Annotated in this window: 114 protein-coding genes and 3 pseudogenes (1 of these 117 running past the window's edge); 18 read left to right on the top strand and 99 right to left on the bottom strand. The window is 30.0% G+C overall.

The genetic code is table 11. The features are described 5' to 3' along the window. Together L8U04_RS01380 and kcuS are read left to right on the top strand one after the other, a co-directional pair. Window positions 1–550, top strand: the final stretch of a protein-coding gene (locus L8U04_RS01380; protein WP_263670098.1) for a carbon starvation CstA family protein. Its footprint begins 1,556 nt before the window's first position; only the last 550 of its 2,106 coding nucleotides appear in the window; its start codon lies beyond the left edge, outside the window; it ends in the stop codon at window positions 548–550. After that, window positions 547–738 carry a KCU-star family selenoprotein gene (gene kcuS, locus L8U04_RS01375; protein ID WP_133319555.1) on the top strand — a complete coding sequence of 64 codons (192 nt, stop codon included), beginning with the start codon at window positions 547–549 and terminating at the stop codon, window positions 736–738. Before L8U04_RS01380 ends, kcuS begins: the two co-directional genes overlap by 4 nt. A 60-nt stretch (window positions 739–798) precedes the next feature. On the opposite strand, the gene serC is transcribed toward kcuS, so the two are convergent. The 30 genes from serC to L8U04_RS01225 all read right to left on the bottom strand — a co-directional run bounded on the left by serC (window position 799) and on the right by L8U04_RS01225 (window position 33,091). Continuing rightward, entirely contained in the window at window positions 799–1,875 is a 1,077-nt protein-coding gene (gene serC / locus L8U04_RS01370) for a phosphoserine transaminase (protein WP_263709239.1), read from the bottom strand. 12 nt (window positions 1,876–1,887) lie between these two features. Further along, window positions 1,888–3,051, bottom strand: a complete 1,164-nt coding sequence (gene xseA, locus L8U04_RS01365; RefSeq protein WP_263709238.1) for an exodeoxyribonuclease VII large subunit — start codon at window positions 3,049–3,051, stop codon at window positions 1,888–1,890. Then, window positions 3,048–3,749: a bifunctional demethylmenaquinone methyltransferase/2-methoxy-6-polyprenyl-1,4-benzoquinol methylase UbiE gene (ubiE, locus tag L8U04_RS01360; protein WP_133319552.1), complete on the bottom strand. Its 702-nt coding sequence runs from the start codon at window positions 3,747–3,749 to the stop codon at window positions 3,048–3,050. Before ubiE ends, xseA begins: the two co-directional genes overlap by 4 nt. 7 nt (window positions 3,750–3,756) lie before the next feature. After that, window positions 3,757–4,941: a hypothetical protein gene (locus L8U04_RS01355; protein ID WP_263709237.1), complete on the bottom strand. Its 1,185-nt coding sequence runs from the start codon at window positions 4,939–4,941 to the stop codon at window positions 3,757–3,759. A 1-nt stretch (window position 4,942) separates the two neighbouring features. Next, a complete protein-coding gene (gene perR, locus L8U04_RS01350; RefSeq protein ID WP_133319550.1) occupies window positions 4,943–5,356 on the bottom strand; it encodes a peroxide-responsive transcriptional repressor PerR in 414 nt (137 codons plus the stop codon). 81 nt (window positions 5,357–5,437) lie between these two features. Next, window positions 5,438–7,267: a 1-deoxy-D-xylulose-5-phosphate synthase gene (gene dxs, locus L8U04_RS01345; protein ID WP_263709236.1), complete on the bottom strand. Its 1,830-nt coding sequence runs from the start codon at window positions 7,265–7,267 to the stop codon at window positions 5,438–5,440. Continuing rightward, window positions 7,264–8,076 (bottom strand): flagellar assembly protein FliH, encoded by an 813-nt coding sequence (gene fliH / locus L8U04_RS01340; RefSeq protein ID WP_263709235.1) that lies wholly within the window; start codon window positions 8,074–8,076, stop codon window positions 7,264–7,266. Before fliH ends, dxs begins: the two co-directional genes overlap by 4 nt. A 4-nt stretch (window positions 8,077–8,080) precedes the next feature. Next, window positions 8,081–9,109, bottom strand: a complete 1,029-nt coding sequence (gene fliG / locus L8U04_RS01335; RefSeq protein ID WP_039619192.1) for a flagellar motor switch protein FliG — start codon at window positions 9,107–9,109, stop codon at window positions 8,081–8,083. After that, window positions 9,109–10,794 (bottom strand): flagellar basal-body MS-ring/collar protein FliF, encoded by a 1,686-nt coding sequence (gene fliF / locus L8U04_RS01330; RefSeq protein ID WP_263709234.1) that lies wholly within the window; start codon window positions 10,792–10,794, stop codon window positions 9,109–9,111. Before fliF ends, fliG begins: the two co-directional genes overlap by 1 nt. Before the next feature lie 14 nt (window positions 10,795–10,808). Continuing rightward, window positions 10,809–11,900, bottom strand: a complete 1,092-nt coding sequence (hisC, locus tag L8U04_RS01325) for a histidinol-phosphate transaminase (protein WP_263709233.1) — start codon at window positions 11,898–11,900, stop codon at window positions 10,809–10,811. Next, complete coding sequence (pheA, locus tag L8U04_RS01320; RefSeq protein WP_263659771.1) at window positions 11,890–12,963, bottom strand: prephenate dehydratase; 1,074 nt, start codon at window positions 12,961–12,963, stop codon at window positions 11,890–11,892. Before pheA ends, hisC begins: the two co-directional genes overlap by 11 nt. Then, window positions 12,960–13,721, bottom strand: coding sequence for an HAD-IIA family hydrolase (locus L8U04_RS01315; RefSeq protein ID WP_263672652.1), 762 nt, complete (start codon window positions 13,719–13,721; stop codon window positions 12,960–12,962). The genes pheA and L8U04_RS01315 overlap by 4 nt, the downstream gene beginning before the upstream one ends. Window position 13,722: 1 nt before the next feature. Next, entirely contained in the window at window positions 13,723–14,928 is a 1,206-nt protein-coding gene (gene lysA, locus L8U04_RS01310) for a diaminopimelate decarboxylase (protein WP_263661481.1), read from the bottom strand. A 17-nt stretch (window positions 14,929–14,945) separates the two neighbouring features. After that, the gene (locus L8U04_RS01305; protein WP_263664587.1) at window positions 14,946–16,007 is read right to left on the bottom strand and encodes an LptF/LptG family permease; all 1,062 of its coding nucleotides are present in this window, start codon (window positions 16,005–16,007) and stop codon (window positions 14,946–14,948) included. Between the two features lie 3 nt (window positions 16,008–16,010). Beyond that, window positions 16,011–16,550 (bottom strand): aminoacyl-tRNA hydrolase, encoded by a 540-nt coding sequence (pth, locus tag L8U04_RS01300; RefSeq protein ID WP_263664586.1) that lies wholly within the window; start codon window positions 16,548–16,550, stop codon window positions 16,011–16,013. 1 nt (window position 16,551) lies between these two features. Further along, complete coding sequence (locus L8U04_RS01295) at window positions 16,552–17,088, bottom strand: 50S ribosomal protein L25/general stress protein Ctc (protein WP_133319540.1); 537 nt, start codon at window positions 17,086–17,088, stop codon at window positions 16,552–16,554. Window positions 17,089–17,134: 46 nt separating this feature from the next. Continuing rightward, a complete protein-coding gene (locus tag L8U04_RS01290; protein WP_263664585.1) occupies window positions 17,135–18,106 on the bottom strand; it encodes a transaldolase in 972 nt (323 codons plus the stop codon). Next, window positions 18,103–18,729, bottom strand: a complete 627-nt coding sequence (gene serB, locus L8U04_RS01285) for a phosphoserine phosphatase SerB (RefSeq protein WP_133319538.1) — start codon at window positions 18,727–18,729, stop codon at window positions 18,103–18,105. The genes L8U04_RS01290 and serB overlap by 4 nt, the downstream gene beginning before the upstream one ends. Further along, window positions 18,729–19,247, bottom strand: a complete 519-nt coding sequence (locus tag L8U04_RS01280) for a chemotaxis protein CheW (RefSeq protein ID WP_133319537.1) — start codon at window positions 19,245–19,247, stop codon at window positions 18,729–18,731. Before L8U04_RS01280 ends, serB begins: the two co-directional genes overlap by 1 nt. 4 nt (window positions 19,248–19,251) lie before the next feature. Next, entirely contained in the window at window positions 19,252–21,558 is a 2,307-nt protein-coding gene (locus L8U04_RS01275) for a chemotaxis protein CheW (RefSeq protein ID WP_220566582.1), read from the bottom strand. A 2-nt stretch (window positions 21,559–21,560) separates the two neighbouring features. Next, window positions 21,561–22,514, bottom strand: a complete 954-nt coding sequence (locus L8U04_RS01270) for a chemotaxis protein (protein WP_133319535.1) — start codon at window positions 22,512–22,514, stop codon at window positions 21,561–21,563. Then, window positions 22,514–23,242: a UDP-2,3-diacylglucosamine diphosphatase gene (locus L8U04_RS01265; protein ID WP_220566581.1), complete on the bottom strand. Its 729-nt coding sequence runs from the start codon at window positions 23,240–23,242 to the stop codon at window positions 22,514–22,516. Before L8U04_RS01265 ends, L8U04_RS01270 begins: the two co-directional genes overlap by 1 nt. Before the next feature lie 3 nt (window positions 23,243–23,245). Then, entirely contained in the window at window positions 23,246–23,731 is a 486-nt protein-coding gene (greA, locus tag L8U04_RS01260; protein ID WP_039619215.1) for a transcription elongation factor GreA, read from the bottom strand. Window positions 23,732–23,740: 9 nt separating this feature from the next. Further along, window positions 23,741–24,838, bottom strand: coding sequence for a lipid-A-disaccharide synthase (lpxB, locus tag L8U04_RS01255; RefSeq protein WP_263709230.1), 1,098 nt, complete (start codon window positions 24,836–24,838; stop codon window positions 23,741–23,743). Window positions 24,839–24,987: 149 nt separating this feature from the next. Then, window positions 24,988–26,142 (bottom strand): serine/threonine-protein kinase, encoded by a 1,155-nt coding sequence (locus L8U04_RS01250; protein ID WP_263709229.1) that lies wholly within the window; start codon window positions 26,140–26,142, stop codon window positions 24,988–24,990. 1 nt (window position 26,143) lies between these two features. Next, a complete protein-coding gene (locus L8U04_RS01245; protein ID WP_263709228.1) occupies window positions 26,144–27,982 on the bottom strand; it encodes a site-specific DNA-methyltransferase in 1,839 nt (612 codons plus the stop codon). Continuing rightward, window positions 27,969–30,818, bottom strand: coding sequence for a DEAD/DEAH box helicase family protein (locus L8U04_RS01240; RefSeq protein WP_220566576.1), 2,850 nt, complete (start codon window positions 30,816–30,818; stop codon window positions 27,969–27,971). The genes L8U04_RS01245 and L8U04_RS01240 overlap by 14 nt, the downstream gene beginning before the upstream one ends. 78 nt (window positions 30,819–30,896) lie before the next feature. Next, the gene (locus L8U04_RS01235) at window positions 30,897–31,469 is read right to left on the bottom strand and encodes a cytolethal distending toxin subunit A (protein WP_133319530.1); all 573 of its coding nucleotides are present in this window, start codon (window positions 31,467–31,469) and stop codon (window positions 30,897–30,899) included. A gap of 9 nt (window positions 31,470–31,478) precedes the next feature. Next, complete coding sequence (locus tag L8U04_RS01230) at window positions 31,479–32,282, bottom strand: cytolethal distending toxin subunit B family protein (RefSeq protein ID WP_133319572.1); 804 nt, start codon at window positions 32,280–32,282, stop codon at window positions 31,479–31,481. 2 nt (window positions 32,283–32,284) lie between these two features. Continuing rightward, complete coding sequence (locus tag L8U04_RS01225) at window positions 32,285–33,091, bottom strand: cytolethal distending toxin subunit A/C (RefSeq protein ID WP_133319529.1); 807 nt, start codon at window positions 33,089–33,091, stop codon at window positions 32,285–32,287. Between the two features lie 156 nt (window positions 33,092–33,247). Here L8U04_RS01225 and pepT point away from each other — a divergent pair, with 156 nt between their 5' ends. After that, window positions 33,248–34,474, top strand: coding sequence for a peptidase T (gene pepT, locus L8U04_RS01220; protein WP_263709227.1), 1,227 nt, complete (start codon window positions 33,248–33,250; stop codon window positions 34,472–34,474). Window positions 34,475–34,498: 24 nt separating this feature from the next. Here the strand turns inward: pepT and dcuC are convergent. After that, window positions 34,499–35,791: pseudogene (gene dcuC / locus L8U04_RS01215) on the bottom strand (C4-dicarboxylate transporter DcuC). 9 nt (window positions 35,792–35,800) lie between these two features. Then, on the bottom strand, window positions 35,801–36,505 hold the full coding sequence (gene pepE / locus L8U04_RS01210; RefSeq protein WP_263659505.1) for a dipeptidase PepE: 705 nt from the start codon (window positions 36,503–36,505) through the stop codon (window positions 35,801–35,803). Window positions 36,506–36,624: 119 nt separating this feature from the next. Between pepE and surE the strand changes: the two genes are divergently transcribed. From surE to L8U04_RS01185, 5 genes and pseudogenes are all read left to right on the top strand, one after another. After that, complete coding sequence (gene surE, locus L8U04_RS01205) at window positions 36,625–37,398, top strand: 5'/3'-nucleotidase SurE (protein WP_263709226.1); 774 nt, start codon at window positions 36,625–36,627, stop codon at window positions 37,396–37,398. Continuing rightward, window positions 37,391–38,044 (top strand): ThiF family adenylyltransferase, encoded by a 654-nt coding sequence (locus L8U04_RS01200; RefSeq protein WP_263709225.1) that lies wholly within the window; start codon window positions 37,391–37,393, stop codon window positions 38,042–38,044. The genes surE and L8U04_RS01200 overlap by 8 nt, the downstream gene beginning before the upstream one ends. Next, window positions 38,028–38,483, top strand: a complete 456-nt coding sequence (locus L8U04_RS01195; RefSeq protein WP_263709224.1) for a GNAT family N-acetyltransferase — start codon at window positions 38,028–38,030, stop codon at window positions 38,481–38,483. The genes L8U04_RS01200 and L8U04_RS01195 overlap by 17 nt, the downstream gene beginning before the upstream one ends. Further along, window positions 38,473–38,780: pseudogene (locus L8U04_RS01190) on the top strand (hypothetical protein); the annotation flags it as partial. The gene L8U04_RS01195 and the pseudogene L8U04_RS01190, both read left to right, overlap by 11 nt. Window positions 38,781–38,786: 6 nt before the next feature. Beyond that, entirely contained in the window at window positions 38,787–39,614 is an 828-nt protein-coding gene (locus L8U04_RS01185; protein ID WP_263709247.1) for a CPBP family intramembrane glutamic endopeptidase, read from the top strand. A 3-nt stretch (window positions 39,615–39,617) separates the two neighbouring features. On the opposite strand, the gene bioC is transcribed toward L8U04_RS01185, so the two are convergent. The 3 genes from bioC to L8U04_RS01170 are packed head-to-tail and all read right to left on the bottom strand — an operon-like array spanning window position 39,618 to window position 42,048. After that, window positions 39,618–40,316: a malonyl-ACP O-methyltransferase BioC gene (gene bioC / locus L8U04_RS01180; protein ID WP_263709223.1), complete on the bottom strand. Its 699-nt coding sequence runs from the start codon at window positions 40,314–40,316 to the stop codon at window positions 39,618–39,620. After that, on the bottom strand, window positions 40,301–40,927 hold the full coding sequence (locus tag L8U04_RS01175; protein ID WP_263709222.1) for a pimeloyl-ACP methyl esterase BioG family protein: 627 nt from the start codon (window positions 40,925–40,927) through the stop codon (window positions 40,301–40,303). Before L8U04_RS01175 ends, bioC begins: the two co-directional genes overlap by 16 nt. Further along, complete coding sequence (locus tag L8U04_RS01170) at window positions 40,924–42,048, bottom strand: aminotransferase class I/II-fold pyridoxal phosphate-dependent enzyme (RefSeq protein ID WP_263709221.1); 1,125 nt, start codon at window positions 42,046–42,048, stop codon at window positions 40,924–40,926. Before L8U04_RS01170 ends, L8U04_RS01175 begins: the two co-directional genes overlap by 4 nt. A 130-nt stretch (window positions 42,049–42,178) precedes the next feature. Between L8U04_RS01170 and L8U04_RS01165 the strand changes: the two genes are divergently transcribed. Further along, complete coding sequence (locus L8U04_RS01165; RefSeq protein ID WP_263709220.1) at window positions 42,179–43,447, top strand: adenosylmethionine--8-amino-7-oxononanoate transaminase; 1,269 nt, start codon at window positions 42,179–42,181, stop codon at window positions 43,445–43,447. On the opposite strand, the gene bioD is transcribed toward L8U04_RS01165, so the two are convergent. The 5 genes and pseudogenes from bioD to L8U04_RS08330 all read right to left on the bottom strand — a co-directional run. Then, window positions 43,421–43,993, bottom strand: a complete 573-nt coding sequence (gene bioD, locus L8U04_RS01160; protein WP_263709219.1) for a dethiobiotin synthase — start codon at window positions 43,991–43,993, stop codon at window positions 43,421–43,423. The two genes, L8U04_RS01165 and bioD, sit on opposite strands and share 27 nt — an antisense overlap. 7 nt (window positions 43,994–44,000) lie before the next feature. Beyond that, the gene (locus L8U04_RS01155) at window positions 44,001–44,315 is read right to left on the bottom strand and encodes a DMT family transporter (protein ID WP_087699706.1); all 315 of its coding nucleotides are present in this window, start codon (window positions 44,313–44,315) and stop codon (window positions 44,001–44,003) included. After that, window positions 44,315–44,662, bottom strand: coding sequence for a DMT family transporter (locus L8U04_RS01150; RefSeq protein ID WP_263709218.1), 348 nt, complete (start codon window positions 44,660–44,662; stop codon window positions 44,315–44,317). The genes L8U04_RS01155 and L8U04_RS01150 overlap by 1 nt, the downstream gene beginning before the upstream one ends. Window positions 44,663–44,724: 62 nt before the next feature. Next, complete coding sequence (locus L8U04_RS08335) at window positions 44,725–45,249, bottom strand: methyl-accepting chemotaxis protein (protein ID WP_375154850.1); 525 nt, start codon at window positions 45,247–45,249, stop codon at window positions 44,725–44,727. 690 nt (window positions 45,250–45,939) lie between these two features. Continuing rightward, window positions 45,940–46,443 (bottom strand): annotated as a pseudogene (locus L8U04_RS08330) (cache domain-containing protein); the annotation flags it as partial. Window positions 46,444–46,905: 462 nt separating this feature from the next. On the opposite strand from L8U04_RS08330, the gene L8U04_RS01135 reads away from it, so the two are divergent. After that, a complete protein-coding gene (locus L8U04_RS01135) occupies window positions 46,906–47,940 on the top strand; it encodes an isoaspartyl peptidase/L-asparaginase family protein (RefSeq protein WP_263661971.1) in 1,035 nt (344 codons plus the stop codon). Here L8U04_RS01135 and L8U04_RS01130 read toward each other — a convergent pair. The 11 genes from L8U04_RS01130 to L8U04_RS01080 all read right to left on the bottom strand — a co-directional run bounded on the left by L8U04_RS01130 (window position 47,937) and on the right by L8U04_RS01080 (window position 58,804). Beyond that, window positions 47,937–48,359 carry a Sua5 YciO YrdC YwlC family protein gene (locus tag L8U04_RS01130; protein WP_133319514.1) on the bottom strand — a complete coding sequence of 141 codons (423 nt, stop codon included), beginning with the start codon at window positions 48,357–48,359 and terminating at the stop codon, window positions 47,937–47,939. The two genes, L8U04_RS01135 and L8U04_RS01130, sit on opposite strands and share 4 nt — an antisense overlap. Continuing rightward, window positions 48,356–51,619, bottom strand: coding sequence for a carbamoyl-phosphate synthase large subunit (gene carB / locus L8U04_RS01125; protein ID WP_263709217.1), 3,264 nt, complete (start codon window positions 51,617–51,619; stop codon window positions 48,356–48,358). The genes L8U04_RS01130 and carB overlap by 4 nt, the downstream gene beginning before the upstream one ends. Window positions 51,620–51,716: 97 nt before the next feature. Next, entirely contained in the window at window positions 51,717–52,688 is a 972-nt protein-coding gene (locus L8U04_RS01120; RefSeq protein WP_263660462.1) for a catalase, read from the bottom strand. Window positions 52,689–52,777: 89 nt separating this feature from the next. Next, entirely contained in the window at window positions 52,778–53,521 is a 744-nt protein-coding gene (gene mreC, locus L8U04_RS01115; protein ID WP_133319511.1) for a rod shape-determining protein MreC, read from the bottom strand. Then, window positions 53,511–54,548, bottom strand: a complete 1,038-nt coding sequence (locus L8U04_RS01110) for a rod shape-determining protein (RefSeq protein ID WP_012662095.1) — start codon at window positions 54,546–54,548, stop codon at window positions 53,511–53,513. Before L8U04_RS01110 ends, mreC begins: the two co-directional genes overlap by 11 nt. Window positions 54,549–54,550: 2 nt before the next feature. Further along, window positions 54,551–55,780 carry an ATP-dependent Clp protease ATP-binding subunit ClpX gene (gene clpX, locus L8U04_RS01105; protein WP_263659518.1) on the bottom strand — a complete coding sequence of 410 codons (1,230 nt, stop codon included), beginning with the start codon at window positions 55,778–55,780 and terminating at the stop codon, window positions 54,551–54,553. Continuing rightward, entirely contained in the window at window positions 55,773–56,564 is a 792-nt protein-coding gene (gene lpxA / locus L8U04_RS01100; protein ID WP_263709246.1) for an acyl-ACP--UDP-N-acetylglucosamine O-acyltransferase, read from the bottom strand. Before lpxA ends, clpX begins: the two co-directional genes overlap by 8 nt. Next, window positions 56,564–57,004: a 3-hydroxyacyl-ACP dehydratase FabZ gene (fabZ, locus tag L8U04_RS01095; RefSeq protein WP_039619275.1), complete on the bottom strand. Its 441-nt coding sequence runs from the start codon at window positions 57,002–57,004 to the stop codon at window positions 56,564–56,566. The genes lpxA and fabZ overlap by 1 nt, the downstream gene beginning before the upstream one ends. Window positions 57,005–57,072: 68 nt before the next feature. Further along, window positions 57,073–58,146 (bottom strand): epoxyqueuosine reductase QueH, encoded by a 1,074-nt coding sequence (locus tag L8U04_RS01090; protein WP_263709216.1) that lies wholly within the window; start codon window positions 58,144–58,146, stop codon window positions 57,073–57,075. Continuing rightward, window positions 58,140–58,601, bottom strand: a complete 462-nt coding sequence (bcp, locus tag L8U04_RS01085; RefSeq protein ID WP_263659520.1) for a thioredoxin-dependent thiol peroxidase — start codon at window positions 58,599–58,601, stop codon at window positions 58,140–58,142. The genes L8U04_RS01090 and bcp overlap by 7 nt, the downstream gene beginning before the upstream one ends. Beyond that, complete coding sequence (locus L8U04_RS01080; RefSeq protein WP_133319508.1) at window positions 58,598–58,804, bottom strand: tautomerase family protein; 207 nt, start codon at window positions 58,802–58,804, stop codon at window positions 58,598–58,600. The genes bcp and L8U04_RS01080 overlap by 4 nt, the downstream gene beginning before the upstream one ends. Window positions 58,805–58,904: 100 nt before the next feature. Between L8U04_RS01080 and ilvE the strand changes: the two genes are divergently transcribed. Genes ilvE through L8U04_RS01060 form a run of 4 tightly spaced genes read left to right on the top strand, consistent with a single transcriptional unit; the run spans window position 58,905 to window position 61,986 of the window. Beyond that, complete coding sequence (ilvE, locus tag L8U04_RS01075; protein ID WP_133319507.1) at window positions 58,905–59,819, top strand: branched-chain-amino-acid transaminase; 915 nt, start codon at window positions 58,905–58,907, stop codon at window positions 59,817–59,819. Between the two features lie 12 nt (window positions 59,820–59,831). Next, window positions 59,832–60,902 (top strand): prohibitin family protein, encoded by a 1,071-nt coding sequence (locus tag L8U04_RS01070; RefSeq protein ID WP_263709215.1) that lies wholly within the window; start codon window positions 59,832–59,834, stop codon window positions 60,900–60,902. 17 nt (window positions 60,903–60,919) lie between these two features. After that, window positions 60,920–61,456 (top strand): DUF2393 family protein, encoded by a 537-nt coding sequence (locus L8U04_RS01065; protein ID WP_133319505.1) that lies wholly within the window; start codon window positions 60,920–60,922, stop codon window positions 61,454–61,456. Beyond that, window positions 61,456–61,986, top strand: a complete 531-nt coding sequence (locus L8U04_RS01060) for a DUF2393 family protein (protein ID WP_220566554.1) — start codon at window positions 61,456–61,458, stop codon at window positions 61,984–61,986. Before L8U04_RS01065 ends, L8U04_RS01060 begins: the two co-directional genes overlap by 1 nt. Window positions 61,987–61,989: 3 nt before the next feature. Here L8U04_RS01060 and purF read toward each other — a convergent pair whose 3' ends face one another. Next, complete coding sequence (purF, locus tag L8U04_RS01055) at window positions 61,990–63,330, bottom strand: amidophosphoribosyltransferase (RefSeq protein ID WP_220566553.1); 1,341 nt, start codon at window positions 63,328–63,330, stop codon at window positions 61,990–61,992. Next, on the bottom strand, window positions 63,331–64,059 hold the full coding sequence (gene dapB / locus L8U04_RS01050; RefSeq protein WP_263661500.1) for a 4-hydroxy-tetrahydrodipicolinate reductase: 729 nt from the start codon (window positions 64,057–64,059) through the stop codon (window positions 63,331–63,333). 135 nt (window positions 64,060–64,194) lie between these two features. On the opposite strand from dapB, the gene L8U04_RS01045 reads away from it, so the two are divergent. Beyond that, a complete protein-coding gene (locus L8U04_RS01045) occupies window positions 64,195–65,976 on the top strand; it encodes a PhoX family protein (protein WP_263709214.1) in 1,782 nt (593 codons plus the stop codon). 19 nt (window positions 65,977–65,995) lie between these two features. Here L8U04_RS01045 and trxB read toward each other — a convergent pair whose 3' ends face one another. The 19 genes from trxB to mqnP all read right to left on the bottom strand — a co-directional run bounded on the left by trxB (window position 65,996) and on the right by mqnP (window position 79,149). Further along, entirely contained in the window at window positions 65,996–66,934 is a 939-nt protein-coding gene (gene trxB / locus L8U04_RS01040; RefSeq protein WP_258107683.1) for a thioredoxin-disulfide reductase, read from the bottom strand. Window positions 66,935–67,051: 117 nt separating this feature from the next. After that, window positions 67,052–67,366: a thioredoxin gene (gene trxA / locus L8U04_RS01035; RefSeq protein WP_039619298.1), complete on the bottom strand. Its 315-nt coding sequence runs from the start codon at window positions 67,364–67,366 to the stop codon at window positions 67,052–67,054. A 50-nt stretch (window positions 67,367–67,416) separates the two neighbouring features. Then, window positions 67,417–67,755: a YraN family protein gene (locus L8U04_RS01030; RefSeq protein ID WP_133319499.1), complete on the bottom strand. Its 339-nt coding sequence runs from the start codon at window positions 67,753–67,755 to the stop codon at window positions 67,417–67,419. Beyond that, window positions 67,755–69,008 (bottom strand): homoserine dehydrogenase, encoded by a 1,254-nt coding sequence (locus L8U04_RS01025; RefSeq protein WP_133319498.1) that lies wholly within the window; start codon window positions 69,006–69,008, stop codon window positions 67,755–67,757. The genes L8U04_RS01030 and L8U04_RS01025 overlap by 1 nt, the downstream gene beginning before the upstream one ends. A gap of 1 nt (window position 69,009) precedes the next feature. After that, window positions 69,010–70,212 (bottom strand): LL-diaminopimelate aminotransferase, encoded by a 1,203-nt coding sequence (locus L8U04_RS01020; protein WP_220566550.1) that lies wholly within the window; start codon window positions 70,210–70,212, stop codon window positions 69,010–69,012. A 12-nt stretch (window positions 70,213–70,224) separates the two neighbouring features. Beyond that, window positions 70,225–71,031, bottom strand: coding sequence for a hypothetical protein (locus tag L8U04_RS01015; protein ID WP_263659525.1), 807 nt, complete (start codon window positions 71,029–71,031; stop codon window positions 70,225–70,227). Beyond that, window positions 71,025–71,897, bottom strand: a complete 873-nt coding sequence (locus tag L8U04_RS01010; protein ID WP_133319495.1) for a hypothetical protein — start codon at window positions 71,895–71,897, stop codon at window positions 71,025–71,027. Before L8U04_RS01010 ends, L8U04_RS01015 begins: the two co-directional genes overlap by 7 nt. Then, window positions 71,890–72,570 carry a 23S rRNA (guanosine(2251)-2'-O)-methyltransferase RlmB gene (gene rlmB, locus L8U04_RS01005; RefSeq protein ID WP_263709213.1) on the bottom strand — a complete coding sequence of 227 codons (681 nt, stop codon included), beginning with the start codon at window positions 72,568–72,570 and terminating at the stop codon, window positions 71,890–71,892. Before rlmB ends, L8U04_RS01010 begins: the two co-directional genes overlap by 8 nt. Window positions 72,571–72,589: 19 nt before the next feature. Continuing rightward, entirely contained in the window at window positions 72,590–73,408 is an 819-nt protein-coding gene (gene rsmI / locus L8U04_RS01000; RefSeq protein WP_263709212.1) for a 16S rRNA (cytidine(1402)-2'-O)-methyltransferase, read from the bottom strand. Beyond that, the gene (gene rpmE / locus L8U04_RS00995) at window positions 73,408–73,608 is read right to left on the bottom strand and encodes a 50S ribosomal protein L31 (RefSeq protein ID WP_039664588.1); all 201 of its coding nucleotides are present in this window, start codon (window positions 73,606–73,608) and stop codon (window positions 73,408–73,410) included. The genes rsmI and rpmE overlap by 1 nt, the downstream gene beginning before the upstream one ends. A gap of 77 nt (window positions 73,609–73,685) precedes the next feature. Next, a complete protein-coding gene (locus tag L8U04_RS00990) occupies window positions 73,686–74,348 on the bottom strand; it encodes a 16S rRNA (uracil(1498)-N(3))-methyltransferase (protein ID WP_263709211.1) in 663 nt (220 codons plus the stop codon). Next, on the bottom strand, window positions 74,348–74,758 hold the full coding sequence (locus L8U04_RS00985) for a hypothetical protein (RefSeq protein ID WP_220566545.1): 411 nt from the start codon (window positions 74,756–74,758) through the stop codon (window positions 74,348–74,350). Before L8U04_RS00985 ends, L8U04_RS00990 begins: the two co-directional genes overlap by 1 nt. Continuing rightward, window positions 74,758–74,958, bottom strand: coding sequence for a cytochrome C (locus L8U04_RS00980; RefSeq protein WP_133319490.1), 201 nt, complete (start codon window positions 74,956–74,958; stop codon window positions 74,758–74,760). The genes L8U04_RS00985 and L8U04_RS00980 overlap by 1 nt, the downstream gene beginning before the upstream one ends. Then, on the bottom strand, window positions 74,958–75,542 hold the full coding sequence (locus L8U04_RS00975) for a 6-pyruvoyl trahydropterin synthase family protein (protein WP_263709210.1): 585 nt from the start codon (window positions 75,540–75,542) through the stop codon (window positions 74,958–74,960). Before L8U04_RS00975 ends, L8U04_RS00980 begins: the two co-directional genes overlap by 1 nt. After that, window positions 75,539–76,288 carry a 7-carboxy-7-deazaguanine synthase QueE gene (locus L8U04_RS00970; RefSeq protein ID WP_263665503.1) on the bottom strand — a complete coding sequence of 250 codons (750 nt, stop codon included), beginning with the start codon at window positions 76,286–76,288 and terminating at the stop codon, window positions 75,539–75,541. Before L8U04_RS00970 ends, L8U04_RS00975 begins: the two co-directional genes overlap by 4 nt. Next, window positions 76,288–77,256: a GTP 3',8-cyclase MoaA gene (moaA, locus tag L8U04_RS00965; protein WP_263661507.1), complete on the bottom strand. Its 969-nt coding sequence runs from the start codon at window positions 77,254–77,256 to the stop codon at window positions 76,288–76,290. The genes L8U04_RS00970 and moaA overlap by 1 nt, the downstream gene beginning before the upstream one ends. A gap of 9 nt (window positions 77,257–77,265) precedes the next feature. Then, window positions 77,266–77,787, bottom strand: coding sequence for a DUF6115 domain-containing protein (locus tag L8U04_RS00960; RefSeq protein WP_133319486.1), 522 nt, complete (start codon window positions 77,785–77,787; stop codon window positions 77,266–77,268). Further along, window positions 77,780–78,277 carry a hypothetical protein gene (locus L8U04_RS00955; protein WP_263659526.1) on the bottom strand — a complete coding sequence of 166 codons (498 nt, stop codon included), beginning with the start codon at window positions 78,275–78,277 and terminating at the stop codon, window positions 77,780–77,782. Before L8U04_RS00955 ends, L8U04_RS00960 begins: the two co-directional genes overlap by 8 nt. Beyond that, window positions 78,274–79,149, bottom strand: a complete 876-nt coding sequence (gene mqnP / locus L8U04_RS00950) for a menaquinone biosynthesis prenyltransferase MqnP (RefSeq protein WP_263660452.1) — start codon at window positions 79,147–79,149, stop codon at window positions 78,274–78,276. The genes L8U04_RS00955 and mqnP overlap by 4 nt, the downstream gene beginning before the upstream one ends. A 69-nt stretch (window positions 79,150–79,218) precedes the next feature. Here mqnP and miaA point away from each other — a divergent pair, with 69 nt between their 5' ends. After that, window positions 79,219–80,094 carry a tRNA (adenosine(37)-N6)-dimethylallyltransferase MiaA gene (miaA, locus tag L8U04_RS00945; protein ID WP_263709208.1) on the top strand — a complete coding sequence of 292 codons (876 nt, stop codon included), beginning with the start codon at window positions 79,219–79,221 and terminating at the stop codon, window positions 80,092–80,094. Here miaA and L8U04_RS00940 read toward each other — a convergent pair. From L8U04_RS00940 to L8U04_RS00810, 27 genes are all read right to left on the bottom strand, one after another. Beyond that, on the bottom strand, window positions 80,085–82,448 hold the full coding sequence (locus tag L8U04_RS00940; RefSeq protein WP_263662757.1) for a tetratricopeptide repeat protein: 2,364 nt from the start codon (window positions 82,446–82,448) through the stop codon (window positions 80,085–80,087). The genes miaA and L8U04_RS00940 overlap by 10 nt on opposite strands. A gap of 24 nt (window positions 82,449–82,472) precedes the next feature. Continuing rightward, entirely contained in the window at window positions 82,473–83,870 is a 1,398-nt protein-coding gene (locus L8U04_RS00935) for an NADH-quinone oxidoreductase subunit N (protein WP_263662756.1), read from the bottom strand. Further along, window positions 83,870–85,342, bottom strand: a complete 1,473-nt coding sequence (locus tag L8U04_RS00930; protein ID WP_220566536.1) for a complex I subunit 4 family protein — start codon at window positions 85,340–85,342, stop codon at window positions 83,870–83,872. Before L8U04_RS00930 ends, L8U04_RS00935 begins: the two co-directional genes overlap by 1 nt. A gap of 1 nt (window position 85,343) precedes the next feature. Continuing rightward, window positions 85,344–87,146, bottom strand: a complete 1,803-nt coding sequence (gene nuoL, locus L8U04_RS00925; RefSeq protein WP_263662754.1) for an NADH-quinone oxidoreductase subunit L — start codon at window positions 87,144–87,146, stop codon at window positions 85,344–85,346. After that, window positions 87,134–87,445: an NADH-quinone oxidoreductase subunit NuoK gene (gene nuoK / locus L8U04_RS00920; protein ID WP_087699810.1), complete on the bottom strand. Its 312-nt coding sequence runs from the start codon at window positions 87,443–87,445 to the stop codon at window positions 87,134–87,136. The genes nuoL and nuoK overlap by 13 nt, the downstream gene beginning before the upstream one ends. Then, window positions 87,445–87,951: an NADH-quinone oxidoreductase subunit J gene (locus tag L8U04_RS00915; RefSeq protein ID WP_263662753.1), complete on the bottom strand. Its 507-nt coding sequence runs from the start codon at window positions 87,949–87,951 to the stop codon at window positions 87,445–87,447. The genes nuoK and L8U04_RS00915 overlap by 1 nt, the downstream gene beginning before the upstream one ends. Then, window positions 87,944–88,576 carry an NADH-quinone oxidoreductase subunit NuoI gene (gene nuoI / locus L8U04_RS00910; RefSeq protein WP_133319477.1) on the bottom strand — a complete coding sequence of 211 codons (633 nt, stop codon included), beginning with the start codon at window positions 88,574–88,576 and terminating at the stop codon, window positions 87,944–87,946. Before nuoI ends, L8U04_RS00915 begins: the two co-directional genes overlap by 8 nt. Window positions 88,577–88,585: 9 nt before the next feature. Further along, on the bottom strand, window positions 88,586–89,584 hold the full coding sequence (nuoH, locus tag L8U04_RS00905; protein ID WP_133319476.1) for an NADH-quinone oxidoreductase subunit NuoH: 999 nt from the start codon (window positions 89,582–89,584) through the stop codon (window positions 88,586–88,588). Continuing rightward, window positions 89,581–92,034, bottom strand: a complete 2,454-nt coding sequence (locus L8U04_RS00900; protein WP_263709207.1) for an NADH-quinone oxidoreductase subunit G — start codon at window positions 92,032–92,034, stop codon at window positions 89,581–89,583. The genes nuoH and L8U04_RS00900 overlap by 4 nt, the downstream gene beginning before the upstream one ends. Further along, window positions 92,031–92,747, bottom strand: coding sequence for a hypothetical protein (locus L8U04_RS00895; protein WP_263672683.1), 717 nt, complete (start codon window positions 92,745–92,747; stop codon window positions 92,031–92,033). The genes L8U04_RS00900 and L8U04_RS00895 overlap by 4 nt, the downstream gene beginning before the upstream one ends. Beyond that, complete coding sequence (locus L8U04_RS00890) at window positions 92,744–92,971, bottom strand: NADH-ubiquinone oxidoreductase subunit E family protein (RefSeq protein ID WP_039642382.1); 228 nt, start codon at window positions 92,969–92,971, stop codon at window positions 92,744–92,746. The genes L8U04_RS00895 and L8U04_RS00890 overlap by 4 nt, the downstream gene beginning before the upstream one ends. Beyond that, on the bottom strand, window positions 92,968–94,194 hold the full coding sequence (gene nuoD, locus L8U04_RS00885) for an NADH dehydrogenase (quinone) subunit D (protein WP_263672684.1): 1,227 nt from the start codon (window positions 94,192–94,194) through the stop codon (window positions 92,968–92,970). The genes L8U04_RS00890 and nuoD overlap by 4 nt, the downstream gene beginning before the upstream one ends. 1 nt (window position 94,195) lies before the next feature. Next, window positions 94,196–94,987: an NADH-quinone oxidoreductase subunit C gene (locus L8U04_RS00880; RefSeq protein ID WP_263672685.1), complete on the bottom strand. Its 792-nt coding sequence runs from the start codon at window positions 94,985–94,987 to the stop codon at window positions 94,196–94,198. Then, entirely contained in the window at window positions 94,987–95,484 is a 498-nt protein-coding gene (locus L8U04_RS00875; RefSeq protein WP_039619352.1) for a NuoB/complex I 20 kDa subunit family protein, read from the bottom strand. The genes L8U04_RS00880 and L8U04_RS00875 overlap by 1 nt, the downstream gene beginning before the upstream one ends. After that, window positions 95,463–95,882: an NAD(P)H-quinone oxidoreductase subunit 3 gene (locus tag L8U04_RS00870; protein WP_220566531.1), complete on the bottom strand. Its 420-nt coding sequence runs from the start codon at window positions 95,880–95,882 to the stop codon at window positions 95,463–95,465. Before L8U04_RS00870 ends, L8U04_RS00875 begins: the two co-directional genes overlap by 22 nt. A 118-nt stretch (window positions 95,883–96,000) precedes the next feature. Next, the gene (locus L8U04_RS00865; protein WP_263665518.1) at window positions 96,001–96,669 is read right to left on the bottom strand and encodes an ATP-binding cassette domain-containing protein; all 669 of its coding nucleotides are present in this window, start codon (window positions 96,667–96,669) and stop codon (window positions 96,001–96,003) included. Further along, on the bottom strand, window positions 96,653–97,426 hold the full coding sequence (locus tag L8U04_RS00860; protein WP_133319468.1) for an ATP-binding cassette domain-containing protein: 774 nt from the start codon (window positions 97,424–97,426) through the stop codon (window positions 96,653–96,655). The genes L8U04_RS00865 and L8U04_RS00860 overlap by 17 nt, the downstream gene beginning before the upstream one ends. Continuing rightward, window positions 97,423–98,199, bottom strand: coding sequence for an ABC transporter permease (locus L8U04_RS00855; RefSeq protein WP_263709206.1), 777 nt, complete (start codon window positions 98,197–98,199; stop codon window positions 97,423–97,425). Before L8U04_RS00855 ends, L8U04_RS00860 begins: the two co-directional genes overlap by 4 nt. Then, window positions 98,192–99,130 (bottom strand): ABC transporter permease, encoded by a 939-nt coding sequence (locus L8U04_RS00850; RefSeq protein ID WP_318529403.1) that lies wholly within the window; start codon window positions 99,128–99,130, stop codon window positions 98,192–98,194. Before L8U04_RS00850 ends, L8U04_RS00855 begins: the two co-directional genes overlap by 8 nt. An 11-nt stretch (window positions 99,131–99,141) precedes the next feature. Further along, window positions 99,142–100,677, bottom strand: coding sequence for an ABC transporter substrate-binding protein (locus L8U04_RS00845; RefSeq protein WP_263709205.1), 1,536 nt, complete (start codon window positions 100,675–100,677; stop codon window positions 99,142–99,144). Window positions 100,678–100,720: 43 nt separating this feature from the next. Then, the gene (locus L8U04_RS00840) at window positions 100,721–102,664 is read right to left on the bottom strand and encodes a BCCT family transporter (RefSeq protein ID WP_263671198.1); all 1,944 of its coding nucleotides are present in this window, start codon (window positions 102,662–102,664) and stop codon (window positions 100,721–100,723) included. A 198-nt stretch (window positions 102,665–102,862) separates the two neighbouring features. Next, window positions 102,863–103,513 (bottom strand): LutC/YkgG family protein, encoded by a 651-nt coding sequence (locus tag L8U04_RS00835; protein ID WP_263661522.1) that lies wholly within the window; start codon window positions 103,511–103,513, stop codon window positions 102,863–102,865. Next, window positions 103,506–104,921, bottom strand: coding sequence for a LutB/LldF family L-lactate oxidation iron-sulfur protein (locus tag L8U04_RS00830; protein WP_263669176.1), 1,416 nt, complete (start codon window positions 104,919–104,921; stop codon window positions 103,506–103,508). The genes L8U04_RS00835 and L8U04_RS00830 overlap by 8 nt, the downstream gene beginning before the upstream one ends. After that, window positions 104,918–105,658, bottom strand: a complete 741-nt coding sequence (locus L8U04_RS00825; RefSeq protein WP_115614003.1) for a (Fe-S)-binding protein — start codon at window positions 105,656–105,658, stop codon at window positions 104,918–104,920. The genes L8U04_RS00830 and L8U04_RS00825 overlap by 4 nt, the downstream gene beginning before the upstream one ends. 6 nt (window positions 105,659–105,664) lie before the next feature. After that, entirely contained in the window at window positions 105,665–107,320 is a 1,656-nt protein-coding gene (locus tag L8U04_RS00820) for an L-lactate permease (protein ID WP_412175286.1), read from the bottom strand. 276 nt (window positions 107,321–107,596) lie between these two features. Further along, window positions 107,597–109,591 carry a pentapeptide repeat-containing protein gene (locus tag L8U04_RS00815; protein WP_263709203.1) on the bottom strand — a complete coding sequence of 665 codons (1,995 nt, stop codon included), beginning with the start codon at window positions 109,589–109,591 and terminating at the stop codon, window positions 107,597–107,599. Then, window positions 109,588–113,343, bottom strand: a complete 3,756-nt coding sequence (locus tag L8U04_RS00810; RefSeq protein WP_263709202.1) for an Eco57I restriction-modification methylase domain-containing protein — start codon at window positions 113,341–113,343, stop codon at window positions 109,588–109,590. The genes L8U04_RS00815 and L8U04_RS00810 overlap by 4 nt, the downstream gene beginning before the upstream one ends. 212 nt (window positions 113,344–113,555) lie before the next feature. Here L8U04_RS00810 and L8U04_RS00805 point away from each other — a divergent pair, with 212 nt between their 5' ends. Continuing rightward, window positions 113,556–114,134 (top strand): cytochrome C, encoded by a 579-nt coding sequence (locus tag L8U04_RS00805; protein ID WP_263681110.1) that lies wholly within the window; start codon window positions 113,556–113,558, stop codon window positions 114,132–114,134. 1 nt (window position 114,135) lies between these two features. Then, window positions 114,136–115,343 (top strand): molybdopterin-dependent oxidoreductase (locus L8U04_RS00800; RefSeq protein ID WP_263709201.1); only part of this gene is annotated, 1,208 nt, incomplete at its 3' end.

Genomic DNA, 115,343 nt, shown 5'->3' with positions numbered 1-115,343 from the left:
AAGTGTTGGTGGATGGGGGTATTTTCTCTATCAAGGAGCGATAGATCCAAAAGGCGGAATTTACTCATTATGGCCACTTTTTGGAGTGAGTAATCAAATGCTTGCTGGTATGGCATTGCTTTTAGCAAGTGCGATTTTATTTAAAATGGGGAAGGCAAGATATACTTGGATTACTCTCATACCTGCTTGTTTTGTTTTAATCGCAACACTTTATGGAGGTATTCAAAAAATTCTTCCTTACAAAGAAGGAGATCCAATCCATAATGCTATAAGTCATGTTGCTGCTGTACAAATAAATACGCAAAAAATACAAGAATTTAATTTAAAACTTTCTCAAACACAAGATGAAGCAATAATCGAGCAAATCAAAAAAGATATAAAATTAGCATCTCAAGCTAAAAATTCCAATTTAATAAATGCAATTTTATGTGTGTTTTTCATGATTACCACTTTGCTTGTTATACTTTCTTGTTTTGGAATTTTTATCAAAAAATTAAACATTCCTTTAAAAGAAAGCCCTTATATAGCATTAAAAAAGGAAAAAACATGATAAAAAAACTTAAATTATGGTATGAAAAATCCGAAAGGTTTTTTCATCCCTTAGTTGGAGTTGCAAGCTATGATAAATATCTTGAACATATGAGAGAAAAACATCCTAAAGCACCTTGTAAAAGTAGAAAAGAATTTTTTAAAGATTTTCTTGAAAAAAAATACAATAGTGGCTTAGGAAAATGCTGATAAATATTAAAGAGTAAAGTTTTTACTATACAAATGATTTTTGGTGAAAATCACCAAAAATCAAGCATGTTTTTTTGCAAAAGCTTTCATAAATTCACTTAACTTTTGAACCTTTTCAATGCTGATAGAATTATAAATACTAGCACGAATTCCACCTAAAATTTTATGTCCTTTAAGACCTATCATACCATTTTCTTCAGCTTCTTTTACGAAAACTGGCTCTAAGTTTTTATCATAAGCTATATTAAAACTAACATTCATTAATGATCTATCCTCTTTTTTGGCATGACCTTTATAAAAACCATTACTCTCATCAATCACATCGTATAAAATTTTGGCTTTTTGTATATTTTGCTCATTGATTTTGTCTAATCCACCTTGATTTAAAAGCCATTTCATTTCAAGATTAAACATATATATAGCAAAGGTTGCTGGAGTATTAAATAAAGAATTATTTTCAGCATAAACGCTATATTTTAACATACTAGGTATATTTTTGTTTTTGCTACGCTCTATCATATCTTTACGCACAAAAGCACAAGCAAGCCCTGAAATTCCTGCATTTTTTTGCACCCCACCAAAAAGCATAGCAATATTAGAAAAATCTATCTTTTTAGAGAAAAAATCACTAGAAGCATCAATTATCAAAGGACTTTTAGTCTTTGGATAGCTTTTATATTGGGTTCCATAAATAGTATTATTAGAGCATATGTAAGCATAATCTGCATTATCGCTAAATTCAAATTGTGGGATATGATCAAACTCACTTTCTTGAGTGCTTGCTACTATTTTTGTATTTACTCCTAAAATTTCAGCTTCTTTAATAGCCTTTTTAGTCCAAACTCCCGTATTAGCAAATTCACAAACTCCACCCATATATAAATTCATAGGTATCATAGCAAATTGCAAACTAGCCCCACCTTGCATTAAAAGCACTTCATAATCATCATTTACACCATAAAGCTCTTTTGCCATTTTGATAGCTTCAAAATGCACTTCTTCAAAAACCTTTCCACGATGAGAAACTTCCATAATAGAAAAGCCTTTACCATGATAATCAAACAAATGTTCCCTAGCTTCTTTTAAAACCTCATCAGGCAGGTTTGAAGGACCTGCACTAAAATTCATCACTCTCATTTTATCTCCTTTTTATAGTATTTGAGCTTCTTTACTCTCATTTATTGAGCAAAGCTTTATAATATCTCCTTTTTTTAGCTTTTCAAGAGAGATATTTTTGCCATCTTTTTGTAAATTTATCAAATTTTTACTTTTATCAAAGAAATTTTTATGCTGAGTTAAAAGTTCCTCAAAATTATCAAGCTTATTTTCATAATTTAATAATTTTAAATTTAAAACACTCTTTAGTTGGCTTTGTAAAAAATCAAGCTTTTGTTTTCTAAGAAAAAAAGCATTTTCTAAAGACTTAGCTTTGGCTAAATTTTGCAAGTGATCGATTTTGTTTTGATAAAACTTAAGATGATTTAACATTTGGTTTTTAAAACACATAGCAAGCTCATCAAGTCCTTGTTCTAAGCTTAGTTTATTTGGAAAAATCATATCAATAGCTGCACTTGGAGTTGGTGCTCTTAAATCTGCTACAAAATCACTAATAACATAATCAATCTCATGTCCAATAGCAGAAACAATAGGCGTTTTTAAAGAAAAAATACATCTTGCAAGTTCTTCATCGTTAAAACAAAACAAATCTTCTCTGCTTCCACCACCTCTTGCCAAAATAATCGCATCTAAATTATACTCATTGGCTTTTTTTAAAGCATGTATTAAAGAATTTGGGGCACTTTGTCCTTGGGTAAGGGCATTAAAAATAGTTATTTTGCAAAGATTGTATTCTTTTTGTGAAATTAGCTTTAACATATCTTGCAAAGCAGCTGAAGTAAAAGAAGTAACTATGCCTATTTTTTTAGGAAATTTAATAATGCTTTTTTTAACATTTGTATCAAACAAACCTTCTTTTTCAAGCTTTTCTTTTAGAGCTAAAAATTTAGCTTCTAAATCTCCAAGACTTGTTTTTTGCATACTTTTGGTGATAAATTGATACCTGCCACTTGCTTCATATAAACTTACATAACCTCTAAGTTCAAGCATATCGCCAACTTTAGGTTTAGCTTGGACAAACTGATTAAAACCTTTAAACATCACACAAGCTATACTTGATTTTTCATCTTTTAAGTCAAAATACCAATGTCCTGAACTATGAATGGTAATTTTAGAAATTTCTCCACTAAGCTCTATATCATCAAGATGAAATTCTAATAAACTTTTAGCTTTTAAATTAAGTTCTGAAACTTTCATTTTTTTCTTGCAATAAACATAGAACAAACACCAAAACTAAAGCTTTTATACTCTAGCATTTCAAAATACTCACTCAATTCTTTAATAAATTCTTCTTTGCTTAAAAAATCTTCTATCGAATTTGGTAAATACTCATAAGCACTATAATTTTTACTGATAAATCCACCCACTTTTGGTAAAATATTTTTTAAGTAAAAATCTCTACAAGCAGCTATAAAACCACCCTGCTCTCTTTTAGTAAATTCAAGCACAAGTAAAATCCCATCCTTTTTTAACACTCTTGCAAATTCTTTTATAGCTTCTTTCCTATCTACCACATTGCGTATGCCATAACTTATACTTATGATATTTGCACTTTCACTTTCAAGTGGAAGTTCTTGTGCTTTTGCTTGCACAAAAGTCGCATCAGGAATTTTTTTCTTAGCCACTTCAAGCATGCCCGCACTTGGATCAACCCCTTTTATACTAATGATATTTTTATTTGTCCTTAAGGCTTGATTTTGCCATTCTATAATCATATCGCCTGTACCACAAGCCACATCGATAATATCAAGTTCATTGTTAGAAAATTTAAAAACATCTAAACAAGCTTTTTTTCTCCAACTCACATCACTTCCAAAACTTAAAATTCTATTAGCCTTATCATAAGTTGGTGCTATATCATCAAACATTTTGACTATTTTTTCTTGTTTTTGCATGTTTTTCCTAACTATATATTTTTAATTTTTTAATGCTTTTTTCAATTTGTTTTATTGTATTTTCATCATATGAAATTTGTTCTAAATAATTATGTTCAAAATAATTTTTTAGTTTTTCAATACTTTTTTCTTCAAACATAGTTACAAAATAGCATAATAAAAATTTTATTCTTTCTAATTCTTCTTCATGATTTGTTTGAGATTTTACAATTTTTTTCTTTAAAAAAACTAATTCTTTTCTTAGTTTAAAAGCCACTAAAGACTTTAAAATTTGATTTTTCTCTCCTTGATAAAAACTACAATCATTCTTTAAAATAAAATCCATATCAAGAAAAATATCATTGATTTTTTCATCACTTAAAATAAAAATATATTTTTCTAATTCAAATTTACAAATTTTATCATTACAAATTTGTTTTTCCAAATTCAAAATATAATCTTGAAGTTTATTTTGAATACTCTTTTCAAAAAGAGTGCTAAAAAGCTCAAAGAAAATGCATATTTGCCTAAGACTTACAAAAAATTGCTCAAAACTTTCAAAATTTAATTTTTGTAAAAAATTCAATCTGTCATTTTTTAATCTTTTTAAAAGTACAAAAAGTAAGATTTTACCCGCTTCAAAACTTTGAATTTGATTTGGAAAATGTAAGCTAATATCTTCTTGCTTATCTAAAATTTTAATACATCTAGCACTATCAAAAATTTTAGAAAAATCTCCATATAATGCTAAATTTTTACTATAAAAATTTTCATTATCTGTGATTTCTTTATAGCTTTTAAAAAAGTGAGGCAAATTAAATTGCTTTGCCTTTTCAAAAGTAGGAAAAACAACTTTCAAAATGACCAAATCTTGCAGATTATTTTTAAACTTATAAAGTAAAAATCGAGCACTATTAATCTCAAAACTAATTCTAGTTTTCTTAATAACACTTCCTATAAGTTTTTTACTTTGCTGTTTAAATTCTTTTTTAGAAAGTTTATGATTTTTTTTATCTAAAATATCATGCAGTTTATAAAGTGAAAATCGATAATAATTTTTATTAAATTTTTTATATTTAACATCACAAAAAGGACTTATACGCGTAAAGAAAACGCGTATTTTATCCTTAGAATATATAATTTTTTCTTCTTTTAAAATTTTTATAAAGTCATCATTTTTGAGTAAAAAGCGTCTTTGGACTTCACAAACCATTTTATTTTTTACAAGCTTTACAACCATTCACATAAGCAAATACGCCAAGATAATCAATGATATTGCCAATTTTTTTCTCAAGATCTTCTTGGTATTTATTTATCCCACTATCTTCATAACATACATCTTCTATATGATTGCATTTGCTACAAATTACATGTATATGAGGATATTCATAAATATCATAACAAGTTTTTTGATTTGGAGTGTTGATTTCTACAACCAAACCTTGTTCTTTTAAAGTATTTAAATTTTTATACACTGTAGCTAAAGAGATAGAAGGATATTCTTCCTTAATGCTTTCGTATAAAGATTCTATATTAGGATGTTCATGGCGTTTTAAAATTTTTAAAATACAAAGTCTTTGAGGAGTAGCTTTTAAATCACAATTTTTAAGCAATTGAATAAGTTCCATTATTAATTCTCCGATATTTTTTATATAGTATAACGCTTTTTTTATAAAAAAATGATTATATTAAAGGATATTTTTTATCTTTTAATAAATTTTAATATTTTTACACAAAGATTCAACATCAATTTCTAGAAATTTTTCTACTTCATTTGTTTTACCATGAGTTATAAATTGATCTTCAAATTCAAAACTTACTAGTTTTATATGATAAAGATTTTCTTTTTGCAAGAAAGTTGCAATCAAACTTCCCACTCCACCTATCTTAGCACTATCTGAAAAAACAAACCAAGTTTTTGTATCTTTTGCCAATTCTTTTAAAAGCTCTTCATCTAAAGGTTTTGCAAAAATCAAATCTATTAAGCTTGCATAATCTAAACCAAGTTTATCTAAAGCTAGTTTTGCCTTAGCCACACCCTGACCAAAACCTAAAAATACTTTATCGCTTTGCACTTTAGATAAAATTTGAGCTTTTGCAAGTTTTATCTCACATGGATTAAAATTTTCATCTAATAAAAAATTACCTCTAGGATAACGAAAAGCAAAAACACCTTGATGAAAATAAGCATACTCCATAATTTTTTCCATCATAGCCTCATCTCTTGGAGCCGCTAAAGTAATATTTGGTATAACACTTAAAAAACTAACATCAAAAGCACCTTGATGAGTTTCCCCATCTTCTCCTACTATGCCAGCTCTATCCATAGCAATAACTACATTTAAATTCATAATAGCACAATCATGGATAACTTGATCATAAGCTCTTTGCATGAAAGTGCTATAAATTGCTATAAAAGGCTTAAAACCTTCTTTAGCCATAGCTGCCATAGAAGTAACTGCATGTTGTTCTGCAATTGCTACATCCCAAAAACGCTCAGGATATTTTTCCATTAGCTTATCTATTCCAGTTCCACTTGGCATAGCAGCAGTTACACCTACTATATTTTCATATTTTTGAGCTAAATTTAAAAGTGTATTTGAAAAAATTTCTGTCGCACTTTTTTTGTTCATATTAGCCTTTAAACTCTCTCCGCTACTTCTATCAAAAGCACCTACTCCATGCCATTTAGCATTTTTACCTTCAGCTAATGCATAACCTTTGCCTTTGATAGTTTGCGCATGCACTACACAAGGTTTATTCATAGCTTTAGCTTGATTTAGCGCATTTATAACTTCATTTAAATTATGTCCATCAATAGGCCCTATATATTCAAGTCCTAATTCTTCAAATAAGAGTCCAGGTGTAATAAGTCTTAAACCCTCTTCAAAACGCTTTGCCATATAAGATGCGCCTTGAGGAAAATACTCTAAAAGATTTTCTATGCGTTTTTTAAACTTTTGATAAAACTGCGTTGCCATTGCTTGAGAAAGGTATTTTGAAATAGCTCCAATTGGCCTTGAAATACTCATTTCATTATCATTTAAAATAATCACACAAGGATATTCTCTATCACCAAGCTCGTTTAAAGCTTCATAAGCCATACCTGCACTTAACGCTCCATCGCCTATTAATACAACAGGTAAGCGATCTTCTTTTTTTAATCTTATAGCCTTACAAGCTCCAACTGCTAAAGATATAGAAGTGCTTGAATGTCCTGCTACAAAATAATCCCCCTCATCAGGCTTTGTATATCCACTCAAGCCATTAAATTGTCTTAAAGTATGAAAATTATCTATCTTACCACTTAAAAGCTTATGTGGATAAGATTGGTGTGAAACATCAAAAATAAAAGGATCTTTTTGCACATCAAAAACATAATGCATTCCTATACTAAGCTCAACTACACCTAAATTTGAGCTTAAATGTCCACCATTTTTACTCACTGTATCTATGATAACTTCACGCAAATTACTAGCTAAATTTTCCAGTTCTTTAATTTGCATATTTTTAATATTTAAGTTATTTAAATCTATCATTCATTAACCATGTTTTTGATTTTTTGCAAACGATTGTTAAGGTTTGACTCTATATTACCCGCATCACTTAATATTAAAATACTTCCCTTATTAATCGCATCATCAAGACTAAATTTAATATTGCTTTGTTCTTGCAAGTGTGTTTTTACATATTCAAAATCATCAGGACTTAACTTTAATTCTATCTTAGTAGCATTTTTAAGTTCACTCATAAGTTCTTTTGCTAAATTTAATGCTATAAGTGATGAATTTTCTTCGAGCTCTTTTGCAATCACTTCTTTTGCAATAATTACAGCTGTATCGGCTAATTCTTTTTCATTTTTAGATAAAAACTCATTTAAATTTTGCACTGTATTTTCAAGCTTTTCTACGCTTTTTAAGTATTTTTCCTTCAAGGCTTCTAATTCGCTTTCAAAATTCTTTTGTGCTTGTTCATAACCTTCTTTAGTAAATTTTTCCTTTGCATGTTCTAATTCTGTATTTAAACGATTGTTAAATTCAGCCTCTTGGCTTTCTATCTGCATTTGCAACTTAATGATATTTCCTGACATTTCATCAGTTTTTTTAAGTAAATCTTCTACAAAATCAGGTTGAATTTGTGGTTGTGGGGTTTGTGGAGTAGCTTCTATTGTTTGATTTTCTACTGCTTGTTGTGTGTTTTGGACAGGAGAGACTTGATTTATAGTTTGAATTTCTTCTTGTTTTTGTTCTTCACTAGAGGGCATTTCACTCATAACTTTAAAATGATAACCCTCAACTACATGAGCAGAAATATTTTCAGGTGAAATTACATTGGTTAATTTTGCCATAATCTTACTCTATCATCTCATCAGCCTCACCCACTTGGATAAGACCTTGTTCTGCAAGTTTTTGCACCACTTCTACAACTTTTCTTTGTGCTTCTTCTACATCTTTAACACGCACAGCACCCAAAAAGCCCATTTCTTCTACAAAAGCTTCAGCAGCGCGCGTAGACATATTGGACATAAATTTTTGTTTTAAATCCTCGCTTGCGCCCTTTAAACCTATCATCAAATCACGCTTGTCAGCAGCTTTTAAAACTTCTCTAATCGCATTAGTACTAAGTTGAGAAATATCATCAAAGGTAAACATTAAATCTTTAATGGTTGTAGCAAGTTTTTCATCACTTTGCTCAATATAAGAAAGTGTTGTTTTAGAGGCTTTTTGACCCAAGCGATTAAGCACTTCAGCAACTGCTCTTGGACCACCCACTTCAACTTTATAAGAAGTAAGACTTTCAAGCTTACTTTCAAGCACAGCAGATACTCTTTTGATAATTGAAGGAGATATATCTCCAAGGTTTGCCATTCTTATTACAACTTCAGCTCTTAATTCATCGCTAAAATATTCCAAAGTTTCAGCAGCTTGAGTAGTATCCATATGAGCTAAAATCAAAGCTATAGTTTGCGGGTGTTCTTTAATGATAAAGTCTGCAAGTTGTTGTGGTTTAATTTGTGAAAGATAAGCAAAATTTTGATTATTTTCCATACTTTTGGTAAGTTTTTCCAAAATTTTATTGGCAATTTCAGGACCAAAAGTTCTAAATAAAATTTCTTTTGCATATTCCAAACCACCACTTTTTAAGTATTGATTTGATTGCAGTAAAGTATAAAATTCCTCAAGCACTGCAGTAGCAACTGGCTTATCAACATTTTTTGCTAAAGCAATATAGCGAGAAATTTCAGTGATGACATTAATATCCATATGAGAAAATAAAACTGTCGTTACATCTTCTCCAAGTTGGATTAAAAATATGGCGACCTTTTCTGGCATAGAAAGGTCATCATAGACCATTTTTTGTTCTTCGCTAAGCTTTATCATTAGATATCCTTCTCACCAAATTCGGCTTCATTTTCAACAAGTTTTTGCAACAATAATGCCACCTCTTCGCCTTTTTCATTAGCTACTGCTCTTAATTTTTCAAGTAAAACATCATATTGTAATGCATCCTCATCAAAACTATCTCCAAAACCAAGTTGTTCTTCAACTTTTCTACGAGCAGCATTGAATTTTTCAATAGCATCTTCAGCCTCATCAATAATCTGCCCATCCTTACCTTCCATCTCTTCTTCAAGTCTAATATCTGCAAGCATTTTTTGAGAAAATGGCACAATAACTTTTTTGTAAAAGATAAAAAGCAAAATCGCGGCAAATACATACTTAACAGGTGGAATAAAAGGCTCGACAAATCTTGAATAAAAAGTTTGAACCTTATTTTCAACTTTAGCTGTTCTATGAAATTCCAAATTATTTACTTCAACCGCATCACCTCTAGCAAGATTAAATCCTATGGCACCTTTAGTAAGATTTTCAATCGCTTTAATTTCTTTATCACTCAAAGGAATATATTCATTAGTAATATTTCCCTGATCATCAGTAATTACTTTATACTTTCCATCTACCACAACGGCTGCAGAAATTCTTTTAATGGTTGCAAATTGCTTAGTGGTGTTGGTAATTTTTTTAGAAATTTCATTATTAGTTGTAGTTTGATTTTTAGTATAAACCTCGCGCGCACCTTTATCATCCAAACCTTCCACAGGACCGATGTTTGAAACAGCACCTGGTACACCTTGAATTTCTTTATCTTTATAGCCTTCTCTATGCTCTTCCAAGGTTTGCTCACTACGCACAACGGTATTTGGATCATATACTTCACTTTGTGATTCTTCTTTAGAAAAATCATAATCAATACTAACCTTTGCTACTACCCTATCATAGCCACCTGCAAATGGAGCAATAGAAGCAACAATTTTTTGCTCTAATTCATATTCTTGATCTCTTTTATATTTAATTTGAGCAGCAATTAAATCACTTTCAAAAGCACCCTCATCATCTAAAGGAATACCTTTTTGATCCATGATTTTTACATTTTCTGGAGTAAGTTTTGTTACTGAAGAAGCGATTAGGTTTTTAATCCCCATAATTTGCTTTTTATTAAGCTTTAAACCTTCTTTTATAGTCAAAGCTACTGAAGCAGTTGGTGGAACTTGTTGTTGGGTAAAAAGTGTATCTTTAGCAAAAGCAATATGAACCGTAGCACTATGAATAGGCTCTAAACTTTCAATCGTTCTAGCAAGCTCACCTTCTAATGCTCTTTGGTATTTTACCTTTTGCTCAGCTTCTGTGGCTCCAAATTCTTGTTTATCAAAAAGCTCAAAGCCTACTTTATTATCTTTTGGCAATAATCCTGCAGAAGCAATAGCTAAACGCTGTTTATATACTTGTTCATTAGGAACTAAAATCGTTCCTTCATTACGCAAAATATAAGGAACTCCACTTTTTTCAAGTTGAGTTACTATCATCGCCGAATCACTAGTATTAGCATTTTCAAATAATACTGAATATCCAGCTTCGCTAGCTACTGTAGAGCCACTTCTAAAAAGGGTTAAAAATACTAAAAATCCAACTACAACAACAATAGAAGTAGCAATAATAATACGCTGTCTTAAACTTAAATTTTGATAAAGCTGACCTACTTGGTGCAGTATAGTTTTATAATCCATTTATTTCCTACAAACTAAAAATTTTTAGAAAACTCTTCAAAAAACCTTGAATTTTCATACTCTGTACCTATACTTATACGCACAGCATTTAAACTATAACTTTGTAAATTTCTTATTATTATACCGTTTTTAAGCAGTTTTTCAGATAAATCTGTGCTATTTTTTTCATCAAAAAAATAGGTAATAAAATTTGTATAGCTTGGAATGTATCGAATTTTATAATTTTTAGCAAAATCTTCATAAAGTTTCATTTGTGAAAAATTATTTTCTAAGGTTTTTTGCACAAACTCATCATCATCTAATGCAGCAACAGCAGCTTTTAAACTCAAATTAGTCACATTAAAAGGCGCTCGTAATTTATAAAATGCATTGATAATTTCCTTGCAAGCTATACCATAACCCACTCTCATGCCACCCAAACCATAAAGCTTAGAAAAGGTTCCTAGATATACTGCATTTTGAAATTTATGGATTAATTCTTTAGGATTAATATGTTTTTTACTATCTTTAAATGAAGCAAATTCATTATAAGCTCCATCAATGGCTACCAAACAATCCTCATCGATTTTCTCTAAAAATTCAAAAACCTCACTTGCGTCTAAACACTCACCCAAAGGATTATTTGGCAAGCATAAAAAGATTACTTTAATTTCATTTTTATGCTTTTGATATAACTCATATAACTCATTTAAATCATGGGTTAAACTTGGAGTTTTATAAATCTTAACTCCTAGTTGTTTTGCATAAATTTCATACATAGCAAAACTAACCCCACATTGCAAATAAGCCTTAGAATGATCAAGTTTTGCATGTACTATATATTCTATGATTTGATCACTCCCACTACCTATGATGAGATTTTCTTTTAAAATATCATATTTTTGTGCTAGAGCTTGTTTTAATTCACTCATAGTATCATCAGGATATAAATGAGCTAAATGTGCATTATTTATGATGGCTTCTTTAGCTTTTTTGCTTGTGCCATAAGGATTTTCATTACTTGCTAGTTTAATAACTTCTTTTAAACCATATTCTTTAGCAACTAAATCCATATCCTTGCCACTTTCATAAGTTTTAATAGCCTCTAAAAAAGGATTAAATTTCATTGCTTTCTCCTGATAAATATGATCCAAGCCATTTTATATGCTCAGCTTTTTTTAATACTCTTTGGACATTTTCATCATCAATATGTCCTTCAAAATCTATATAAAAACTATGCACAAATTCTCTTGTTTTTATAGGGCGTGATTCAAGTTTTGTTAAATTTATCCCCTCTTTTTTAAACTCATACAACAAATCGCTAAGCCCACCTGGTTTGTGTGCAGCAAGTGCTAAGATAGAAGTTTTACAATGAGGCATTTGAGGTATTTTTATATCACTTAAAATCAAAAACCTGGTACGATTTGCCAAATTATCCTCAATCGTTTCAAATAATATAGGTACATTATAAAGTTTTGCTGCAATTTTAGAGCAAATCGCAGCTGAAGTAACATCTTGCGAAGCTAAGTAAGCCGCATGAGCTGTAGATTTGCTTGCTACAAATTCTACTTCACTTAAATCATGACTTTCTAAAAAATTTCTACATTGATTATAGCCTTGTGGATGAGAATATATGCGTTTAATATCTTTTAAATTTTCACTCATACTTACAAAAGAATGATGAATGTCCATATAAATTTCAGCAAAAATCTTTACATCTTCATATTTTCCAAGACAATCAAGCGTCACACCCACTGCACCTGCTGTATTATTTTCTATAGGTACTACTCCATATTTTGCTTCTTTGTGAGCTAATTCTTTAAAAACATCTTCTATATTTGCAAGTGGAGTATAACGACTCATAGCACCAAAACGCGTTCTTGCTACTTGATGCGTATAACTTCCTTCAGGCCCTAAATAAGCTATGCTTTGAGGCATTTCTAAATTTCTTGATACAGCAAAAATTTCTTGGTAAATTGCTTCGATTGCATTTTGATCTAATAAACCATGATTATAATTTTTAAGTCTATTTATAATAGCTCTTTCACGCTCAGGTCTATAAATACTCCCACCTAAATTTTGTTTAATAACTCCTATATCTTTAACATGAAGCATTCTTTCATTAAGCAAAGCCAAAATTTTATCATCGATAGTATCGATTTTATTGCGTAATTTTTCTATATCTTTCATTTAAACCTCGATATGTAGTAATCCTTAATACTATCATATACAAAATTAAGTTTAGTTGTATCAAGACCTTGAGTGTTAGAAATTTTACCACTTAAAACTAAGCCTGTTTGCATACCAAGCTCATAAGCACCAAGCAAATCGCCTTTAAAATCATCACTAATAATCAAAGTCTTTTTAAAACTCACATTACAATCTTGCTGTTTTAATAAATTTAAAGCACTTTTATAAAAAGCCTTGCTAGGTTTTCCTATCACTTTATAATCAAACTCGCATGCATTTTTAAGCATAGACATGATACTTCCAACACCTGGATAAAGCCTTGAGTTTTTCTTATAAATACTACCCTCATGCATTGCTATAGTTTGCACGCCATCTTTAATATACTCTATCATATTAGCAAAATCTTGAAATTTAAAATCATCATAACTTGCTAGCAAAAATGCTTTTGGATTTTTATAATCAAGCTCATAACCTAACTCTTGAAGTGAATCTAAAAATTCTTTTGCCCCAAAAGCTGCTATTTTACAAGGTTTTAAATAATCTTTTAAAACACAAAAAGGATCAATATAAACCTTTTCATTAATTTCAAAACCCAAATTTTGCAAATAATTTAAAAAATCTAATCTTTTGGTATTATTAGTAATAATCACATAAGGAATTTTTTCTTTATTTAAAGATTTAATGAGTTCTAAAGCACCATTTATAGGACTTTTATCATGATCTGAAATCAAAGTTCCTTGCACATCTAAAAACAACATTTTAATCCTTTAAAAAATCAAGCTCTAAAGCAATTTGATCCTCATAACTTTCTCTTTTTCTAATCATTCTTACCTTGCCATTTTCACAAGCTAGCTCACATACTCTATTGCGAGTATTGTAATTACTACTCATGCTAAAACCATATGCACCTGCACTTTTAACTATGATCAAATCTCCTGCTTTTGTTTTAGCTAGTTTTCTATCTTTAGCTAAAAAATCTCCACTCTCACAAACCCCACCAACAATATCACAAAGGCTTTCTTCTTTATTTTCACTCAAAAGCTTGATTTCATGATAAGCACTATATAAACTTGGACGCAATAAATCATTCATCGCCCCATCAATAATCACAAAACGCTTTTTATCATTAAATTTTTCATATAAAACTTTAGTAACAAACTCGCCTGCATTTGCTACCAAAAACCTGCCAGGTTCCATACCTATACACACATCAAGACCTTGCAAACTTGCTAAAATTCCTTGAGCATAATCATATAAATTTGGCTCTTGTTCATCTTTATAACAAACCCCTAAACCCCCGCCTATATCAAAGAATTTAATATTAATTTTCAAAGCTAAAAGTTCTTTTACTAATTTTGCAACAATCGCTGAGGCCTCATGGATACTACTTATATCAAGAATTTGTGAACCTATGTGAAAATGCACTCCAACTGGCTCTAAAAATTGTGAGTTTTTAGCATAAAGATACATTTTTTTAGCACTTTCTATATCTACACCAAATTTATTTTCATGCAAACCTGTAGAAATATAAGGATGTGTTTTAGCATCTACATTTGGATTTACCCTTATGCTTATACGAGCTATCTTTTGACTTTCTTTAGCAATTTGCTCCAAAAGAAGCATTTCTTCATAACTTTCTAAATTTACATAAAGTATGTTTTGCTCTAAAGCATATTTTAATTCATCAGTACTTTTACCTACCCCGCTAAAAATAATTTTATAATTTTTAGCCCCTGCTTTTAAAGCTCTATAAATCTCACCCGCACTAACACAATCAAACCCACTATCTAAAGAAGCTAAAAGCTTTAAAACACTTAAATTAGAATTTGCTTTGACTGCATAAAAAATTTGTGATTTTCTTGCCTTAAAAGCATCTTTTAACATTGTAAAACGCTCTTTAATTTTATCAAAATCATAAATATAAAATGGTGTGTTGTATTCTTTTGCTAGTTTTAAATAATCCATAAAAACCTCACTTGTAGTTATTTGTGTTTAAAATAATAAAAACTTCCTATACTTATTAAAATAAATACTGGTAGCATTATACCAAGCTCTGGAAGTAAAATTTCATTTTCACTCAGTCTTGTTAATAAAAACAACAAACCCCAAACTAAAAGTATGCACACAAAAAACACAAAAGCTAAAAGTGCGAGATTAAAAAATCTTGCTGTTAAAGGAAAATAATAATACACAATAAGCATTAAAAATGGCGCAAAAAATGGTGTAAGAACTAAAGAATATAAACTTGTTCTAAGTGTATTAGTAGAAATATTTTGTTTTGCAAAAATTGCCATACTTTCTAGCGCGTCTAAAATAGAATAAGAAGGATTGCTCTCTACTAAAGAAATTCTTTCTAAGATTTTTGGAGAAAAGTCTTCTAAGCCTTTGATATTTTTAAATTCTTCTACGCTTAAACCCTCTTTTGAAACAATCAAATTTTGTGGTACATTAGTAGCTTTAGCGTCATTTAAGTTCCAAGAATCTCCATCAAATTTAGCAGTTTTTGCATGGATTGTGCTTTGAATATCTAAATTTTTTACACCAAAGATTTTTACATTATATAAGGTTTGAGAACTTGTTTTTTGTATATAAATAAATTTATCATTATATTTAATCAAAACTTCCCCACCCTCTCTATCTACAACGCCACGCTTGAGAATATTACTTTTATATTCATCTGCATAGGCAAAGGCACTAAAATTAAGTCCTACATAAACACAACAAAAAAACATAGCCCATAAAAAAGGATAAAAAATCACTTGATTTTTACTTAAACCCAAAGCATATAAGCTAACAAATTCATTTGAGCGTATCATATTAAAAATACATAAAACCAAAGCAAGGACTATAGCTAAAGGTAGTATATAAGAAGCTGCTGAACATGTTAAGAAAAATATATACAAAAGCTCTAAATTTGCACTTTTTGGCAGTCTATTGAAATTGAGTAAAAAATCAATCGCTACGAAGAAAAAAGTCAAAGAAAAAAATAAAATAAAAAATGATTTTAAATACAAAGATGAAATATAGCGAAAAAATATACTCATCGTTTAACTTTTTAAAGAATATTTTGAAGCGATTTTTTCTATATCAGAATTTAAAAGCTCAAGTAAGGCTTTTTTGCTATGTTCTAAAACCTTAGTTAAGCTTTTTTGTTCTTCTTGTTTAAATTTTCCCAAAACATGAGAAATTACATCTTGTCCTTTTCCTACTCCTATGCGTACCCTCTCATAAGCATTGCCACAAAGATTATCTATACTTTTAAGCCCATTATGTCCACCGCTTGATCCACCCATTTTAAATTTCAATGCACCCAAATTTAAATCTATATCATCATGGATTACAATGATTCTATCACATTTATAATATTCACTAACAGCTTTTACACTTTCTCCTGATAAATTCATATAAGTGGAAGGTTTTAAAAAAAAAGTAGAAGAGCCTTTAAAAAGCTCTCCTTTAAATTTGGCATTTGAAAGCTTTGTTGTTTGCAAATCTTTCAAAATTAAGTCAATTAGCATAAACCCTACATTGTGACGGGTTTGGGCGTATTGTTCTCCTATATTACCAAGTCCTACGACTAAGGTCATTTTATCTTGCTTTTTCTACGCCAACTACAGCTACTCTATCAGCATCAACCATAGTTACACCCTCGGGCACAACTACATCGCGGATTAAAAGTGCATCACCAACATCAAGTTTAGTTACATCTAATTCAAAATAATTTGGTAAGTTTTCAGCTGCACATTTTACTTTCAATCTTCTTTTTGATTGGATTAAAACACCTTTATTTTTAAGACCCATAGCTGTTCCTACAATCTTTACAGGAACCATATATTTAGAAATAACACCTTTTTGTGCTACTTTTAAATCTACGTGTTTTAATTCTGCAGTTACAGGATCTTTTTGATAATCAACTACCACAACATTTAATACTTTATCTGCTACTTTTACATCAAAAGCTAAAGTAGTTTTTTTGCGTACTTCTTTAATAAATTCATTTACTTTAAAAGCAGCATTGATGTTTTCTAATCCTTTTCCGTAGATGTTTGCGATTAGATAACCATCTCTTTTTAAAGCTTTAGCAGCTTTTCTACCGATACTCTCTCTAACGATACCTTCTAACATCTGTTTCCTTTCTAAAAAAATAAACGCTAATTATAGCCAAATAAGTTTATAAAGATTTTAAAATATCTTCATAAGCTATGCAAAATTGCTCCAAACCATCATCAAGCAAATCTTTACAAGCTTTACTTAAAGCATCTTTTGAAATATTTGCATTTAATTTTTTCTCTATACATTCATCTTTCAAAGGCTCTTTAAATATAATTTGCTTACCTTTAAAAGCCTTAATAGCATCTAGTGGTGCAGTATTAATAGCTTTATCATAGAGTAATTCTTTAATATAATAATCTTTTTCTAAATCATCACCCTTAACACCTGTACTTGCAAATAAAGCTCTAATATTTGTTTCATTTTGTTTAATGATATAATTATAAGCCTTTGTTGCAGTAAGAATTCCTATATAATTTTTATCTAAAACTTGATTATTTAATAATCTATCAAAACGGCTTACAAAAATACTAATAACTGCTCGAGGCTCTTTTTTAGCTGTGGTATTATTTTTTCTAAATTCTTTTAAACCTAAATTTAAAGCTTCAAAGCATTTTTTAGTTTGCTCAAAATCAAAAATCAAAGTAGCGTTAACATTAATACCATTTTTCATTAATTCTTGCATTACTTCATAAGAAGCTTCTGTAGCAGGAATTTTCATCATCACATTTTCTTTTGCAATTTGCATGTATAATCTTTTTGCTTCGGCCAAAGATAGGCCAGTATTATCTTTTAATCTTGGATCAATTTCAATACTAATAAAACCATCATTATTTTCATAATAATTAATAGCTAATTTATCCGCAGCCTTAGCTATATCTTCTATCGCAAGATACTCATATAAAGCTTTTTTATCTTTAAGATTTGATTTTTTGATTTTTTCTTTATAAATAGCTGAGTTTAAAATCGCATTTTTAAAAATAGCAGGATTTGAGGTAGCACCATTGATTGTTTTTGAGTAAATTAAATCTAAAAATTCATGATCTAAAAATTCATTTTCTATAAAATCACACCATAGTGAAAATTTTTTCATTGTATTACCTTTATTATTTCTTTTAAATCTTTCTTATCTATACAAATATCTGCATGAGATTTTAAAATTTCTTTGGCACAAAAAGCTATTTTTAATCCACATTCTTTAAACATAGAAATATCATTAGCTCCATCGCCTACACACATAATTTCTTCTGTTTTTAAATTTAAAAATTTCTTAAGTCTTTGTAGTATAATACCTTTTGAGTTATTAAACATAATTTCTCCGCCAACTTTTCCTGTTAAAAAACCATTTTTACTATGTAAAAAGTTAGCAAAACCAAAATCAAAATGAAGTTTATTTTGTATTAAATCAATTCCTTCATGAAATCCACCACTAAAAACGATTATTTTTATATTCTTACTTTTTAAATATTCACATAATTCTTTAGCGCCATTCATCAAAGGTAAATTTTCACAGCATTTCTTTACCTGCTCTATAGGCATACCTTCAAGCAAAGCTACTCTAGCACTTAAGCTTTCAAAAAAATCAAGCTCACCATTCATTGCTTTGTTGGTGATTGCTTTTACAGCATCACCAACATTATATTCTTGCGCTAAAATATCGATAGTTTCCCCATCCATTAGCGTAGAATCAAAGTCAAAGGCACAAAGCTTTATCATTAAAACTCACGCTTTAATAAAGCTTCAGCTTTCAATATAGTCAAGATATTTTCTTCTCTTTTGCCTATACCAAAAATCATACCTTTTTCTTTTAGTAAAGTTTCAGGTGGTGGATCAATCCTACTTCTGTGAATTTTAATAGCTTCTGTTAATCTATCTATCACAAAACCTGCATTACCTGCAGGAGTTTGATTGCCATTTGCTATACCTTTTAAAACAATATATCTTGTTTGAGGAGTCATTTTAGAACTACCTTGATTAAATCTTTTAGCAAGATCAATCAAAGGCATAACATTACCCCTCATATTAAATACACCTAAAACATAATCAGGTACACTTGGAACCCTAGTATATTCTATAGGTTTAATAATTTCTTGGATATTAAGAATTGGAATAGCGTATTCCTCATCTCCTACCACGAAACCAACAAGCTGAATAATATCCTCTTCTTTATCTACATCAGGTTCTGCAATTTGCGCTTGTTGTTTTTGCAAAACCTGGTTTAATTTATCATTCATCTTCTTATCCTAGTTTTAAATTTTTTCTAACTACATTTTCTAAGTACTCTGGAGAGTAAGGCTTAGTAATATACTCAGTCATTCCTACTTCCACACCTCTTAAGCGGTCTGATTTACTAGTTCTTGAAGTTACTGCAACAAGTGGGAGGTTTTTATATTTAGAATATTTTCTAATTTCACCTGCTAAGGTATAACCATCCATTCTTGGCATTTCAATATCAATCAACACAGCATCAATATCATGCTCGCCTGATTTAATTGTATTTAATGCTTCAACACCATTAGTTGCTTCTATAATACTTACACCTAGTGGCTCTAATGATTTTTGCATGATATTTCTATCCATTTTAGAATCATCCACTATAAGCACTGTATAATCACTTGGTTTTTCTTTAGTTGTTTTTTTAGATTGCGATTCAATTTGTGCTTTAATATCAACTTTAATTTCTTTAGCTATATCCATCATAGCAGCAACATCAATAATCAAAGTTACTCTACCATCACCACGGATAGTTGCTCCTGCTATACCTTGGATATTTTGCAAATACTCACCCATAGACTTGATAACAATTTCTTCTTGACCTACTAAAGTATCTACTATAATACCAAGCTTACTTTCTGCCACACCTATAACAACTACATAAGTTTGATCAGTATTTTCAAGCACTTGTTTTACGCCAAATACATCTGAAAGTCTTACTAAAGATAAAACCTCATCTCTTAAGCGAAGTACATTTTTACCTTCAATGGTATAAATATCATCAATTGGCACTCTAACTGTTTCAAGAACACTTGCAAGTGGAATAGCATAAAATTCTTCTTGAGTTCCCACAAGTAAAGATTGAATAATCGCCAAAGTAAGTGGAATTTTAAGCTTCATCACAGTGCCTTTTCCAAGCTCACTATCGATTTCAATCACACCATTTAATTTTTCAATATTAGTTTTAACAACATCCATTCCAACACCACGCCCTGAAACATTGGTGATTTTTGCAGCGGTTGAAAAACCTGGTTTGAAAATCAATGCAAATGCTTCTTTATCACTCATTTGATCAGCTTCACGCTCTGTGATTAAGTTTTTCTCTATTGCTTTTGATTTTAACACATCAGCATCTAAACCTTTACCATCATCGGCAATTTCAACAACGATATGATTTCCTTCGTTATATGCTTTAAGATTAACCGTTCCTTTTTCTGGTTTACCATTAGCTATACGCGTTGCTGGATCTTCTATACCATGATCACAAGAATTTCTAATCATATGCATAATAGGATCGCCAATTTCTTCTACAATAGACTTATCAAGTTCAGTTTCTTCCCCTGAAATTTCAAGCTCCATTTGTTTACCAAGTTCACGGCCTAAATCACGCACAACTCTTGGGAATTTATTAAATACTTTCGCAATAGGTTGCATTCTTGTTTTCATAACCGCAAGTTGAATATCTGTAGTGACAATACTAAGTTGAGAAACAACTTGATTTAATTCTTCTAAGAATTTTTCTCCATCATATCTTTCTTCAACATCATCATAAATTTTTAACAAGCGGTTTTTACCTAATACAAGCTCGCCAATTAAGTTCATTAAATGATCAAGTCTTTTAACTTCAACCCTAATTGTTTGATCCATATTTGCACCGCTGCTTCCACCACCTGCTGCAGGGACCTTTTTCTCAGCTGCTGCATTTTGTGCCTGTGGAGCTGGCTTACTTGGGGTTGGAGTTGATTCTTGAGTTTTTTTCTTTTCAGCGCGTCTTGCTTGATCTTCAGCTTTTCTTACTTTTAAAAGTCTTTCAATTTCAGCTTCAACTTCATCATCACTAAGTTTATTTACATCAACTTCAGGTTCTTCAGCTTTTGGCTCTTCTTTAACTTCTTCTTTTGGCTCTTCAGCCTTAGCCGGAGTAATTGATTCTAAACTTTCTCCTTCTGAAATTGCGGTTAATCTTGCACAAATTGGAGCTATATCAAGTCCGATTGCTGTATCATTTCCATTATCTCTAATAGAATTTAATAAAGTCTTCATCATATCAATAGATTCTAAAACTACATCCATTACTTCAGGAGTAATTTTAAGCTCATTATGTCTTGCTTTATTTAAAACATCTTCCATATGATGAGTAAGTTTTGTTAAAACATCAAAATTTAAAAAGCTTGATGATCCTTTAACAGTATGCGCAACGCGGAAAATTCTATTTAATAATTCTAAATCTTCAGGATTTGCTTCTAATTCAACCAAATCATGATCAATTTGCTCGACTAATTCAAAGGCTTCAACTAAAAAATCCTCAAGTATTTCTTGAATATCTTCCATTTTTACTCCTCACCTTTTTCATGTTTTGCTATGATACGAGAAATTTCAGCAAAGAAATCACTTGCATTAAATTTAACTAAATACCCATCTCCACCTGCTTCTTTAACACCTTTATCACTCATAAATTCATTTGATAAAGAAGAGTTAAATACGATAGGAATATTTTTAAATCTCTCATCATCTCTAACTTTTGCTGCAAAATGGAATCCATCCATTTGTGGCATTTCAACATCACTTACAATAATTTTTAAATGTTTATTTAAATCACTGCCATAAGTACTATAAAGCTCTTCTAGTTTATGTAAACCTTCAACACCATCTTTAGCTTCAATTACTTTAAGACCAATTTTATTTAGTAAATCTTTAACAAGTTTTCTTGCAGTTGAACTATCATCAAGTGCTAAAGCCATACCTTCGATTTTTTGAATTTTATCATCGTCAATATCAGTTTGCGGGGTATAAATTCCAAGTTCTTGCACTATACTTTCTAAATCTAGGATAAGTAAAACCTCATCTCCTTCGATCTTAGTTACACCAGTAATTTTACCTTTATCTAAACTACCCGCACTTGTTGCAAAAGTAGCTGGTTCAATATTTTTCCAATTAATTCTACGAATTCTTTTCGCCTCATGGACAATAAAACCGATTAAAACATTACTAAATTCAGTAATGATAACTCTAGGTTTTATATTTGTCATTTCTGGTTCTTGAATTTGCATCCATTTTGCTAGGTTGATTACAGGAATCACCACGCCACGAAGATCAAAAATACCTTCTACATATTCAGGTACTCCTGGAATTTCAGTCAAAAAAGGAATTTTAATGATTTCTCTAACCTTAGAAACATTTACACCATAAATTCCCTCATAGACTTTATCGTGGCCTTGCTTAAAGATGCGAAAATCAACAAGTTCCATTTCATTTGAACCTGTTTTAACGACATTCTCATCAAACATTATGCCTCCTTAAGTTCTATTTTGTGAAATCTGATTTCTGGCTCATATTTTACTATAAAAAAACTTTCCTTGTATGCAAAAGTAGCTAAATTTAGATATTTTATATCTTCATTTTTTAAAAATACATCTTGATGATAATGACCTTCTATTACAAAGCCTATATTATAGTGCTTTAAACGCTCTTTTACTAAAGCAGAAAAATGGGGAATTTTTCTAATAAGTTGTTTTTTGTTTTGATTTTTTAGAATTTTTTGAGTAATTCTTTCTTTACTAATAACATTTAAAAAATTTAAAAAAAGTAGCAAATAATGATTTCTCAAACTCTTTAAGCAAAACTGCAAAAAAGGTTTTAAAAAAATATCCCCATGGGCTAATTTTACTAAGGTTTTATCTTGAAATTCGCAAAGCAAGGGTTGTTGTTTTATACTAAAAACTTTCACTTTTTTAAAAAATTTAGCTAAATTAAAATCATGATTGCCTTCTAAATAAATGATTTCAATTTCATACGCAAGTTCTTCAAGTAAGTCTATATAAGCTTTTGCAAAATCATGCGTGGCCTTTACTTCATAAATTAAAAGATCAAATATATCACCCATTAAAAAAAGCTGTGGAGTTTGAATTTTTTTATTTTTTAAGGCTTGCAAAAACTCCCAAAAACCACGCCTATTTTTATTTTCATGCGCATCGGCAATAAAAATAGCATTTTCTTTTATAATTATTTTTTGCAAAAATTAAAATTCCAAAGCTTTGTATTCTATAGAAATGATTTCAAATTCACTCTCGCCTTTTGGCAAACGCACTTTAAAATCATCCCCTTCTTTTTTACCAAGCATTGCTTTAGCAATAGGTGAACTAATGGAAATATAGCCTTTTTCTAAATTTCCTTCATTTACCCCTACCAAAGTATAAGTGCTTTGTTTTTCACTTTCTAAATCCTCTACAACAACAGTTGAGCCAAATTTCACACTATCATGCTCATAAGAAGATGGATCGATGATTTGTGCTCTTGAGATCAAATCTCCAAGTTCAGCAATCTTTCCTTCTATAAAAGCTTGTTTTTCTCTAGCTGCGTGATATTCTGCATTTTCTTTTAAATCTCCATGGCTTCTTGCTATGTCTATTTCTTCTACTACTTTTGGGCGTTCAACTTTTTTTAAATGCTCTAATTCTTTTTCTAATTTCTCATAGCCGTATTTACTCATAGGTTCTTTTTGCATGATTTATCCTTATTTGATTTCATAAAGTATTTTAGCCAAATTTTTTGCACTTGCAAATTGCAAATATTCTTTTAAAAAATCTACTTTATCAAAAAATGCCTTATAATCGTATTTAAGATAAGCTTGATATAAATTTTCCACATTCACTTGCTCTTGTAAAAATTCAGGATTAAGCTCGCTTTTTCCTGCAAAATCTAAAAAGATATTTGCAAGGCCTATATGTTTGAGTTTTACAAAACATCTTGCGATAAATACATCAATAGCTTTAGCTTTATAAGCAAGCACAAAAGGCGTGCCGACCAAAGCTGCTTCAAGTGTAGCTGTGCCACTACAAATAAAAGCAAAATCAGCATTTTTTAGCACCTTTGGGGTGTTAGTTTGAATTTCAAAATTACTCATTTCTCCGTAAATTTCTAATCTTTTTAAATTAAACTCGGGTACGCAAAGGATTTTTTTACCTTTAAATTTAGTGCTTAACTCTCTAAAAATAGGCATCAAACGCTTTATTTCACTTTTTCTTGAGCCCGGTAAGAAAGCGATTACTTTTTCATCATCTTTTTTTGAAAATATAGAATTTATATCTTCTTTATTTTTAAATTCTTTTATCTCATCTAAAAGCGGATGTCCCACATAAGTGCTTTTACTAAAAAACTCACTATCAAAAGGTAAAATAGAAGCTAACGCATCAAAATGACTTTCTATGATAGGAATGCGTCCTTTTTTCCATGCCCAAACTTGAGGTAAAATATAATAAATTCTTTTTACTTTGGAATTTGCTTTTTTTAAAGCCTTTGCAAAAGGTAAGTTAAAGGCAGGAGAATCTATACATAAAATCGCATCAATTTTTTGAGCAAAACTTAAACTCACTAGCTCTTTTATGGCTCTTTTAGCTTTTAAAATGAGCGGCAAAACCTCTATAAAACCCATAGCACTAAACTCATGTGAGCTATAAAGTGGCTTGGAATTTAGACTAAATTCTTCACATAAATTCTCATCATAAATTCCCACTAAATCAAATTCTTTATATTCATTTTTATAAGCTTTTAAAACTTCTTTTAAATGTAAATTTGCTGATGGCTCTAAGGCACAAACTAAAAAGGTTTTCATTTTTTACTCTTTCTTACATCTTAAGGAAATATCATAACCGATTTTTTAATTCTCTAATAGTTTTATTTTAGTTTCACATTGTCTTAATTTCATTATTTGATAAGTTTATAAAATTTGATTACAATTTTATACCTGCTTAGTTTATATAATTAAAAAGGCAAGACAAAATCATCGTCTTTTGATGTAAAAGGAATTTGAGATATTTTCTCTTCAAGATTATCTAAAACAAGTTTTTGCATTTTGCCATTTAATGCTTTAAACCACTTATAAAATTTGTCCAATTCCTCGCACTTAATACAACTAGGATTTTGCTGTGTATAAAAATTATTTTTAATGATTATGTTTATAAGTTTAGAATTATTTTCAATATACTCATTAAAAGAATTTCTTTGAATAACCTTATCAATTTCTCCTAGAATTCCATTTATATCAGTATTTAATACAGGCTCTCCTATAAAAGAATCAACATAGCCAATAATATAATTTGAAAAAATATTATAAATCGCTTTATCTTCTTGGCTAATTTTTAAATTAACAAAATTTTCTTTGTTTAACTCTCTCTTTATGTCTGCAAAACTTTGATAACGAATTTTTTTTTCTTTTTTTATCATTTTATTTAAAATATCAAAATATTTAAAATTATGTTTATTTTCTGCCAAGTTATTGATAAGCCTATAAACCAAATCGCCCAAATAATAAATATCAGTTTGAATCGTATATTCCTTTTGAAAATACTCTTCTGGTAAAGTATCAACATCGTTTCTATTTATAATTGAATTTAAAGTATCCTCGTTTTTTTCTACATCAAAAATCTTCCCCAAGCCAAAATCAATAACTTTAACCACTCCATCATCGCCTATAAGAATATTTTTTTCTCTTATATCCCTATGTATAATGCCTTTTTCTTCTATATAAGCAAAGACTTCAATTAGTTGCATAAAAATAGAATTTAAATTTTCCAAGTTATTTTCATCATCAAAATACTCTTTGATATTTTTCCCTTGTATATACTCCATAATAATATAAGCCGTATGAGTATTTTCATAAGGATAATAATTAAAAATTCTGACTATATTTTTATGATTTAACTTATATAAAATCTTTATCTCATCTAAAAAATTTTTATAAAATCTCTTCTTATCATTTTCATCTAACATATCATCTGGATCATATTTTTTTACAACAAAAAGCTCATCGATAAAAACATCTCTAATCAATAAAACCTTACCAAACGAACCCTCGCCCAAAAAAATGATTTTTTCATAATCTTTTTGTTTGATAAATTTAATAATTTCTTGTTCCATATCAATACACCACTTTCAAGCGTTCTTTTAAAAAGCTTTCTAAATTTAAATAAATTTCTAAATCTATACCTCCAAAGCCATTAATATATACATTTTCATTTTGAGTATTTTTCAAAAAATTTAAAACTTCATCATCAAAATTTATCACATAAAAACTTTGTTCGCATTGATAAATTTTATCTTTTAAAATCATTTTTAGATCATTATCTAAGGTTTTACAATCTTGCAAAGTCAAATTTAACGCCTTTTCATACGGACTTAATTTTGCATGATTTATCAAATTTAAACTATCATTACCATCGCATACAAGCTCTGGTTTTTCCACCATAGAAAACACTTTAAATCCTAAGTCTAAATTTTTATCTGCATTTTCTTTTGCTATTTTTTCGCCTGCTCTTTTAACTCTTTCTATGGTTATATCGCTAATGACTGGGTTTTGACTACTTAGTTCGTTTTTACAAAAATCATAAGCAACTTTGCTTTTTTTCTCATCTATCTTTTCATCAAGTTGGACTAGGATAAATTTACGATTTCCATTATCTTGTGCATTTAGTTCCATAACTGCTTGTGCTGTTGTGCCACTTCCTGCAAAAAAGTCTAGAATAATATCATCTTTTTTTGCATTTGCAAAAAATATTTCTTTGATTAATTTAGTTGGTTTTGGATTTTCAAAAATCAATTTTCCATTAAATATATTTTCTATTTCTTCATTTCCATCTGAAGTCCAATATCCACTAAATATAGAATACATTTTAGATAAATTATCATCTTGATAAGAACAAATAAGATGAAAATTTGTATCTTTATATTGTTGTAGAAAATATTCACCACTATCAATTTTTGACTTTATATCATTATATTTTTTTTCACTAATCATTTTTTCTTTTAAAAAAATATCCAATTCTTCAAACATTAAATTTCTATGATCTATGACTTTTTTCTTATATTTTTTTAAAATTTCAACAATTCTCGGATGTCCATTATATTTACCATGAACTTTTCTTATTAAATCGTTATTAATATCTGCTTTTTCCTTATATTTAAAAAGTCCATTTAAATTTATTTTATCTTTTGTGTATATAAGTATATACTCATGTCCTTCATAAAAATATTTTGCTTGCCCTCCACCTGACTTTTTTTGCCAAATAAAACAAGAAACAAAATTCTCTTCTCCAAAAATCTCATCACAAAGTATTTTTAAATTTGCTTGTTCATTATCATCTATACTTATAAATATCACTCCATCTTCACGAAGTAAATCTCTAGCAAGTTTAAGTCGTGGAAGCATAAAGGAAAGCCATCCACTATGAGTTTTGCTTGATTTTATACTATTAAAAAACCTTAAAGTTTCACTTTCTATCTCAACTCCATTTTCATCGATTTCTAAAAGTCCTGTTTGTTTTAAAAGTTCTTTATAGTCTTTTCTAAAATCATCATTATAGATAAAATCATCATTTTTTGTATTGTAAGGTGGGTCTATATAAATCATTTTGATTTTTTCATAATAACTTTGCTTTAAAAGCTTTAAAGCATCAAGATTATCCCCTTTTATGATGATATTTTTGGTATTTTCAAAATTTAAACTCTGTTCTTTTTCAAATTTTAATTCATTGGTATTTTGAGTATTACATAAAGCATTTGCTAAAGCTTTACCAGCAAAAGTTAGCTCATAACCTTGGACTTTAGTATTTAAACCTAAAAGTTGCATAATTGCATTTAAATTTGGCACATTATCACTTATGGTTTGCGGGTAATTATGTTTTAAATGCTCTAAAAAATCATTTTTATTTTCTTTTGTATTGATTAAATTTTCTTTTTTTATATTATTAATATCTACCATTTAAAACTTCCTTTATACACTCTATGAATTTTTGTTTATTTAATCTTGTATTAAAAACAATATCTATATTTTCATTTTTTAAACTATCATTTAGATTTTTAAAAAATACTTTTGCATAGTCTATCTTTTTCTTTTCATTTGATGAAATATCATTTTCATCATCATAACCTTTACTTTCACATATAAAAAATATTTTTTTACCTTTATCATCTTCTAAAAAATAAGCAAAATCAGGTTCATAATTTTTATATGGAGTTGGAATGCTTAATTTTGGTAATTTCGCAAAAACTTTTATGGTTTTTTTTCTTATATTTTCGTTATTTTCTTTGATAATTTGTTTTTCTATATCAGAGTCATAAACCACACTTTCGTAAAGATAGTTTTTAGCTGGTTTTTCATCATCTATGTAGCGTCCTAATTTTTGCATATCTATATTGTCTATAATTTTGCCGTTTTCTACTAAATTCTCATAAGAATTTGAAAAAATATTTAAAGAAAATTCATAACTTAGACATTGCAATAAACTATGATGAAGATTATTTTTAATTATGTTTTTTAAACTATCAAAAGCTTTTTTAGGGGAATTTTCAAATTGAGTTTTATTTAATTTTTCATAAATCTTTAGCAAAAATTGCAAAGGAAATTTTTCGTTTTTACAAAAATTTAAAAATAAATTATGAATATCTTTATACAAACTAGCTTTATAATCAATCTCTTTTAAAATATCAATTTCTTGTGTGATTATGGTATTTTCTTGTGCGTTAAAAACTTTCTTTTCATAATACAAAATTTCTTTTTCTATTTTTAAAGCGTTAAATTCTTTTGCTATTGTTTCTATAAGTTCATTTTCTTTTATATTTTTATAAACTATATTTGCTTTTTTATTTATAATATCCCAAAGCTCTTTAAAATCTTTAGCTAGATTTGAATTTATTTTTATTTTTTTATTTTCTTTGTTTGCATTTATGATTTGCTTGTATTTATTTTGGGAGTTTTCATTAAGAATTTTTAATAAAACTTCAAATTTATCACCTAGAAGTTCTTTAATCTCATCATTATCTTTTATGTTTTCATATATAGGAGATATTATTTCATAATTACTTTGTTCTTCATTGTAAGTGATTAATTTTAATTTTTTTAAAATATAGACCAAATCATTAGCTAAATCTATATTCAAAAGATTTTCTAAAAAACTTTTTTCTAATATTTTATTATCAAAAGCAAAACTAGAATTTGTAATTTCCTTTTGCAAATTTTCTATATAGTTAAATTCTCTTGCACTAACTAAAATATCAAGATAATTAATATCATAAAATTTGCTATCATTAAAATCTAAATAACTATGGGTAATTCTTTTGCCTTTATCATTTACACAAAGTCTAAGTCCACGACCAACTTGTTGGTGTATGCTAATTTGCGAAGAAGAATTTGAAAGTTTGGTAAGGGTAAAAATATTTGGATTATCCCAGCCTTCTTGCAAAGCCCAAACACTAAAAATAAAACGCAAAGAAGTGTCAAATGAAAGTAATTTTTCTTTATCTTCTAAAATAAGTTTAACCCCGTAAGCTTCTTTTTCATCAGCACTCCCTTTATCGCCACTAAAATAACCTTGATGGACTTTTAAATTTCCATCTTCATCAAAATCTTTTTCCAAATATTCTCTATAAGATTTGTCTATTTTAGTTTCAAGTATTTGTTTTCTTTTTTCTTTATAAAGCTCTTCAAATTTATTTTTTATAAAAGGATTATCGCCTCTAAAATCTAAAATATTTGGTATAAAAAATAAGCTTAATGCTTTAATATTTTGTTTAAATAATTTTTCTTCTTTTTCAAAGTGTAAATTAATAGCATTTTGCAAAAGCCCTGTGATTTCTTCTTCACTTAAAACATAACTTTCTTTTTTTTCTATGATAATATCATTATCAAAATACGCTTTATTTTCTTTTACACTTTTTAAAATAGCATTATTTAAAATTTGACAGCTATCGCCTTTTTTGATTTTTATTTCTTGTTCTATGCCATTTGAAAAATAAGTAAAAGTAACTAAATCTCTTTTATATTCTTTTAAAAAAATATTTTTATTTTGAGTTCCTAAAGAACTTACTCTAACTTGCTTTACAAGATATTCTTTAAATGCCGATATAGAATCAAGACAATATACTAAATTGCTAAGCTCATAATCTTTTTCTTTTGGAAAAGTAGCTCCAAAACGAAAATAAATAGAATTTAATCTAGAAAAATACTCATTAAAGGCTTTACCTTTAAGCAAATGTGGTTCATCTATAATACTAATAGGCTTTAGATCTATGATATTTTCAAAAATACTTTTTGAATTAAATAAATTTTCATTGTTTTTGTTTAATATATTATCTTTTTTATCTATAGCACTATTTGTTAAAATCAACACTGAAAGCTCATCTTGATTTTTTATATAATGACTGATGATAGAATTTTGGCTTTTTGCATCTGTATAAAAATAAGCTTTTATGTGTTTTTTATACTGCACATAAAAATATTCTCTAGTAAGATCTATGTTTTGCTTTACGCTTTCTAAAATTGCTTTTCTTGGAACAAAAATAATGAATTTATTTTGTTTGTAAATTTTGTTAAGCTCAAAAATCAAATTTAGATAAGTAAAGGTTTTTCCTGTACCTGTTTCCATTAAAACATCTAAATTTAACTTATCGGTGATATTTTGTACCGGCAAGATTGTGGTTTTATAAAATTCTTGCAAACATTCTTTTAAATTATCTTGTTTTTTAAAATCAAAATCTTTTAAAAGCTCTATGATGTTGTTTATGCACTTTTCTTGATATTCTTGTTTTTCAAAAATCATTTTTTTCCCTAACAAAAACTAAAAAGACATTCTAACAAATTTTAACTTAGAGTTTAAACCCGCAAAAGCGGGTTAAATTTAATAAATCGGAGTTGCTTCAACAATAGCAGGAGCAAAGAAAAATAACTCTTTTAACTCTATCGGCACAGAAGGATTTACAGTGCAATCATCTAAGCCAAAACGATTTTCTATAGGTACGCGCGCTTCATAAAAGGTACTCATGCATTTTACCCCGCCATGAGTTAAAGATCTAATTTGTACAGCTGAACTTGTAGTAGGCATGATAGAAAAAACCGTTTGCATTTGCCCATCTTGTAAATCTTGCTTGCAAGATTTCACTCCAAAAGATTTTTCACTTAAGACAGCTAAACACACATCAGCACCTCTAGGGTTTATAAACTGCACATAGCCAAAAGGGCGTTGCACGGCATATCTATCTTTTTGTTTTAACGCATCGCTAAGAATTATCTCTTTTAAAAACCAATTTTGCTCTTCTAGTTTTTCAGAGCTATATCTAAAAGGACTAAGTGAAATTCCTGTTTCTAAAGATCTTATCGCGAACATAGGTGTAAAATCTTCTAAATCATCAAATAAAACTTCAGCTTTTAAAAAACTTAAAATAAAGCAAAATAAAATACAAATTTTTCTCATCATCTTCTCCTAAGGTCTTCTAAAATTTACAGGAAAATGATCCGAAGCTAAAAAAGTCCTAAGTCCTGCTACAGCTAAGATTGCAAGAATTCTAGGCGGACTATATAAAGATGTAGTGCTTGAATTTCCCGTAATCGCATAATCAATTGTATTGCCACCTGTTTGTGTAAAAGAAGGAGGTGCGACTATATTAATGCGAGATCTTAAATCCGGATCAATTAAATTTACAATAGTCCCAGGAGGTCTGTTGAAATCCCCTAAAATCATCCAATTAACCTGTGGCATATTCCTAAAGTGCATATCCACAGCACTTATAATAGCCCCTGCATCATTACCACCTCTTGATAAAGCGTGTATGCTAAAAAACGCATCATTTCCTATACGAATTCCTATAATAGGCCTTGAAGCAACGGTTGGAGGCGGTAAAACTATCACCTCATCAGCTCGCGTTCTACTCACAATAGCCATATTTACGCGATTTGCCCCAACATCAACTCTTGAGTAGTATATATAAACTGAATTTGGACGACTTGATGAGCCCAAATTCCACTCATACTCATGAATAGGAATGCCAACTCCCACGGGTTGAACTTGTCTTGGCGTCATTATAGCAGTGCTTGGTAAAACTCCTGCTTCTTGAACAGCCAAAATATCCATAGGATTAGCACCGGTTACAAGCTGTCTTATACTAATATTCCACTTACTTTCAGTAGAAGCTGATGCACCTTGTAAATTCCAAGTACCACTATTATAATTTTCCAAAGCAGCAAATAATAAATTAAAACTAAAAATCAAAAATACTATCTTTTTCATCATCACTCTCCCGTATAAGCATAAGGCGATCTTGTTTGAAAAGCAGGCGCACTAATGCTCCATTGTCTATCTAAATTTTTTTCTTTTGATTTCAAACAAGGTGTCAAATAAATACTATAATAGTCAAAATAAAATTCCTCCATTACATTTCCAACTGTCGTTTGTATACATTGTTGTGTTGCAAAATTTTGAATTTGATAAGCACCATTGCTCATAGGATATAATCTCCAAAATTGTGCAAAATTTGTCTGATCGCAAGGATAATGTACTATACCATTACCATAAGCATTTAAGCAAGTTAAAGTTTTTGCATTTTTAATCATCACAGTATTATTTGGAAATTCAATGAGTTGCCACACTCTTGCATCACCAAAAGATTTACTATCAAATAAATTATACCCCCATATCCAATTGCCTGGATTTAAAGCCCAAACCGTTAATGCAGCTCCATTTGGGTTCATAATAGTTACAAAATCGCTTACAAATCCTATATTTTCATACAAAGCATTTGAAGTAAATCCATTGCTTGATGTAAGCCTTGGTAATGGTCCTTTTACAGCATTATCTCCTTTAAAAGTATTGACTTTCATAAGAGGTGGCTCAAGCGGTATAGCTGGGATTTTCTTACCTTCCACTAAAGTTGGTGTTTTTTGTTTAGCCGGTGGAGTTGGATTTTTACCTATTTTCAAAGGATCTCCATCGCTAAATTCTCCAAAAGAACGCCCTAAAGGATTGATTTCTTTAGAAGAACATCCAACAAAAAAAGTTATAAATACGCTCAATATCATCATAAATCTAAGTTTTTGCATATTCTCTCCTTAAAAAATATAAATTTAAATATATTATCATAATTTTAAATAAATTTTGATAGAAAATATCATTTAATAAAATCTTCTTAGATTAATCAAATATTTTAAAAATGAATTGTTATAATTTTATTAATTTTAATCTAAAAAGGAAAAATTATGGATATTGTACAAAGATTTATAAATTACACTAAGATTAATACCACTACAAGTAGAGAAAATGGCACCAAAGGCATTATGCCATCAAGTCCTAATCAAATGGAGCTTGCAAAATTACTTGAAAAAGAATTACAAGAACTAGGTTTAAAAGACATCAAAAGAAGAGAAAACACCATCACCACAGCTCTTTTACCAGCAAACACTCCAAATGCTCCTAAAATAGCCTTTTTTGCGCATTTAGATACAAGTATGGAACAAACTAATGACACCAAAGCACAAATCACTAAGTATCAAGGTGGAGATATATGCTTAAATAAAAACTTAGATCTTTATTTGAAAGAAAGTGAATTTAAAGAGCTTAAAAACTACATAGGAGATGATATTATCCACACTGATGGCACAAGCTTGCTTGGAGCTGATGATAAAGCAGCCATTGCAGCTATTATGGATATGCTTGAATTTTTTGTTAAAAATCCTGATATTAAGCATGGTGATATTTATGCTTGCTTTTTACCTGATGAAGAACAAGGTTTAAGAGGGGCAAAAGCTTTTGATATAAAAGAAATTAATGCTGACTTTGGATATTGTTTAGATTGTTGTGAGATAGGAGAGTTTATTTATGAAAATTGGAATGCAGGAGATTGTGAAGTAGAATTTATAGGAAAATCTGCTCATCCTATGAGTGCTAAAGGAAAATTAGTTAATTCTTTACTTTTAGCACATAAATTTATCTCTATGCTTCCAAATGGCGAAGCACCTGAATACACAGAAAATAAAGAAGGATATTTTTGGGTTAAAGAACTCAAGGGAAATAGCGCTAAAACTATTTTAAAAATAGATATTAGAGAATTTGATGATGAAAAATACAAACAAAGAATGCAATTTTTACAAGATTTAAACGATAGTTTTAAAAAGCTATATGGAGAAGAAAGAATTAACATTAAGCTTAACGATCGTTATAAAAATGTCTTTAATAGTCTAAAAACAACCAAATCTTTGCCTATTAAACTTGCTTTACAAGCTTATGAAAATTTAAATATCAAAACTAAAATCATTCCTATGCGTGGAGGATACGATGGAGCGGTGCTTTCAGAAAAAGGCCTACCTTGTCCAAATATCTTTACTGGAGCACATAATTTTCACTCTATTTATGAGTATTTGCCTGTTAAATCTTTAAAAGCAGCGAGCAAAGTTATACAAGAAATCATCATCCTAGCCGCAAAATAAATTTAAGCCTTTTAAGGCTTAAAATTATAATAACACAAAAGCAATTACAACCACCGAAACAACACAACCTAAAGCAGTTCTTTTAACAATTTCTAAAGGACTAACCCCAGCTATAGCTGAAACGATAATGCAAGCTCCTAAAATAGGCGAAAGGTATCTTCCAAGCACTGCTGACATTGCCACTGCAGTACCAAGTTTAACTTGATCAAAACCAAGATCTTGAGCATGAATAGTTACAGCCTTGTTAAATGCCATAGCAGCAGCATCACCGCTACCTGTAATCATAGCCATTAAAAATGGTATAAAAGTTCCACCAAAACGCACATAATGCTGTTCATTTTTAAGCCATTCTATGATAATATCAATTACACCGCATGCTTTTAAACCCGCAACAAAAACACTAGCAGCTATGATAATCCCTATAATCTCTGCATAAGATTTTCCCATACCATTGAAAAACTCTTTAAAAATATTATCAGGCTTACTCATAGTTACTACCAAAGCTATAATCGCCCCTAAAAGCATGGCTTCAGCAACTCCAACTTGTTTTGTCCATGTTAAAAACTCATAATCATTTAAAGGACTTGCGCCTATGATTAGTACAATCAAAGGCACTAAAGGCATAAGCGCATAAAATACATTTACTTTTTCAATATTATCTTCAGTCTTGTTTTGATTAGCCACTTCAAAAACTTGCCCTTTTTGATAATCTTTAAAAATCACTGCCATAATCATCAAAGAAATCATCACTATCACTCCTGCTGTTAATGCATTTGGAGTTTGAGTTAAAACAATTTCTTGTATATTTTTCCCTGAAATTTCAGAAATCAAAGCCGTATGAGAAACACCTGGACTTAAAATTCCTCCTATAGTTCCACAAAGCACTGTTGCTGCTGCCATGGCAGGTTTTATACCCGAAGCCATTAAAAGTGGTATTAAAGTCGCACCAACTGCAGCTGAACATCCTGCCGCTGAAGGTATAGCTATAGCGATAAAAAAAGTCACCATAAAAGCAAGTGGGATTAAGAAAAATCCTACATTTTTCAAAGGTGTTGTAAGTATTTTAACCAAATGTTTATCACATTTAGTCACTTTCATCACAAAAGCAAAGCCCATACTCGCACAAATTGCCTTAATCAAAGCAGGTTACACCATAGCATGTGTAAAAGCACTCAAAGCTTCAATGGGCTTAAGTGAAATCAAACATAAAATAAAACCAACACTAATTAAAGCTGTTTTTGTTTCTACTTTTTTAATAAGCAAATAAACCACAGCCACAATACCAAAAATCGCAGCTAAAAGATAAAAAGTTTGCATTTTTCTCCTTTAGATTTTAGTTATTTGATTGACTTTTAAATATTCTACATTAAAAGGATGACTTAGCTTTAACACATCATGATAACCTATGATTTTTAAGCTATCATCTTGCACTTTTAATGCAGAACCCTCCGGTATAGCATAAACAATGTCTTTTGGATTAGTTAACAAAAACTCTTCCAAACGCTCTTCTCTACTTTCTCCGTTGTGTCCAGGAATTTTCCCGCCAATAAAATGTGGGTTGATTTGACAAGGAAAAACCCCTAAACTATCAAAACTTTTTGGCATAACAATAGGCATATCATTAGTTGTTTTTATGCTAAGGCCTGCTATGTTTGAGCCTGCACTCCAACCTATATAACAAGCCCCTTTTTCAATACACTCTTTTAACACTTCAAGCAAATCGTTTTCATATAATTTATGCAAAAGCATAAAACTATTGCCACCACCTACTAAAAAAACCCTTGCATTTAAAATCGCTTCTTTTAAATTTTCAAAATGGTGTAAAGATTTGATATTATCTTTTTTCAAGCCTTCTTTTACCCTAGCTTCATAAGCATCATAAGTCCTTCTAACACCCGCATAAGGTATAAAAAGAATTTCTTCATCTTTCATGGAATTTTCTTTTAAAAAATCATCTATAAATTCTCTAGTATGACTTAAATAAGCACTATCTTTATAGCCAGAAGCACTAAAAAGTAAAAGTTTTGACATCATTCTTTCCTTTAAAAAATTAATCAAAACTATAATTTTAATATTTAAAAAATGAAAAAACAATTTAGTAATAAAAAAATATTGTATTACTTGTGTTAGAATTTAAAAAAGGAAAAAACATGAAAGAAATTTTAATAACAAACGATGATGGCTATGAAAGTGAGGGTTTAAAAAAGCTTATAAAAATGCTAAGAAAGCATTTTAAAGCTAAAATTACCATAGTAGCTCCTGCTAGTGAAAAATCAGCATGCTCACACTCCATAACGCTAACTAAGCCTTTAAGATTTCATAAGGTTGGTAAAAGATTTTACAAGCTTGATGATGGCACGCCTGCAGATTGTATTTATCTAGCTTTACATGCTTTATATAAAAAGCGTTTGCCTGATCTTGTCATAAGTGGAATTAACAAAGGTGCTAATGTAGGCGAGGATATAACCTACTCAGGAACTTGCGCAGGTGCTATGGAGGCTGTGCTTCATGGAATTCCCGCCATTGCTTTATCGCAATTTTACAAAGATAATCAAAAAGAGCTTGATTATAAACTTGCTTTAAAACTTACTAAAAAAATAGTCAAAAATATCTTTGAAAAGGGCTTTCCTTTAGATAAAAAAGAATTTTTGAATATCAACTTTCCTTCTAGCAAAACAGCCTTTCAAGGCTTAAAAATTTGCAAAGCAGGTAAAAGAATTTATAGTTATGAAGCACACTCAAATACAAATCCAAGAGGTGTAGAATACTACTGGCTAGCTGCTGCTAATCTTGATCATGAAAATGAAAAAGACTCAGACATAGCACTTTTAAAACAAGGCTATGCCACAATAACCCCTATAATGCTTGATCTAACAGCTTATAAACAAATGAAAAATCTCAAAAAATGGATGAAAAATGGATAGATACACGCGTATAAAATGGCTTGTTAATGAAGAAAATTTTATTAAATTTCAAAATACTAAAGTTTTAGTTTGCGGACTTGGTGGAGTTGGTGGAATTTGTGTTGATGCACTTTTTAGAAGCGGCTTTAACAATCTAACATTAATCGATGCGGATAAATTTGAAACTACTAATCAAAACCGCCAACTTCATAGTGAAAATATAGGCGAGGAAAAAGCTAAGGTTTTTGAACGCATTTACAATGCCAAAGGTATAGTTAGTAAAATCGACGATGAGTTTTTGAAAAGTTTTAATTTGAGTGAATTTGATCTTATCATCGATGCGATTGATGATATACCTGCTAAGGTTGCTTTGGCTAATTTACTTGATTTGAAAAAGCAAATTTTTATCTCATCAACCGGTGGAGCTAGAAAGCTTGATCCAACGCGTATTAAAACGACAAGCATATTTAAAACACATGGCGATGCCCTAGCTAAAAAATTCCGTTATGAGCTTAGAAAATCAGGCTTTAAAGGGGATTTTGATGTGGTATTTTCAGATGAAGAAGCTCATTGTAAAGATCTTGGCTCATTTATGGGTGTAACAGCTTCTTTTGGACTTGCTCTAGCTTCTTTGGCTTTAAGGAAAGTGCTTGATAAGAAAGCTTGATATAAAAGACTTAACTCCTTGTATCAAGCTTTTTAAGCAAAGCGTATCCACTCTTTGTAAAAACGATTATACAAAAGAACAAATTCGTGCTTGGATTAATATAAACCAAAAAGCTTGGGAAGAAAAATTCCAAAATCAACTAGGTTTTATTTATGAAGAAAAAGGCCAAATTGTATCTTTTATAAGTATAAATTCAGAAGAAAAAACACTCGATCTTTGCTTTACTCATGCAAACTATGCTCATCAAGGTTATGGTAAAGCTTTATTAGAATTTGCTCTTAAAAACTACCCTTATAGTGAAATTTATACTTTTGCTAGTCTTAGCGCTAAAAATTTCTTTTTAAAAGCAGGATTTAAAATTATCAAAGAAAATATTGCTATAAGAGATCAACAAGAATTAAAAAATTTTTTCATGAAAAAGAAAATAAAACAATTTTAAAAAAGCAAACAAAATGCATTTTATCTGCTTCTACTTTAAAATTTTCAATGTCTTAATTACACTCAATAAAGGTATTATAAAAGATAATAATAAATTTTTCACTACAAAGGTAAAAATTATAAATATCATCAAGCTAAGTGAAAACACAAACTGGAATTTAAAACAATATAGACAAATTGTAAGTTTTATAAAAAGTAACAAAATTTACGCTTTTGTCTTAAATATATAAATGTAAATGATTTAAAAAAGCTTTACCTAAGAGAAGAAGTAGTAAAACTATATCTAGATCAATTATAAACAAGGATTTTATATGTTAGCTTTAAGCACTCATTTTTTTTGGCTACTTCTTTGATATTGCTTTCATTTGATAAAGTCAAAATTTCGTATATTTTTTTACTCTTTTCAGTCTTGTTGGGATATGTATTTAAAATTATAGATATAACTTTTATAGTGATTAATGTATTAGTTTTTATAACGGCTATATTGTATCAGTATAAAAAAATTTTCATATTAGAAATAGCTTTATTTATCTATGCTTTAGCTTTATTTCTTCATTTTATCCCTGGTGTAAATAACATCAAAGTTTTAGATCAAGTTTATGCAAGCACAAATAGCGCACCTTTTAATCTTTACTTTAGTATTGACAAACCACTAGGGGTTTTTATACTTTTTATACTTTTTCCTATTTTATTTAAAAACACAAACTACACCAAAGCTTCAGCGATAAAATGGAGCTTATTGCTTTTATCTCCTATTCTTTTGCTGTGCGTGCCTTGGTATTTGGGTGTTATCAAACTAGAAATAAGCATACCATCATGGATTTTATATTTTTTATTTTCAAATCTTTTGTTAGTTGCTTTAGTAGAAGAAGCTTTTTTTAGAGGTTATCTCCAACAAAGACTTACACAATTTATTCACCCCAATCTTGCTTTATTAATCGCAAGCATAGCTTTTGGATTAGTGCATTATAAAAGCGGTGTTTTGATGATTGTATTTGCTAGTGTTGCAGGTGTGATTTATGGCTTAGCTTATAAATACTCAAAAAGCTTATGGATGAGCGTATTGTTTCACTATGGATTAAATTTAATCCATTTGATATTTTTTACCTATCCATTTTACTTAAAACATTAGCGATTATAGTTTTCTAACTAGAAAAAATAAAGGATGATAAGTCAAGGTATTTTGAAATTCTTTTTCATAGTTTTTTAAAAATGCCTTGCTTATAAAAAATTTATCACTCAAAGCATTTACTCCGCTTAATTTCAAATGCCTAAAAAGCTCCAAAGTATCATCAAATTTTAACTCTTTTAACTCTTCTTTTGCTTTTATGATCTTAAAATTTTTAGAAAGTTTTTGCCTAATTTGCTCTAAAGTTAAATATTCAAGTGATAAATTAGTGCTTTGTTTTATTTGAGTGAAATTTTTTTCTCCAAAAGTAGAAAAAAGCAAAATACCATTTTTATTTAGCATGCTTGCAAGATTTTCTAAAAGCTCATCTATCTTTAGCCACTGCATGCAAGCATTTGAAGCTATAAGATCAAATTTTTTCGTATAAAAATGATGATTTTTAAGTTCATTCATATCAAAAACACCAAATTCATCAAACTTACAAGTATTTTCAAAAGGATAAATATCATTTAAAAAATAATGCTTAAATTTAATACACTCTTGCAAAGCCTTACTAAAAACCCCTACTCCACAGCCAAACTCAAATACCGCTTTAAAATCGCTCAAATCATTCTCACTAAGCATTTTACAAAGCTCTTTAACCATGTCTTTTTGCACTGGTGTATTTGCGCTATAAGTATCTTTTGCTCTTATGAAAGTTTGCAAAGCTCTTCCCAAGTGTGGTATTTAAAAAATGCAAAATGTGGCTCATCGATAAACATTGCCTTTTCTTTGAAAAAATTTAAAACATGCTTTGGTGGAAAGATTTTATCATCTTTGCTAATTATCGCTTTATCCCAAGTGAAATTTTCATTTAAATCCTTAGTGCAAAACTCATATAAGCTTAAAAGTTCTGCTTTTAAATACTCGTTTTTTTCAAAGTAAAATTCATCACTTAAACTCATTCTTTTTTCAAGCAAATTTGCTTTAAAATCCTCTAAAGCAAATCTTTTTATCGTAAGTTTAAAAATGGCTTTTTTAATCCCAAATTCATCATTTATAGGTAAATTTGTGCCATTTATGGCTATTTTTTTATAAAAATTTATATCTTTTAAAATTTTACTCGCCACGCAAACCCCCATAGAAAAGCCAACAAGAGTGATTTTTTCAAATTTATTAAAATCAATTTCCCAATCAAAACTCGTATAATCATACACCATTAAAACATTTACATCACTTTTTAAATGCGTAAAATGGCTAAAATGCGAGCAAAACCCTGAAAAAAATAAAATCAACTCAGATGAATTTGCATTTTCATGTAAAAAATGAGTTTTCAAAGTACCTCCAAAACCTTTTCTAAGTCTTTTTTCACTAGCCCAGCATGCAAAGAAAAGCGAATTCTAGCTGTATTTTTAGCTACGGTTGGCTCTTTAATAGCAGGTGCGAAAATACCATTTTCTAAAAGCTTTTGTGAAATTTCACTAGCTAATGCATTTTGCCCTAAAATAAAAGATATCACATAAGCCTCACCTAAAACTACACCTTTACTTGCTAAAGCATTTTTAAACCAAGTACTTAACTCTAAAAGCTCTTTTCTTTGAGCATTAAATTCATGCAAATGCTTAAAAACATGCAAAGTCCAAGCTACATTGATAGGCGCAATAGCAGTTGAGTATATAAAAGCTCTTGCTTTATTGATAAAAAAATCTTTTTCATTACTTATCATGCAAGCTCCCATGGAAGCTATGGCCTTACCAAAGGTAAAAACTAAAAAATCCACTTCCTTTTCTAAGCCCAAAAATTTCACATAACCCAAACCATCATCTCCAAAACAACCTATGCTATGAGCTTCGTCAATATAAATTTTGATATTTTTAAACTCTTTTTTTAAATTTATGAATTCTTTTATAGGCGCAAAATCTCCATCCATACTAAATAGCGCTTCACTTATGATGATAATATTTTCAAATTCTTTATAATGTTTTTGCACTAAACTTTGCAAATGCTTTATATCATTATGCTTAAATCTTATAAATTTAGCCCCACCAAGCCTTAAACCATCGATGATACTTGCATGCACTTGTTTATCTGCTAAAAACAAAGTATTTTTAATGCTTGCTAAAGCTTGCAAACAGCTAACATTTAAGGCATAGCCGTTGTTAAAATGCAAGATTTTTCTGCCTAGCTTAGCTTCTAAAAAGCTTTCAAATTCATCAAAAATCGCATAATTTCCACTCAAGCTTCTTGAGCTTGAACTAGAAAATTCAAATTCTTTTAAATGTGTTAAAAAATCTTGCTTCAATGCTTTTTCATTGCTTAAATTTAAATAATCATTGCTTGCTAAATTCAGCAATTTTTGCTCATTATAAATAACATATTTTCCCTCATGTTTTAATGAGCGTAGAATTCTAAAATTATCTTGTTGTTTTAACTCATCTAAAATTTGTGCAATTTGCATACTCAACCTATTGTTATACTATTTAAATATTTAATTATACAAAAAATGTTAAAAGAAGTGATTGTTATTTTTAAGATAGCACATAAGCTTAATTGTAGTATCATTAGTAATAAAAATCAAAGAAGTAAAAATGAATTTAAAAGAACTAGACTTAAAACACATTTGGCACCCTTGCACGCAAATGAGCGATCATGAGTTTTTACCTTTAATACCTATAAAAAAGGTCAAGGGAGTGTATTTGTATGATTTTGATGAAAAATCCTACATAGACTGCATTAGCTCTTGGTGGGTAAATATCTTTGGCCATTGTAATGAATATATCAATGAAAAAATCAAAGATCAACTTCAAAATTTAGAGCATGTTATACTTGCTGGTTTTTCACATGAGCCTATCATAAAGCTTTCACAAAGACTTTGCAAGCTTTTACCTTTTGATAAATGCTTTTTTGCAGACAATGGTAGTTCAGCCATAGAAGTGGCTTTAAAAATGAGCTTTCAATACCACTTAAACAATGGCTCTAAAAAGGATAAATTCTTATCGCTTAGCAATTCTTACCATGGAGAAACCTTAGGTGCATTAAGCGTTGGCGATGTAGCACTTTATAAAAAAACCTATGAGCCTTTACTTTTAAAAAGTATCACAACGCCTGTGCCAACAAGCAAGGATTATACAAAAGAACTTGAAATTTTAGAAAGCATTTTAAAAAATCATCATCATGAAATTTGTGCTTTTATACTTGAGCCTTTACTTCAATGTGCGGGCAATATGCATATGTATGAGCTTGGGTATTTAGATGAGGCGGTTAAACTTGCTAAAGATTATGGCGTGCAAGTGATATTTGATGAGATAGCCACAGGTTTTGGACGCACAGGGGAAATGTTTGCGCTTGATTATTGCTCACAAAGTATTGATTATATATGTCTTTCTAAAGCTATCACGGGTGGGTATTTACCACTTTCAGTGGTGCTTACTAAAGATGAAATTTATGAGAAATTTTATGATAGTTATGAGAGCCAAAAGGCCTTTTTACACTCTCACTCCTACACAGGTAATGCCCTAGCTTGTGCAGCGGCTAATGCGACTTTGGATATTTTTGAAAAAGAAAATATCATCACAAAAAATAAAATCAAAAGTGCTTTTATAAAAACTCAATGGGAGAGTTTAAAAGAATTTGACTTTTTAGGAAATTTTAGAAATTTAGGCATGGTAAGTGCATTTGATATACAAAAAAGCAAATATCAAAGAGCAGGACTTGAAGTCTTTCAAAGAGCCTTAGAAAAAGGCTTGCTTTTAAGACCACTTGGAAATACAATTTATTTCATGCCACCATATGTTATAAATGAAGATGAAATTGCTTATATAGTGCAGTCTTTAAGAGAGATTTTCAAGGATTTTTGAAAGTTTTTCACACACTTTATCATCAAATTCTATGATAGGAATTTTAGCATAATTGCTTATAAAATCCTTGCTAAAAGTATCTTGAGTTTTTAAGATTAAAGCAAGGATTTTAATATCTCTTTGTTTTAGTGCTTCTATGCTTAAAAGTGTGTGATTGATACTTCCTAGATAGTCTTTTGCGACTAAAATCGTAGGGTGCTTAAACGCACTCATATAATCAATCATTGTTTTTTCATCATCAAGGGGCGAAAAAAGCCCACCAGCTAGTTCGATAATGAGTTTTTCACTTTGTGGAATTTGTATATCAAAAGCTTTATAATTTAAATTCTCTAAAATCCTACCTTTGTGCGGTGAAGCAGGGGTTTGTAAAAACACACCTTCTTTGAAAATCTTAGTTTTTGGGCTAAACTCAGCTACTACCTCACTATCTTTTGGCGTGCCTGCTTGGATAAGCTTAAAATAATCAAAACCCAATTCTTTACAAATTCTAGCACTTAGATAAGTTTTGCCAACATCTGTGTCTATACCGCTAATGTATATTTTCATTTTAAACCTATGAAAGTATTTTTAAACCCACGGTGCAAGCAATGATAAGAGCAATCAAAAAAAGCTTTAAAAAGCTTTTGCTTTCTTTATAAAACAGCACCCCTATGATAACCCCGCCTGCAGTTCCAGCTCCTGTCCATATAGAATAAGCCACACTCATAGCAATACTTTGCATGCTAAGGCTTAAAAATCCAAATGAAAAAGCAAAACACACTATCAAAGCTAAAAGATAAAGCTTATTTTTAGTGCTTACAAGTTGTTTCATAATAATCACGCCAAAAATTTCAAAAGCAGTCGCCAAAAACAAAAAGAACCATTCCATTACTTAGCTTCCTTGCTAAGGATTTTAAGGCCTATGATACTTAAAAGCAAAATGGCTATTAAAGTAAGCTTGGTAATAGAACTTGGCTCATTGAAAATAAACATCTCATTAAGCACCACTCCAACCGTGCCAATACCTACAAAAACACTATAAGCAATACTTACTTCAAGTCTTTCACAAGCTTTTAAAAAACATGTAAAAGATATACAAACTCCAATGGCTGTTAAAGCATAATGCCAAATTTCAGTAGAGTATTTTAAACCACTTACCCAAAAACACTCAACCAAACCACCTAAAATTACCATAAACCAACCAAAATTAGAGCTTATTTTTGTTCTTTCAATCATAATCTACCTTTTTTAAAAGTGCAAATTATAACCAAAATTACAAAATAATAAGCTCCTTGGTATTAAATTTTCTTACTTTCTACCTCTTTTAATATATCTTGAGAAATATCCCCTACTTCTTTAGTAGTTTCATTAGTAAAATTAGCTATTTTTACATTTTCTTTTGTGACATCTTCTAGTTGAATTATCGCATCATTGATTTGTGAAATACTTTGAGTTTGTTCATGCATTGATATAGAAACATCATTAACACTTTGAACTAAAATATTTACATTAGCTTCTATCTCACCTAAACTTCTTTCTGTCTTTTCAGCCAAATGACGCACCTCATCAGCAACCACAGCAAAACCTCTGCCATGTTCGCCCGCACGAGCAGCTTCTATGGCAGCATTTAATGCTAATAAATTTGTTTGTTCTGCTATATCCTTGATCACATTTACTACTTCTTTAATATTTTCAGCTTGAGAAACAACCTCTGTAGTTTTACCTCCAACATTTTGCATAGAAATGTTTATTTGCTCTACTGCTTTTATGGATTTTTCCAAAGAATTTGATTGAGAATAAGTTCCATCAACAAGTTTTTGCATAAATTCTTCTAGTTTTTCACATTGTATAGTTAGTTTATGTGCAAATTTAGAAGAAGAAATCAACATCTTTTTGATTTCTGAACCTAAAACATTTGTTGTTATTTCTACACTTCCTTTTGCATTTTCAACTTGTGTTGAAAAATCTAAAGCCTTATAACTTTCAAGCACTCTATCAAGCTCGTTGATGTTTGATCCTATTTTCTCTTCTAAAATATCAAGTAATTCATTTAATACATTTTTTAACTCTATTAGTTGAGGATTTATAGGATCATTATCAATTCTAACAGATAAATCTCCAAGCTCTATCTCTTTCAACTTTTGAACACTTTCAAACACAGCCTTCTTATCTTGCTTTAAATTCTTTTGGATATTTTTTATACCATTATTGATTTCTTTACCAATAATAGCAAATTCATCATTTCCTTTGATATTTAAATCTATATCTTTCATATCGCCTTTGTAGTTTAAACTTTCAAAAAAATCTTCTAAAGCTTCTTTAATAAATATAATTTTCTTAAGAAAATGCTCTATCATACCACCCAAAATAACGATAATAACAAGGACAAAAATCACACCAAATATAACTTGGGTAATTAAAAGTCCGTTTAAAACCTCATCATAATCACTCAAAGCATTAGAAGAACACAAAGTTAAAGAATTTTCTCCCATAATACACACAGCTAAGCGTTCTTGACCTTTAAGTTTATACAAAATCAAATCAGTAGTTTCATTTGGAGTTACACTTGCAACATTAACAAAATTTTTTAACACTTCTTTAACTTCATTGTCTTCATAAAAATCTATATTAGCAGAAGAATGAGCTATCATTTCCTTTCTTTCATTGATTAAAAACACATTATTACTTGCAGTAGTTTTTAATCTTCCAAAAGCATTGCGTATATCATCTAGAAAAAACTCACCTGCTAAAACTCCATAAAATTTCCCATCAATAACAATCGGAATTGACACTGACAAAGCTATTTTTTTAGTTACGACATCTAAAAAAGGTTCTGAAATGCTTACCTTATTTTTATTTTTTGCATTTTGATACCACACGCGTTCTCTAGCATCAAAACCATCTTTTTCTTGATTTAAAATAAAATGTTTTCCTTTAGAATTAATATCTACATCAATTAAGCTACCATCTTTTTCATACCCAACATAAATAGCATTAAAAGAATAAAAACCAAACATCTTTTCTAAAAAAGAACCAATATATTCCTCACTTACATTTTTATGTTCAATAATATTTGCAGCGATTTTTTTAATATTCTCTATCTTAGTATTGAAGTATAAATCTGAAAAATTTTTTCCATTTTTAACACTTTCTTGCTTTCCACTTACAATACTTTGAAGAATATCCGTTTTAGACGAATAATAATTTAGTCCAACAAAAATACCAAATCCAACAACCAAAATCAAAGCTGTGAAAAATGATATTTTCTTAGCTACAATAGTTTTAAACATTAAAATACCTCCTAATTTTGCAATAAATATAAAAACATTTTAATTAATTTCTAAAAAATTTTTCAAAAATAACACCTATAAAAATAAAAAGTAGAATTTTTGTCCTAAAAATACTCATTTATTAATTAAATTTTAGTTATATTTAATTTTTATTAAATATAATAAATAATTTTAAAAAAGGAGTAAATAATGAAATTTTTAACCTGTAGTAAAAGAATTTTATTGACATTAACTAGTTTAATATTTTTACTAAGCAATAATGTCTTTGCAAAAAATTTTGAACCTATCATCGTTATACATGGTGGAACAAGTGGCTTAGGACTTACCAAAGAAGAATTTGCCAAAAGAGAAAAGGTAATGAAAGAATCTTTAAAAGCAGGTCAAAGCATACTTGAAAAAGGAGGAAGCTCGGTTGATGCAGTTATAGCCGCTATTAAAGTAATGGAAGATAGTCCTGAATTTAATGCTGGGAAAGGTGCTGTTTTTACCTCTGATGGATTTAATGAGCTTGATGCATCTATAATGGATGGAAAAAATTTAAAAGCAGGCGCAGTTGCTATGGCTAGGACGATTAAAAACCCTATAGAAGCAGCAAGACTTGTTATGGAAAAAACACCCCATACTTTAATAGCGGGCGAGGGTGCTGATAAATTAGCCAAAAAACATGGCTTAGAAATAGTAGGACAAAAATACTTCTTTACAGAGCACAGATACAAACAACTTCAAGAAGCTAAAAAAAGCAAGGAAGTTTTATTAGATAGTGATAAGGCAAAAGCTCATCTTGGTGTAAGCACCGAGCCATATTTAGGCACAGTAGGTGCAATAGCTTTAGATAAAAACGGCAACCTAGCAGCAGGTACAAGCACAGGTGGCACTACAAATAAAATGACAGGACGCATTGGGGATTCTCCTATCATAGGAGCAGGAAATTATGCAAATAATGACTCAGTAGCAATTTCTTGCACAGGAACAGGTGATATTTACATAAGAGTAGCTGCAGCTCATGAAGTTGCGTCTTTGTATAAATACAAAAAACTTTCAGTGCAAAAAGCAGCCCAAGAAACCATCAAACAAGTTGCAAAACTTGGTGGTACAGGCGGAATTATTTCAATAGATAAAAATGGAAAAGTTGGTTATGCTTGGACTAAAGATAAACTTGGAATGTATCATGGACAAGCAAAAATCGGCGAAGAGCCAAAAGTATTTTGGCCGCTTGGAAATTAACGCAGTTTAACTTTTTTAATGCCTCGAAGTTTAAAAATCTTTGAGGCTCCACTTTCAAAAAACTTTTCATCTACTATTTTATCTGCATTTTGCATAGCCCAATTTAGATCAAATTTTTTTCCATGAATGTTTGCAGAAGTAGAATAAAGCCAATCAAACTTTTTTAAAAATTCCTCATGAGTGCAATCTTTCACAACGCGTATTGCTTTAGAATTAGGATATAAAAAAGTAGTTTTTTTGGATTTTCTAATAGTATTTTTAAAATAATTTGGCACTCTTGTAAGTTTTTTAAGCTCACTAAATTTAGCCGTAGTAATTAAACAATCTTGCTTTAAGGGCCTTTTTTTTAAAGTATTAAGGGCTTTTAAGTCCTTACTTAAAAACCCTGCTGTTGTATCAGTTTGAGCAAGATAAATCATGTTTTTAAGTATTCTTGTAAGCTCTTTACTTCAAGACATGATTTATTTTGTATAGCTTTGATAGCTTTAATCCCCGCATAAGCTGCTCTTAGATTTGTAAAATATGGGATTTTAAAGCGTAAAATATTTGCTCTAATTTTTTTAGTGTCGCCTTTAAAACTATGCTCATCGCTAGTATTTATAGCAAGTTGAATTTGAGAATTTTTTAATTTATCCTCTACATTCGGGCGTCCTTCAGAAATTTTATGCACAAACTCACACTCCAAGCCCGCTTCTTGTAAAACTTTATAAGTTCCACTCGTAGCAATGATTTTAAATCCTAGCTTAATATACTCATTAGCTAAATCTACTGCATATTTTTTATCTTGCTCTCTTAGTGATAAAAACACATTACCACTTTCTGGTAAGAAATTTGAAGAAGCAAGTTGGCTTTTTGCATAAGAGTTATCAAAATCTTTACTTACTCCCATAACTTCACCGGTTGAGCGCATTTCAGGTCCAAGCTCAAGATCGCTTCCGCTAAGTTTAGCAAAAGGAAATACCACTGATTTTACACTAATATGTTTTGGCTTTTTAGCTCTTAAAATTCCGTTTTTTTCCTCTACCACTTTAAAGGTGTCATAAAATTTCAAGCTTTCTCTTAAATTTCCTTGCCACATCACGCGTGTTGCAACCTTAGCTAAAGGAATTCCTGTGGCTTTGCTCACAAAAGGCACGGTTCTACTAGCTCTTGGGTTTACTTCTATCATATAAAGTTTATTATCATAAATAGCAAATTGTATATTTAAAAGCCCTACTACACCTAAATTTAAAGCAATATTTTTTGTTTTGTGCTCAATCATTTCAAGCATAGCTTCATCAATATTTACAGCAGGTAAAGAGCAAGCACTATCACCTGAGTGAATTCCTGCTTCTTCAATATGCTCCATAATACCTGCTACATAAACTTCTTTTCCATCACTTATCGCATCTACATCAAGCTCAGTTGCATTATCTAAAAATTGATCGATTAATACCGGAGATTTATCACTCACATCTACTGCTTCTTGCATATAAAGTCTAAGCTCACTCTCATCATGCACTACACGCATTGCACGACCACCCAAAACATAACTTGGTCTAACAAGCACAGGATAACCTATCTCATTTGCTTTTATAATCGCTTCTTCTACACTTATGGCTGTACCATTTTTAGGTTGATTTATACCTAGATCTTCAATAAATTTAGCAAATTTCTTTCTATCTTCAGCTAAATCTATTACCCTTGCACTTGTTCCTATAATCTTTGCTCCAAAAGCACTAAGGCGTTTTGCAAATTTAAGCGGAGTTTGACCACCAAAATGCACTATCACTCCATCGGGTCTTTCTCTATCAATAACCGCTCTTAAATGCTCAAAATCAATTGGCTCAAAATACAAAATATCGCTTGTATCATAATCTGTTGAAACCGTTTCTGGGTTACAATTATACATTATAGTTTTTACACCCATATCTTTTAGAGCAAAAGAAGCATGCACGCAAGCATAATCAAACTCAATGCCTTGTCCTATGCGGTTTGGTCCACCACCTATAATCATCACTTTTTTATCTTTTTTATCTTTACTTTCTTTTACTTGCGTAGCTTCATTTGTATTAATACTTGAGTATAAATACGGGGTCAGTGCTTCAAATTCTCCTGCACAAGTATCTACTTCACTATATTGAGCGATGATTTTGTGTTTAATTCTTGCATAATAAATATCATTTTGGCTTAACTCAAGATTATCTTTTTGATTAATTAAGCTAGCAATTTTTTTATCTGAAAAACCTAAGGTTTTAGCTTTTCTTAATAGTTGCTTATTACTTAAAATATCCATATCTATTTGATTTTCAAATTCCACTATTTCTTTGATTTGGTTTAAAAACCAAGGATCTATTTTGCAAAGCTCAAAAAGCTCTTGTGTGCTAAAACCTTCTCTAAAAGCTTGTGCTATATAAAGCAAGCGTTTTTCATTAGCTTGGCGGATTTTTGCTAAAAGCTCATTTTTATCACATTCTATAGTATCAAACCCACTTAAATTTCTCTCAAGTGAGCAAAGTGCTTTTTGAATGCTTTCTTTAAAAGTTCTCCCTATAGCCATAACCTCACCCACGCTTTTCATAGCAGTGCCAAGCTCTGTGCTTGCATTTGGGAATTTTTCAAAAGTAAAACGAGGAATTTTAGTTACGATATAATCAATTACCGGTTCAAATGAAGCAGGAGTTCCTGTGATATCATTTTTAATCTCATCTAAACTAAATCCAACTGCTAAAAGTGTAGCTACCTTAGCTATAGGATAGCCCGTAGCTTTACTAGCTAGGGCTGAAGATCTTGAAACCCTAGGGTTCATTTCAATAACTATCATTCTACCATTAGTTGGATTGATAGCAAATTGCACATTTGATCCACCTGTATCTACTCCAATTTCTCTTAAAATAGCAAAAGAAGCATTACGCATCGCTTGGTATTCTTTATCAGTCAAAGTTAAAGCAGGAGCTATAGTAATAGAATCGCCTGTATGAACTCCCATAGGATCGACATTTTCAATAGAGCAAACGATAATACAATTGTCATTTTTATCTCTAATGACCTCCATTTCATATTCTTTCCAACCAAGTAAGCTTTCTTCGATTAAAATTTCATGGATAGGGCTTAGCGCTAAAGCAGTATTTGCAAGTTCTGCAAACTCATCCATATTATACACCACGCCACTTCCTGCACCACCTAAGGTAAAAGAAGCTCTAATCATCAAAGGAAAACCAATCTCATCAACAGCTTTTAAAGCTTCTTCATAATTATACGCATACATAGATTTTGGTAAATCCATGCCAATTTTTTTCATGCATTCTTTAAAAACTTGTCTGTCTTCGCCTTTTTTAATCGCTTCAGGATTTGCACCTAAAAATTTTACATCTGCAAGCTCGCCACTTTCATAAACTTCCATAGCAACATTCAAAGCAACTTGGCCACCCATAGTGGGTAAAATCGCATCGATTTTTTCTTTTTTGATAATACTTAGAATACTTTCTTTGGTAATTGGTTCTATATAAGTTGCATCAGCAAATTCAGGATCTGTCATAATCGTAGCCGGATTAGAATTGATCAAAACTACTCTATAACCTAGCTCTTTTAAAGTTTTTGCCGCTTGAGTTCCTGAGTAATCAAACTCACAAGCTTGACCTATAATGATAGGCCCGCTGCCTATTAATAATATATTTTTTATATCTGTTCTTTTTGGCATGTATTTTCCTAAGCTGAATTTTTAGCCAAATTATAACAAATATAAGTTTTTTAGAAGTTGAATTTAACAAAGAATTTAGCTCTTAAAGAGCTAAATTTTATTGACGCTTACCAAAAGTTATAGCATAAGCTTCATTTCTTACATCAAATAAAGGATCTTGTGGTGGATTAACCCCTTGAGGTACATCCGAAGGAAAATATACATCAAAATTACAATCTTCATCGCTCAAGGCATTAACCTTAAAAGTCCCAACTAGACTTTCTTTGTGCTTACCACTCCATAAAGCCGTTGTTTCATTGGTAATATCATTTTTATTTGCATATACTAAATACATTTTATACTCAACCGGCTTATTAGCTTTTACACGATTTTGGAAATCTTCTTTTAAAAAATCACTACTCGCACTTTTCATTTGTGCTTCATTTAAATATGCCACACCTTCACTTGGAACTAATTTCCATCTTGCTGGTAAATAGTTTTCTCCGTTTGCTTGTTTAAAATAAAAAGTATGAATACTAAAAAATGGAGTATTTGCTACACTTTTACTAATGCCAATTTTATCAGTATATGCAGCAAAATTTCTATAAGAATCAACCTCTTGCATCATCTTGCTTATTTTTTCTTGATCGACTTTACCATTTACAGGAAGTCTCATTTCAAAAAACTGACCGAATTCTTTAGGATTTTTTGCGAAATTTATTTCTGTATTTAGCATAACCATAGTCCAAGAAGCAGAATCTTTAGGATCAGTAATTCTAATAGCCATACCTCTTGTTTTGCTTTTATCATCTTTAAAAGCTCCACCCAAAGAATATCTTACTTGGATTGGCAAACTTTTTTGTGTTAACAAAGGCACATCAACTTCTTTATTAATAGACAAAGCTGGCTCAAAAGTTCCCATAGCACAAAAGCCTTTTGCATGATTAACTTTTGCTTTTGGATTTTTAGGATCAGCATTAAGTTGATAAAAAATATCTGCTATTTTTTGTGCATCATATTCCACTTCATTTGCATAAATAGCACCACTTAAACAGCAAAAAGCTAAACAACTACTGATATATTTTTTCATTTAATCTCCTAAATTTTTAAAATTCGGAGATAATTCTAATATTTAATAGTAAATAATAATTTATATCAACTAAAATAAATAACTTTTTATTAAAAATTTTCTACCATATAAAAATAACTTGGTACTTTCATTTTTACATAAGGTTTAACATATGCATTTTGATAGGCGCCTTCTTCTTCTATTTTAAAAATTTCGCCTACTGGAATTCCTGAAAAGAAAATCTCATCTAAGCCACTTGTATAAACCTTATCGCCCATTTTAAGTTCAAGCCATTTAGGAATATATTTAACTAAAACATAATCATTTCTACCATGAGCTATACCTGGTGCTTGTTCCTTACCTATATATACGGAAAAAATACACTCTTCATCACCTTGTAAAAGTCCCAAAGCTCTACCATTTTTTTCTATAACTATGCCTGCTGTATAGCCATTATAAATTAAGCCTTTAATTTTTCCTTTATAATCCACATCAAGCCAAACCTTATGATAATCGCTAATTTGAGCATAAGAAGTTGCCTTAACTAAACTAACATTAGGATAATAAAAACTTGAATTTTTATCACTTAAAATATTGTTTAATTCATTGGCAAAGTTTTTCATATAGATATTGTTTTTTTCAAGTTCAGCATTTCTTTCTCTTAATTTTTTAATTTCTTGAGCTTGATTAAAATGCTCATTAAATTTATCTTTTAAAAGATTAATGCTTTGAGAAAACTGATTAACAATAGCAATATTTAAATCTAAAACATTTCGTTTTATTATATCTCCATAATAAAACGAAACAAACACTAAAAAAGATAAAATTAAAACACTAAGAATTTTACTCTTCATTCGTTAGTTGGTGCAATAAAGAAATTTCTTCCAAAGCTTTACCTGTGCCTTTTGCCACTGCTAAAAGTGGCTCATCAGCTACATATACTGGAAGTTTTACAATTTCAGATAAATATTTATCAAGACCACGTATTAAAGCTCCGCCTCCTGTTAAAACAACACCATTTTCAACAATATCAGCTGCAAGATCAGGCGGCATCATTTCAAGAACGATTTTTAATGCATCAGCAATTTCTTTTAAATGCTCACGCATAGCCTCTCTTACATCTTCACTTGTTAACTCTATTCTATTTAACAATCCTGTTACTTGATCGCGTCCTTTAACTACCATAGAAAGCTCTTTTGGAAGCTGAACTGCTGAGCCTATTGCGATTTTGATTTCCTCGCCCGTTCTTTCACCTATGACAAGATTGTATTTTTCTTTTACATAATTTACTATACTAGTATCAAGCTTATCACCAGCTGTTCGGATAGATTTTGAAATCACAAGACCACCCAAAGAAGTAACACCAATTTCAGTAGTACCACCGCCAATATCTACCACCAAGCTCCCTTGAGGCTCTCTAATTGGTAAATTTGCACCAATAGCTGCTGCCATAGGTTCTTCTATCAAAAATACTTCTCTAGCACCCGCACTTAACGCACTTTCTCTAACTGCCTTTCTTTCAACTTGAGTTAAACCATAAGGAACTGAAATGATAATTCTAGGTCTTAAAAAAGATTTTCTTCTATGAGTTTTTTCTATAAAATAACGGATCATTTTTTCAGTCATATCAAAATCAGCAATCACACCATCTTTCATAGGACGGATTGCTTCGATATTACCTGGGGTTTTTCCTACCATTTCCTTAGCTTCTTTTCCAACAGCTAAAATTTTAACCCTACCATATCTTTCACGCTCTACCGCAACAACCGAAGGTTCATCAATCACTATACCTTTATCTTTTACCAAAACTAAAGTATTTGCAGTACCTAAGTCAATCCCCATATCACTTGAAAAAAATCCAATTATTTGATCTAAAATCATTCTCAGCCTTTAACTTTTTTATTTTTTATAAATAAAGGTTTTGTACCTTCTTTGATCACTTCTTTAGTAATTACTATGCTATATCCATTATACTCTGGCAAATCAAACATCAAATCTACCATCATTTCTTCAATAATACTTCTTAAACCTCTAGCGCCTGTTTTACGCTCTAGCGAAAGCTTAGCAATCTCTCTTAGTGCTTCATCTTCAAATTTTAATTCCACATTGTCAATAGCAAAAAGTTTTTGATATTGCTTAATAATGGCATTTTTTGGCTCAGTTAAAATACGCACCATGCTTTCCTCATCAAGCTCTTCTAAAGAAGCAAGCACATGCAATCTTCCTATAAGTTCAGGAATAAGCCCAAAATGCACCAAATCATCAGGCTCTAGTCTTTGAAGTAAAGCTTCTTTTTCATCTTTTTTATCATCAGTAAAAAAGCCCATGACATTATCGCCTAATTTTCTTTTAATAATATCACTAATACCATCAAAAGCCCCACCACACACAAATAAAATATTAGTTGTATCTATTTGTATAAAATCTTGATTTGGGTGTTTTCTACCGCCTTTTGGTGGGATATTTACCAAAGATCCTTCAATAATTTTGAGTAAGGCTTGTTGCACGCCCTCACCACTTACATCTCTTGTAATAGAGCGATTTTCGCCCATTCTTGCGATTTTGTCTATCTCATCGATAAATATAATCCCTTTTTGTGCTCTTTGCACATCTCCATCAGCAGCTTGTAAAAGACGAGTAAGGATATTTTCAACATCTTCTCCCACATAACCCGCTTCAGTTAAAGAAGTCGCATCACAAATTGCGATAGGAACATCTAAAAATCTAGCTAAAGTCTGTGCTAGTAAAGTTTTTCCACTTCCCGTTGGGCCTACTAATAAAATATTTGATTTTGCTAATTCTGTATCATCATCTTCTAAGTCAGATCTAAAAAGCCTTTTGTAGTGATTATACACCCCTACACTAAAGATTTTTTTAGCTCTATCTTGCCCGATAACATATTTATCTAAATATGCTTTTAATTCCTTAGGAGTAATATCTTTAAAATTTTCTTTATCAACTTCTTTATTTTTTAATTCTTTTTCCTCTCCAAAGAAAATATTGCAAGCACTTTCGGCACAATACTCACATATAAAGGCATTATTATAATCATTTACTAAAATTCTTCTTTCACTTGTTTCTATTTCATTGCAAAAACTACATCTTTTAACCATGACTTTTTTCCTTATATATAGGAATTCCTCTTTTTGTTTCTAAAATAAAATTACACATTTTTTTCACATTTTCACTAGAAGTATTTTCTAGCAAACTTAAAGCATTATCTTTTAAACTTCCTTGTCTGAATAAAAATTTAAAAGCCTTGCTTAAAATATCCACTTCTTCTTTATCAAAGCGTCTTCTAATGCCTACTAAATTTAAACTTCTAATGCTTGCTCGATTTCCTTCAGCTAAGCAAAATGGCACCACATCTTGAGAAAGCGCACTAGCGCCTGCTATCATACACCCCTCACCTACCTTAACAAACTGATGTATTGGAGTAAGTCCACCTACCACAGTATAATCTCCAAGTTCCACATGACCTGCTAAGGTAGCATTATTTGCTAAAATAATATTATCTCCAAGCAAACAATCATGTGCAATATGAGAATAAGCCATTATAAAAGCATTATCGCCTATTCTTGTAAAACCATCACCCTTAGCTGTACCTGAATTTATAGTAACAAATTCTCTAATAACTGCATTTTTTCCTATAATAACACCTGAATTTATCTCATCTTTATAAGATATATCTTGTGGAATATCTCCAACTATGGCATAAGAAAAAACTTTAGAATTTTCACCTATGCTTACATTAGGTAAAATTCTTGCACCTTGTTTGATGATAGTATTTGCACCTATATTGGCATTTTTTCCAACATAGGCATAGGCCTCTACTACAACACCATCTGCTATAATAGCTCCATCTTCTATAACAGCACTTGGATGAATTTTGCTCATCATTTATCTACTATCATAGCTTTAAGTTCAGCTTCTGCAACCAATTGTCCATCAACAAAAGCTTTTCCTTGAAAAATCCACATATTTCCACGATTTTTTACCACACTCATCTCATAATCAAGCCTATCACCTGGACGCACTGGATTTCTAAATTTAGCATTATCAATACCTGTAAAATATACTACTTTAGTGCTTGGATCTACCTTATCATCCATGCTTTCAAATGCTAAAACCCCTCCAGTTTGTGCCATACCTTCTAAAATTAACACACCCGGGTAAATTGGATGATCTGGAAAATGCCCCATAAAAACATGGTCGCTTATACTAATATTTTTATAACCTCTAACAACTTCTTTATTTTTTAATTCTACGATTTTATCTACAAGTAAAAATGGATACCTATGTGGTAAAATTTTTTGAATTTGCATTACATCTATCATAAATTTAGCCTTAAAATATATTCAAAATTCAGATTTTACAAAAAAAATATTAACAAACTAGTTAAGTTTTATAACTTCACAATCTTTTCTTTACTATCAAAATAAATTTCACTTTTTGCTATAAATTCATAAGCGCCTTTTGTGATATTTTCAACAATAATCACCGGCGAAAGATCATAAGCACCAAAATGCTTTTGCCTTATTTTGATTTCTTGCTCTATTTTTAAAGGATTTTGTAAAAAATCTTCAAAATTTTTAAATCGCATTTTGCACAAACTATTTAAATAATCAAAACTCCATAAATTAATCTCATCCTTTACGCTTTTATAGCACTTTAAATCCTCTTCTAAAATACTAAATTTAGTGTAAGAATTTTTAAAATGAGAATAAAATAAAACATGAGTTTTTATGGCTTTTTTGTTTTCTTTTATCAAAGCTCTTAGTAAGCGATAATTTAAAAATTTCTCTCTTTGAATTTCAAATTTAACACCCTTTTTTTCTAAATTTTTTACTTGATTGTAAAATTTTATCTTTTCTTCTATGCTTGAAGGTAATATTTGTTTGTTTATAGGACTCATAAGCTCATCTATAAAAGCTTTTTGGCCTTTTTGTTTAGAAAGTGCATAAATACACCCACAATAATTTTGATGATAAAGCATATCTTGCTTAGCTAAGGCAAATTGTCTTTGCGTGCCTCCATTTTTTCTAAAATCAGGTGCCAAAAACTCTATACCAAATTTATCGCATTCTTTTTGTAAAGCTAATTTTAGCTGCTCTAAGTCTTTTTTAGGGGATGTTAAAAGGGTTGTTGTGAGTTTTTTTTCACCAATTTTTTGAGCAAATTCAACACTTTTATGCATTCTAAAATCAAAACAAATTTGACATCTTGCGCCTTTTTCAGGCTCGTCTTCATAACCCTTTACACTCTCAAGCCATTTTTCATACTCATATTCACCTTTATAAAGTTTAATGCCTAATTTATCACAACTACGCTTAACATCTAAAAATCTAAGTTCATGCTCACTATATGGATGAATATTTGGATCATAAAAAAAACCTATAATTTTCTCATCAGGATAAGTTTTGCTTAATTCTTGTATAAAATAATGACTATCCACACTACAGCAAATATGCACTAGCATAATTCTTTTAACACCTTAAAAGCATGATCTTTAGCTTTTACATTTTTATAAATTTTTGAGATTTTTCCATTTTCATCAATCACAAAAGTAGATCTTATAAGCCCCTCATACTCTTTACCATAATTTTTCTTTAAACCCCAAGCACCATAAAGTTTGCAAATTTCTTTTTCACTATCGCTTAATAAAGTGTGTTTTAAATCATATTTTTTTATGAAATTTTCATGCGATTTAACACTATCTGGACTAATACCTATAATCACAGCATTTTGCTCTAAAAAATCCTCATAACTTTGACTAAATTCACAAGCTTGTGTGGTACAACCTGGGGTGTTATCTTTTGGATAAAAATACAAAATAATTTTTTTACCCAAGAAATCACTTAAAGAAATTTTAACTCCATCTTGATTTAAAAGTTCAAACACAGGAGCTTTATCACCAATTTGCAATTCTTTCATTTTTTATCTTTCAATCTTAATTTTTCTACACTTTCACCACCAAAAGCAATATTATATGGCTCAATATCTTCCAACATGATCACTATATTTTGCTTTGGCTTGTTGTATTTTGTATGTAAAAGTTCTGTAATATCTGCTATTAACTCTTCTTTTTGTGTTTTGCTAAATTCTGGTTTAGCTAATTTGATATTTATAATTGGCATGATTTTTCCTTGTTTCAAATATAATAATTTTACTATATTCTAGTAATTATTAGTATATTTTTGATAAAATTAGTTTTATTTTCAACAAAAAGGCTTAGTTATGATTAGGGCAAAAAAAATTTGGATGGATGGAAAAATCATTGATTTTGATGATGCAAAAATTCATGTTTTAACACATTCATTACATTATGCAAATGCAGTTTTTGAAGGAACAAGAGCTTATAAAACACAAAATGGTTTAGCAATTTTTAGATTAAAAGAACACACCAAAAGACTTTTAGAGTCTGCAAAAATTACTTTAATTAATTCTCCTTTTTCTCAAGAAGAACTTGAAAATGCACAAGTTGAACTTTTAAGAGCAAATGATTTTCAAAATAACACCTATTTGCGACCATTAATCTTTTTAGGTGATGGTACTATGGGAGTTTATCATGCTAAAGCTCCTGTTAGGGTAGCTATTGCTGCTTGGGAATGGGGTGCTTATTTAGGTGAAGAAGGCTTAGAAAAAGGTATTAAGGTTAAAATTTCTTCTTTTGCTAGAAATAGTGTAAAATCTAGCTTAGGTAAAGCAAAAGCAAGTGCAAATTATTTAAATTCTCAAATGGCTAAATATGAAGCTATAGAAGCAGGATATGAGGAAGCCTTAATGCTCGATGAAGAAGGTTTTGTAGCAGAAGGAACAGGTGAGTGTTTTTTTATGATTAAAGATAATAAGCTAATCACACCACCAAATGATTTTTCATTAAAAAGTATCACTCAAGATACTGTTTTAAAAATTGCACATGATTTGGGCATAAGTGTAGTGCGTCAAAGAATTTCAAGAGATGAAGTTTATGTAGCTGATGAAGCATTTTTCACAGGAACTGCAGCAGAAATAACTCCGATAAATAATATTGATGCAAGAATTATAGGAGATGGAAAAAGAGGTGAGCTAACGACAAAGCTTCAAAATGCGTATTTTGATATAGTTTATGGACGCAATGAAAAATACGCTTCTATGCTAACTTATATTTAACAAAGGAACTAAATGCCAGCTGATTTGAATGATTATTTTAATAAAAAAAACAATCAAAACAACAATAAGCAAAATTTAAACTTCAAAACACCAGAATTTAATTTCAAAGGTTTTGGGAAATTTTCCCCATTAATTTATAGTGCAATTGCGATTATTTTAGTTTTTGCACTTTTTAAACCTTTTGCAATAGTAAATTCAGGGGAAATGGGGATCAAATCCACTACAGGTAAATACAGCCCTACCCCACTTGAACCAGGACTTCATTTTTTTATGCCTATACTGCAAAAAATCACTATCGTAGATACTAGAGTAAGACAAATCAACTATGCTTCAATCGAAGGAATAAATGAAAATTTACAAATAGGATCAGGCGTTGTTAATAAAAATAGTATTTCAGTGCTTGATTCAAGAGGCTTGCCTGTATCTATTGATGTAACCGTTCAATACAGATTAAATCCTTTACAAGTTCCTCAAACTATCGCAACATGGGGGCTTAATTGGGAAAATAAAATCATAGATCCAGTAGTAAGAGATGTTGTAAGAAATGTTGTAGGTCAATACACTGCAGAAGAGCTTCCAACAAATCGTAATACTATAGCGGTGCAAATTGATCAGGGCATTAGAAAAACTATTGAAAGCCAACCAAATGAGCCAGCAGAGCTTCAAGCAGTTCAGCTTAGAGAAATTATCTTACCTATAAAAGTAAAAGAACAAATCGAAAGAGTACAAATTGCTAAACAAGAAGCTGAAAGAACTAAATATGAAGTTGAAAGAGCTAACCAAGAAGCACTTAAAAAAGCGGCTTTAGCTGAAGGGGAGGCAAATGCAACTATTATTAGTGCTAAAGGTAGAGCAAGTGCCGTAAAAATTGAAGCTGATGCACAAGCATATTCAAATAGAGAAATAGCAAAAAGTTTAAATAATCCTTTACTTGATTTAAAACAAATTGAAACCCAAAAGCAATTTAATGAAGCACTTAAAGTCAATAAAGATGCTAAAATTTTCTTAACACCAGGCGGAGCTGTGCCAAATATTTGGGTTGATAGTAAAGATAATAAAAGAACAAGTTCAATAGCAAATTAAAAAATAAAGAAGTGATAATGAATGTTCAACATATCCGAGAGCAAATGATCTTTTATACAGCTCATTTGCACTTGATCGATTTTTTGTTAATGGCTTTAGTTGTATTCTTTTTCATTATCACTTTATTTATTGCTTTGATTGTTAGAAACAAACCTACTTTTGCTTTTATTATAATTTTTTTAGGAATTTTATGTTCACTTAGTATTGCGTATTTGGGATATTTTTTAATTGATACTAAAGTTAGATCCAGAATAGCTAGCTTAGATAATGCTCAATTTTTTGTATATGATAATTCTTTAAGTGTTGATTATAGCTTGACAAATACTTCTAAAAAAAGTTTTAAATTTTGCAAAATAAAAGTAGAAGTATTTAGAAAAAGCGATGAAAATAATACTTTTAAAAATTTAATACATTTATTAAAACCATTAAGAAGTAAATCTACCACTATCGAAAAAACAATAAGTCCCAACCAAACTATTAATCTAAAAACCAAATTTTCCGATTTTAATGAAGGTCAAGATTTTGATATTAAAATTAATTCAAAGTGTTTTTAATGGGATATTTTACTTTTTTTCATATTCTTATCATTTTTATTATGCTAGCTTCAACTTTCCTTACTTGGATTTTATTCTATTTAAAAATACAAAACAAAAAATATATGATAATTTTTTGCATAATAAGTTTTATATTAGCCTCAATCTTAACTATTTCTTTATTATTAACTATAGATCAATACACAAAAAAAGCTAGTTTGAGTAATTTTTCAACCTACAGACGCTTAGCTACAGAAAGTATTATTATAAAAGGTAGAGTAACCAACGATACTAATTTTAAAATTTCAGAATGCTTTTTAGAACTTAGAATTATTGATAATAATAAAAAGCATGAAATCAGTGGAGAAATTTTTAATCAACAAAATTTTGATAGTATAAAAAAAGCAAATCAACAACAAAGAGATGTTTCGTATAATATTAACATTGCAAATCAATTATCAGGTCATACCTACAAAGACTTTTCTTTTGAAGTAGGATTGCCACCTCATTTTCAAAGTTATAAAATTTTTAAACAATTAAAATGCAGATAAGGATTATTTAATAAAATAATCCCCATCAAAACTAATCAAAGAATATTTTCTTTCATTGCCTATGCTTGAAACTAGCTCATTAATATCTAAAAAAGTCAAACTATCTGCACCTGTATATTCTCTAACCTCTTCAATACTCTTATTAGCTGAAATTAACTCTTCAAAAGTTGGAGTGTCTATACCATAAATATCAGGAAATTTGATTTCTGGACAAGCTATAGCCAAATGAATTTTTCTAGCACCTGCTTGTCTTAAAAGTGTGATGATTTTTTTAGAAGTTGTTCCTCTTACTACACTATCATCAATCACCACTATATCTTTACCTTCTAAAACTTTCTTCATAGGATTTAATTTCAGTTTTACTTTTAAATTTCTCATTTCTTGAGTTGGCTCTATGAAAGTTCTTCCAACATAGTGATTTCTAACTATGGCCATTTCAAGTGGAATTTTTAAATATTGTGCAAAACCTATAGCAGCACTTACTCCACTATCAGGAACAGGCACTACAAAATCTACTTTTTCTTTAAATTTTTTAGCCAAGGCTTCACCCATTTTTTTACGCACTTCATATACACTTTTACCTTCTATAATACTATCAGGTCTAGCAAAATAAATATATTCAAATGCACAAATTCTTGGATCTGTTTTATCAAAAACTTGAATGCTTTCAAACTCATCACTACCTTGAGTAAAAACTAGCATTTCACCGGGCTTTATATCGCGGATAAATTCAGCTTCTATCAAATCAAAAGCACAAGTTTCACTCGCTACAATATATCCACCATCTTTTAATTTTCCCAAAGATAAAGGTCTAACCCCATAAGGATCTCTTACCACAAAAAGTTGATTTTTACTGGCCAACATAAAGCAATATGCACCCTTACTTTGCATTAGACTTTCTATAAACCTATCTTTTAAAGTTTCTTTTTTGCTTTTTGCTATTAAATGTACAACATTTTCTGTGTCCATATTAGAATGAAAAATAGCCCCATTGTCAATTAACTCTTTTCTAACTTCTTCTTTATTAATCAAATTTCCATTATGCACTAAAGAAATATCACCCAAAGAACAAGTAGCTGCAACAGGCTGTGCATCATGCAAAGAAGAATTTCCGGCGGTAGAATAACGATTATGCCCTATAGCTATACTACCTTTTAAATCTGCTAAAATTTGAGTATTAAAAATTTGTCCTACTTCACCTTTAGCTTTATGAGTTTTGATATTTAAACCATCACTTACACTAATTCCACTTGCTTCTTGGCCACGATGTTGCATAGCAAATAAAGCATAATAAGCCACCGTGCTTGCATTTTTTGAATTAATTACTCCAACTACCGCACACATTTAAATTCCTAAACAATCGTCTATATCATATAAGCCATTTTCTTGAGAAACTAGCCATTTAGCACATCTAATAGCCCCCATAGCAAAAGTAGCTCTTGAAGTAGCACTATGATTTAATTCTATAAATTCACCATCATTATAAAATCCAACTCTATGAGAACCCACTATATCACCACCTCTTAAGCTCATCACTGCGATTTCATCTTTACTTCTTTGACCAATAATCCCATCTCTACCACTTACTCTAACCTTTTCCAAATCTAAATTCCTAGCCTTAGCGACATTTTGTGCTAAAGTCATAGCTGTACCACTTGGAGCGTCTTTTTTCTTATTATGGTGCATTTCAAGTATTTCTATATCAAAATCCCTTAAAGCTTCACTTGCTAAACATGAAAGTTTTTTTAAAATAGCTACACCCAAAGACATATTGGTAGCATAAAGAATTGGCATAGTAATGCTTGCACTTTGCATTAACTCATTTTGCTTAGCATCTAATCCTGTAGTACCTATCACTAAAGGTTTAGGATTGCTTCTTGCGTATAACAACAAATCCTCACAACCTTTCGGGGAAGAAAAATCAATTATTACATCGCATTTGTTAAAAAATTCTTCATAGCTTGATCCTTGATAAAAAAATGCACTTGCTTTAACATCTTTTTGATCTTGTAAACAATTTTCAATTTGTTTACCCATGCGACCATTGCTCCCATGAATTCCTATACATATCATAAATTTATCCTTTATATTTGCAGTGAGAAATTGTATCACTAAGTTAATTAATACAATATTACATACCATGAGCAAAAGTTTCCAAAAAGTTTCCAAAAAACTTTAAATTTATAACACATTTTTGAAAGGAGTTTTATGAAAAGAAGAACATTTTTGAAAGGTTCAGCTTTGGGTTCTATGGTAGCATTTTTTGCTAGCTCAAATTTAAATGCGAGTTTATTAAAAGATAAAGATTTGCTAAATTTTAAAGAAATACCTGCTAGCACAGAAGATAAAGTTATCGTACCAGATGGCTACAAAGCAGATATTTTAATCTCATGGGGCGATCCTCTTTTTAGCAAAGCATCTATTTATGATGAAGAAAAAAATATCGATAAAAAAGCTGTGGAAAATGCTAAATTAACTTTTGGGGACAATAACGATGGTATGAGTTTTTTTCCTCTTTCAAAAGATAGGGCTATACTAGCTATTAATAATGAATATATAAATCCTGAAATTATGTTTAAACATCAAGGTAAAAATCTTAGCTTAGAAGATATTTTATATGAACAAGCAAATTTAGGAGTGAGCATTTTTGAAATAAAAAAAGAAAAAGATCAATGGTCTGTGGTGCTTGATTCTAAATACAACCGCAGAATCGATGCAAATACAAAAATGAGCATTAGTGGTCCAGCAAAACAACAAGTACTTCAAAATGAAAATTTTATATATGGAACTTTAAATAATTGTGCCAATGGAAAAACACCTTGGGGGACTTATCTTACTTGCGAAGAAAATATAAATGATTTTTTTGGAAGTTTAGATGAAAAAATTAAATTTTCAAAAGAGCAACTTAGATTTGGATTTAAAGCTCAAAGTCAATATGGGTGGGAAAAATTTGATGAAAGATTTGATTTAAGTAAAAATCCAAACGAGGCAAATAAATTTGGATGGGTTGTGGAAATTGATCCATTTGATCCAAACAGCATACCTATAAAAAGAACAGCTCTTGGAAGATTTAAACACGAAAATGCAGAATTAATTGTAGAAGATGATGGAACCGTTGTAATTTATATGGGAGATGATGAAGCCAATGAATTTATTTATAAATTTATAAGCAAACATAAATATAAAAAAGGTCTAGATACTAGCAAAATTTTAGATGAAGGAACCTTATATGTAGCACAATTTAATGGAAAAATAGGAGATTTTAGAGGGAGTGGAAAATGGATTGAGTTAGAATATGGTAAAAATAACCTTAATAAAGAAAATGGTTTTAACTCTCAAGCAGATGTGTTAATCAATGCTAGAATTGCTGGAACTATTGTAAATGCAACTCCTATGGATAGATGTGAATGGATAGCAAGCCATAAAGAAAGTGGCTCAAAAGAAGTATTTGCTACCTTAACAAACAATAAAAAAAATAATAACCCAAATCCAGCAAACCCAAGAACAAAAAATATTTACGGACAAATAATTAAATGGGAGCATAAAAATTCTCATAAAGATGATGAATTTACTTGGGAAATTTTTGCACTTGCAGGAAACCCTGATAATCAAACAAGTTTAAATAAAGGCTCAAACAACATTACAAGTAATAATAAATTTAATTCCCCCGATGGATTAAGTTTTGATAGAGATGGTCGCCTTTGGATACAAACTGATGGAAACTATTCTAATCAAGAAGAATTTGAAGGCATGGGAAATAATTGTATGTTAGCAGCTAATCCAAAAACAGGGGAAATAAAAAGATTTTTAACAGGACCAATAGCTTGCGAAATAACAGGAATTGCTTTTAGTCAAGATTATAAAACTATGTTTGTTGGAATTCAACATCCAGGAGAGAAATTAAAAGGCAGTCAATTTCCTTATGGCAAAACACCAAGATCAAGTATAATAGCAATAAGTAAAATTGATGGCGGAGTTATTGGAAGTTAATCAATTTACACTAGAAATTCTAGTGTAAATTTTCAATATAAGCTAAAGCGCTAAGCGCTGCAACCGCTCCATCGCCTGCTGCACATATTACTTGTTTTGGAGCATCTTTTCTTAAATCACCTGCTGCAAATAACCCTGCTATGTTAGTTTGCATTTTAAGATCAACACTAACTTGACCACCTTCTTCCATAGCACATAAAAATTCACCATTATCTTGTTTTAAAATTTCATTTCTTACATTTAATCCAACAAAGGTAAATATTCCAGGCACATCAAGCTCTCTTTTAGAACCATCATTAAATGCTATTTTAATTTTATTAACACCCATATTATCACCGCAAACCTCATCAACAACCGCATTTGTGATTAATTCTATTTTGTCATTATTTTTTACTTTTTCAACTGTTGAAGGTGCTGCTCTAAACTCATCTCTTCTGTGGATTAAATACACTTTTGAACAAATATTAGCTAGATACAAAGCTTCTTCTAAAGCAGTATCTCCCCCACCTAAAACAGCCACTTCTTTATTTTTATAAAAAAAGCCATCGCAAGTCGCACAAGTACTCACACCTTTACCAAAAAATTCATCCTCGCCTTTAAAACCAGCACGACGCGGAGTAGAGCCTGTGCAAACAATAACTGCTTTTGCTTGTTCGTTTTTACCGCCTTCCAATTTTATATTAAAACTTCCATCAGAATTTTTACTAATTTGCTCAACACCTACCATCTCATGTTTTAAACCAAAACGCATACATTGTTCATTCCAAGGAGCCATAAAAGAAATTCCATCTAAAACTTGAGCAACTCCAGGATAATTTTCTATCTCTGAACTCGAAGTAATCTGCCCACCAGGCATACCTTTTTCAAACATTACAACATTTTTTAATCCACCTCTTGTAGCATATAAACCTGCGCTCAAACCTGCAGGTCCACCACCTATAATAGCTAAATCTAACATGGTATTTTCCTTATAGTTTTATTTATAAGTATTATACAAATTTTTCTTTAATTATAAATAATAAAAATTATTAAATAGTAAAAAATATGAAGAAAAGCCACAAAAAGTGGCTTAAGATTATAAAAGTGAGTTTAGTTTATCTGCTAAAGCTTGTTTTGATTGAGCACCAACTAGCTGATCAACCACTTCACCATCTTTAAAAAAAATGATAGTTGGGATAGATCTTACACCAAATTGTGCAGCCAAATCACCTTGCTCATCTGTATTTACTTTACAAATTTTAGCTTTACCATCAAAATCATTTGCAAGCTCATCAATTACCGGTGCAAGCATTCTGCAAGGTCCGCACCATGGAGCCCAAAAATCTACTAAAGCTACACCTTCTTTTGCTTGTGCAAAATTTTCTGTAGTTAAATCAATATATTTTCCCATTTTTTCTCCTTTGTTTTTTCAAATTCTATTAAAATAGAATAAACATTCCCTTAATAACTAATGTTCTCTAAAAGTTTTATATCATCTTTATATACGCAAAGTAAATCTAGTTGATAATTTTCATCATTTTTATGTTTCATAAAGTAATATTCTATAGTCTTAATAATTTTATTATATTTTTTATTATCCAATCTATATTCTACCTCATAATCACCTTGCGTGCTTTTAACTTCAATAAAATGTAAAATTTTATCTTTTTTAGCAATAATATCAATTTCTCCAAATTTAGAATAAAAATTCCTTTTTAAAATTTCAAATCCTTGTGTTTTTAAAAATTCACACGCTAACTCTTCTCCTTTTTTACCAAAAAGATATTCAAATAATGCCATTACTCTTCTATTCTCATCATAAAAACATCATCTTTTACAAATTCTTGTTCTCTAAGCTTTTGAGTTAAAATTTGTATATTTTTTTCATAAGTTTGATGAGTGATGAAAAATAAAGTGCTATAATCTTGCTTTTCTTTTTTAGGCTTTTGCAAGAAAGTATCGATTGAAATTTGATGTTCACTCATTAATTGTGTGATTTTTGATAAAACTCCTATTTTATCTAATACCTTTAATCTTAAATAATATCTTGTATAAATTTCATCTTTACTTAAAAGTTTATAAGAAGTATCATTTAAATACCCAAAAATAGCACTATTTTTTTCTTTTCTTGCTATATCGATTAAATCAGCTATAACAGCACTTGCAGTTGCCCTGCCACCTGCTCCTGGGCCATAATATAAACTTTCACCCAATACATCTCCATCAATACTAATAGCATTCATTACCCCATCAACTTTTGCTAGTATTTTATCTTTGCTAAGCATGGTAGGATGAACTCTTAATTCTATTTTTTCATCTTTAATCTTAGCAATACCCAAGTGTTTTATGGTATATTCAAATTCTTTTGCAAAATAAATATCCTCATTACTTACTTTGCTAATACCCTCAATCAAAATATCTTCAGGTTTTACTCTTAATCCATAGGCAATATTTGCTAAAATCAAAAGTTTATGCGCTGCATCAAAACCCTCTATATCAAAAGTGGGATTAGCTTCAGCATATCCTAAATCTTGTGCTTTTTTTAACACCTCTTGGAATTTGGTATTATCTTCGGTCATTTTACTTAAAATATAATTGCTTGTACCATTTAAAATACCTTTAATAGAAACAATATTATTAGCACTCAAGCCCTCTTTTAAAATTTTAATAATAGGAATTCCACCCGCCACACTCGCCTCATAACCAAAAGCTGTATCTTGTGCTAATTTTTCAAGCTCATAACGATGATAAGCAAGCAAAGCTTTATTAGCAGTTACCACTGCTTTTTTTCTTTTTAAAATTTTTGAAATTATCTCAAAGGGTAAATCAATACCACCCATTAACTCCACAAATACATCAATATCTTCACGCTCTAAAACCTCATCAATATCATTTACCACAGGAATTAATGCATTTGGTTTTGGATTTCTTGCCAAAGCAATTACTGGAATAATTTCTTCATCACATCTTGCTTTAATTAAATCTTGATTTTTTAGCAAAGTCTCTACAACAGCACTTCCTACCGTACCATATCCCAAAATTGCGATTTTCATTTTATTCTCTTAAATATTTTTTTATATTTCTTGCTGCTTGACGAATGCGATTTTCATTTTCTATTAAAGCTATTCTAACATACTCATTACCCGCTTCACCAAAACCAACTCCAGGACTTACCGCTACATTTGCTTTTTGCAAAAGCTGTTTAGAAAATTCCATACTTCCAAGGTGAGCTTTACTTTGAGGGAGTTTTGCCCAAACAAACATACTTGCATTTGGTTTTTTCAGCTCCCATCCTGCCTGAAAAAATGAATCAAGCAAGACTTCTAATCTTTTTGCATAAGTTGCCTTAATCTCTTCAACACAAGTTTGATCTCCATCTAAAGCTATAGTAGCAGCAACTTGTATAGGAGTATACATACCATAATCAAACCAAGACTTGATTTTTTTCAAAGCCGCAATTAAGCGTTTATTACCCACTACAAAACCTACACGCCAACCTGCCATATTGTAAGACTTTGAAAGTGTATAAGTTTCTACCGCTACATCTTTAGCACCTTCAACTTCAAAAATAGAAGGGGTTTTATAAGAACCAAAAGTCAAATCTGCATAAGCAATATCAGAAATAATATAAAATCTTTCTTTTTTTGCCATTGCAACTAATCTCTCATAAAAACTTCTTTCTACAGTGACTGTTGTAGGATTGTGCGGAAAATTTACTACTACATATTTTGGACGCGGAATACTTTCATGTAGTGTTTTTTGTAAATTTTCAAAAAAAGTATTTTCATTTAATTCATAATTTTCATTAAAATCAAAATTCATAGTTGCTACATTACCACCTGCTATGATAAAAGCTTGAGTGTGTATAGGGTAAGCGGGTGTAGGTACAATAGCTACATCTCCTGGGTTAATAACGGCTCTTGCTAAATTTACAAAGCCTTCTTTAGAACCCATCGTTGCAACTACTTCACTTTCAGGATCTAAATCAACATCGTATTTTCTTTTATACCAATTGCAAATTGCAAGTCTTAGTTTATAAATTCCACTCGAAGCAGAATAACCAGAAGTTTTTTCTTTATTTGCACTTTCGCAAAGTTTATCTATAATGTGTTGAGGAGTTTTACCATCAGGATTTCCCATAGAAAAATCTATTATATCCTCCCCTGCTCTTCTTGCTGCCATTTTAATCGCATTAACTTCAGCAAAAACATAATTTGGAAGTCTTTCTATGGTATTAAAATGAATTTCTTCAAACATTTTCCATCCTTTTTAGCGTCTTAAGTAAATCTTTAAACCCCTTTTTATGTTATCAAGGCTAAACATATCGCCAATGATAGCATATTTTGCACCCAATGGGATATTTATATTAATTTCATTTTGTTTGTGTGTGTTTTCTATACCTTGAATAAAATTTAAATTTTTATCTAAAAATTGAATTTTACAAAACCAAGAATCAAGATTGTGCGCACTAAGCTCTATGCTTTTTGCTCCTTGTAAATCAACAATATATTCCCTTAAAGGCTTATTTAATTGAGTGATGGTATTTAGTGGAATTTGAGTATTAACTTTAGGTTTTGCTTTTGAAAAATCTAGCTCATACTCATAATTTAATTCTGAAATTTTAGAAATATCTTTAATAAAAACAGAGCTTGATAACAAGGCTTTATAGAAAACTCCTGGATCAAGCATATATTGAGAATCTACAGCTAACTTATAGGTAATATAATTTTCCCTTAAAGTTAATTCAGTTGGTATAAAATACACATAGCCTAATTCGTTTAAAGTATCATTAATAGTTTTAAAAAATAAAACAGAATCAGCTTGAGCTTTAAAACTAAAAGTTAGAGTTTTTGGCTCATTTAATATAAAATTTGCCAAAGAATTAGTTTTTAAAATTTGAGAAATAGTGTAAATATCTACATTTCCGCGTTCATCTTTATAATCATTCCTTGCAAACAAGAGCTCTAATTTTGCATCTTTAGAATTATCATTAACAATATGTTTTGCAACTTCTAAAGCACTTAGTGCAAAAGCGTTAAGAGTAAAAAAAATGGAAAATATTAAAATTCTTACCATAATTTTCCTCTATTTTCTTTGATAAATTCAGCTTTTGTAATTTGTTTGATTTTACCATCTTTAATCATTAAAAATTTAGACACACCGTTTTTAAACTCTAAAGTATTATTATTTTCATCGTTTAAGCTAAAAGCAGCGTGGCCTGTGGTAATTAACATATCTTTATCCAAAGGTAAAACATAATCATTTTTAATAGTTAAAGAGCTCTTTCTAAAAGTTTTTAAATCCACCATACCGAGCCAAAGCTCTGCACTTGGTTTTATAATGCTTTCATTGAGTAAAATGATATTTTCTTCAGGCATATTTGAGCTAGCATTATCTTCTAATGTTTTTTCTGTATTATTGTTCTCGCTTATTGGTTCTAAAATAGTCGCGTTTGTTTCATTATTTTCCATAGCATCATCAGCAAAAAAATTAAGAACTGGTGTTTCATTTTCATCAACTTTTTCTTCTAAAACAACCTGCTCTTGATTTAATACATTGGTGGTATTTTCATCTAAAGTAGAACTTTGAAAAAATCTTGAAACACCCCAGGCCAAAGCTACTATCAAAAGTACTACTACTATAATCACAATATACCATACACTTGAGCTTTCTTTGGTATATGAGTTCATTCTAGGTGAAATATGCACATGATTTTTTTTCTCAATACCATTTTCTTCTAAATAGACATGATATTCTTCTAAAAAATTAGAAAAGTCAAGCTCATACTCTCTTTGTAAAATTTTAATAAAGCCATTTACATTAAAGCGAGATAAAGACTTAAAATCTTTCTTAATGATATATTCAAGACAAGCTATTTCTATTTGTGTTCTTTTTTGAACTTCTAACAAATTTAAATCTTCTAATTTTTTCCAACTATCCATTTTTCATCCTATCGCAAAGTATTGCAAATGCTGCACTAACATTTAAACTATCAAAATCATTGTGCATTTTTATACCTACGCACTCATCGCATTTTTTAAGTACCTTTGGCGCTATACCAAAACCTTCACTTCCCATAATCAAAACTTTTTTATCTTTGGCCTTGATAGTATGTATATCACTACCTCCGCTTGCACTAGCATAGATATAAAAACCTTTTTGTTTTAACTCATTTATCATGCTTAAAATATCATCATTTAAGACTATTTTCATATCTAAAGCTGCTCCACTACTTGCACGAATAACTCCATCCATAGCCACGCTTTTAGCTACCAAAATAACCCCATCAGCACCTAAAGCATAAGCACTACGCACGATAGCACCTATATTTCCAACATCGCTAATATTATATAAAATAACTATAAAATCTTTTTCTTTTAAACTCTCAAAAGAGTTAAATTCAAATTCATCAATTTCCATTAAAAAACCTTGATGATTTCCACCTCTTGCTAAGCTTTGTGCGGTTTTAAAATCAAGCTTTTTAATTTTTTTTGATGCCCTTGTTATTTTTGAAAAATCAGCTTTTTCACATTCTTTTGCCAAATAAATTTCTTTAATTTTTTCTTCATGCTTTTCTAAGATATAAAAAAACACTTGCTTACCATAAACTATCATTTTTAAATAATAACCAAATTCAACTTAAAAGCAGTTTTTGATAATTTTCTTTTGGAGATTTTGCATTGATTTTCGAAAGAAGTTTTGCCTTTGCCTTTAAAGATAAATCAAGCTCATAAATATCTTGCTCACACAAGGTGTTTTGATGAAATTGCTTTTCTTTAGCATTTACCACTGCACACCATTCACCGCGTAAATCCATTGTTTTTAATTTTTCCAAAACCTCTAAAGCTTCTGCTCTAAATTTAGTTTCAAATTTCTTTGTTGCTTCTTTTATGATAAAAATTTCTCTTAAAGGATCAATTTTACTAATTTCTTCTACTAAATTAAGTATTCTAGTGGGTGCTTCATAAACTATACTAGGATAAGGATTAAGCATTAAATTTTCAATATCTTTTTGTCTTTGAGGATTTTTATTGGCCAAAAAACCCATAAAAATAAATTCTTTTTTACAAAATGCACTTGAAACCAATGCAAGCAAAGCAGCATTTGATCCTGTTAAGACTTCATAGTCAATATTGTTTTTAATAGCATATTCGATTAAAAATTGCCCCGGATCGCTAATACCTGGCATACCTGCATCACTTAAATATGCAATATCTTGCTTAAAAAAATCCTCATCTATTTTTGTTAAAAAATCTTTTTCATTATGAGTATGTAAAGCTATATATTTATCAGGCTTTATTTCTAAATTAAATTTTTCATTAAGAAGATGAATTAAAGATTTGCAAACTCTTGTATCTTCACATAAAAAGAGCTTGCATTTTTGTAAAATTTCTAAAGAATGAAAAGAAATATCGTTTAAATTTCCTATGGGCGTAGGAATAAAATATAACATTATTGCATTGCGTATTTTTTCTTAAATTTCTCTACACGACCCGCAGCATCTACGATTTTTTCACTACCTGTAAAGAATGGGTGGCAGCTTGAACAAATATCAACTTTGATTTCTGATTTATTTGACTTAGTAGTAAAAGAATTTCCACAAGCACAACTAACTTTACACTCTACATATTCTGGATGAATTTCTTTCTTCATTGTTTATCCTTTTTCAAAACATTAAGGCGTAATTATATATATTTTTATATAAAAAATAGCTAAATTTAAGCATGCTTTTAAATTATAAATTTTGAAGCAACCCCTATAAGTGCTGTTTGTGCTTTAAGTATATAGTTGGCTTGTAATTTTGCTTTTTTTATATTTATCTCTCTTTCTTTTTGCGAAAATCCGCCTTCAGCGCCAACCAAAAATACATACCTACCGGGATCAAAATTCATCAAATCTTCACCTTCAAAATCTATCAAAACAATATTTTCATAAGCTTGCTGAAATTTTTTAAAATCATCAAAACTTTCAAGTTCCATTAAAGAAGCACGACCGCATTGCTGGGATGATTCTATAAGAATTTTTTCCATTCTTTTAAAATCTAATTTAAAATTTTTTTGCGAGTATTCCATATACACAAAAGAAAGTTTTGCTACTCCAAGTTCATTTAAAAAAGGTAAAGTTTTTTCTATAACCTTTGGATCAATCACCGCCAAAGCTAAATGTATATATGTTTTTAATTCTTGTTTTTCTTCTTTTTTGTCAAGTAAATTTAATACGCAAGAGCGTCTAGAAAGCTCTATGCATTCATAAGTGTAAGTATAAAAATCTTTCAAATTCTTTAATATAATTTTATCACTCACTTTAATTCTTCGAGCCTTTAAGTGCAAAAAGGCTTCATTTTCTAGCTCTAAACTTGCAGTACCACTTTGTGGGTGATATAAAAATTGCATTAAAAATAAAACCTCTTAAGCAAATAAGGTACAAAAAGCAAGAATATACCTAAACACAAAATAAAAAAACTTAAAAATCTAAATTTAGCATAGCGTTTAAACAATCTTGCTTTTTTAAATAAAACAAATTGATAAATAGCCAAAGCAAAAATCAAAATCCAACAAAACCACATAGAAAGCACATAGAAATTAAATTCAAAATGCTTTAAAGCCCATAACAAACTTCCAGTAAAAAGTGTAATTGCTAAAAACAAATAATAAATTGGTAAAAATAGACGAATTCTTTTTATAAAGATAAATTCTTGTGAGAAGTTACTTTGAGTCAAATACAAATAAAACAACATTAAAAAACCATTTGTATATAAACTATACACATGCAATGCTAAAAAAAATTCATAACTTTGATCCATTATTGTCCTTGTGTATTATTTTCATCTTGTATATCATCATCAACAGGTATAGGAAGTGTTTCATCATCTATAATGACATTAGAATCACTTTGTTCAATCTGAACTTGCTCGGTTTGTATTTCTTTTTTTATATTTTTATTCTCTTGATTTGAACAAGCCATAAAAAGCAATATTGGCACAATCAATAAAATCTTTTTCATTACACCTCCTTTTGATTGATAAAAACAAAATTTACATCTTGAAGTTTTTCAAAAAAATCTTTGTCTTTCCATTCATCTCTTATAGCTTGTGAAAAGTCAATATCTGCCAAATCAATCTTTGGTAAAAATTCACTATAAGCATCTTCTCTAAAACCTTGTGCATAACCTGTTCTTGTTTCATGTACAATAATGCTTTTTAAACTAACACCTTGCTCACCATTGACCATCTTAGTCTTTAAAAGCAAAGTATCAATCAGTACAAAAAATATGCGTACAAAATTTTCCGCACTTACATTCACAGGTAAACTCACCCATCTTTGCGAGTGCTTTTTCATATCTTCTAAATAAGCTTTATCATCATCTTTAAAAAGCGTAATAGCATGATCAAAACTATCAATAATTTGTTTTATCTCATCTTTTAACAAACCAAAATCATACACCATTCCAGCATTATCAAGGTATTTACTCTCAAGTAAAATTTCTAACTTATAAGAGTGGCCATGTATGCTTGTTTTACATCGCTTGGAGCTACAAAATCTAACAATATGAGCATTTTCAAATTCAAACATTTTTCTAATAATCATACGCCTTCTTTATCTCCCCAAATTCTAATATGCAATCTATCGGAGTAATTATATCCATTTTTTATACAAAATTCAGCAACACTTAAGGCGTTTTTAGAAATTTCTTCTTCATTTGACCCCATAGGCATACAAAAAACATCATTTTTACAAACTTGTAAAATTTCATTGATTTCTTTTAAGGCTTTATTTTCTTGTAAAAAATCCTTATCCAAAACAAATTTATAAAAACTTTCCTTAGCATAATTTTTAAAAGCTTTCAAAGCTTTTTCATTAATTCTTTTTTCTTTTTTTACACCACTATTGCTAAGCTTTACTCCTAAAGCAAAATAACATTTTTTATACAAAGGATATTTTTCAAAATCAATTTCAATACTTGCATTTGTTTCAAAATGCACCATAAAATCATTTTCTAAAAGTAAATTAATAAAACACAAAAAATCTTTATTTTGATAATTTAACAAAGGCTCACCACCCGTAATTACAACTATAACTTTGCGTGAATTTGCTAGCTTCAAAACCTCATCAAAAAGCTTTGTTGAAGTATATGTTTTATAACAAGTTTTAAATTCTTTAGTAAAAACAGCTCTTATAGTATCACAGCCCAAAAGTATTTTAGAATCTTTTTCTTTTTTTACTCCAAAGCCTGCGCAGTTAAAATTACACCCGGCAAATCTTACAAATATAGCCAAATTTCCACTATATTTTCCCTCACCTTGCAAGCTTAAAAAAGTTTCAACAACTTCCATTATCCACCTGTTTGATAAAAGGCTCTTGTGGAACTTTGATTGGCTTCATTTTCTGCCCATCTATTTTTTTCTGATTTATTTTTTATCACGGTTTTTAAAACTTCACAAGCACTTGCTATGTCTTTATTGCGTATAGCTTTTTTAATGCTTAAAGCCTCATCATAATATAAACAAGGTATTAAAAGCCCTTCGGCTGAAAGCCTTATACGGTTACAACTATCACAAAAATCATGGCTGTGTGGATCAATAATGCCAAACTCATACCCATCTTCAAGTTCATAAATAGTCGCAGGTGCATTTGGACTTTTTTGTCCTTGTTTAAAAGAATACTTTTGAGCAATGATATTTAAAATTTCTGTTGATTTTAAGCCTTTTAAATCTCCATAAGCATGATAATTTTCCATAAATTCTATAAAGCGAATTTGGCTTTTGCGTGCTTTGGCAAATTCTAAAAGATCGATAAATTCACTATCATTAATTCCTTTAAGCGCTACGGTGTTAAATTTAATATTAAAACCTAATTCTAAAGCCTCATTAATACCATTTAACACATCTTTGAGTATGTTTTTTTGAGCTAATTTAAAGGCCACTTCTTCTTTTAAAGTATCCAAAGAGATGTTAATTCTTTTTAAGCCCGCTTGTTTTAAATCCTTTGCTTGTTGTTTTAATAAAGAAGCATTAGTAGTAAGCGCTAGATCTATATCTTGCTTATACTCACTAATCATAGCAATAAATTTATGCAAATCTTTTCTTACTAAAGGCTCACCACCTGTAATACGAATTTTCTTAACTCCTTCATCAATGCAAACTTTAACAAACATAAAAAGTTCTTCAAATGATAAAAGATTTTCCTTAGCACTCCATTCAAATGGAGTTTTTGGCATACAATAAAGGCAACGAAAATTACATCTTTGTGTTACTGAAATTCTTAAATAATCAATCACTCTTCCATAGCTATCTACTAACATCAAAGGCCTTTATAATAATTTATTAAATTTTAAAATAAGCTCAACCCTGCCCATACCTATACGCAAATCTTTGGCAATTTGCTCTATGGATTTTTTTTGATTAAAAAGTTCTATAACTTTTTGCTCTTCATTATCATAGCTTGGGCTTAATTTTGTAATACTTTGAGTTTTTTGTTCTAAATTTAATAAACGATTTTTTTGCTCACTTTGAAATTCTTCAATTACTTCTTCCACTTCTTTTAAAGCACTTAAAATAGGAATAATATTTTGATTGATTTTTTGTTCTAGCACCTGCAAAAGCTCTTCTTTTAATTCTTCTCTTATGGCTTCAGTGTCTATTTCTTCTTTTTCTTGCTCTTGCTCATCTAAACTTTCTTTTTTTAAATAATGATATTGTTTATTTAAATCTTCTATCATTTTACCAAGCTCATTAATCTTAACAATACTTTCTTTTTCTTTAATCATCATATAAGCAAACATAGCAAAAATTAATAAAGCTACAACTAGCCACAATAATAAATCACTATCCATTTTCTTGCTCCTTTAAAATTTTAATCATTGCTCTTTGCATATTTGCTACAAAATTATCATACACAAGCTCATCTTCTGCTTTTATTTGCGTGATTTTTGCTTCATTCTCATTTAATGCTTTAAAAAAAATACTAATTTTTTGACCATTTAAATTAAATCTAGCATAATAATCTTCATCTTGCATTAAACACCTATCTTTAAATTGAATATGTGTAAAATTTACCCCAATCACAAAAGATTTATATTTTAAATTAACAAATAATTTTGTTTTATTAATATCATTTTTTATCAAATACAATTCTTGCTTTAAATCCATAAGCAAATCAAAAATCAACTGCTCACCCTCGCTAAATTCTACCCTTGAAGCAAGCTTTTTCCATTTGCTTAAATTGACATAATTATTACTTGAAACATATTCTTGCAAAAACTCTTCATATCTTTCTTTGCTCTCTTCAAATTCTAATTCCAAAGAGCTTTTAAAAAATTTCATCTCCATAAAAGATCAACCCATATAAAAATAAAAAAGACTATACTTAAATACCCATTTAAAGTAAAAAATGCTTTGTCAATTTTTGCAAAATTCTTTCTAACAATGCGGTGCTCAAAAAATAAAATAACAGCACTAACAATCACACCTAAAAATGCAATATTTCCTGTTGGAGCTACCCAAACAAATAAAAACCAAAAAAGCACTGCTAAAACATGACAAAATGCTGAGATAAACAAGGTCGCTTCAAGCCCAAATTTAGCAGGTATAGAGTGCAAGCCTGTCTTTTTATCATACTCCATATCTTGCAAAGCATAAAGTAAATCAAAACCAGCTGTCCAAAAAGTAACACCCAAACACAAAATAACACTATAAATTTCAATACTTCCCAAAACCACAATACTGCCTGCAATAGGAGCAAGTCCTAAGCAAAATCCTAATACTAAATGCGCTAGGGATGAAAATCTTTTAAAGGCTGAATAAATAGCTAAAATAAACAATACCGGCAAAGAAAGAGCAAAGGCTAGTTTGTTGATAAAATAACTTGCCAAAACAAAAATAATAGCATTTAAAATAATAAAAAGTAAAATGCTAGTTTTACCTATACGACCATCGATATTAGGTCTATTTGCACATCTTGGGTTGTTTTTATCAATGTCCTCATCCATCAAACGATTGATTGCCATTGCAAAATTTCTTGCACTTACCGCGCAAATAACACCCAAAAACAAAGCTTTAAAACCAAACCAAGTGCTATCATTTAAAATAACAGAAGCTACAATCATCGAAACAAACAAAAATGGTAAAGCAAAAATAGAATGCTTAAAAACAATCAAATCCAAAATATCTTTTAATTTTTCTTTTAATAAAGGCATTTTTTCTCTTTATAATATATTTTTGTTATGATTTTACTAAAATAATTTTAAATTTAGGATATTTTTACGATGTTTTTTGAATTTGCACTCATTGGAACTACTGCAAGTGGCAAAACAGAACTTGCTAACAAACTAGCTTATGAATTTAATGCAAGTATTTTAAGCCTTGATAGTCTTTGCGTGTATAAACAAATCAACATCGCTTCAGCCAAAACAGAGCAAAAAACCTTAGATGAGCTTGATTATTTTGGAATAAATTTATTAAATGTTAATGAGCATTTTAATATCGCTTTGTTTTTTGAAGAATACAAAAAAGCAAAAGCCTTTGCTCAAAAAAACAATCAAATGCTTATCATCACAGGTGGAACTAGTTTTTATTTAAAAGCTTTAATGGATGGCTTGAGTGAAAATTTCAAAGAAAGTCAAAACACGCTAAGTAATGATGAAATTTATCATTTAATGATAAAAATTGATCCACATACCAAAATAGAAAAAAACGACACCTATCGCTTAAAAAAATGGCTTGGAATTTATGAGCAAACTAATAAAATCCCAAGCGAAGTTTTAAAAGAAACAAAACAAGAAGCTTTAATTAAAAAACTTGATATTTTTGAAATTTCTTGGCAAAAAGATCTTTTGGAAAAACGCATTATTAAACGCACTAAAAATATGCTTGATGAGGGTTTAATAGATGAAGCTAAAATGCTATATAGTAACTACGATCATCATTTAAAAGCACTAAATTCCATAGGCTTAAAAGAATGTAAAGATTTTTTAGATAAAAAAATAAATTTAAACGAGCTTGAAGAACTCATCATCATTCACACAAGACAACTTGCCAAAAGACAAAGAACTTTTAATAAAAAATTCAACAAAGAAATTTTAGATTTTCAAAACGCTTATGAAAATTTAAAAGCTTATAGTTTAAAAAAACATCAAGGCTGAGTGTTTAAGACATTTAATTTATCTTTACATAAATTTTGCCAATTGCTTGTTGTGTTAATATCTATACAATTTTGCAAACTTTGCTTTTGATTTTGCATATCTTTTAAATCTTCATAAATATTACTTTGCATATAAAAAGCTCTTGCGCGCTCATCATCTTTTAAAGGATTAGCAAGCAAATCTTTAAACAAAGTTAAGGCTTGTTGAGCTTGATTGTTTTGTTTTAAAGCTTTGATATAGATAAATTCTAAATCCGGACTAAAAAGATTTACTCCTTTTAAATTTTGATAATCAATAGCCTTTGGAGCATAAGTTAAAATACTTGTTAGAAAATTATTTTTTTCACAATAACGCAAAAACTCATAATATAATTCCACCATACGATAATTCATAGGAAATTGCTCTAGTTTTTGCAAAGTTCTTATCATAGCATTATAATCTTGCAATTTAAGTTCAGCAAAAAATTTAATATAATTTGCTTCAAATTTTTCATCATCGCTAATAATAGTTCTTGTATTTAAAATATCATTAATTGTTTTTACAACAAAACGATAACGCTTATCTTTAAGCGCTAAATCTGCACTTTGGAGTTTATAAAAAATAATATCATCATTTTCATTTTCCACTATATATTTTTTAGCTTCTTCTATACGAGTAGTACGCTTAAAGCATTCAAGCATTTGTTTTTTATTTTGTATTTTATTTCCCACATCATAGACCTTAAAATCATCATATACTTTAACAGCAGCTAAGCACTCATCATTTTTTAAATTTTGTTCTAAAACTAAAATAGCAGCTTGTTCTAAAAGATTTTTGATTTCTTTGTTGGAATATTTTTCTATGTCTTTTTGATAACTTACAACTTTTTCATAATTTTTTTCTTGAAAATATAATCTCACATTATCAAATAAAGCCATACTAGAAATTTCTCCAGCATACTTTTGCATGATCTCTTCATATCTTTGATGTAAAAAACTTGCATTATTATCTTTTAAATATAAGAAATTTTTATCTTGAGCTTCTTTTATTAAACTCACATATTCACCCAAAGGAAAATCTTCTGTGTAAAGATCTAAATACTTTTGAGCTTTAGTATGTTCATTTGCATTCAACAAAGCCAAAGAAAGATCTTTTAATACTCTTTCATATTCTTTATCGACTTTAGTCAAATGCGTAAAAATATACTCATAAATTTTAGAACTTAAATCATAAATTCTATGATTACTAAAAGCCTTAGCTAAAGATAAAGAATTTTCTAAATCACTCATAAAAAATTCAGGATTTGATTCTAAAATTTTACTTGCTAACTCCTTGGCTTCTTTTGTATTTTGCGCTTCTAAATAATTTTTAGACAAAAATAAAGCAGCTCTACTAGCTAAATCTGCATTCGGAGTAGAATAATATACATCTTGATAAATATTATTTGCTATATTTTTTTTACCCAAATGATATAAATAATCTGCATAATCAAGTAAAGCTATTATGGTATATTTATCGTCTTTATGCTCAGTACTTAAAGTATCAATAATATAATCGACATTAGATCTTTGAGATAAGCCCATATAAACTCTCATCATGATATACATTACTTCCGTATAATCTTTATCATTAATATAAGTTCTCACCCATCTTTTAGCATCATCTAGCATTTGCTCTAAAATTTGCTGATCTTTATCAAGCTCATAAGTGTAAAGCTTATTTTGCGCTCTTAATTTATAAAGCTCAAATTCATTCATAAATACACTACCTTGATAACGCTTAATAGCATTAACAGCATCTCGTAAAACTTGATCGTATTTTTTGGCTTCATATTCTTGTTTGATATTAAAATATGCATTAAAATCTGCACTTTTTGAAGTTTCCATAGGATTAGAATTTAAATCCAATGCTCCAATATAAGGCATTAATGCATCATCAAAATAAATATCAAAATCAAGTCCATCGCTAGGTTTATAATACCTTAAATCCTTAGTAAAAATAAACACAAAATGTTTAGAAGTATCTCCATTTTGACTTTGAATTTCTTTAGCATTAAAAATATCTTGAGAATAATTAAACATTTTAGCTAAAATTTTAGGATATATTTTAATTGTCAAAAAAGTTTGGTGTTTTTCAAAATAAATTGTAAAATCATCAAATTCTTTATTTTGAAATTGCATATTACTAACGCCCAAAACATTGCACTCAAAATGAGTTTTTTCAAATTCAAAAATACTCTTGCAAGTAAAATCTTTATTATCTTTTAAATGCAAAAGTGTAAAGGGACGATTTTGTTCTTCCCCTTTATTAACAATAACCTCAAAAGAAAATATATAATTTATGCTTAATAATAATAAAAATAAAATCCTTATCATGAGCGTGATTATAGCAATATTATTTCACAAAAGCAAAAACGCACATGATAAGCTTCCGATAAAACATAAACTTAAAATAATCTTTTGCTTAATATCTAAATTTATACTCTTTATAGATTGACTTTTTTTAAAAAAGATATAAATTAAAATTTTCAAATAAGCATAAAGCATGATCATGGAACTTAAAGCTATAGCAAATATAAGCACATAATAGCCCGAATTTAAAATAGAAGCTAAAATTAAAATTTTACCCCAAAAAATCCCAAAAGGTGGAATTCCTGCTATACATAAAATAAACATAGCTAATATTATAGATAATACGGGTCTTTGATCAAATAAGCCAGAAAAACTTTCAAATGAGCTTTTTTGAAATAAACTTAAGATTAAAAAAATTCCATAGTTTGCAAAAGCAAAAGAAACCCAATAAACGAACAAGGCAAAAATTGAAAGCAGGTAAGAAGTTCCATCTCCTTGAGAACTCACACTCATACTAGAAACAATAACAGCCAATATAAAAGAAGAATGAGTAATAGAGCTATATGCAAGCATTTTTTTTGCATCTTTTTGAATTAAAGCTACTATGCTTACAGCAAGCATAGAAAAAATTGCTAACGATGCGACTATGTATTCAAATTTTACTCCACCGCCTAAAGCAGAAAAAATTCTTAAAACTACTATTATCATAGCAATTTTTGGAACAATAGATATGAAAGCTATAAAATTTGTATGAACTCCACAATATACATCTTTTAGCCAAAAATGAAAAGGAGCGATAGAAAGTTTTACTCCAACAATAACCAAAAACATTACTCCAGCACATAATAATATAGGATCTGAAATATATTCAGAATGCAATAAATTATCCAAATCCAAAGACTTTGTTTTTAAATACACAAAAGCACAAGCAAAAACAAAAAATCCAGCCCCTACTGCAGCTAAGGCAAAATATTTTATGCTAGAACTAATAGCATTATGAGTTCCTCTTAATGCTATTAATGTATAAAGAGCTAAAGAAGATCCTTCTAAAGCTAGGAAAATCACAATTAAATTAGTACTTGAAACCATTAATATTAAGGAAGCAACCATAAACAAAAATAAAGAAAAAAATTCTGCTCTTTGTTCATCTTTGTCTATAAGCAAATAAAGCATAGAAAAAAACAAAATAATTATTTGCGCAAAAATTGCATAATTATCGCTTACAAATAAACCAAAAAAAGCATGAGAATTATCTAAAACAAAACCATTATAAAGCAATAAAAAACACAAAGTGCTAAGCAAAGCTATAACACTTGCTCCTATATAAAAATTTCTAGAAAGTTTTTTAAATGCACTCAATAAAAGTAATGCAATAGCCCAAAAAAGCAATGACAACACAGGAAATAATAATACAAAATTTAATTTTTCTAAACTAAAACCACTCATTAAAAACCTCTTATACTATCTATGATTTTTTGATTTTCTATGGCGATATTTCTTGTTTGCATAACTTCAAGAATACTATTTACATTAGAAGCAATTTGATCTAGCATAGCACTTGGAGCTACCCCTAAATAAATCACTAATGCACTTAAAATACTTAAAACAAAAATTTCACCTTTTTTAAGCGTAAATTTACTGCACACTTCTTCTTCACAAGTAGCAAAAAACATATTTCTATAAATATTTAGCATATAAATAGCTCCTAAAACGATTACACCGCCTGCAAATAATGCATACCATAAATTTACACTTGCCACACCTTGCAAGATCAAAAACTCACCTACAAAGGAAATAGTCAAAGGCAATGAAATAGATGAAAACAACAATACTGCAAAGAAAAAGCTAAATAATGGGGCTGTTTTAGCTAAATTTTTATAAAAGTCTAAATCAAAAGTATGATATCTTTTGTAAAGCATATAAGCGGCTAAAAATAAGCCACCTGTTACTATACCATGTGCAAACATATAAAATACAGAACCACTAACCCCATTATAAGTAAAAGTTACGATACCTAAAATTACCACACCCAAATGCGAAATTGAGCTATAAGCAATTAATTCTTTTAAATCCTTGGCTTTAAAAGCAATTAAGGCTGCATATAAAATTCCAACTATACATAAAATAGCAAGTAAAGAATAATAATGATTCAAAGTATCAGGCGCTAAAGGCAAAATAAATCTTAAAAACCCAAAAGGTGCCATTTTAAAGCTTACAAGCATTACAGATACTAAAGTCGGACTTTTGGTATAAACCTTTGGAGCCCAAGTATGAAAAGGAAATAAAGGACTTTTAATCGCAAAAGCAATAAAAAATCCTACAAATATTAGATTTTGTGCATTCTCAGGTATAAAAAATTCACTCTTATACCAAGCTAACAAATCAAAACTCCAATATCCAAAACTTTGATAATACAAAAATCCCACATAAATAATAGCTAAAAGCATAAGCATAGAACCGCAAAATGCATAAATGAAAAATTTAATCCCTGCCTTATAATTATCTGAATATCTACCTATTAAATAAATAAGCGGTATAAGAGAAAACTCCCAAAATACATAAAACAATAAAGCATCCAATGAAGCAAAAAGTCCTACAATGCAAAATTGTAATAAAAATATACTTATTACAACACTTTTATCTTGAATATCCAAACATATAAAAGATAAAAAAATCATAATAGAACAAAGTAATATTAAATAAAGCGCTATAGCATCTACACCTATGTGAAAATTAACTATCAAAGAATTTAAACTAAATTCATAAGCCATGCCACCATCGTAGTTAAATAACAAAAAAACATTAAAAACTAAAATCAAAAAACTAACTAAAACAGCAAAGGACTTGCTATCTTCTTTTTGTAAAAATAAAGCTATAAAAGCCGCAAAAAATGGAAATAACATTAATAAACCGAGCATATTACACCGCCAAAGCTAAACAAAATAAACACACAAAAGCCAAAACTACAATTCTTAAAGCCAAAGAATAATCCTTACCCATACTAAGAACCCTAGCAAATGTTTTAAGGAAAAATGCAATACTATCTACCAAAGCATCTAAAATTTCTTTATCAGCTTTTCTTAAAAATTCACAAAATAAAGCATACTTACTAACAATAAATTGATGATAAAATTTTGGTATGTAGTATTCATTAAACAAAAGTTTGTAAATACTTGTTTTAGAAAGTGATGGTTTAAACCAATTTTTCCAATAAGCTATGATAGCTAAAAGCACTCCAAGTACCGCAGAAACACTTGCAAGTATCATAACTAAAGAATTTTGACCATCAATAAAAGCTAAATTTTTACTTACAAAATCCATAAAGCTATGCTCAAAAAATCCTGCTATAATAGCAAGTAAAGCCAAAGGACTCATCGCAAGCAAAGCTATTTTACTAGCTTCATGGGGATGTTCTTCATGTCTTTTTGGAGTAAAAAATACAAGCATTAAAAGTCTAAAGCTATAAAAAGCTGTCATAAAAGCTGCTATTAAAAGTACTAAAAAAATTCCATGATGATGGCTTATAAAAGAAAATCCTAAAATTAAATCTTTAGAGAAAAATCCTGCAAAAGGATAAATTCCTGCTAAAGCTAAAGAACCTATAAGCATTAAAATAGCACTAAAACGCATACTTTTATAAAGTCCACCCATTTTACTAATGTCAAGCTTATCATTCATAGCATGCATAACATTACCCGCACCTAAGAATAATAAAGATTTAAAAAATGCATGAGTTGCAAGATGAAATAAAGCTATTGCATAAGCTCCAAGACCTGCTGCTACAAACATATACCCAAGTTGAGAAAGCGTCGAATATGCAATAATTCTTTTTAAATCTTTAGCCACCATGGCCATAGAAGCAGCAAAAAGTGCTACAAAAGCTCCAAGTATAGCGATAAAATACCCTACTTCAGGAACTTGTAAATAAAGCTCCCCTGCGCGAATTACCAAATAAACTCCCGCAGTAACCATAGTAGCAGCATGGATTAGAGCTGAAACTGGCGTAGGTCCTGCCATAGCATCAGCAAGCCAAGTATGGAAAGGAAATTGTGCTGATTTACCCATAGCACCTACAAAAAGTAAAAGTGCTATTAAAATCAAAATCACATCATTTTCATGCCCTAAAGATAAAAGGGTAAAAAATTCATCATATTTTAAAGAGTTAAATTCTATATAAATTAAGAAAATTCCTAAAAGCAAAGCCAAATCTGCAATTCTATTCATGATAAATGCTTCATTAGCAGCAAAAGTGTATTTTTCATTATGATACCAAAAACCTATCAAAAGCCATGAGCAAAGTCCAACACCTTCCCAACCTATAAAAAGTCCTAAGAAATTATCACTCATAATCAAAAACATCATAGAAAAAACAAAAAGTCCCAAATAGCTAAAATAGCGATTAAACCCTTCATCATGCTCCATATAAAATATACTATATAAATGCACAAAAGTCGCTACTATACTTACCACATTCATCATAATCAAAGTAATAGAGTCTATTTTAAAACCAAAACTAACATCTACTAAAGATATCCAAGTACCAAGTTCAAAATTAAAATGCACTCCATTATTTAATAAAATAATTGAAGCAAGAGCTGAAAAAGCTATAAATAAAGAAGCTAAATAACCTAAAATAATTTTCTTAGCACTAAAAGCAAAAATACCTAAAATAACAGCTGAAGCCAAAGGAGAAAAAAGTGCAATTAAAGCTAAATTTTGCATTTTATCTCTCCTTTTTCAGCTAAAGAGCTAAGCTCTAGTGTTCCTGTTTTTCTATACCATAAAACACAAAGCGCTATCCCAACAGCTACTTCACAAGCTGCAACTCCCATTACAAATAAAGCAAAAATTTGACCTTCTATGTCTTTATGAGAAGCTCCTGCTGTAACTAAAGCCAAATTAGCAGCATTTAATAGAATTTCACTTGAAATAAAAAGCATAATTAAATTTTGGCGTTTTATGATACCTATTAGACCAATGATAAACATCAAAATAGCCACAATGTAGTATTTTTCTAACATCATTGTTCGTCCTTTTTTACATTTTTTTGAGTAAGTGCTATAGCACAAATTAAAGCTATTAAAAGTAAAATTGCCATAAATTCAAAAGCAAGCATATATTTTGTAAATAGAGCAAAGCCTATTTGCTGAGTAGAATCAAGACTATAAACTTCACTAGTTTCATTTAAACCAAACTCATATCCCATAATAATACTAACTAATAAAACAGCACTAAAAATCACAGCAAAAATGAAGATTCTTTTACCTTTTAAACTTTCTTTTACTTTTATAGAAGCATCAAAAAACATCATAGCAAAACTATAAAGACCTAAAATAGCTCCACTGTAAACAATTATTTGAATTGCTCCAATAAATTCAGCATTAAGTAAAAAATAAAATCCACTTAAAAAAACCATAGCCACAGCCAAAGAACTGATAGCATAAAGCACGCTAGTGCTTAAAACACTAATTAAAAAAAATCCCAACACCAAAACACTTAATAAACAAAAAGCTATCGTTTCAAACATTTTCTTCCTTTGGAGCATCTTGCTGTCTTTGCAAATCTATCTCATAATAATTTGGAGTTTTCTTTACTAAATCATCAGCATCTTTTCTTAAACTACCACTTCCTTCAAACACCACTTGATTTTTAAGCTCATCGATAGGGGTTAAAAAATCTTCCTTTTGACCAAAATAAGATCTTTGCTCTGCGGCATTTTCATATTCTTTACCATGCACAATGGCAAGTTCAGGACAAACATCAGCGCAAAATCCACAATAAATACAACGCCCTAAATTAATACTATAATTTTCGACCTTTTTGCGTCCATCTTCGCTTAAACTCGTTTCCATTCTTATACAATTACTAATGCAAATTTTTTCACACAAGCCACAACCAATACAACATTCATTTTCACTTTCAATAAAACGCATCAAACGATGAACTGCACGATATCTATCATCTAAAGCAACTTTTTCCATAGGATATTTAATCGTTGCGCTATTGTTTTTTTTAAACATTTCTCTTAATACGACAAATAAACCTACAAAAAGCTCTGTATTTAAAGAACGCTTGATTACTTGTATGAATTTTTCATAAGTATTTTGAGGATTTTTACGCTCAAAATCTACTTTAAAATAACCTTTTTTCATTGTTTTTTCCTATATCACAAGCACTAAAGCACTAATTAATAAATTTAAAACCGCTAAAGGTATTAAAATCAAATAACACATTCTCATTACTTGATCAGGACGCAGTTGCGGAAAAGCACCTCTAGCCCAAAAATACCAAAAGAACACAAAAGACACTTTCAAAAGCATCATAATAGCCCCTGGTATAATCCAAAAATCATTAAATCCACCCAAAAATAAAAGCGATATCATAATCGCTCCGGTAATCATGGCTGTATATTCTCCGATAAAAAACATACCCCATCTAAGTCCGCTATATTCAGTGCCATAACCTGAAACAAGTTCAGTTTCGTTTTCACTTAAACAAAGTGGAGTTCTATTAGTTTCTATAAAAATAGCTATCACAAATAAAATAAAAGCTAAAGGTTGTTTAAAAATAAGCCAAGAAAGTATGCCATCACTTTGATAGTTATTAATATCTACTAAAGACAAAGATCCAACAAGCATTACAACACACACCAAAGAAAGCCCTGCAACGCTCTCATAAGAGATAATAGAAACAAGCCCTCTTGCCCCGCCTAGCAGCGACCATTTATTATTACTTGCTAAACCTCCTAAAAAAATCGCATAAAAACTAACTCCACCCATACCTACAACAAAAAGCAAGGCTACATTAATATCAGCGATAATAGGACGAATCACTCTACCAAATAAAGTAAATTCAGGAAAAATAGGTATAGCTGCAATTGCTACAAAAGCACAAATTGCTGCAATCAATGGAGCGATTAAAAACACCACTTTTTGAGCATAAGTTGGCACTATATCCTCTTTAGTAAAAAGTTTAATCATATCAGCAACTACTTGAAGCAATCCAAAAGGACCTACCATATCAGGCCCTAAACGACGATGAAATAAAGCCAAAGCCTTTCTTTCAAGATAAGTTGCCAAGCCTGCTAAAGTAGCAAAAATAGCTATAACAAGCACACATTTTATAATTGTTTCTACAATAAAAAAAGTAATATCACTCATATTTTAGCTCCTGCTTTTTCAAGCCAAACTTTTACATATCGAGTATTATCAAATAAAGATTTATAATCAATCTTACTATCATAATCCCCTAAATACGCACCATTTTCTAAAGATTCATCACATTTTACACTTATAGCAATTTGAGTTTTTTCATTTTTTAAAATAACACTATCATCTTGGTTTAAATCAAATTTTTGCATTAAATCAGACGATAAAAATAAAGCTCCAACCTCATTAAAAGCTCTATTACTAAGTTTTGAAAACTGATGAATGCTATTTGCATGATATAAGGTTAAATTTCCTTCATTTTGCTCTTTAACTTCTTGAATGCTTAATGTTTTTTCAAACTCAAAATGGGAAAAATCAAGCTCATAACCTCTATGATTTACCCCACCATTATCATAATGATTTTCTAACTCATCAAAGTCAATTACCCTAAAGCCTTTATTTTGTGGTAAAAATTTAGTATAGTTGATCGTAAATTCTTCATCAAAACCTAAGGCATTTGCCAAATCATTTAAAAAATAACCTTTAAATTCTAAAGCCGCATTTGTAGGAACTAATCTTTTATCATAATTTACAAAGCTACCTTCTTGTTGATTTAAACTAGAACTTGCAAGATCAAAATGCCCATCATAAGAAAAAGCAAAATCGCCTTTTTCGTTATAACCTAATATTTTTCCTACTTGAAAATCTTGACTTAAATCACAAATCAAACTCACACCTAAGGTATTAGTACAAGTTGGATTTAAAAAGACTTTAAATTCAGTATATTTTTGTACCAAAGCACAAAGTTTTGCTAGCTTGGCACTTTGCTCATCATAGTAAAAATCACTTCCTATAATAAGTGTAAATTTTTGCTTTTTTGCGAGTAAAGTCTCTAAAATATCCTCATCTATGCCAAGATTTTTCGCATAATTTGATCTTTGTACCTCTATGCTTTTTTTAATTTTTTTAGGCACAAGTTTTTTAACTTCTTCTATAATAGTTTCGCCGTTTTCATTTTGCTTTTCTATCTTTTCAGTAACTTCTTCATTAATAGTTTCTTCTATTTCTTTTGTATCTTGATAATACGCATTTTCTAATGTGTTTTTAAAATCCTGCGGAAGCTCTTTGGCAAATTTTTGCAAGATAAATAATAAAATACTTTCATTATCTTTAATATCATGATTAATCTGCAAGAAATTTTTAGAATATTTATCCACACCTTTATCTTTTATAGGGTGAAAATATAGCCCTGCACCTTTATTCATTACCAAAGCGTTATTAACTTTATATCCTAGCGTTGGCGCATCATAGCGTAAAAATGAACCTACGATGATTAAAAAATCACTTTGAGTGATATCGTCTGTATTTGCATTATACATTGCATTTGCATTTTGATAAAAACAAGCTAGGAAATCTTGGAATTTTTTAGCTTCATGATTTATAAGATTAAGATTAAATTTTTTACTTAAATTTTGCAAGATTAAAGCTTCTTCGTTAGTAATAAAACTATTAAATAAAATATTTTTTATTTCATCATTTTTTATCATATTTACTAATTTTTCAAAAGCTTTTTCGTCTTTACCTTGAACTTCATTTTGAGTATTAAAACCATATCTTGCAGCTTTATTTAGCGTAGCAAAAGCAAAATCATTGCTCACTCTATAAATTTTTTCTTTTTGATTATTAATACTAGTTTGTTTAATATCATAATATATCAACTCACAATCACTTGAATGTGGATTACTAGCTGGAATTTTCTTTAACTCCCAAGCATTAGATGTATATTGAAAAGCCGAACCCACCAAAGCTCCCGTTGGACATACACTTGTACATTCTCCGCAAAAAGAACAATCAAGCATATCGCCACTACTCGGTGCAATTAAACTCTTTTGAAATTTAGTCCAAATAGCTAGCGCATCTTTACTCATACTTTCTTTAAAGCTTGCATCGGGCGCGCTTGCTCCTCTTGAAGTAGTTTTTAAAGCGCTTTCTCCTATTTTATCTTTACAAACTGTAATACATCTTTCACACACGATACATAAAGCTGGATCATAATTAATCTCGCCCCATTTTTTATGCTCTTTATGGGTATCTTTAATCCAATAATTTTGCACATTTACTCTTGCTTTGTGTGTAAAGTTTTGAAGCTCACACTCACCGGATTTATCACATACTCCACATTGCAAAGGATGATTAATGCAATATGCTTGCATGATAGCATTACGCTCATCCCATAAATTTGGCAAATCACTTTCTACTACCATACCTTCTTTAACTTTAGTATTACAAGAATAAACCTTTTTACCATCAGCTTCTACCATACACATACGACAAGCAAGTGTTGGAGAACAACCATTTAAATAACAAATTGCGGGAATGAAAATATCATTTTTTCTTGCGACATTTAAGATATACTCACCCTCATTTGCCTCACATTCTATACCATTAATGATAACTTTCATTTTATAACCTTAACTTGAGCTTTTGAAAAAGCAAAATCAGCGCTTTCATAATCAAACAAAGCCACCGTGCCTTTCAAATCATGATTGATTTTTACTATAGTTGTAAATTCTTGAGTGTTTATTTTTAAATTAATTTTATCCCCATCCTTAACCTTAGCAATTAAAGCAAAAGAAGAAGAGCAATGCAAATTTTTGTCCTCTAAAGGTGCTTGCATGATAATAGTTCCATCAAAATTATCAAGTTCTAAAAGCTCACTAAAAGAATTTTGTATTGACAAATTTTCTTCATTTTCATTAGAGCAAATTAGCAAAAGATTAAATTTATGACAAAGTTTTTCTAAAAAATACTTAATATTTTCAAAATCTTTATGTTGATATAAATTTTCATCAAAAATAATACATTTTGCTTCTTTTAAAAACTCTAAAATCTCTAAAGCTTCTTCTTCACCAAAGCAAGATTCAGCACTTAAATACCCCTCATCAAATTCGTTAAATTCAGTCTCCAAGCTCATCTTACAAAGCAAAGCAAGCACAAAAGGCACACTTGCAATCTCACATTTATAAAAGTTTGCTTTTAAATTTTTATCCTCTAAACAAGAAATATTATAATTTTTACTTTTGTTAAGCTTAGCGCAAAGTGAAGGATTTTTCAAAGAAAGCAAATCCACAAAACACAAAGCATTTAAGCCTTCTTGATATTTTGCTAATTTCATTGTCCTACCTTTTTAAAAACTATAGTCCAATCTACTTGATTAAATTTTAAAGAATTTAAAAGTTCACAATTTTGCTCTTTTATGAAAGCAAAACTTTTTTCTACATTAGAAAAATCTCCTATTTCAAATAAAACTACTAAAACTTCACCCATATAGGCATTTTGAATGATTTGCTCTAAATCCTTAAACAAATCTTGACTTTTTCTTAAATCCACGCGTCTCATCGATCTATCTCGCCTAAAACTATATTAATACTTCCTAAAATTGCCACTGCATCAGCCAAATATGATCCAACAAGCATTTCTTCTAAAAATGCACAATGAAAAAAGCTTGGGGTTCTAGCTCTTAATCTATATGGTCTACCGCTACCATCTGAGTGGATAAAAAATCCAAGTTCGCCTTTTGGACTTTCAGTTGGCACATACACCTCTCCTTTTGGTGGTTTTAGACCTTGGGTTACTAGGACAAAATGTTGCATAAGAGAATAATTTTGCGTCATGATTTGCTCTTTTGAAGCGCTTACATATTCAGGATGATTGCATAAAATTTCAGGCGGAGTATCTTGATAAAGCTTAGCACATTGAACTAAAATTTTTAAACTTTCTCTAAATTCTTGCATATAAACCTTATATCTTGCATAAGAATCACCCATTTTGGCCACAGGCACGCCAAAATCTACCTCATCATAAAGCAAATAAGGCTCTTCTTTTCTAACATCATAAGCAATACCACTTCCTCTTAGCATAACCCCACTACAACCCCAACTTAGCGCTTGTTCTTTGCTTACAACTCCTACATTTTCAGTTCTTACACGCCAAATTCTATTATCATCAAGCAAAGCTTCATAATCTTTTATATCATTTGGAAATTTATTACAAAATACCAAAAGTTCATCTAAAAAACCTTCAGGTAAATCAAGCATTACCCCGCCTATTCTCATAGATGAATGCGTAAGTCTTGCCCCGCAATATTTTTCTATTAGATCAAGCACATACTCACGCTCTCTAAAGCAGTATAAAAATACTGTCATCGCGCCAATATCAAGTGCATGTGTAGCAAGCCATAACAAATGCGAAGCAATACGGTTTAACTCAAGTAAAATCATCCTTATCACACTTGCTCTGCGTGGAATTTCCAAACCACAAAGTTTTTCCACAGCAGCTACATAGGCATAATTATTTGCACTAGCTGCGATATAATCCATTCTATCAGTAGTTGGGATAAACTCTTGATAGATCATATTTTCAGCCATTTTTTCCATACCACGATGCATATAACCTATACAAGGAGCAGCCTTGGTGATTTCTTCTCCATCAAGCTCTAAAATAAGGCGTAAATTTCCATGAGCACTTGGATGTTGAGGGCCAAGATTTACTATCATGGTGCCATCTTCACGCTCAAAGCTTATATTTTCATAATAAGGTTTTAATTTAGTAGAAATTTGCATTTTATCTTCTCTTATCTAAAATTTTTACTTGCGTTCTTTTGGCTTTTTTCACAAAAGGCACGCCACCTTCTTCTTGATATTCTTGTAGGTATTTATCCTCTCTTGGAGCTTCGCCTTTACCAACCTCATGATAAATTCTACTAAAGTTTAGCGTGTCTTTTTCATCTACAAAACCTGGATCTCTATTTTCTTCACCTACAACCTCGCGGTATTCTTTTCCAAAAATTTTATCTATCTCATACCACTTAGCAAATTCATCACCATGCAAAGGATAGCTTTTTAAAAAAGGATGTCCATACCAATCATCAGGCATTAAAAGTCTTTTTAAATTTGGATGATTGATGATGAAAATTCCAAACATATCATATATTTCTCTCTCACACCAATTAGCACCTTTAAAAACCCTTATAACACTTTGAAGCCTTTCTTTTAAACCAACGAAAGTTTTTATTCTCACTCTTAAATTTTTCTCCATATTTAAAAGCTGATAATATACTTCAAAACCCTGTTTTTGAGCGACAAAATCAATCGCACTTGCGTCAGTAAAACAGCTATAACCTAAATTCTTAAGCTTATCAAGAATAGCAACATTATCATCTTTGTTTATCTCAATCACCCAAAAATCAAGCTCTATAAAAGAATTTTTTAACTCAAATTCTTGGCTTAAAATTTGATGATCACTCTCAAAAACACTACCCTCTGTGCTTAGTTTTTTAGTTGCAGGTGCATGGTAAAATCTATCCTCATAATAATTTTTTAACTGAGCATTTTTCTTATCGCTATATTTTCTCATCATATAAGCCTTTTTGGAGCTATTTTTCTGCTTGCTTTTTCTTTACGAATTCTTTTTTGCAAAATCATCAAAGCAAATTGAAAAGTTTCAGGACGCGGGGCACAGCCTGGCACATAAATATCAACAGGAATAATCCTATCCACTCCTTGGACAGTAGAATAGGTATTAAACATACCGCCAGTATTTGCACAAGAACCCATAGAAATAACCCATTTAGGATCAGGCATTTGATCATAAAGTCTTCTTGTAAATTCAGCATGTTTTTTACTTAAAGTACCCGCTATAATCATTACTTCAGATTGTCTTGGACTTGCTCTAAAAATTGTTCCAAATCTATCAAAATCATATCTTGCACCACCTGCTGCCATCATTTCAATAGCACAACAGGCAAGTCCATAAGATAGTGCCCATAAAGAATTACTTCTACCCCATTGCACTAACTTATCAACCGTAGTTAAAACAACTGGCGCATTACTCATTTTTTGATACTCTGCCATGCAAATGCTCCTTTTTTATAAGCATATAAAAAGCCTACTGCAAGTAATAAAATAAAAACAAACACTTCCACTAAGGCGAATAAAGATAAGCCATATTTTGAAAGTTCTGCGGTTAAATCTTTAAAAATCACCGCCCAAGGAAATAAAAACACCACTTCAATATCAAGCAAAATAAAAATCAATGCAAAAACAAAAAATTGAGAATTGATTTTATTTGCTTGTTTAGAAGCCATAGGCCCACACTCATAAATTCCTAGTCCAAGTTTTTTTCTATTATGAGAAGCTAGCTTAGAACCTATTTTAGAAGAAATATACACCAAAGTAAAAAATATAACACTTGCAATAACAAGCATTGCAAAGATGCCAAAGTATTGATGCTCTATAGTTGCGTGCGTCATAATAAACCTTTTATTTAAGCATAATTAAATTTATTTTACTTCAATTTAGCTATATAAAAACTTATTATCAAAAAAATAAATTTTTATGTATTTCAAAATGAAACAGTTTTTATCTTTATTATAAATACATTTTTTTATGGCAAATATCTTGTAAGATTTTTTCCTGATGAGAAATAAAAATATAAGTAATATCGTATTTTTTTTGAAAAGCATATAAATAATTTAGAATTTTACAAGCAGTTGGTATATCAAGTGCTGCTGTGATTTCATCTAAAATAAGCAATTTTGGTTTTAAAAGCAAAGCTCTAATCAAACCTAATCTTTGGCTTTGACCGCCACTTAATTTAGAAGGTTTTAAATTTAAAATATCTTTTTCAAGCTCAAAAGCATCAAAAAGTTTAAAAAGCTCTCCAAAATCGGGCTTAAGTTTAAAATTTTCATACACATCAATCAAAAGTCTTTTGGCGCTTTTGTAAGGATTTAAAGCTAACTTTTGATCTTGGAAAATATATTGAATTTTTTGGCGTAATTTTCTTTGAGCGTTAAAATCTAAATTTAATATATTTTCATTTTCAAACAAAACTTCTCCAGTATTTGCGCGTTCAAGCATACAAAGAATTTTAGCTAAAGTGCTTTTACCACTACCACTTTCCCCACAAAGCAATAAATTTTCATTTTGATTTAAAGAAAAACTCACATCTTTAAAAACAAAAATTTCCTCTTCCTTTAAATACCAATGTTTTTTAAATTTATAAGATTTGCTTAAATTTTTAACTTCTAAAAACATTCTCATTCTCAAAATAATTTAACAATTCTTTAGCAAAAACACCTTTTGGATTGCTTAAAAACTCTTTCACGGGCATTTGATAAATCAAAGTTTTATCTTCTATGATAGCCACCTCATCACAAAGCTCTTTAGCTAAATTTATATCATGAGTAATGAAAATGAGATTTTTAAATTGTGTTTTTAACTCTTTTAAAATAGCGATGATTTTTTCTTCATTAGCTCTATCAAGTGAGCTTGTAATCTCATCACACAATAAATACTTAGCCTCGCTTAGTAAAGCTAGAGCTATTTGAATGCGTCTTGCCATACCACCACTTAGCTGATATATAAAAGAATGCCATAAAAGATCATGATTTTTAAGCCCTAAACACTCAAAATAATAAAAGGCCTTCTCTTTAATCTCTTTTGTGCTTAAATTAGTATGAGTTTTTAAAACTATATTAAAATAACTCCCTATATCAACAAGAGGATAAAAACTCCCATAAACATCTTGAAAAAGTAAATTTACCTTAGTTCTTAAAATATTTAGCTCTTTTTCTTTTAAAATTAAAATATCTTTTTGATCTATCCTAAATTTTTGTGCATTAAGCTTATAGTGTTTATCAAAGAGCTTAATCATGCTTTTTAAAAGCAAGCTTTTTCCCGCTCCACTTTTACCCATGATAGCCAAAGCTTTACCATCTTCTAAATTAAGATTTATATCTTTTAATAAGATCTTATCTTTAAAGCTAAGATTTAAATTTGCAATTTCTATCATGCTTTAATCTCTTCTTGTAAGTCATTACCCAAAGCAAGCAAAGGTAGGATAAGCATAAGTATAAAGGCTACTGGAAAAACTATCATCCACCAAAATCCTAAAAACACAGCCTTACTTGCTTCATTTAACATATTTCCTAAACTTGGAGTCCAAAGCTCTACACCCAAGCCAAAAAAGCTTAAAGTAGCTTCACTTGTAATAGCATGAGCAATATTTAAAACAAAAAGCACAAAAAGCAAATTCCAACAAGCAGGTAAAAGCTCGCTAAATAAAGCTTTCATCTTACTAGAGCCTAGAATGATAGCATTTTGATAAAACTCAAGTTTTTGAAATTTATTAAGCTGAGTATCAAGTACTTTTGCCACAAAAGCAAAATGCCCCAAAGCGATGATAAAAATCATACTCCACAAAGATCCCGCCAAAAAACTTTGAAAAAACATAATCACAAGTAAAGAAGGTAAAGCCAAAAGCATATCAAGCACTCTAGCAAAAAAGGCATAAGCAAAAAATCTTGTTAAAAACACATAAACACAAGCAAAAAGCACGCTAAAAAATGCCGCCATTACCCCTACAAATAAAGAAATACGCAAGGCATATAAAATACGCGTAAAAATATCTCTACCAAGTAAATCTGTGCCAAAAATATGACTTAAATTTGGGGCTATTTTAGCCTTGCTTAAATCCACTAAATTAGGATCATAAGAACTTATTAAAGGTACAAAAAGTGCTAAAACAAAACTTAGTAAAATCATCATCACATAAAACTTACGCATTAGCAAACCTTGGATTAATCATCTTGCAAATTATATCTACGATAAAATTTACAAGCACTACCACTAAAATGCTAAAAATTACCACAGCTAGCACCACAGGATAGTCTTTAAACAATATACTTTTAATCACTAAATTTCCAACACCCTCATAAGAAAACACACTTTCTACTATATAAGTTCCCATTAAAAAACTCACAAAGGAAGCACCAAAATACGCGAGTATAGAAGCAAAAGCATCTTTTAATACAAAATGCAAATAAATTCTTTTTTTACTAAGCCCTCTTGCAAAAGCACTTTCTATAAAGCCCTGATTTAAACTATCAATCAAACTTGTCCTTATAAAACGCACAAAAACAGCTAAATGTGAAAGCACTAAAGCACATACTGGTAAAAACAAATGCCACAAACGATTAAATACATCATCTTCAAAGCCAATATCAGCAATAGCCGAACTTGGAAAAAGCTTAAAAAATACAGCAAAAACTAAAATAAGCATTAGCGATAAAGAAAAAGTAGGCAATGCAAAAAAACTCATCGTTGAAAAGGTAATAATTTTATCCAAAAAACTATCTTTATAAAGAACGCAAAAAAGTGCCAAAACCAAAGACAACACAAAAAGTATAAAAAAAGCCAAACTTCCTAGTATGATGGTATAGGGAAGTTTTTCTTTTAAAATTTCACTAACCTTTTCTCCGCTGATTAAAGAGTAGGAAAAGTCGCCTTTCATGGCATTAAAAAGCCAATTTTCATACTGCTCTAATAAAGGCTTGTCTAAATTTAAATTATGCTCAATTTCTTCTTTTATTTTAAGGCTAGTTCCTTGAGGCACACTAGCAAAAACCACACTTCCTTTAGCATGATAAATCATCACAAAACATAAAAAACTTGCAAAAATCATCAAAAAAAACGCCCATAAAAGGCGTTTAAAAATGAGTTTTAGCACTAATTTTTGCTCCACTCATAAGCATTCCAAGTAAAACCTACCCCATGATGACCTAAAATATGAGGTTTTATACCTTGGATATTTTTAGCAAAAACTAAAGGATAATCGATATAAGCTATAAATAAAAATGCGGGATCTTTATATAAAGCGTCAATAAATTCTTTATAGTATTTTTTTCTTTCATTTACATCAAGTGAATTTCTAGCTTTTATCAAAGCTTCATCAACTTTAGTATTTTGATAATGACCAAAATTCCATCCACTAGAGTTTAAAGCACTATCTTGAGAGCTTTCAAAAACTCTAAAAGTATGAAAATCAGGATCATAAGGACTACCCCAACCTACCAAAAAGCTGTCAATCTTAGTATAGTCAAAACTTCCACTCGGCTTAGCAACTGCCTTTGCCTTAATACCAAGCTTTAAAAACTCACTTTGTAAGATATTTACCAAAGCTATTCTTAGTGGATCTTCACTCATAGCATACATTTCAAAGCTAAATTCTTTGCCATTTTTTTCTAAAATTCCATTTTTGTTTTTCACAAAGCCTGCTTTTGCTAAAAGCTCATTTGCTTTTTTTACATCATAAGTATAAGTTGCAAATTCTTTAGGATTTGCCCATGATTTTTCCAAAGGATGATTTGCTACTTTTCCAAAAGAATGCAAAAGAGAATCCACAATAGCTTTTTTATCGATAGCGTAATTTAGTGCTAAACGCACATTTTGATCTTTTAAAAACTCATGATTAAAATTAAACATCAAAGCACGATAATCAGCCGAAGGCTCTATAAGCATTTTAAAGTTTTTATCATTTGCAAAATTTGAAGCTAGAGCAAAATCGACTAAAGCTACATCAATAGAACCATTTTTAAGCTCAATAGCGCTAATACTTGGATCTTTAATATGTTTTAGTATGAGTTTTGGTGTTTTTACCTTAGCTAAATGATAATTTTCATTTGCTTCTAAGATCATGTATTGACCTTTTTTCCATTGTTTTAGCTTATATGGTCCTGTTCCTATAGGCATTTGATTAAATTTAGTAGTATTTAAATTTTCTTTTTCAAGTAAATGTTTTGGTAAAATTCCCACACTCAAAGCATCTAAAAATGCAGGAAAAGGCTTTGAAAGTGTGATGGACAAACGATAATCATCGATGATTTTTACTTCTTTAACTGCGTCAAAATTTACCTTTGAGGGTGAATTTAACTTCTCATCTTTTAAAGCATTTATACTAAATTCCACATCTTTGGCACTAAATTTAGCCCCATCATGCCACAATATATCATCTCTTAAAGTAAATTCATAAACAAGCCCATCTTTACTAACTTTCCAAGATCTAGCAAGATCAGGCGCTAAGCTCATATTTTCATCAAAGCGTGTAAGTCCTGAAAACACAAGAGCAATTGCCACATCATGATCTTCACTAAAAAGCGGATTTATACGCTCTGGCTCATTTTCCACTGCTATAACGATCGTATCTTTTGGCGTAATAGCAAAAAGATTTAAAGCACAAAAAAACATTAAAAAAAATCTCAACATAAAAGGCCTTTCTTATAAGAATAAAGTGTAATTATAACGCTTTTTAATCATAAGCTTTGGTAAAAATTTCATTTTTATCATCAAATAAAAGTTGCAAATACCTCTCATATTGCTTTAGTATATCTACGATGATTTCTTGCTCGTTTAAATACTCTATATTATAACCATTACGCGAATCAGCAAAGAAAGTTTGTGGCTCAAAGATAAATTCTTTAGAATAAGTTGGCATAAATTTATCATCGATTATGCTTTGGCTTGCTTGTTTTTTTACTACTTGCACTCCATAGATAAAATCTTTTGCAAATTCTTTTTTTATAATCAAACTTATACTTGATTTTTCTTGAACGATCTGTGTTTTCAAGCCGTAGTTTTTTAGACTTTGGCTGAGTGATTCCATAGCATTTTTAACTTTGGTATTTAAGAAATTTTGTATGTCTTGTTCTTTGCTTTGTTTTAAAATTCTAGCAAGTCTTTCTTGCCAAAATTCTCCTGTAAAATACACACTACTTTGACTAAGCTTAGTTAAAGAGTAATTCACATCTACAATTAAGCCTTTAAGCAATGAAAAACACATCAAACAAAGCAAAAATGCAAAAGGTAAAGCCACTATCATAGTGATGCTTAAAATCGCCCCTAAGCCACCTGAATACAGCAAAGAAGTAGCTAAAAGCGCAAGCACAAAACCCCAAAGGATATTTTGCCATTTGTATGGCTCATGAGCACCACCACTACTTAAAGAATTTAACACAAATATCCCACTATCTGCTGAAGTGATGAAAAACAAAGCTAAAACCAAAAGCGCAAGCAAAGAACTAAAATAAGAAAAAGAAAAATTTTGTAAAAAATAAAAAAGCAAACTTTCAGGTGCTGAAGTAAAAGGACTTAAAATATCATTGAAATTTAAAGCACTATTGCCAAAAATGCTAAACCAAAGTATATTAAAACTAGTAGGCACTACAAGCACGCCAAAAATAAATTCCCTTATCGTTCTACCACGAGAAATCTTAGCAATGAAAAAGCCCACAAAAGGTGCCCAACTAAGCCACCAAGCCCAATAATAAATAGTCCAATTATTAAACCATTCTATATGTTCTTTTTCATAATAATAAGTTTTAAAGCTCAAAGAAATTAAATTTTGCAAATAATTTCCAATATTAGAGCTAAATTGTGAAAGAATTTGGATGGTATTTGTTGAAAAAAGCACAAAAAGCATTAAACACACTGCAAAAACTAAATTTGCTTCACTTAAAATTTTTAAACCCTTTGTTAGGCCACTAATCGATGAGAGCGTGGCCAAAGAAATAATGATGATTATAATCACGCTTTGTTCTAAAAAGCTTTGTCCGTTTAAAATACCCAAATTTGAAAAGCCCGCATTTAGTTGAGATGCACTATAACCAAGTGTGGTACTAATGCCAAAAACCGTGACAATTAAAGCAAGCATATCAACCAAATTTCCCCAAAAACCATAAATTTTATCTTTAAGTAAAGGGTAAAAAGCACTACGCAAACTAAGAGGCATTTTATATCTAAAACCAAAATACGCCATAGCCAAAGCACACACCCCATAAATAGCCCATGGGTGAATTCCCCAGTGAAAGATAGTATGTAGCATAGCTTCTTCATCGCTTGTTTGCAAGGCTTTTTTATGTATGAGAGGTTCAGCCACACCAAAATACATAAGCCCCACGCCCATACCCGTAGCAAAAAGCATAGCAAGCCAAGAAGTAAATTTAAAATGAGGTTTTTCATCATCATCGCCGAGTTTAATATCGCCAAATTTTGAAAGTGCAAGCACGAGCATAAAACACACAAAAAAACTCACGCTTAATATATAAAACCATGAAAAATTTGCAAAAATTCCACTTTTTATATGATTGATAAAATCATTTGTAAGTTTAGGCAAGAAAATACAACTAAGGCTTAAAACAACTATAATACTAATACTTGGTAAAAATACTGCCTTTTTAAAACTTGTTTTTAACATGATTTTCCTTTTTATAGTTTTAAAATTTAAGTTAATACCTTTTTTACTATGTCAAAAAATATCTTAAATATAACTAAAATCAATAAAATAACGAAGGTTGATAAAAATATAATTTAATTAATGTTTTAAAAACCAAGAAGTTAATTTTTGATTTGAAGGTGATTTTAGAATTTACACTAAGTGCAAATTCTAAATAAATCAATAAAGTATAATATGAACCTTTTGAGATCCATGAACTCCAAAAACAGTGATAAGTTCAATATCTGCAGTTCTTGATGGCCCTGCTATAAACAAAATATTGCTAGGTAAAATTTCATTTTCTTCTTTTACTAAATTCAATGCTTGGCTAATGCTTTTTACAATATTTTCTTTTTTTAATAAAACAATACAAAGCATAGGAGCCAAAGAAAGCATTCTTGGTTGAGTTTTATCAGACAAAACTAAAGCAACTCCATGTGAACTTACTCCAACTCTTGCTTGGATGATAGAAAAATCACTATGAAAAACTTCTTTTCGTATTTTTTCAATCTCTTGATTAAAACAAGTCTTTTTTTCGGCTTCAATTTTATTTATATCTAAATTTAAATTATCAGGATAAATAAGACTTTTATAGCCATAACTTTTAACAATTTGATTGACTTTTTCTTCTAATTTTTCTAACGAGCTTTCTTCTACTATGTATTTATTTGCACTCATTTTTTCTTTTAACTCACTATACATATCATCACTTGTTTTGATATGCTCTATAGGATCCATAGTCGGAATTTTTTCAAAAGATAAATGTGTATTTTTAATCTTATCCAAAATAGCTTTTTTGCTTTGTGAAGAAATTTCATTTATTCTACTCACACTTTACTCCTTGCATATTTTCAAGTTCTTTATAAAGATCAAGTTTTATTTGTGGAAATTCCTTATAAGCACTCCATTTTTTAACTACTGGTAAAGAATTTTTTCCTTTTTGCAAAAGCCAATTAAAATTATGTAAATTTGCTAAAGTATTTTTCCAAATAATAGGAGTTGTAGCTACTTTTTCAAAAATCTTAAATGCCATAGCTTCAGCAGTATTTGGAGCGATATTATCAAAACTTCCTTGACCTACTTTTGCTGCTCTTAATTTGCGTATTAAATCCGCAAGAGGAATTCTTACCGGACAAACTTCAGAACATCTTCCACAAAGCGAGCAAAAAGTAAGAATATCACCATTTTCTTGCATACCAAAAAGATTAGGACTTATAACTTCTCCAATCGGCCCTGGATATACACTTTGATAAGTATGGCCGCCTATTTTATCATACACAGGACAAAAATTCATACAAGCCCCACATCTTATACAACGCAAAGCTTCATAATAATCTTCATCATTTAGCATTTTGCTTCTATTATGATCAAAAAGAATAATATGCACTTCTTTTGGGCCATCTAAATCTCCATTTTTTCTAGGTCCTGTAATGATATTGTTATAAGTTGGTATAAATTGACCCGTAGCTGATGGAGTAAGTAAAGACACCATAGTGGCAGCATCTTCAAAGCTTTCCATAACTTTTTCTATACCACAAAGTGCTACATGTATATCACTTGCTGTGGTGCACATCCTACCATTTCCCTCATTTTCTATAAGCCAAAAAGCGCCTTCTTTAGACATAGCAAAATTTACTCCGCTAAGCCCCATTTTAAGTCCTTCAAATTCATCTCTTAAATGCTTTCTTGCAATAGAATTTAGCTTTTCTGGCTCACTTTCTAAATTAGAGCCTAATTTTTCTTGAAAAATTTTACCAATTTCATAGCGGTTCTTATGTACCGCTGGAACTACAATATGCACGGGAGTTTCATCATTTAACTGCAATATAAGTTCGCCTAAATCTGTTTCTATGGCTTTTAAGCCTTTGGATTCTAGGTAGTGGTTTAAACCTATTTCCTCACTAGCCATAGATTTACCTTTTAGAATTTTACCGATGTTTTTTTCTACCATTAATTCATATATAATCTCACAGGCATCCTCATCAGAACTCGCCCAATGGACATTTATGCCATTTTTAGTGGCATTTTGTTCAAATTCTAAAAGCCTATCGTGTAAAGTTGATAAAGCATTGTTTTTAGCTTGCTTAGCTTTAGATCTTAGTCCTTGCCAATCATTAAATTTCTCATCTATAACTTTTAAACGATTTTTTTGCAAAGTATGCATAGCAGATCTTAAATTCTCTCGCATTTGCTTATCATGAATTTTCACATCCACAATTTGTTCATGTGTCATTTTCATATCGCAACTCCTTCAAGACGCTTGTTTAAAAAATCATACAAATGAATTCCTTTTATATCAAGCCCCATTTTACTCATCGTGCCTGCAATATTCATCAAACACCCACCATCAGAACTTAATACATATTTTACGCCTGTATTTTGGATATCTTTGATTTTTTCTTGTGCCATAGAATTTGAAATTTGAGGCTCTTTCACAGAAAAAGTTCCTCCAAAACCACAGCATTCTTCTTCAAATTCTAGAGGAATTAATTCCACATTTTTGAGTTTTTTTAGCAGATTTTTGCTCGCTTGTATGCTTTTTTGAATTCTTAATGCATGGCAATTAGAGTGCCAAGTCACTTTTATAGGTTCGCCTTTGTCTTCATAATCAACCTTTAAAACCTCATCTAAATACTGACTAAGATCAATCACTCTAGAGCTAAATTCCTTTACCAAGTTAAAATGCTCATCATCTTTGAAAAGCTCTAAATAATCATGACTCATCATCCCCGCACAAGAACCGCTTGGCACTACTATAGGATAATCTTGAGTAAAAAGTTTTATATTATGCAAAGCTATATTTTTACTTTCTTTAAAATACCCTGAATTAAATGAGGGTTGAGAGCAGCAAGTTTGCTGCTTTTTAAATATAACCTCAACTCCCTCTCTTCTTAAAAGTCTAACCGCGTTTAAAACACTTTCTTGCATTATCGCACTACCCAAACAAGTAGCAAATAAATACACTTTTTTCATCATCAATCCTTATTTTAAAAGCACTGCTTCAGGGATGATCCCGTGGAAGAAAAATGCTATAACAAAAGTCCAAATTCCTATTAGAATTATAAAACCTATTGAGTATTTTAAAGTAAATCTAAACAATTCAGATTCTTTTCCTACAAGTCCAACTGCTGCGCAAGCTACCGCTATACTTTGAGGAGATATCATTTTACCCACAACTCCACCAACAGAATTTGCTGCTAAAAATAAAGTTTCTGAAATTCCTAACTTTTGAGCACTAACTTGCTGTAATGTCCCAAAAAGCAAATTTGAACTAGTATCAGAACCTGTTAAAAACACACCTATCCATCCTATGATAGGAGAAAAAAATGCATAAGCATCGCCTGTATTTGAAAAAGCAAGTCCTAAAGTAGTGCTCATACCGCTATTTTTAGCTATAAAGGCAAAAGCAACTACTAAGCCTATAGTTAAGCATGGAGTGGCCATTTCTTTTAAAGTTTCCCAAAAACACTCGGTAGCTTCGTTGATTTTTATTTTCAACACAACAATGCTCATTAAAGCAGCCACTAAAATAGCAGTTCCTGCTTGTGCTACTAAATCTATAGTATGTGATGGAATCATTGTTTTTGTGATTTGTGGATTAACTATATCAGGACTTATGATAGCTCCTAAGGCTTCATTAAATTTCAAAGTAAATTGCATAAAATTTAATATTCCATCTTTAGCAAATAAAGCCTTAAACCAAGGTTGAGTCCATATAATAATACAAATAATCAAAAGTATAAAAGGAATCCAAGCTAAAAATACTTTTTTAAATTCTAGCTTTTGTGAGTTTTCAAAGTCTTTTACATCATCTAATCTAAAAATATTTTTTGGCTTCCAAAATTTTAAAAATATCGTAGTAACAGACAAAGAAACAACCGCTGAAATAATATCTGGAAGTTCTGCGCCTAAATGATTTGAACTCCAAAATTGTGTAGCAGTAAAAGAAACGGCTGCGACAAAAATAGCAGGAAAGGTTTCTTTAACCCCTTTTAAACCATCCATTAAAAATACTATAAAAAATGGTATAGTCAAGCTAAGAGGCACAAGCATTCTACCCACCATAGCTGAAACACTGTGCTGTTCTATACCTGCTAGATTACTCATCGCTATGATAGGAATTCCAACTGCTCCAAAAGCTACCGGAGCGGTATTGGCTATAAGGCAAAGTCCTGCAGCGTATAATGGTCTAAGCCCAAGTCCTACAAGTAATGCAGCGGTGATAGCCACTGGCCCTCCAAAACCTATAGCACCTTCTAAAAAAGAACCAAAACAAAATCCAATCAAAATCACTTGAATTCTATGATCTGGAGTGATACTCATAACACTTTGTTTTATCACTTCAAACGAGCCTGATTTGATAGAAAGTTTATATAAAAATATGGCCGCGATGATGATCCAAGCTATAGGCCAAATACCATTTGCAAAACCTTGTATAAAGCTAGCACCTAATAAAGAAAACGGCATATCATAAGCAAACAATGCCACAACACTTGATAAAATAAGAGTTAAAAAGCCTGCTTGATAGCCTTTGAGTTTGAAAACTACAAGAGAAAGCAAAAAGCACAAAATAGGCAAAAAAGCCACCAAAGCACTTAAAAGTATGTTGTCAAATGGATTATATATTTGTTGCCACATATTTTTCCTTTTGATAAAAATTTCCAATATCTAGCTTAACAAATATTTTTATTTTTGTGTATTTTTGTTAGAAAAAATTAACTATATGGGTATAAGAGTAACATTTCGTATAAAAATTCTCTTTTAATAAAAACAAAAATTTACACTTTACAAATAAAATATAAAGTATTGTTTATATTTGAAACAAAATATAAATATAATAAAAATATTTATATCAAAAGTATTTTTAAATCAAATTTTTCATCACACTTTAAAGCTAAAAGCATGATTTTGCTTTTAGCTTGGCACTATGGAGTTTTTGCGTGCAGTTTTTTGGAGTGAGAATATCACTAAAGCTACAAGTATAAAATACACCACCGATAAACTAAGCAGTAAAGGATAAGTAGTGTTAGTGTCTTTTTCTAAAAAGCTTCCAAACACAGGAAGCATTAAACTAGGTTTTGCAAGTAGCGTAAAAATACAAACTATATAAGAAATACCTACAAAAAGAAATCTTTTAGGCTTGCTATCAAAAACCATTATAAGTATAAAAGTACATGCAAATAGCATTATAATCATAAAATGAGTAATAATCGACTTAGGAAATCCTATGCAATAAACCACTCCTACAAACAAAGGCAAAAGTAAGAACCATAAGTATTGTTTAATCAACAAAGCAACTAAAATCACTAACAACGCAAAAAACAAAAATAAACCAAATTTTTCTATAAAAGTTAGTTGATTTCTGAGTGGATTTTCATATATAAACGATTTAACCGTGAAAAGAATTTTATCCATAGGTATAAATTGACTCAAGTTTTTAAATTCTTGCTCTATATTCAAGGATAAAAAATTATAAGTCGTTTTATTGTGTTCTTTAAAGATATAACTTTCATTAGTATCTACTTGAACGATGTGATATTTTGCATTATTTTCTATGCTGGGTTGTTTAAATTTATCAAGCACAAAAGAAAAAATGCTAAAAAGCATGATGATGATAAGTAGATTATGAAACACCTTTAGCAAGTCTGTATGATGATCACAAAGCTTGCGATAAAAGAAAAGCTGATATTTATCCACCACATCTTTAAAGGTTTTGCCTTTTTTATTTTTTAGTTCTATCTCTTTACAATAAAGCTCGTATTTATGAAAGTTTGAAGCTTCCAAAAGATTGTTATCTTTTATCAATGCATTTTTAAAAACTCTAAAAGAATCTCTAAAATCATTTGCAAATTTATCTAAAGATTTTTGATATTGTTCATTTTTATCTTTATTAAAATTTTCTTCTTCTTTTTTTATTTGTATCTTTAAACCATTAAATGTAAAGTTTAAATTTGCATTTACGGCATTTAAATTTTCTTTGAAAATCACTTGAGAAAAATTCGGGCCTTTATCAAAAGTTACTCCATAAAAACAAGTCGTTTTTTCAAATCTACATTCATGAAAGTCGACATAATCTTTAAAATGGGAATTATTGAAATAAATACTGTTAAAAAAATTAGAATTATGAAAAACAACTCTTTTTTTAAAAATACAATTTTTAAATAAAGTATCCTGTTCATTGTTATAATATTTATTTTCAGGCAAAGATGTTCCAGATATAAAGCGTTTAAAATTTATTTCATCTTCAAAAATACAATTAGAAAAATCCATGCCATTAAGAAAACAAACCGTATTGTCATTATTAATTATATGTAAAGAAACTTTAGATTTAAACTCACAATTAGAAAAATACACTCTCTCATAGCAACTAAAATTTATATAAACTTCTTTTTTAAAAATACTTTTATAATCTTTTCCCTCATAGCCGTAATCATTTTCTAAATCTTCAAGTTCGTTTTTAGGGATTGATTTAACATCTCCTACCATTCCATAGGAAAAAAAACAAGGAGCTATAAAAGCTTTGATTTCATTCAGATCTTTCAAGTTATCTGATGTATTTTGCTCCATCTGTCTTGTAATTTTTGATTTTTCTATAAAAGTATTTAATATTAATCCAAAATTAAAATGATAGATAATATTATTTTCATCTTCTATTTTTTCTATAATTTTTACACCATTAAAATTGTTTTTATTATTTTCTTCTAAAATATTATAAATAATATATGGATTTAATGGTTTAGCCAATTTTCCAACATCTAGTTTATTGCCTGAAGATACTATTTGCCTCTTATTGATTTGCATAAATCTAACTAAATCTAGAGAAATAGTTAATTTCTCATTATCCAAACCTTTTATAAAGATACCACTATTTGGTATTTCTAAATCAATATTATATATATCCCTTATCATCGTTTTCCTTCAATGATTTTTATTTCTTCTTCGGTTAGGTTGTAAAGTTTGTAAACGATAGAGTTTATTTTATCTTCTTGGGTTTTGGTGTTTGCGTTTTTGTCTTGTTCTTTTAAAACTAAAATCTCATCGACTAAGCTTATAAGCTCGTTTGCTAGTTTTTCATTTTTAGAATTTATTTTTGGTATAGGAAGTTTTTCTATTTTATCTTTAGCTCCATAAGCATAAGAACCCGTTTGTATTAAATTTGTTTTTAAGGTAATTAGCCATTTATAACAATTAGAATTCATAAAAGCTAATATATATTTTAAACTTACTTCATCTGAAGTCATCATAAATAAAGAATTATTAAAAAACATAGGATCGCTAATATATGAAAACAAATATTCTCCACTCACTGGGTTCCAAACTATTTTTTCTTTTTCAAATTCTTGATAATAAGCTATACTATCTTGGGTCTCAAACCATTTGTTACTTGTTTTCTTACGACAGCCTTTTTCTCCACTTTGTTTTATGCGTGGTAAAAATTTAGATAGATAAGATTTTAATGATGGGTATTGTTCTATATCGATGTTTAAACTTGGAAAAGTTCCTATCACCCAAAGCCCTGCCCACTCATAACTATATCTTTTTATATCTCTACCGCGTAGCATTTTGCGTATGAGTTTAGTGGTGCGTTCTTTTTCGGCTTCATCTTTGCATTTAGCTAAAATTTCATCTCTTTTTTCAGTAGTGATGATAAAGGCTTCATTATAGCCCGTTTTTATGCCATAGTTTATATTAAGCCCATGCCAGTCTTTAAGTGGAGTGCCGTGCTTTTCTATCTTTGCTTTTAGTGCGTTTGTGCCCTCATCGTTAAAAGTAAAGCTTTCTTTGCTTAAAGAATTTTGTGCGATTTTGTTAAAATTTAAAATGCTTTCTATGTTAAAGTCGTTTTCTTTTAAAAGCTCGGTGTTTGGGGCTAGGTATTTGAAGCTACTATCTTTAGCTTTTGCTTTTTCAAAGCTTAGTATGGAAGTATCTACCGTAGCACTTTCAAAGACTTTTATACCATTTAGATCGATGTATTCTAAAAGTGTGGTATTTTTGAGTAAAAACTCTCTTAAAGCTTCTCCATAACCTGCTCTTGTGTATTTGTTTGAAGTGATGAAAGACAAAACACCATTTTGCTTTAGCACATTAAACCCAAGCTCATAAAAGTAAGTATAAATGTCGCTAGTGCCTTTATAGACTTTATAGTTTTTGGCTAAATTTGGCTTTAACTCTTTGATGTCTTCTTGTCTGATGTAAGGTGGATTACCGATGATGAGATCAAACCCTTGAAAATTCCCACCCTCATCAAGTACTTCGCTAAATTCAAAACGCCATTCAAAAGGATTTGCACTTTCTAAGTCAAATATACTCTCATAAAGCTTTTTAAGCTTTTTAAATTCTTTCTTAGCAGCACTTTCATCAAAGTCAAATTCAAACATATTTTTAGAGAAAAATGCTCTAAAATTTTCATCTTTTTCATCTTGTGCTAAAAAATCGCCGTATTTTTTAGAGTATTCATTAGCACCGTTGGTAAGTTGCTTGATCTCTTTGGCAAATTTGTCTTTTAAGCAGAAATTTTTAAAAGACTCTTTGAGGTTTTTGATCTCTTTTGCGATGAGAGTTTTATCAGTGTAAAAGCCTTCTTTGTAGTCTTTGACTATGCGTTTGTATTTATCCATGCGTTCTTTGATGTTTGGGTAGTGAGAAAGGCTTTTGTGAATTTCAAAATAACTTATAAGCGAATTCCCGCATTTTATGTTGATGTCGATGTTTGGTAGGGTTTTAAGATCATGATAGTTTGTATCATCAAAGCTTTCATAAAAGCTGTGTTTTAAAAGCTCTATCCAAAGCCTTAGTTTAGTGATCTCGCATGAGTTTGGGTTGATATCTACTCCAAAAAGGTTGTTTTCTATGATGTCTTTTTTACGCTCGAAAAGTTCTTTTTGGCAAAGGTGGGTTTTGTCTTTGTCAAAATCAGGGCGTTTATACTCTAAAAACTGGCCTTTGTGATTTTGCACTAAAATTTCATCATTTTGCACGCTTAGGTAAAAGTCCTCTTCAAACAAACCAAGCTCATAATGCACCATAAGCATGGCATTTAAAGCTGAAACTAAAAAATGCCCACTTCCCACTGCAGGATCGCAAATGCGTATGGAATTTAGCAAGGCTAGTTTTTGCTCTTGAGAAATTTTTTCTTGGCGTAGCTGGGTTCTCAGCTCGCTTAGCTTGGTGGCATTTAGCTTAAAAGTATGGTTAAACTTATCTAGCACGACTTTTTCTATGCTTGCTTTACACATATATGAAGTGATAAAGCTTGGGGTATAAAAACTACCTTCTTTGTAGCCATTTAGCTTTTCAAAGACATTTCCCAAAACGCTTGAGTTGATGAGTTCTTTTTGTTTGATGAGTTCTTCGCTTTGCTCATCTGCTCCAAAGTCAAAGCTGTCTAAAAACTCAAACAAATACTCAAGCAAACCTACTTTGCCTTTTTTGCTTTTACCTTTGTCATCTTTTAACTGCGTGTGTGGGTGATACTCTAGCAAAGCATCATTTTCCAAAGTAGCGATTTCTAGCGTGGTTTTTTCGATGGCTTGTTTTTCAAAAAGTGATGAATTTAAATAAGGCAAATAGCTAAATTTACTCTGCGTCCTTGTGTGCTTTTCTTTAGCTAAGATATCAAAGAAAAGGTGTGAAAGGGTAGTAAAATTTGGAATTTTTTCATAGTTTAGAAATTTAAGGGTTTTATCATCGTTAAATCTAACTAAATTAGACTCAATAAGTTTTAAAAATAAAATGCGGTTTAGCCAAAGTATGATGAATTTTAACACCTCTTCAAAGTCATGCTTTGGAAGCTTGCTCGCTATGAGATGATAAAGTGTGCCTTGGGCTTGTTTGCTTTGCTCACTTTGTGTGATGATGAATTTAGAAAGCTGTTTGCTCTCGCTTAAACCTAGGATGTATAAAAGCTCTTTATAGAATGCGTTGTTTAGTGAGTTTGCGTCATTTGGGCTAAATTCATTTAGCAAAAAGTCTCTATGAAAGGTTTTAAAAATGCTTGCTAGATTTTTGAAATTTGACTTTTGCTTGTCTTTTAAAAAGGCTAAATCGATGAAAAAGCCTTTTAAGCTTTCTTTGGAATTTTCTATAAGTTTGCTTGCTTCTTTGTAAAATTCATCAGTGTTGCCTTTAAAAAGTGAATTTGGGCTTTGAAATTCTTCAAAAAGCTTTTTAAAGCTTGTGTTTTTATAAAAAAGCTCTTCAAATTCACTAGCTTTGAAAATGTAGAATTTATAAAAGTCTGTGATGATGATAAATTTCAAACTAAAGCTATGCTCTCTGTTTCTAAAATAATACAAAATGGCTTCATGCAAGGCTTTGGAATTTGGCTTTGCGTGGGTGATGAATTCTTTTGAGTTGGGCTTTTTAGCTTCGATGAGAACTTCTAAGTCTTTGCTAAGCTCATCTTTAGCAATGGCTAAATCAATCTCGCTTTTGCCTTTTTGCTTGGTTTTGATGTGGGTTTTGAAATTTAGAGTGGTTAAAAATGGACTAAGTGTGTTAGCTACAAGATAATCTTCATTTTCACTTTGTGAGCTTTCAAGCCTTTCTAAATACTGTATTAAAGCCTTGCTAAAAGTGTCAAATTCATTTTGTGTAATTTGCTTTTTGCGGTAGTAGGGGTTGAAAAAATCTTTTTCATTTAGCAAAGTAAAGTGCATTTTTAACCTTTATAAAGAATATTTTATATTTTACTAAAATTTACTTTAAAGGATTGAAAAGACTTTATGAAAACATAAAAACAAATAAATTAAAAATTAATAAAAAATTATTAGATAATATTTATTATTGCATTTTTTATATTTTTATACTAAGAAAATTTTAATACTAAAGTTATACAATAAGTTTATATTAAAAATATCAAGGAGGCAAAATGGGAAAAATTTTAGTTTTCTGTTTAGCGCTTGTTTCTTTTGTTTGCGCTAAAAATGAATTTTTTACAAGTGAAGTAAGCTCACTTTACTTAAGCAAAAATGACACAAAAGCTGTTGGTAGATTGCTACCCACAAATCCTTTTGAAGTATTAAAAGCTGATGGAAATAAAGTTTTAGTCAAGATCACAGGCTATGTTAATCCTGCTTCGCCTTCTGTGCTTTATTACAACAATAGTCAAAGAATTATAGTTGCTGCATTTTCTAAAAATACAAAACTTGATTTTAAAACTTATACTAAAAGCAAAAATGGAAAATGGGATAAAGCTACCATAGAAGTTTGGACTGACAAGAAAGATTTTGCAAAAAGCAACAAAGAAATGTTTATAAAAGCTAAAGAACTTTATATGAATAATTGCGGAATTTGTCATAGCGTTCATAAAGAAAGTGAATTTAGTGCTAATGGCTGGCCTGCTACTTTTAGATCAATGGTAAATAGAACAGGAATTGATAAAAAAGATCATTGGCTAGTGATACAGTATTTGCAAAAAAATGCAAAAGATTTTAAGGAGGTAAAATAAAATGGGACTTGATAGAAGAAAATTTTTAAAAATCGGAGCAGGGTTAAGCGTGTTGCCTTTAGCTCCTAGTTTAGCCATGAGTAAAAATATAGAAGTTTCTCAAATAAATTCTGGTTTAGTAAAAAATGGAAGTGTGATAACAGCAGCACATTGGGGAATTTTAAAACTTACCATTAAAGATGGTGTGGTAATTAAAAGTGAGCCATGGGAAAAAGTAACACAAATTGACAATCCTTTACAACACTATACAGCAGATATGATCTACAAATCGCGCGTGAAATATCCTTATGTTAGAAAAAGCTATCTTGAAAATCCCGACAGTCCAAAACCTGAACTTAGAGGAAAAGATGAATTTGTGCGTGTAAGTTATGATGAGGCTATAAAACTTATAGCAAAAGAACTTAAAAAAACAAGAGAGCAAAAAGGAACTCAAGCTATATTTGGTGGAAGCTACGGATGGAAATCTAGTGGAAATATGCAAAATTGTAGAATATTGCTCCATAGATTTTTAAATGTCACAGGTGGTTTTGTAGGGACTACCGGAGATTACTCAACCGGAGCTTCTCAAATAATAATGCCTTATGTTGTAGGCTCTATTGAAGTATATGAACAGCAAACTTCATGGGAAAACATTTTAGAACATTCTAAAATAGTAGTTATTTGGGGTGCTAATCCTATCGCTACTTTAAGAATAGCTTGGACTTCAAACGATCAAAGAGGTCTTGCTTACTTTGAAAAATTAAAAAATAGTAAAATCAAGGTTATTTGCATAGATCCTATAAAAACCGAAACTGCTAAATTTTTAAATGCACAATGGATCTCTCCAAAACCAAATACAGATGTTGCTATGATGATAGGCATGGCTAGTCATTTGATCGAAAAAAATAAAGTCAATTATGAATTTTTAGAAAATTATACAAGTGGATTTGATAAGTTCAAAGCTTATTTAGATGGCAAGAATGATGGCATTAAAAAAGATACAAAATGGGCAAGTAAAATTTGTGGAATTGATGAAAAAATCATCAAAACACTAGCTGAAAGTTTTTATGATAACCCTACTATGATCATGAGTGGTTGGGGCATGCAAAGAGCTCATCATGGCGAGCAACCTCATTGGATGTTAATAACCCTAGCTTCAATGCTTGGTCAAATTGGCACTAAAGGTGGTGGATTTGGCTTAAGTTATCACTATAGTAATGGCGGTGTTCC

This window comes from Campylobacter sp. IFREMER_LSEM_CL908, assembly GCF_025771545.1.
Lineage (GTDB): Bacteria > Campylobacterota > Campylobacteria > Campylobacterales > Campylobacteraceae > Campylobacter_D > Campylobacter_D lari_D.
This window is presented reverse-complemented; position numbering and strand designations above follow the sequence as displayed.

Coding starts and splice junctions, on each gene's coding strand:
- L8U04_RS00960 (WP_133319486.1), bottom strand. CDS start 77,787: ATGGATAGTGATTTATTATTGTGGCTAGTTGTAGCTTTATTAATTTTT.
- L8U04_RS01135 (WP_263661971.1), top strand. CDS start 46,906: ATGAAATTTTTAACCTGTAGTAAAAGAATTTTATTGACATTAACTAGT.
- nuoD (WP_263672684.1), bottom strand. CDS start 94,194: ATGCAAATTTCTACTAAATTAAAACCTTATTATGAAAATATAAGCTTT.
- fliF (WP_263709234.1), bottom strand. CDS start 10,794: ATGGATTATAAAACTATACTGCACCAAGTAGGTCAGCTTTATCAAAAT.
- L8U04_RS01295 (WP_133319540.1), bottom strand. CDS start 17,088: ATGTTAGAAGGTATCGTTAGAGAGAGTATCGGTAGAAAAGCTGCTAAA.
- nuoK (WP_087699810.1), bottom strand. CDS start 87,445: ATGTTAGAAAAATACTACATTGTGGCTATTTTGATGTTTATCATTGGT.
- hisC (WP_263709233.1), bottom strand. CDS start 11,900: ATGAAATTTAATCCTTTTTTAGAGGCTATTAAAACTTATGAAAGTGGC.
- surE (WP_263709226.1), top strand. CDS start 36,625: ATGAAAGAAATTTTAATAACAAACGATGATGGCTATGAAAGTGAGGGT.
- L8U04_RS01275 (WP_220566582.1), bottom strand. CDS start 21,558: ATGGAAGATATTCAAGAAATACTTGAGGATTTTTTAGTTGAAGCCTTT.
- L8U04_RS01200 (WP_263709225.1), top strand. CDS start 37,391: ATGGATAGATACACGCGTATAAAATGGCTTGTTAATGAAGAAAATTTT.
- fliG (WP_039619192.1), bottom strand. CDS start 9,109: ATGATAAAGCTTAGCGAAGAACAAAAAATGGTCTATGATGACCTTTCT.
- L8U04_RS00900 (WP_263709207.1), bottom strand. CDS start 92,034: ATGAAAGTTATCATTAATGGTATAGAATGTGAGGCAAATGAGGGTGAG.
- lysA (WP_263661481.1), bottom strand. CDS start 14,928: ATGGATTATTTAAAACTAGCAAAAGAATACAACACACCATTTTATATT.
- L8U04_RS01150 (WP_263709218.1), bottom strand. CDS start 44,662: ATGATTGAAAGAACAAAAATAAGCTCTAATTTTGGTTGGTTTATGGTA.
- nuoI (WP_133319477.1), bottom strand. CDS start 88,576: ATGAAAAAAGGTTATTTTAAAGTAGATTTTGAGCGTAAAAATCCTCAA.
- L8U04_RS01110 (WP_012662095.1), bottom strand. CDS start 54,548: ATGATTTTAGATCAAATAATTGGATTTTTTTCAAGTGATATGGGGATT.
- purF (WP_220566553.1), bottom strand. CDS start 63,330: ATGTGTGCGGTAGTTGGAGTAATTAATTCAAAAAATGCAAGCACGGTG.
- L8U04_RS01315 (WP_263672652.1), bottom strand. CDS start 13,721: ATGTTGTTTTTAGATGTGCAAGGAACTTTGATTTCAGATCATGATAAA.
- L8U04_RS00875 (WP_039619352.1), bottom strand. CDS start 95,484: ATGGCAGAGTATCAAAAAATGAGTAATGCGCCAGTTGTTTTAACTACG.
- mreC (WP_133319511.1), bottom strand. CDS start 53,521: ATGAAGAGTAAAATTCTTAGTGTTTTAATTTTATCTTTTTTAGTGTTT.
- L8U04_RS01170 (WP_263709221.1), bottom strand. CDS start 42,048: ATGCAAATTGCACAAATTTTAGATGAGTTAAAACAACAAGATAATTTT.
- L8U04_RS00830 (WP_263669176.1), bottom strand. CDS start 104,921: ATGAAAATGACACATGAACAAATTGTGGATGTGAAAATTCATGATAAG.
- L8U04_RS00815 (WP_263709203.1), bottom strand. CDS start 109,591: ATGATAAGGGATATATATAATATTGATTTAGAAATACCAAATAGTGGT.
- L8U04_RS00940 (WP_263662757.1), bottom strand. CDS start 82,448: ATGATAAGGATTTTATTTTTATTATTATTAAGCATAAATTATATATTT.
- L8U04_RS00805 (WP_263681110.1), top strand. CDS start 113,556: ATGGGAAAAATTTTAGTTTTCTGTTTAGCGCTTGTTTCTTTTGTTTGC.
- L8U04_RS00855 (WP_263709206.1), bottom strand. CDS start 98,199: ATGCGTAAGTTTTATGTGATGATGATTTTACTAAGTTTTGTTTTAGCA.
- L8U04_RS00860 (WP_133319468.1), bottom strand. CDS start 97,426: ATGATAGAAATTGCAAATTTAAATCTTAGCTTTAAAGATAAGATCTTA.
- L8U04_RS00890 (WP_039642382.1), bottom strand. CDS start 92,971: ATGAGACGCGTGGATTTAAGAAAAAGTCAAGATTTGTTTAAGGATTTA.
- pepE (WP_263659505.1), bottom strand. CDS start 36,505: ATGTCAAAACTTTTACTTTTTAGTGCTTCTGGCTATAAAGATAGTGCT.
- L8U04_RS00970 (WP_263665503.1), bottom strand. CDS start 76,288: ATGGAAGTTGTTGAAACTTTTTTAAGCTTGCAAGGTGAGGGAAAATAT.
- miaA (WP_263709208.1), top strand. CDS start 79,219: ATGTTTTTTGAATTTGCACTCATTGGAACTACTGCAAGTGGCAAAACA.
- L8U04_RS01165 (WP_263709220.1), top strand. CDS start 42,179: ATGAATTTAAAAGAACTAGACTTAAAACACATTTGGCACCCTTGCACG.
- L8U04_RS01080 (WP_133319508.1), bottom strand. CDS start 58,804: ATGCCAATTATAAATATCAAATTAGCTAAACCAGAATTTAGCAAAACA.
- L8U04_RS01020 (WP_220566550.1), bottom strand. CDS start 70,212: ATGTTTGAAGAAATTCATTTTAATACCATAGAAAGACTTCCAAATTAT.
- L8U04_RS01025 (WP_133319498.1), bottom strand. CDS start 69,008: ATGAAAATCGCAATTTTGGGATATGGTACGGTAGGAAGTGCTGTTGTA.
- L8U04_RS00895 (WP_263672683.1), bottom strand. CDS start 92,747: ATGAAATTAGCAAAATATCAAGAAGGCTTAAATGCTTTGTGTTTTGTG.
- L8U04_RS00930 (WP_220566536.1), bottom strand. CDS start 85,342: ATGCTCGGTTTATTAATGTTATTTCCATTTTTTGCGGCTTTTATAGCT.
- fliH (WP_263709235.1), bottom strand. CDS start 8,076: ATGGCAAAATTAACCAATGTAATTTCACCTGAAAATATTTCTGCTCAT.
- pth (WP_263664586.1), bottom strand. CDS start 16,550: ATGACCTTAGTCGTAGGACTTGGTAATATAGGAGAACAATACGCCCAA.
- L8U04_RS00820 (WP_412175286.1), bottom strand. CDS start 107,320: ATGTGGCAACAAATATATAATCCATTTGACAACATACTTTTAAGTGCT.
- L8U04_RS01010 (WP_133319495.1), bottom strand. CDS start 71,897: ATGGATAGTTGGAAAAAATTAGAAGATTTAAATTTGTTAGAAGTTCAA.
- L8U04_RS01250 (WP_263709229.1), bottom strand. CDS start 26,142: ATGGAACAAGAAATTATTAAATTTATCAAACAAAAAGATTATGAAAAA.
- nuoH (WP_133319476.1), bottom strand. CDS start 89,584: ATGAGTGATATTACTTTTTTTATTGTAGAAACAATTATAAAATGTGTG.
- bioD (WP_263709219.1), bottom strand. CDS start 43,993: ATGAAAATATACATTAGCGGTATAGACACAGATGTTGGCAAAACTTAT.
- L8U04_RS01230 (WP_133319572.1), bottom strand. CDS start 32,282: ATGAAAAAGATAGTATTTTTGATTTTTAGTTTTAATTTATTATTTGCT.
- rsmI (WP_263709212.1), bottom strand. CDS start 73,408: ATGTTATATTTTATTCCTACGCCCATAGGAAATTTAAACGATATTTCT.
- L8U04_RS00870 (WP_220566531.1), bottom strand. CDS start 95,882: ATGACGCACGCAACTATAGAGCATCAATACTTTGGCATCTTTGCAATG.
- L8U04_RS01235 (WP_133319530.1), bottom strand. CDS start 31,469: ATGAGAAAAATTTGTATTTTATTTTGCTTTATTTTAAGTTTTTTAAAA.
- L8U04_RS01060 (WP_220566554.1), top strand. CDS start 61,456: ATGGGATATTTTACTTTTTTTCATATTCTTATCATTTTTATTATGCTA.
- clpX (WP_263659518.1), bottom strand. CDS start 55,780: ATGGTTAAAAGATGTAGTTTTTGCAATGAAATAGAAACAAGTGAAAGA.
- L8U04_RS00840 (WP_263671198.1), bottom strand. CDS start 102,664: ATGTTAAAAACAAGTTTTAAAAAGGCAGTATTTTTACCAAGTATTAGT.
- L8U04_RS01290 (WP_263664585.1), bottom strand. CDS start 18,106: ATGAAAAAATTTTCACTATGGTGTGATTTTATAGAAAATGAATTTTTA.
- greA (WP_039619215.1), bottom strand. CDS start 23,731: ATGCAAAAAGAACCTATGAGTAAATACGGCTATGAGAAATTAGAAAAA.
- ubiE (WP_133319552.1), bottom strand. CDS start 3,749: ATGCAAAAACAAGAAAAAATAGTCAAAATGTTTGATGATATAGCACCA.
- L8U04_RS01130 (WP_133319514.1), bottom strand. CDS start 48,359: ATGATTTATCTTGCTCAAACTGATACAACAGCAGGGTTTTTAAGTAAG.
- L8U04_RS01305 (WP_263664587.1), bottom strand. CDS start 16,007: ATGAGTATATTTTTTCGCTATATTTCATCTTTGTATTTAAAATCATTT.
- L8U04_RS01045 (WP_263709214.1), top strand. CDS start 64,195: ATGAAAAGAAGAACATTTTTGAAAGGTTCAGCTTTGGGTTCTATGGTA.
- L8U04_RS00865 (WP_263665518.1), bottom strand. CDS start 96,669: ATGTTTTTAGAAGTTAAAAATTTAAGCAAATCTTATAAATTTAAAAAA.
- L8U04_RS00985 (WP_220566545.1), bottom strand. CDS start 74,758: ATGGATCAAAGTTATGAATTTTTTTTAGCATTGCATGTGTATAGTTTA.
- L8U04_RS01270 (WP_133319535.1), bottom strand. CDS start 22,514: ATGTTTGATGAGAATGTCGTTAAAACAGGTTCAAATGAAATGGAACTT.
- L8U04_RS01030 (WP_133319499.1), bottom strand. CDS start 67,755: ATGGCATTATTTGAATATCTTTTTGGTAAAAAAGGAGAAGAGTTAGCG.
- kcuS (WP_133319555.1), top strand. CDS start 547: ATGATAAAAAAACTTAAATTATGGTATGAAAAATCCGAAAGGTTTTTT.
- pepT (WP_263709227.1), top strand. CDS start 33,248: ATGGATATTGTACAAAGATTTATAAATTACACTAAGATTAATACCACT.
- L8U04_RS01245 (WP_263709228.1), bottom strand. CDS start 27,982: ATGGTAGATATTAATAATATAAAAAAAGAAAATTTAATCAATACAAAA.
- L8U04_RS01155 (WP_087699706.1), bottom strand. CDS start 44,315: ATGGAATGGTTCTTTTTGTTTTTGGCGACTGCTTTTGAAATTTTTGGC.
- L8U04_RS00825 (WP_115614003.1), bottom strand. CDS start 105,658: ATGATGAAAAAAGTGTATTTATTTGCTACTTGTTTGGGTAGTGCGATA.
- L8U04_RS08335 (WP_375154850.1), bottom strand. CDS start 45,249: ATGCAAAAACTTGTTGATGGAACTTATTCTCAATCAAATTCTTTGGAA.
- trxB (WP_258107683.1), bottom strand. CDS start 66,934: ATGTTAGATTTAGCTATTATAGGTGGTGGACCTGCAGGTTTGAGCGCA.
- nuoL (WP_263662754.1), bottom strand. CDS start 87,146: ATGCAAAATTTAGCTTTAATTGCACTTTTTTCTCCTTTGGCTTCAGCT.
- L8U04_RS00880 (WP_263672685.1), bottom strand. CDS start 94,987: ATGAGAAAATATAGCGATAAGAAAAATGCTCAGTTAAAAAATTATTAT.
- L8U04_RS01090 (WP_263709216.1), bottom strand. CDS start 58,146: ATGCTAGTGCATATTTGCTGTAGTGTGGATAGTCATTATTTTATACAA.
- fabZ (WP_039619275.1), bottom strand. CDS start 57,004: ATGATAGATGTAATGCAAATTCAAAAAATTTTACCACATAGGTATCCA.
- bcp (WP_263659520.1), bottom strand. CDS start 58,601: ATGAAAGAATTGCAAATTGGTGATAAAGCTCCTGTGTTTGAACTTTTA.
- L8U04_RS01120 (WP_263660462.1), bottom strand. CDS start 52,688: ATGAAAAAATATATCAGTAGTTGTTTAGCTTTTTGCTGTTTAAGTGGT.
- L8U04_RS00975 (WP_263709210.1), bottom strand. CDS start 75,542: ATGATTATTAGAAAAATGTTTGAATTTGAAAATGCTCATATTGTTAGA.
- serB (WP_133319538.1), bottom strand. CDS start 18,729: ATGATAAAGCTTTGTGCCTTTGACTTTGATTCTACGCTAATGGATGGG.
- L8U04_RS01070 (WP_263709215.1), top strand. CDS start 59,832: ATGCCAGCTGATTTGAATGATTATTTTAATAAAAAAAACAATCAAAAC.
- lpxB (WP_263709230.1), bottom strand. CDS start 24,838: ATGAAAACCTTTTTAGTTTGTGCCTTAGAGCCATCAGCAAATTTACAT.
- L8U04_RS00990 (WP_263709211.1), bottom strand. CDS start 74,348: ATGCAATTTTTATATCACCCACAAAGTGGTACTGCAAGTTTAGAGCTA.
- L8U04_RS00955 (WP_263659526.1), bottom strand. CDS start 78,277: ATGAAATTTTTTAAAAGCTCTTTGGAATTAGAATTTGAAGAGAGCAAA.
- ilvE (WP_133319507.1), top strand. CDS start 58,905: ATGATTAGGGCAAAAAAAATTTGGATGGATGGAAAAATCATTGATTTT.
- L8U04_RS00810 (WP_263709202.1), bottom strand. CDS start 113,343: ATGCACTTTACTTTGCTAAATGAAAAAGATTTTTTCAACCCCTACTAC.
- dxs (WP_263709236.1), bottom strand. CDS start 7,267: ATGATAGATTTAAATAACTTAAATATTAAAAATATGCAAATTAAAGAA.
- L8U04_RS01280 (WP_133319537.1), bottom strand. CDS start 19,247: ATGAATGATAAATTAAACCAGGTTTTGCAAAAACAACAAGCGCAAATT.
- L8U04_RS00935 (WP_263662756.1), bottom strand. CDS start 83,870: ATGAGTGGTTTTAGTTTAGAAAAATTAAATTTTGTATTATTATTTCCT.
- perR (WP_133319550.1), bottom strand. CDS start 5,356: ATGGAACTTATTCAATTGCTTAAAAATTGTGATTTAAAAGCTACTCCT.
- moaA (WP_263661507.1), bottom strand. CDS start 77,256: ATGTTAGTAGATAGCTATGGAAGAGTGATTGATTATTTAAGAATTTCA.
- pheA (WP_263659771.1), bottom strand. CDS start 12,963: ATGAAAGATATAGAAAAATTACGCAATAAAATCGATACTATCGATGAT.
- L8U04_RS01240 (WP_220566576.1), bottom strand. CDS start 30,818: ATGATTTTTGAAAAACAAGAATATCAAGAAAAGTGCATAAACAACATC.
- L8U04_RS00845 (WP_263709205.1), bottom strand. CDS start 100,677: ATGTTGAGATTTTTTTTAATGTTTTTTTGTGCTTTAAATCTTTTTGCT.
- serC (WP_263709239.1), bottom strand. CDS start 1,875: ATGAGAGTGATGAATTTTAGTGCAGGTCCTTCAAACCTGCCTGATGAG.
- L8U04_RS00980 (WP_133319490.1), bottom strand. CDS start 74,958: ATGAAAAAGATTTTATTGATTGTGCCAATATTGCTTTTTATGGCTTGT.
- lpxA (WP_263709246.1), bottom strand. CDS start 56,564: ATGAGCAAAATTCATCCAAGTGCTGTTATAGAAGATGGAGCTATTATA.
- mqnP (WP_263660452.1), bottom strand. CDS start 79,149: ATGCCTTTATTAAAAGAAAAATTAAAAGATATTTTGGATTTGATTGTT.
- rpmE (WP_039664588.1), bottom strand. CDS start 73,608: ATGAAGAAAGAAATTCATCCAGAATATGTAGAGTGTAAAGTTAGTTGT.
- L8U04_RS00915 (WP_263662753.1), bottom strand. CDS start 87,951: ATGTTTGAAACGATAGCTTTTTGTTTATTAAGTGTTTTGGTGTTGGGA.
- dapB (WP_263661500.1), bottom strand. CDS start 64,059: ATGATATGTATAGGAATTCATGGGAGCAATGGTCGCATGGGTAAACAA.
- L8U04_RS01015 (WP_263659525.1), bottom strand. CDS start 71,031: ATGGTAAGAATTTTAATATTTTCCATTTTTTTTACTCTTAACGCTTTT.
- L8U04_RS01355 (WP_263709237.1), bottom strand. CDS start 4,941: ATGGTTTGTGAAGTCCAAAGACGCTTTTTACTCAAAAATGATGACTTT.
- L8U04_RS01065 (WP_133319505.1), top strand. CDS start 60,920: ATGAATGTTCAACATATCCGAGAGCAAATGATCTTTTATACAGCTCAT.
- xseA (WP_263709238.1), bottom strand. CDS start 3,051: ATGAAAGTTTCAGAACTTAATTTAAAAGCTAAAAGTTTATTAGAATTT.
- rlmB (WP_263709213.1), bottom strand. CDS start 72,570: ATGATAGTTTATGGTAAGCAAGTGTTTTTTTATATCTTAGAAAAGCAT.
- carB (WP_263709217.1), bottom strand. CDS start 51,619: ATGCCAAAAAGAACAGATATAAAAAATATATTATTAATAGGCAGCGGG.
- L8U04_RS01225 (WP_133319529.1), bottom strand. CDS start 33,091: ATGCAAAAACTTAGATTTATGATGATATTGAGCGTATTTATAACTTTT.
- trxA (WP_039619298.1), bottom strand. CDS start 67,366: ATGGGAAAATATATTGATTTAACTACAGAAAATTTTGCACAAGCAAAA.